At 72.3% G+C, this 111,303-nt stretch carries 103 protein-coding genes, 1 tRNA gene, 3 pseudogenes and 1 riboswitch; of the genes and pseudogenes, 49 read left to right on the top strand and 58 right to left on the bottom strand.

Annotated features, from left to right (window positions below; translation table 11 throughout):
• Window positions 1–151: 151 nt before the first annotated feature.
• The 7 genes from ACIQK6_RS34320 to ACIQK6_RS34350 all read right to left on the bottom strand — a co-directional run bounded on the left by ACIQK6_RS34320 (window position 152) and on the right by ACIQK6_RS34350 (window position 7,522).
• Entirely contained in the window at window positions 152–805 is a 654-nt protein-coding gene (locus ACIQK6_RS34320; protein ID WP_329097462.1) for a hypothetical protein, read from the bottom strand.
• Entirely contained in the window at window positions 802–1,584 is a 783-nt protein-coding gene (locus ACIQK6_RS34325) for an SDR family oxidoreductase (RefSeq protein ID WP_329097463.1), read from the bottom strand. Before ACIQK6_RS34325 ends, ACIQK6_RS34320 begins: the two co-directional genes overlap by 4 nt.
• 7 nt (window positions 1,585–1,591) lie before the next feature.
• A complete protein-coding gene (locus ACIQK6_RS34330) occupies window positions 1,592–2,767 on the bottom strand; it encodes an MAB_1171c family putative transporter (RefSeq protein WP_329097465.1) in 1,176 nt (391 codons plus the stop codon).
• Entirely contained in the window at window positions 2,757–3,257 is a 501-nt protein-coding gene (locus ACIQK6_RS34335; RefSeq protein WP_329097467.1) for a hypothetical protein, read from the bottom strand. Before ACIQK6_RS34335 ends, ACIQK6_RS34330 begins: the two co-directional genes overlap by 11 nt.
• Window positions 3,258–3,528: 271 nt before the next feature.
• Complete coding sequence (locus tag ACIQK6_RS34340; protein WP_329097469.1) at window positions 3,529–5,979, bottom strand: Tex family protein; 2,451 nt, start codon at window positions 5,977–5,979, stop codon at window positions 3,529–3,531.
• Between the two features lie 93 nt (window positions 5,980–6,072).
• Window positions 6,073–6,936, bottom strand: coding sequence for a hypothetical protein (locus tag ACIQK6_RS34345; protein ID WP_402696505.1), 864 nt, complete (start codon window positions 6,934–6,936; stop codon window positions 6,073–6,075).
• A gap of 70 nt (window positions 6,937–7,006) precedes the next feature.
• A complete protein-coding gene (locus tag ACIQK6_RS34350; RefSeq protein WP_329097473.1) occupies window positions 7,007–7,522 on the bottom strand; it encodes a hypothetical protein in 516 nt (171 codons plus the stop codon).
• 411 nt (window positions 7,523–7,933) lie between these two features.
• Between ACIQK6_RS34350 and ACIQK6_RS34355 the strand changes: the two genes are divergently transcribed.
• On the top strand, window positions 7,934–9,481 hold the full coding sequence (locus tag ACIQK6_RS34355) for a M1 family metallopeptidase (RefSeq protein ID WP_402696507.1): 1,548 nt from the start codon (window positions 7,934–7,936) through the stop codon (window positions 9,479–9,481).
• A gap of 57 nt (window positions 9,482–9,538) precedes the next feature.
• Here ACIQK6_RS34355 and ACIQK6_RS34360 read toward each other — a convergent pair whose 3' ends face one another.
• Window positions 9,539–10,435, bottom strand: coding sequence for an oxygenase MpaB family protein (locus ACIQK6_RS34360; protein WP_329097477.1), 897 nt, complete (start codon window positions 10,433–10,435; stop codon window positions 9,539–9,541).
• Between the two features lie 131 nt (window positions 10,436–10,566).
• Here ACIQK6_RS34360 and sph point away from each other — a divergent pair, with 131 nt between their 5' ends.
• Window positions 10,567–11,556 (top strand): sphingomyelin phosphodiesterase, encoded by a 990-nt coding sequence (gene sph / locus ACIQK6_RS34365; RefSeq protein ID WP_329097480.1) that lies wholly within the window; start codon window positions 10,567–10,569, stop codon window positions 11,554–11,556.
• Window positions 11,557–11,713: 157 nt separating this feature from the next.
• On the opposite strand, the gene ACIQK6_RS34370 is transcribed toward sph, so the two are convergent.
• The gene (locus ACIQK6_RS34370; protein WP_329097481.1) at window positions 11,714–12,028 is read right to left on the bottom strand and encodes a 4a-hydroxytetrahydrobiopterin dehydratase; all 315 of its coding nucleotides are present in this window, start codon (window positions 12,026–12,028) and stop codon (window positions 11,714–11,716) included.
• Window position 12,029: 1 nt separating this feature from the next.
• On the bottom strand, window positions 12,030–13,295 hold the full coding sequence (locus tag ACIQK6_RS34375) for a Twin-arginine translocation pathway signal (RefSeq protein ID WP_329097483.1): 1,266 nt from the start codon (window positions 13,293–13,295) through the stop codon (window positions 12,030–12,032).
• Between the two features lie 239 nt (window positions 13,296–13,534).
• Here ACIQK6_RS34375 and ACIQK6_RS34380 point away from each other — a divergent pair, with 239 nt between their 5' ends.
• The 3 genes from ACIQK6_RS34380 (at window position 13,535) to ACIQK6_RS34390 (ending at window position 14,586) form a co-directional block, all read left to right on the top strand.
• Complete coding sequence (locus ACIQK6_RS34380) at window positions 13,535–13,723, top strand: hypothetical protein (protein ID WP_327382271.1); 189 nt, start codon at window positions 13,535–13,537, stop codon at window positions 13,721–13,723.
• A gap of 102 nt (window positions 13,724–13,825) precedes the next feature.
• Window positions 13,826–14,281: a hypothetical protein gene (locus tag ACIQK6_RS34385; RefSeq protein ID WP_402696511.1), complete on the top strand. Its 456-nt coding sequence runs from the start codon at window positions 13,826–13,828 to the stop codon at window positions 14,279–14,281.
• 14 nt (window positions 14,282–14,295) lie between these two features.
• The gene (locus ACIQK6_RS34390; protein ID WP_329097486.1) at window positions 14,296–14,586 is read left to right on the top strand and encodes a hypothetical protein; all 291 of its coding nucleotides are present in this window, start codon (window positions 14,296–14,298) and stop codon (window positions 14,584–14,586) included.
• Window positions 14,587–14,629: 43 nt separating this feature from the next.
• On the opposite strand, the gene ACIQK6_RS34395 is transcribed toward ACIQK6_RS34390, so the two are convergent.
• The 3 genes and pseudogenes from ACIQK6_RS34395 to ACIQK6_RS34405 all read right to left on the bottom strand — a co-directional run bounded on the left by ACIQK6_RS34395 (window position 14,630) and on the right by ACIQK6_RS34405 (window position 17,157).
• Window positions 14,630–14,842: a helix-turn-helix transcriptional regulator gene (locus ACIQK6_RS34395; RefSeq protein ID WP_329097487.1), complete on the bottom strand. Its 213-nt coding sequence runs from the start codon at window positions 14,840–14,842 to the stop codon at window positions 14,630–14,632.
• An 89-nt stretch (window positions 14,843–14,931) separates the two neighbouring features.
• Window positions 14,932–15,243: pseudogene (locus ACIQK6_RS34400) on the bottom strand (BCCT family transporter); the annotation flags it as partial.
• 84 nt (window positions 15,244–15,327) lie between these two features.
• Window positions 15,328–17,157, bottom strand: a complete 1,830-nt coding sequence (locus ACIQK6_RS34405) for an AMP-dependent synthetase/ligase (protein ID WP_329097489.1) — start codon at window positions 17,155–17,157, stop codon at window positions 15,328–15,330.
• Between the two features lie 85 nt (window positions 17,158–17,242).
• Between ACIQK6_RS34405 and ACIQK6_RS34410 the strand changes: the two genes are divergently transcribed.
• Together ACIQK6_RS34410 and ACIQK6_RS34415 are read left to right on the top strand one after the other, a co-directional pair.
• Window positions 17,243–17,974 (top strand): MerR family transcriptional regulator, encoded by a 732-nt coding sequence (locus ACIQK6_RS34410; RefSeq protein ID WP_328787810.1) that lies wholly within the window; start codon window positions 17,243–17,245, stop codon window positions 17,972–17,974.
• Window positions 17,975–18,037: 63 nt separating this feature from the next.
• Complete coding sequence (locus ACIQK6_RS34415; protein WP_329097491.1) at window positions 18,038–18,712, top strand: maltokinase N-terminal cap-like domain-containing protein; 675 nt, start codon at window positions 18,038–18,040, stop codon at window positions 18,710–18,712.
• 74 nt (window positions 18,713–18,786) lie between these two features.
• Here ACIQK6_RS34415 and ACIQK6_RS34420 read toward each other — a convergent pair whose 3' ends face one another.
• From ACIQK6_RS34420 to ACIQK6_RS34440, 5 genes are all read right to left on the bottom strand, one after another.
• Window positions 18,787–20,958, bottom strand: a complete 2,172-nt coding sequence (locus tag ACIQK6_RS34420) for a 3-hydroxyacyl-CoA dehydrogenase NAD-binding domain-containing protein (protein ID WP_329097493.1) — start codon at window positions 20,956–20,958, stop codon at window positions 18,787–18,789.
• 51 nt (window positions 20,959–21,009) lie between these two features.
• Complete coding sequence (locus tag ACIQK6_RS34425; RefSeq protein WP_030008979.1) at window positions 21,010–22,224, bottom strand: acetyl-CoA C-acetyltransferase; 1,215 nt, start codon at window positions 22,222–22,224, stop codon at window positions 21,010–21,012.
• Window positions 22,225–22,343: 119 nt separating this feature from the next.
• A complete protein-coding gene (locus ACIQK6_RS34430; protein ID WP_329097496.1) occupies window positions 22,344–23,486 on the bottom strand; it encodes an acyl-CoA dehydrogenase family protein in 1,143 nt (380 codons plus the stop codon).
• 9 nt (window positions 23,487–23,495) lie between these two features.
• Complete coding sequence (locus tag ACIQK6_RS34435; protein WP_329097498.1) at window positions 23,496–24,521, bottom strand: LLM class F420-dependent oxidoreductase; 1,026 nt, start codon at window positions 24,519–24,521, stop codon at window positions 23,496–23,498.
• Window positions 24,521–25,672 carry a CaiB/BaiF CoA-transferase family protein gene (locus ACIQK6_RS34440; RefSeq protein ID WP_329097499.1) on the bottom strand — a complete coding sequence of 384 codons (1,152 nt, stop codon included), beginning with the start codon at window positions 25,670–25,672 and terminating at the stop codon, window positions 24,521–24,523. The genes ACIQK6_RS34435 and ACIQK6_RS34440 overlap by 1 nt, the downstream gene beginning before the upstream one ends.
• 374 nt (window positions 25,673–26,046) lie before the next feature.
• Between ACIQK6_RS34440 and ACIQK6_RS34445 the strand changes: the two genes are divergently transcribed.
• Complete coding sequence (locus ACIQK6_RS34445; RefSeq protein WP_329097500.1) at window positions 26,047–27,246, top strand: saccharopine dehydrogenase NADP-binding domain-containing protein; 1,200 nt, start codon at window positions 26,047–26,049, stop codon at window positions 27,244–27,246.
• 60 nt (window positions 27,247–27,306) lie between these two features.
• On the opposite strand, the gene ACIQK6_RS34450 is transcribed toward ACIQK6_RS34445, so the two are convergent.
• Window positions 27,307–27,984: an endonuclease V gene (locus ACIQK6_RS34450; protein WP_329097502.1), complete on the bottom strand. Its 678-nt coding sequence runs from the start codon at window positions 27,982–27,984 to the stop codon at window positions 27,307–27,309.
• A gap of 26 nt (window positions 27,985–28,010) precedes the next feature.
• On the opposite strand from ACIQK6_RS34450, the gene ACIQK6_RS34455 reads away from it, so the two are divergent.
• Window positions 28,011–28,310, top strand: a complete 300-nt coding sequence (locus ACIQK6_RS34455) for a YciI family protein (protein WP_329097504.1) — start codon at window positions 28,011–28,013, stop codon at window positions 28,308–28,310.
• 698 nt (window positions 28,311–29,008) lie between these two features.
• Complete coding sequence (locus tag ACIQK6_RS34460; RefSeq protein WP_329097506.1) at window positions 29,009–29,527, top strand: GNAT family N-acetyltransferase; 519 nt, start codon at window positions 29,009–29,011, stop codon at window positions 29,525–29,527.
• Here the strand turns inward: ACIQK6_RS34460 and ACIQK6_RS34465 are convergent, their stop codons facing one another.
• The 3 genes from ACIQK6_RS34465 to ACIQK6_RS34475 all read right to left on the bottom strand — a co-directional run bounded on the left by ACIQK6_RS34465 (window position 29,528) and on the right by ACIQK6_RS34475 (window position 33,436).
• Complete coding sequence (locus ACIQK6_RS34465; RefSeq protein ID WP_329107503.1) at window positions 29,528–30,610, bottom strand: oxidoreductase; 1,083 nt, start codon at window positions 30,608–30,610, stop codon at window positions 29,528–29,530.
• A gap of 150 nt (window positions 30,611–30,760) precedes the next feature.
• The gene (locus tag ACIQK6_RS34470; protein WP_329097508.1) at window positions 30,761–32,392 is read right to left on the bottom strand and encodes an amidohydrolase; all 1,632 of its coding nucleotides are present in this window, start codon (window positions 32,390–32,392) and stop codon (window positions 30,761–30,763) included.
• A gap of 369 nt (window positions 32,393–32,761) precedes the next feature.
• On the bottom strand, window positions 32,762–33,436 hold the full coding sequence (locus ACIQK6_RS34475; RefSeq protein ID WP_329097510.1) for a TetR family transcriptional regulator C-terminal domain-containing protein: 675 nt from the start codon (window positions 33,434–33,436) through the stop codon (window positions 32,762–32,764).
• Between the two features lie 71 nt (window positions 33,437–33,507).
• Between ACIQK6_RS34475 and ACIQK6_RS34480 the strand changes: the two genes are divergently transcribed.
• The 8 genes from ACIQK6_RS34480 (at window position 33,508) to ACIQK6_RS34515 (ending at window position 41,563) form a co-directional block, all read left to right on the top strand.
• On the top strand, window positions 33,508–34,965 hold the full coding sequence (locus ACIQK6_RS34480) for a purine-cytosine permease family protein (RefSeq protein WP_402696518.1): 1,458 nt from the start codon (window positions 33,508–33,510) through the stop codon (window positions 34,963–34,965).
• Window positions 34,966–35,194: 229 nt separating this feature from the next.
• On the top strand, window positions 35,195–35,611 hold the full coding sequence (locus ACIQK6_RS34485) for an SsgA family sporulation/cell division regulator (protein WP_329097514.1): 417 nt from the start codon (window positions 35,195–35,197) through the stop codon (window positions 35,609–35,611).
• 178 nt (window positions 35,612–35,789) lie between these two features.
• Window positions 35,790–37,433, top strand: a complete 1,644-nt coding sequence (locus ACIQK6_RS34490) for an ABC-F family ATP-binding cassette domain-containing protein (protein WP_329097516.1) — start codon at window positions 35,790–35,792, stop codon at window positions 37,431–37,433.
• A 462-nt stretch (window positions 37,434–37,895) separates the two neighbouring features.
• Complete coding sequence (locus ACIQK6_RS34495; protein WP_329097518.1) at window positions 37,896–38,867, top strand: acyl-ACP desaturase; 972 nt, start codon at window positions 37,896–37,898, stop codon at window positions 38,865–38,867.
• Between the two features lie 72 nt (window positions 38,868–38,939).
• Window positions 38,940–39,242: a hypothetical protein gene (locus ACIQK6_RS34500; protein ID WP_329097519.1), complete on the top strand. Its 303-nt coding sequence runs from the start codon at window positions 38,940–38,942 to the stop codon at window positions 39,240–39,242.
• Window positions 39,235–40,368: a hypothetical protein gene (locus ACIQK6_RS34505; protein WP_402696521.1), complete on the top strand. Its 1,134-nt coding sequence runs from the start codon at window positions 39,235–39,237 to the stop codon at window positions 40,366–40,368. Before ACIQK6_RS34500 ends, ACIQK6_RS34505 begins: the two co-directional genes overlap by 8 nt.
• Window positions 40,365–40,985 (top strand): hypothetical protein, encoded by a 621-nt coding sequence (locus ACIQK6_RS34510; RefSeq protein WP_402696523.1) that lies wholly within the window; start codon window positions 40,365–40,367, stop codon window positions 40,983–40,985. The genes ACIQK6_RS34505 and ACIQK6_RS34510 overlap by 4 nt, the downstream gene beginning before the upstream one ends.
• A complete protein-coding gene (locus tag ACIQK6_RS34515) occupies window positions 40,982–41,563 on the top strand; it encodes a hypothetical protein (RefSeq protein ID WP_329097524.1) in 582 nt (193 codons plus the stop codon). Before ACIQK6_RS34510 ends, ACIQK6_RS34515 begins: the two co-directional genes overlap by 4 nt.
• On the opposite strand, the gene ACIQK6_RS34520 is transcribed toward ACIQK6_RS34515, so the two are convergent.
• A complete protein-coding gene (locus ACIQK6_RS34520; RefSeq protein ID WP_329097526.1) occupies window positions 41,564–41,812 on the bottom strand; it encodes a WhiB family transcriptional regulator in 249 nt (82 codons plus the stop codon). It lies immediately after the preceding gene.
• A 57-nt stretch (window positions 41,813–41,869) separates the two neighbouring features.
• Window positions 41,870–42,664 carry a VOC family protein gene (locus tag ACIQK6_RS34525; RefSeq protein WP_402696526.1) on the bottom strand — a complete coding sequence of 265 codons (795 nt, stop codon included), beginning with the start codon at window positions 42,662–42,664 and terminating at the stop codon, window positions 41,870–41,872.
• Between the two features lie 124 nt (window positions 42,665–42,788).
• On the opposite strand from ACIQK6_RS34525, the gene ACIQK6_RS34530 reads away from it, so the two are divergent.
• Window positions 42,789–43,451, top strand: a complete 663-nt coding sequence (locus ACIQK6_RS34530; RefSeq protein ID WP_402696528.1) for a TetR/AcrR family transcriptional regulator — start codon at window positions 42,789–42,791, stop codon at window positions 43,449–43,451.
• A gap of 9 nt (window positions 43,452–43,460) precedes the next feature.
• Here ACIQK6_RS34530 and ACIQK6_RS34535 read toward each other — a convergent pair whose 3' ends face one another.
• A complete protein-coding gene (locus ACIQK6_RS34535; protein ID WP_402696530.1) occupies window positions 43,461–44,369 on the bottom strand; it encodes an alpha/beta fold hydrolase in 909 nt (302 codons plus the stop codon).
• A gap of 477 nt (window positions 44,370–44,846) precedes the next feature.
• Here ACIQK6_RS34535 and ACIQK6_RS34540 point away from each other — a divergent pair, with 477 nt between their 5' ends.
• From ACIQK6_RS34540 to ACIQK6_RS34555, 4 genes are all read left to right on the top strand, one after another.
• Window positions 44,847–45,062 carry a hypothetical protein gene (locus tag ACIQK6_RS34540; protein ID WP_329097534.1) on the top strand — a complete coding sequence of 72 codons (216 nt, stop codon included), beginning with the start codon at window positions 44,847–44,849 and terminating at the stop codon, window positions 45,060–45,062.
• Window positions 45,055–46,131: a two-component system response regulator gene (locus ACIQK6_RS34545; protein ID WP_402696532.1), complete on the top strand. Its 1,077-nt coding sequence runs from the start codon at window positions 45,055–45,057 to the stop codon at window positions 46,129–46,131. The genes ACIQK6_RS34540 and ACIQK6_RS34545 overlap by 8 nt, the downstream gene beginning before the upstream one ends.
• A 64-nt stretch (window positions 46,132–46,195) precedes the next feature.
• The gene (locus ACIQK6_RS34550; RefSeq protein ID WP_329097539.1) at window positions 46,196–46,627 is read left to right on the top strand and encodes a MarR family transcriptional regulator; all 432 of its coding nucleotides are present in this window, start codon (window positions 46,196–46,198) and stop codon (window positions 46,625–46,627) included.
• Window positions 46,627–47,034, top strand: a complete 408-nt coding sequence (locus ACIQK6_RS34555) for a hypothetical protein (RefSeq protein ID WP_329097541.1) — start codon at window positions 46,627–46,629, stop codon at window positions 47,032–47,034. The genes ACIQK6_RS34550 and ACIQK6_RS34555 overlap by 1 nt, the downstream gene beginning before the upstream one ends.
• A gap of 6 nt (window positions 47,035–47,040) precedes the next feature.
• On the opposite strand, the gene ligD is transcribed toward ACIQK6_RS34555, so the two are convergent.
• Window positions 47,041–48,060: a non-homologous end-joining DNA ligase gene (ligD, locus tag ACIQK6_RS34560; protein ID WP_030016235.1), complete on the bottom strand. Its 1,020-nt coding sequence runs from the start codon at window positions 48,058–48,060 to the stop codon at window positions 47,041–47,043.
• 75 nt (window positions 48,061–48,135) lie between these two features.
• Between ligD and ACIQK6_RS34565 the strand changes: the two genes are divergently transcribed.
• Window positions 48,136–49,233, top strand: a complete 1,098-nt coding sequence (locus tag ACIQK6_RS34565; RefSeq protein ID WP_329097543.1) for an ATP-dependent DNA ligase — start codon at window positions 48,136–48,138, stop codon at window positions 49,231–49,233.
• Between the two features lie 84 nt (window positions 49,234–49,317).
• On the opposite strand, the gene ACIQK6_RS34570 is transcribed toward ACIQK6_RS34565, so the two are convergent.
• Together ACIQK6_RS34570 and ACIQK6_RS34575 are read right to left on the bottom strand one after the other, a co-directional pair.
• Window positions 49,318–50,718: an FAD-dependent oxidoreductase gene (locus ACIQK6_RS34570; protein WP_329097545.1), complete on the bottom strand. Its 1,401-nt coding sequence runs from the start codon at window positions 50,716–50,718 to the stop codon at window positions 49,318–49,320.
• Between the two features lie 132 nt (window positions 50,719–50,850).
• Complete coding sequence (locus ACIQK6_RS34575; RefSeq protein WP_329097547.1) at window positions 50,851–51,828, bottom strand: NAD(P)/FAD-dependent oxidoreductase; 978 nt, start codon at window positions 51,826–51,828, stop codon at window positions 50,851–50,853.
• Between the two features lie 66 nt (window positions 51,829–51,894).
• On the opposite strand from ACIQK6_RS34575, the gene ACIQK6_RS34580 reads away from it, so the two are divergent.
• Both ACIQK6_RS34580 and ACIQK6_RS34585 read left to right on the top strand, forming a co-directional pair.
• Window positions 51,895–52,512, top strand: coding sequence for a helix-turn-helix domain-containing protein (locus ACIQK6_RS34580; RefSeq protein ID WP_402696536.1), 618 nt, complete (start codon window positions 51,895–51,897; stop codon window positions 52,510–52,512).
• Window positions 52,509–53,012, top strand: coding sequence for an NUDIX domain-containing protein (locus ACIQK6_RS34585; RefSeq protein ID WP_329097552.1), 504 nt, complete (start codon window positions 52,509–52,511; stop codon window positions 53,010–53,012). The genes ACIQK6_RS34580 and ACIQK6_RS34585 overlap by 4 nt, the downstream gene beginning before the upstream one ends.
• 25 nt (window positions 53,013–53,037) lie before the next feature.
• Here ACIQK6_RS34585 and ACIQK6_RS34590 read toward each other — a convergent pair whose 3' ends face one another.
• The 4 genes from ACIQK6_RS34590 to ACIQK6_RS34605 form a co-directional block, all read right to left on the bottom strand.
• The gene (locus ACIQK6_RS34590) at window positions 53,038–53,700 is read right to left on the bottom strand and encodes a GPP34 family phosphoprotein (protein WP_329097553.1); all 663 of its coding nucleotides are present in this window, start codon (window positions 53,698–53,700) and stop codon (window positions 53,038–53,040) included.
• Window positions 53,701–53,797: 97 nt separating this feature from the next.
• Window positions 53,798–55,780, bottom strand: a complete 1,983-nt coding sequence (locus tag ACIQK6_RS34595) for an MDR family MFS transporter (protein ID WP_329107505.1) — start codon at window positions 55,778–55,780, stop codon at window positions 53,798–53,800.
• Window positions 55,781–55,993: 213 nt separating this feature from the next.
• Window positions 55,994–57,361, bottom strand: coding sequence for a 6-phospho-beta-glucosidase (locus ACIQK6_RS34600; RefSeq protein WP_329097555.1), 1,368 nt, complete (start codon window positions 57,359–57,361; stop codon window positions 55,994–55,996).
• A gap of 132 nt (window positions 57,362–57,493) precedes the next feature.
• Window positions 57,494–58,366, bottom strand: a complete 873-nt coding sequence (locus ACIQK6_RS34605; RefSeq protein WP_329097557.1) for a helix-turn-helix domain-containing protein — start codon at window positions 58,364–58,366, stop codon at window positions 57,494–57,496.
• Between the two features lie 334 nt (window positions 58,367–58,700).
• Here ACIQK6_RS34605 and ACIQK6_RS34610 point away from each other — a divergent pair, with 334 nt between their 5' ends.
• From ACIQK6_RS34610 to ACIQK6_RS34620, 3 genes are all read left to right on the top strand, one after another.
• Window positions 58,701–59,369, top strand: a complete 669-nt coding sequence (locus ACIQK6_RS34610; protein WP_329097559.1) for a helix-turn-helix transcriptional regulator — start codon at window positions 58,701–58,703, stop codon at window positions 59,367–59,369.
• A 64-nt stretch (window positions 59,370–59,433) separates the two neighbouring features.
• On the top strand, window positions 59,434–59,991 hold the full coding sequence (locus tag ACIQK6_RS34615) for a toxin-antitoxin system, toxin component (RefSeq protein ID WP_329097561.1): 558 nt from the start codon (window positions 59,434–59,436) through the stop codon (window positions 59,989–59,991).
• Window positions 59,988–61,157, top strand: coding sequence for an MAB_1171c family putative transporter (locus ACIQK6_RS34620; RefSeq protein WP_329097563.1), 1,170 nt, complete (start codon window positions 59,988–59,990; stop codon window positions 61,155–61,157). Before ACIQK6_RS34615 ends, ACIQK6_RS34620 begins: the two co-directional genes overlap by 4 nt.
• Window positions 61,158–61,186: 29 nt before the next feature.
• On the opposite strand, the gene ACIQK6_RS34625 is transcribed toward ACIQK6_RS34620, so the two are convergent.
• On the bottom strand, window positions 61,187–61,969 hold the full coding sequence (locus tag ACIQK6_RS34625) for a hypothetical protein (protein ID WP_402696540.1): 783 nt from the start codon (window positions 61,967–61,969) through the stop codon (window positions 61,187–61,189).
• Between the two features lie 99 nt (window positions 61,970–62,068).
• Complete coding sequence (locus ACIQK6_RS34630; RefSeq protein WP_329097567.1) at window positions 62,069–62,689, bottom strand: hypothetical protein; 621 nt, start codon at window positions 62,687–62,689, stop codon at window positions 62,069–62,071.
• Between the two features lie 152 nt (window positions 62,690–62,841).
• On the opposite strand from ACIQK6_RS34630, the pseudogene ACIQK6_RS34635 reads away from it, so the two are divergent.
• From ACIQK6_RS34635 to ACIQK6_RS34645, 3 genes and pseudogenes are all read left to right on the top strand, one after another.
• Window positions 62,842–62,976, top strand: a pseudogene (locus ACIQK6_RS34635) (serine/threonine protein kinase); the annotation flags it as partial.
• Window positions 62,977–63,056: 80 nt separating this feature from the next.
• Entirely contained in the window at window positions 63,057–64,367 is a 1,311-nt protein-coding gene (locus ACIQK6_RS34640; RefSeq protein WP_329097569.1) for a sensor domain-containing protein, read from the top strand.
• Window positions 64,355–65,011 carry a response regulator transcription factor gene (locus tag ACIQK6_RS34645; protein ID WP_329097571.1) on the top strand — a complete coding sequence of 219 codons (657 nt, stop codon included), beginning with the start codon at window positions 64,355–64,357 and terminating at the stop codon, window positions 65,009–65,011. The genes ACIQK6_RS34640 and ACIQK6_RS34645 overlap by 13 nt, the downstream gene beginning before the upstream one ends.
• Here the strand turns inward: ACIQK6_RS34645 and ACIQK6_RS34650 are convergent.
• The 5 genes from ACIQK6_RS34650 to ACIQK6_RS34670 all read right to left on the bottom strand — a co-directional run bounded on the left by ACIQK6_RS34650 (window position 65,008) and on the right by ACIQK6_RS34670 (window position 71,181).
• Window positions 65,008–66,381 (bottom strand): MFS transporter, encoded by a 1,374-nt coding sequence (locus ACIQK6_RS34650; RefSeq protein ID WP_402696543.1) that lies wholly within the window; start codon window positions 66,379–66,381, stop codon window positions 65,008–65,010. The genes ACIQK6_RS34645 and ACIQK6_RS34650 overlap by 4 nt on opposite strands.
• A gap of 11 nt (window positions 66,382–66,392) precedes the next feature.
• Window positions 66,393–67,640, bottom strand: a complete 1,248-nt coding sequence (locus tag ACIQK6_RS34655) for a serine/threonine-protein kinase (RefSeq protein WP_402696545.1) — start codon at window positions 67,638–67,640, stop codon at window positions 66,393–66,395.
• Window positions 67,641–67,698: 58 nt separating this feature from the next.
• On the bottom strand, window positions 67,699–68,940 hold the full coding sequence (locus ACIQK6_RS34660) for a glycosyltransferase 87 family protein (RefSeq protein ID WP_329097574.1): 1,242 nt from the start codon (window positions 68,938–68,940) through the stop codon (window positions 67,699–67,701).
• Between the two features lie 204 nt (window positions 68,941–69,144).
• The gene (gene metG, locus ACIQK6_RS34665) at window positions 69,145–70,860 is read right to left on the bottom strand and encodes a methionine--tRNA ligase (RefSeq protein WP_329097577.1); all 1,716 of its coding nucleotides are present in this window, start codon (window positions 70,858–70,860) and stop codon (window positions 69,145–69,147) included.
• Between the two features lie 171 nt (window positions 70,861–71,031).
• On the bottom strand, window positions 71,032–71,181 hold the full coding sequence (locus ACIQK6_RS34670) for a hypothetical protein (protein ID WP_329097578.1): 150 nt from the start codon (window positions 71,179–71,181) through the stop codon (window positions 71,032–71,034).
• Window positions 71,182–71,356: 175 nt separating this feature from the next.
• On the opposite strand from ACIQK6_RS34670, the gene ACIQK6_RS34675 reads away from it, so the two are divergent.
• Window positions 71,357–71,914, top strand: coding sequence for a sigma factor-like helix-turn-helix DNA-binding protein (locus ACIQK6_RS34675; RefSeq protein ID WP_329097580.1), 558 nt, complete (start codon window positions 71,357–71,359; stop codon window positions 71,912–71,914).
• 800 nt (window positions 71,915–72,714) lie between these two features.
• Window positions 72,715–73,434, top strand: a pseudogene (locus ACIQK6_RS34680) (IclR family transcriptional regulator C-terminal domain-containing protein); the annotation flags it as partial.
• Window positions 73,435–73,804: 370 nt separating this feature from the next.
• Here ACIQK6_RS34680 and ACIQK6_RS34685 read toward each other — a convergent pair.
• Window positions 73,805–74,281, bottom strand: coding sequence for a hypothetical protein (locus ACIQK6_RS34685; protein WP_329097582.1), 477 nt, complete (start codon window positions 74,279–74,281; stop codon window positions 73,805–73,807).
• Window positions 74,282–74,338: 57 nt separating this feature from the next.
• Window positions 74,339–74,423 (bottom strand) — tRNA-Leu (locus ACIQK6_RS34690).
• Between the two features lie 290 nt (window positions 74,424–74,713).
• Here ACIQK6_RS34690 and ACIQK6_RS34695 point away from each other — a divergent pair.
• On the top strand, window positions 74,714–75,895 hold the full coding sequence (locus tag ACIQK6_RS34695; protein ID WP_329097584.1) for a low temperature requirement protein A: 1,182 nt from the start codon (window positions 74,714–74,716) through the stop codon (window positions 75,893–75,895).
• Here ACIQK6_RS34695 and ACIQK6_RS34700 read toward each other — a convergent pair.
• Complete coding sequence (locus ACIQK6_RS34700) at window positions 75,882–76,823, bottom strand: beta-ketoacyl-ACP synthase III (protein ID WP_402696550.1); 942 nt, start codon at window positions 76,821–76,823, stop codon at window positions 75,882–75,884. The two genes, ACIQK6_RS34695 and ACIQK6_RS34700, sit on opposite strands and share 14 nt — an antisense overlap.
• Before the next feature lie 217 nt (window positions 76,824–77,040).
• Between ACIQK6_RS34700 and fdhD the strand changes: the two genes are divergently transcribed.
• On the top strand, window positions 77,041–77,868 hold the full coding sequence (gene fdhD / locus ACIQK6_RS34705; RefSeq protein ID WP_329097586.1) for a formate dehydrogenase accessory sulfurtransferase FdhD: 828 nt from the start codon (window positions 77,041–77,043) through the stop codon (window positions 77,866–77,868).
• On the opposite strand, the gene ACIQK6_RS34710 is transcribed toward fdhD, so the two are convergent.
• The 3 genes from ACIQK6_RS34710 to ACIQK6_RS34720 are packed head-to-tail and all read right to left on the bottom strand — an operon-like array spanning window position 77,858 to window position 79,820.
• Window positions 77,858–78,334: a hypothetical protein gene (locus tag ACIQK6_RS34710; RefSeq protein WP_329097587.1), complete on the bottom strand. Its 477-nt coding sequence runs from the start codon at window positions 78,332–78,334 to the stop codon at window positions 77,858–77,860. The two genes, fdhD and ACIQK6_RS34710, sit on opposite strands and share 11 nt — an antisense overlap.
• Window position 78,335: 1 nt before the next feature.
• Entirely contained in the window at window positions 78,336–78,767 is a 432-nt protein-coding gene (locus tag ACIQK6_RS34715) for a (2Fe-2S) ferredoxin domain-containing protein (RefSeq protein WP_329097588.1), read from the bottom strand.
• Between the two features lie 9 nt (window positions 78,768–78,776).
• On the bottom strand, window positions 78,777–79,820 hold the full coding sequence (locus ACIQK6_RS34720) for a bile acid:sodium symporter family protein (RefSeq protein WP_329097590.1): 1,044 nt from the start codon (window positions 79,818–79,820) through the stop codon (window positions 78,777–78,779).
• 128 nt (window positions 79,821–79,948) lie between these two features.
• Here ACIQK6_RS34720 and ACIQK6_RS34725 point away from each other — a divergent pair, with 128 nt between their 5' ends.
• The 6 genes from ACIQK6_RS34725 (at window position 79,949) to ACIQK6_RS34750 (ending at window position 88,755) form a co-directional block, all read left to right on the top strand.
• On the top strand, window positions 79,949–80,800 hold the full coding sequence (locus ACIQK6_RS34725; RefSeq protein ID WP_402696553.1) for a LysR substrate-binding domain-containing protein: 852 nt from the start codon (window positions 79,949–79,951) through the stop codon (window positions 80,798–80,800).
• Window positions 80,801–81,016: 216 nt separating this feature from the next.
• On the top strand, window positions 81,017–82,840 hold the full coding sequence (locus tag ACIQK6_RS34730; protein ID WP_329097592.1) for an AMP-dependent synthetase/ligase: 1,824 nt from the start codon (window positions 81,017–81,019) through the stop codon (window positions 82,838–82,840).
• Between the two features lie 160 nt (window positions 82,841–83,000).
• Window positions 83,001–84,269, top strand: coding sequence for an ABC transporter substrate-binding protein (locus ACIQK6_RS34735; RefSeq protein WP_329097594.1), 1,269 nt, complete (start codon window positions 83,001–83,003; stop codon window positions 84,267–84,269).
• 9 nt (window positions 84,270–84,278) lie between these two features.
• Window positions 84,279–87,008, top strand: coding sequence for an ABC transporter permease subunit (locus ACIQK6_RS34740; RefSeq protein WP_329097596.1), 2,730 nt, complete (start codon window positions 84,279–84,281; stop codon window positions 87,006–87,008).
• Window positions 87,005–87,781, top strand: a complete 777-nt coding sequence (locus ACIQK6_RS34745) for an ABC transporter ATP-binding protein (RefSeq protein WP_402696556.1) — start codon at window positions 87,005–87,007, stop codon at window positions 87,779–87,781. Before ACIQK6_RS34740 ends, ACIQK6_RS34745 begins: the two co-directional genes overlap by 4 nt.
• A gap of 125 nt (window positions 87,782–87,906) precedes the next feature.
• Entirely contained in the window at window positions 87,907–88,755 is an 849-nt protein-coding gene (locus ACIQK6_RS34750) for an aldo/keto reductase (protein ID WP_329097599.1), read from the top strand.
• Window positions 88,756–88,819: 64 nt separating this feature from the next.
• Here the strand turns inward: ACIQK6_RS34750 and ACIQK6_RS34755 are convergent, their stop codons facing one another.
• Together ACIQK6_RS34755 and ACIQK6_RS34760 are read right to left on the bottom strand one after the other, a co-directional pair.
• The gene (locus ACIQK6_RS34755; RefSeq protein ID WP_329097601.1) at window positions 88,820–89,584 is read right to left on the bottom strand and encodes a class I SAM-dependent methyltransferase; all 765 of its coding nucleotides are present in this window, start codon (window positions 89,582–89,584) and stop codon (window positions 88,820–88,822) included.
• Window positions 89,584–89,889 carry a 4a-hydroxytetrahydrobiopterin dehydratase gene (locus tag ACIQK6_RS34760; RefSeq protein ID WP_329097603.1) on the bottom strand — a complete coding sequence of 102 codons (306 nt, stop codon included), beginning with the start codon at window positions 89,887–89,889 and terminating at the stop codon, window positions 89,584–89,586. Before ACIQK6_RS34760 ends, ACIQK6_RS34755 begins: the two co-directional genes overlap by 1 nt.
• A gap of 174 nt (window positions 89,890–90,063) precedes the next feature.
• Here ACIQK6_RS34760 and ACIQK6_RS34765 point away from each other — a divergent pair, with 174 nt between their 5' ends.
• Window positions 90,064–91,851 (top strand): FAD-dependent oxidoreductase, encoded by a 1,788-nt coding sequence (locus ACIQK6_RS34765; protein WP_329097604.1) that lies wholly within the window; start codon window positions 90,064–90,066, stop codon window positions 91,849–91,851.
• 24 nt (window positions 91,852–91,875) lie between these two features.
• Entirely contained in the window at window positions 91,876–92,667 is a 792-nt protein-coding gene (locus ACIQK6_RS34770) for a helix-turn-helix transcriptional regulator (protein WP_329097606.1), read from the top strand.
• On the opposite strand, the gene ACIQK6_RS34775 is transcribed toward ACIQK6_RS34770, so the two are convergent.
• From ACIQK6_RS34775 to ACIQK6_RS34785, 3 genes are all read right to left on the bottom strand, one after another.
• Window positions 92,653–93,075 carry a hypothetical protein gene (locus ACIQK6_RS34775; protein WP_329097607.1) on the bottom strand — a complete coding sequence of 141 codons (423 nt, stop codon included), beginning with the start codon at window positions 93,073–93,075 and terminating at the stop codon, window positions 92,653–92,655. The two genes, ACIQK6_RS34770 and ACIQK6_RS34775, sit on opposite strands and share 15 nt — an antisense overlap.
• A gap of 243 nt (window positions 93,076–93,318) precedes the next feature.
• The gene (locus ACIQK6_RS34780; RefSeq protein ID WP_329097608.1) at window positions 93,319–94,461 is read right to left on the bottom strand and encodes a S8 family serine peptidase; all 1,143 of its coding nucleotides are present in this window, start codon (window positions 94,459–94,461) and stop codon (window positions 93,319–93,321) included.
• Between the two features lie 318 nt (window positions 94,462–94,779).
• Entirely contained in the window at window positions 94,780–95,049 is a 270-nt protein-coding gene (locus tag ACIQK6_RS34785) for a hypothetical protein (protein ID WP_329097610.1), read from the bottom strand.
• 540 nt (window positions 95,050–95,589) lie between these two features.
• On the opposite strand from ACIQK6_RS34785, the gene ACIQK6_RS34790 reads away from it, so the two are divergent.
• A complete protein-coding gene (locus tag ACIQK6_RS34790) occupies window positions 95,590–96,996 on the top strand; it encodes an FAD-dependent oxidoreductase (protein ID WP_329097612.1) in 1,407 nt (468 codons plus the stop codon).
• 124 nt (window positions 96,997–97,120) lie between these two features.
• On the opposite strand, the gene ACIQK6_RS34795 is transcribed toward ACIQK6_RS34790, so the two are convergent.
• Window positions 97,121–97,966 (bottom strand): bifunctional 5,10-methylenetetrahydrofolate dehydrogenase/5,10-methenyltetrahydrofolate cyclohydrolase, encoded by an 846-nt coding sequence (locus ACIQK6_RS34795; protein ID WP_329107508.1) that lies wholly within the window; start codon window positions 97,964–97,966, stop codon window positions 97,121–97,123.
• Between the two features lie 78 nt (window positions 97,967–98,044).
• Window positions 98,045–98,147, bottom strand: a riboswitch (ZMP/ZTP riboswitch).
• Between the two features lie 57 nt (window positions 98,148–98,204).
• On the opposite strand from ACIQK6_RS34795, the gene ACIQK6_RS34800 reads away from it, so the two are divergent.
• Window positions 98,205–98,966, top strand: a complete 762-nt coding sequence (locus tag ACIQK6_RS34800) for a class I SAM-dependent methyltransferase (RefSeq protein ID WP_329097614.1) — start codon at window positions 98,205–98,207, stop codon at window positions 98,964–98,966.
• Window positions 98,967–99,180: 214 nt separating this feature from the next.
• The gene (locus ACIQK6_RS34805; RefSeq protein WP_329097616.1) at window positions 99,181–100,773 is read left to right on the top strand and encodes an RNA polymerase sigma factor; all 1,593 of its coding nucleotides are present in this window, start codon (window positions 99,181–99,183) and stop codon (window positions 100,771–100,773) included.
• Window positions 100,774–100,847: 74 nt separating this feature from the next.
• Here ACIQK6_RS34805 and ACIQK6_RS34810 read toward each other — a convergent pair whose 3' ends face one another.
• The 6 genes from ACIQK6_RS34810 to ACIQK6_RS34835 form a co-directional block, all read right to left on the bottom strand.
• On the bottom strand, window positions 100,848–102,665 hold the full coding sequence (locus ACIQK6_RS34810) for a DUF2201 family putative metallopeptidase (RefSeq protein ID WP_329107510.1): 1,818 nt from the start codon (window positions 102,663–102,665) through the stop codon (window positions 100,848–100,850).
• Window positions 102,666–102,667: 2 nt separating this feature from the next.
• Window positions 102,668–103,729, bottom strand: a complete 1,062-nt coding sequence (locus ACIQK6_RS34815) for a MoxR family ATPase (protein ID WP_329097617.1) — start codon at window positions 103,727–103,729, stop codon at window positions 102,668–102,670.
• A gap of 103 nt (window positions 103,730–103,832) precedes the next feature.
• Window positions 103,833–104,276 carry an SRPBCC family protein gene (locus tag ACIQK6_RS34820; RefSeq protein ID WP_329097618.1) on the bottom strand — a complete coding sequence of 148 codons (444 nt, stop codon included), beginning with the start codon at window positions 104,274–104,276 and terminating at the stop codon, window positions 103,833–103,835.
• Window positions 104,277–104,317: 41 nt separating this feature from the next.
• On the bottom strand, window positions 104,318–105,703 hold the full coding sequence (locus ACIQK6_RS34825; protein WP_329097619.1) for an amino acid permease: 1,386 nt from the start codon (window positions 105,701–105,703) through the stop codon (window positions 104,318–104,320).
• Between the two features lie 75 nt (window positions 105,704–105,778).
• Window positions 105,779–108,217, bottom strand: a complete 2,439-nt coding sequence (locus ACIQK6_RS34830; RefSeq protein WP_329097621.1) for a phage holin family protein — start codon at window positions 108,215–108,217, stop codon at window positions 105,779–105,781.
• Between the two features lie 125 nt (window positions 108,218–108,342).
• Window positions 108,343–108,747: a hypothetical protein gene (locus tag ACIQK6_RS34835; protein ID WP_329097623.1), complete on the bottom strand. Its 405-nt coding sequence runs from the start codon at window positions 108,745–108,747 to the stop codon at window positions 108,343–108,345.
• A 120-nt stretch (window positions 108,748–108,867) separates the two neighbouring features.
• Here ACIQK6_RS34835 and ACIQK6_RS34840 point away from each other — a divergent pair, with 120 nt between their 5' ends.
• Window positions 108,868–109,644: an MBL fold metallo-hydrolase gene (locus ACIQK6_RS34840; protein ID WP_329097624.1), complete on the top strand. Its 777-nt coding sequence runs from the start codon at window positions 108,868–108,870 to the stop codon at window positions 109,642–109,644.
• Window positions 109,641–110,270 (top strand): VTT domain-containing protein, encoded by a 630-nt coding sequence (locus tag ACIQK6_RS34845; protein ID WP_329097626.1) that lies wholly within the window; start codon window positions 109,641–109,643, stop codon window positions 110,268–110,270. The genes ACIQK6_RS34840 and ACIQK6_RS34845 overlap by 4 nt, the downstream gene beginning before the upstream one ends.
• A 27-nt stretch (window positions 110,271–110,297) precedes the next feature.
• Here the strand turns inward: ACIQK6_RS34845 and ACIQK6_RS34850 are convergent, their stop codons facing one another.
• Window positions 110,298–111,263 (bottom strand): SMP-30/gluconolactonase/LRE family protein, encoded by a 966-nt coding sequence (locus tag ACIQK6_RS34850; protein WP_329107512.1) that lies wholly within the window; start codon window positions 111,261–111,263, stop codon window positions 110,298–110,300.
• Window positions 111,264–111,303: the final 40 nt, after the last annotated feature.

Below are 111,303 nucleotides of genomic sequence, written 5' to 3' on the forward strand. Positions count from 1 at the left end.
TGCACCACGAGAACGAGTCTGGCCCCACCGCTGACGCGGCGGGGCCAGAACCCAACATCTTCATCAGTTTCCTAGGCCGTCTCTTCCGGATCTTGCCGGTCAAGCCCGCGGCGTCTGGCGCCGTGCATCGCAAGGCGCCGGGAAGCCAGGACTACTGGGCGTAATCCGGCTTTCCGGCAACGCGGCGAGGTGCGGTGCCAGGCGTCGCGGGCGAGGCAAGATCCGGAAGAGACGGCCCAGGGCGGCCGTCCCCGGTGGTGTCCCGCCGGGCGCAGCGTTCGAGCGCCTCGCGCACCCGCCCGGCGGCCTCGTGGTCGTCGGGCGGCAGCCACGCGGCGAGCAGCTCGCCGGCCGCGATCAGCTCCGTCCGGTAGCGGGCCGGCTCCCCGCGCGTGCGGACCGGTAGGCCGACCAGTACGGCGTACGCCTCGGTCAGGCGGCCGGTGGCCAGCTTCCGGCGGATGCCGAACGCCATCCCGCTGCCGAAACCGCCCGCTGTTCCCATGGCCCTGCCCAGCAGGCCGCGGATGCGCTCGCCGGTCCCGTCCAGCGTCACGTGGACGTCGAACACTGCCACGACCTCGAGGAGTTCCCCGAGGAGCGCCTCCTCGCCGGGGGCGAAGTCCCAGAGCTCCCCGGCGCTGCCCAGCCGCTGCTCCGCGTCCGCGCGCGGGATGCCCAGCGCGTCGCACACCGCGAGTGCGGTGTCCCGGAAGTCGGCGCCGACCGCGAGTTCCGCGTACACCGCGGCGGGTGGCAGACCCGATGCCAGGGCAGCGCGGGCCCGCGCCACGGTCCCGGTCACGTGGCCGGGCCGGCCGCCGGGGCCCGGCGCTTGCGGGCCATCCTTCCGGCGACGAAGGTGCGCGGGAGGTGGCGGGCGGCGAGGGCGTAGGCGCGGTAGCGGCGGCCGGTGATGCTGACCGGGCGGCGCAGGGCGAGGTCCTTCAGGGCCCGCGCGACCACGGCCTCCGGCTCCAGCCAGACCGCGTCGCGCAGCGCGCTGACGTCCATGCCGGCCCGCTCCTGGAACTCAGTACGAGTGAAGCCGGGGACCACGGCCAGCACCCGGACCCCGTACGGAGCCATGTCCACCCGGAGGGACTCGCTGAAGGCGGTGATCCAGGCCTTGGCGGCCCCGTAGGTCCCGGTCGGCAGGAGTCCCGCCACCGAGGAGACGTTGAGGACCGCGCCCCGGCGGCGGGCGCGCAGACCCGGCAGCACGGCGTGGGTGAGCCGGAGCGGGACCTTGACCAGCAGGTCGAGCATCCGCTCCTCGTCCTCGACCGGGCTGTACGGGAAGGGCGCGGGCAGCCCGAAGCCCGCGTTGTTGACCAGGATGTCCACGGGCCGAACCGGGTCGGCGAGCCGCTCGGCGACGGCCGCGCAGTCCGCGGGGTCCAGCAGGTCGGCGGGCAGCACCTCGGACGCGGCGGCGTACTCCCGAGCCAATTCGGCGGCGACGGCGTCGAGCCGGTCCTTGTCGCGGGCCACGAGGACCAGGTCGCAGCCCTTGGCGGCGAAGCCGCGGGCGAAGGCCGCGCCCAGTCCGGCGCTGGCCCCGGTGATCAGTACGGTGGTCAAGAGCGTTTCACTTCCCGGTGGTGGCGGGCGCGGCGTAGGCCTGGGCGACGTCGACGAGGAACCGGGCCTCGTCCGCCAGGTCCCCGTCCTCCTGCGAGGTGTGGATCGCGGCGGGCAGTTCCAGCGCCGCCGCCTCGCCCGGCTGTCCGGGCGCCCCGTCGAGCTTGGCCCGCCGGGCCTCCTTCAGTACGCGGGCCAGCGCGGCGGCGGTGGCCCGCTGCTCGGGGACCCCGTCTCCGGTGACCTGGCCGCGGGCCCGTTCCAGGGCGCCCGGGGCCACGTACTCGCCCAGGATCAATATCGCGTCGCGCGTCTCGATGACCTTGCGGTACACGAGCAGGTTGCGCGGGACCGGCGGCCACACCAGCTCCATCACGCGCCAGGCCCGCGGCTTGTTGAGCGCCACGTGCGGCACCGCTTCGACCAGGTCGCGCCACAGCGGCCACAGCCGCCAGGTGGTGGCGATGTCGGCGCAGGTCCGCCGGAGGGTGAACACGGTGGGCACGAGGATCGCGGCGGCGCGCAGCAGGCCGTGCAGGTTCATGAGCAGGGGAAGGGCGGGCATCGCCCAGGTGCTGCCGAACAGGGCCTTGAGCAGGTACGCCAGCCAGAACAGTCCGGCGAGCGCGGTGCCGAGGCCGAACAGTCGCAGCCCCGCGGCCAGGCCCCGGCTCTCGGTACGGCGGCTGTAGCGCGAGCACAGGGCCACGCAGACGATGTTGGCGGTCACGTGCGCGGAGATCAGGACCAGCCAGTACGCGAGGGAGGGCACCGGGTCGCCGACCGGCGGCATGGTGTGCGTGCCGTGGTCGGGCGCGGCCGTGTCCAGGGCCAGGAGCGCGCCGAGCCAGGCCACGGTGGCGACGCAGGCGGTGAGTTGGAGCCGGCGGCCGCGGGTGGTGGCGGCGACGAAGTAGAGGACGGCGCCGGCCGACAGTACCCCGATGAAGTTGCGGACGAGGCCGATGGTGTGGGCGTAGCCCGGGCCGCGGCCCATCGCGTACGAGACGACGTCCGGGAGGTTGAGGGTCATCGCGGCGGCGGCGGTGGCGACGGCCAGCCACAGGCCGCGCTGCTGGGGGGAGCGCAGGGCTCCGGGGGCGCGGAGCAGGACGGCGATCCACAGGCACACCACGCTGGGGACGGCGAGCCAGTTGCCGAAGTCGGTCAGGTCAGTTGCCATCGGTGCCCCGCTCGTACCCCATGGCGGACTCCAGTCGGGCCAGCGTGCCGTGCGCGCCGGTCGCGGACCGCGGACCGGTGTTCGCCGTGCGGATGCGGATCATGCTGGCGAGCATCTCCGCCTCCTGCTCCTGCCGGGTGGTGTAGTTGGTGCGGCCGAGCACCACGGGGGCGTTCCCGTCGCTCTCCTCCCCTTCCAGGGAGTGGTGCCCGAAGAGGATGTGGCCCAGCTCGTGGAGGACGATGTGCTCCCGGTGTAGCGGGGTGGTCTGCGCCTCGTAGAAGACGTAGTCGACGCTGGCCGTGCCCACCCACAGTCCGCAGACCCCGGACTCGGCCGCTTCCTTGGGGAGCGGATGGAGCCGGATGGGACGGCCGCGCCGCTCGGCTATCCGTCGACACAGGTCGTCGAGGGAGAAGGGGTGGGTCAGATCCAGATGGCCGAGAATCTGCTCGCACCTTTTGCGGATGCTGAGTTGCCGGTGGGGCATGTGATCCCTCTTCGGACCCTTTCCGGGGCAACGGCGGTAGGCGTGTATGGGCATGGGCATGACGTCCTGTGCCTTCAAGGCGGCCTCGGGGAATGTGGTCCTGAGGGGAAAACGCGGAAGCCCGTCCGCCGAGTGACGAACGGGCGTTCCACCATGCCTACAGATCTTGTACGCGAATTGGCAAGGCAAGTCCCCAGGTGGGGAAGCTATTCGGCCACTCGCTACGAAGGCCGACACGCGCCGGGTGGCTGCAAGACACCCTTGACGGCTCCTACTTCTTGCGGCGCTCTTCGGGGGCGGTGAGGCCCGCACGGCGCAGGGCGTCGGCCATCGCGCTGTTGGCGGGGGCGGGGGCGCTGCCGCCGCCCTGTCGACGGCCCTGGCCGCCCCGCTCGCCCTGGCCGCCGCGCTCGCCCTGGCCCCGGCCGCCCTCGCGGCCACCGGACCCGCCGCGCTGCTGCGGCGGACGGCCACCGCCGCCACCGCCGCCACCGCCGCCGCGCCGGTCCTCGCGCTGGCGCGGAGCGCCCGCGCCGCGCTCCGCCCCGGCCTCGTCCTCCAGCCGCAGGGTCAGCGAGATCCGCTTGCGCGGGATGTCCACGTCCATGACCTTCACACGGACGATGTCGCCCGGCTTGACCACGTCCCGGGGGTCCTTGACGAAGGTCTTCGACAGCGCCGAGACGTGGGCCAGCCCGTCCTGGTGGACGCCGATGTCGATGAAGGCACCGAAGGCGGCCACGTTGGTGACCACGCCCTCCAGGATCATCCCGGGGGCCAGGTCGCCGATCTTCTCGACGCCCTCCTTGAAGGTGGCCGTCTTGAAGGCGGGACGCGGGTCGCGGCCCGGCTTCTCCAGCTCGCGCAGGATGTCCGTGACGGTGGGCAGGCCGAAGGCCTCGGTGACGAACTGCTCGGGCCGCAGCGAGCGCAGCACGCCCGAGTTGCCGATCAGGGCCGCCACCTCGCTGCCCGCCGTCTTGGCCATGCCCCGGACCACCGGATAGGCCTCGGGGTGCACGCTGGAGAAGTCCAGCGGGTCGTCCCCGCCGCGGATCCGCAGGAAGCCCGCGCACTGCTCGTACGCCTTCGGGCCGAGCCGGGCCACGTCCTTGAGCCCCTTGCGGCTGCGGAAGGGTCCGTTGGCGTCGCGGTGGGCCACGATGTTCTCGGCGAGGCCGCCGCTGATGCCCGAGACCCGCGAAAGCAGCGGCGCGGAGGCGGTGTTGACGTCCACTCCGACGCCGTTCACACAGTCCTCGACGACCGCGTCGAGCGAGCGCGAGAGCTTCACCTCGGACAGGTCGTGCTGGTACTGGCCGACGCCGATCGACTTCGGGTCGATCTTGACGAGCTCGGCGAGCGGGTCCTGCAGGCGGCGGGCGATGGAGACCGCGCCGCGCAGCGACACGTCCATGTCCGGCAGTTCCTGCGAGGCGAAGGCGGAGGCCGAGTACACGGAGGCGCCCGCCTCCGAGACCATCACCTTGGTGAGCTTCAGCTCCGGATGGCGCGTGATGAGGTCCCCGGCCAGCTTGTCGGTCTCGCGGGAGGCCGTGCCGTTGCCGATGGCGACCAGCTCGACGGAGTGTTCCTTCGCGAGGCGGGCGAGCTTGGCGAGGGACTCGTCCCACTTGTTGGCGGGCACGTGCGGGTAGATGACGTCCGTGGCCACGACCTTGCCGGTCGCGTCCACGACGGCGACCTTCACGCCGGTGCGGAAGCCCGGGTCCAGGCCGAGCGTCGCCCGGGTGCCGGCGGGCGCCGCGAGGAGCAGGTCGCGCAGGTTCGACGCGAAGACCCGTACCGCCTCGTCCTCGGCGGCCTGGCGCAGCCGCATCCGCAGGTCGATGCCGAGGTGCACCTGGATCTTCGTGCGCCAGGCCCAGCGGACCGTGTCGCCGAGCCACTTGTCGCCCGGGCGGCCCCGGTCGCCGACACCGAAGCGGCGGGCGATCATGCCTTCGTACGTGGACGGGCCGGGGACCTCGCTCGGCTCCTCCGGCTCCAGGACGAGGTCGAGGACGTCCTCCTTCTCGCCGCGCAGCATGGCGAGGACGCGGTGGGAGGGCAGCGCGGTGAACGGCTCGGTGAAGTCGAAGTAGTCGGCGAACTTGGCGCCCGCCTCCTCCTTGCCCTCACGGACCTTCGCCGCGAGGCGGCCGCGGCCCCACATGCGCTCGCGCAGTTCGCCGATCAGGTCGGCGTCCTCGCCGAACCGCTCGGTGAGGATGGCGCGGGCGCCCTCCAGGGCGGCGGCCGGGTCGGCGACGCCCTTGTCGGCGTCGACGAACGCGGCGGCGGCCGCGGCCGGTTCCACCGACGGGTCGGTCAGCAGGCCCTCGGCGAGCGGCTCCAGACCGGCCTCGCGGGCGATCTGCGCCTTGGTCCGCCGCTTGGGCTTGAAGGGCAGGTAGATGTCCTCCAGCCGGGCCTTGGTGTCGGCCGCGGCGATCCGCGCCGCCAGTTCGTCGGTGAGCTTGCCCTGCTCCCGTACGGAGTCCAGGACCGCCGCACGGCGGTCCTCCAGCTCCCGCAGGTACCGCAGCCGCTCCTCGAGGGTGCGCAGCTGGGCGTCGTCGAGCATCTCGGTCGCTTCCTTGCGGTAGCGCGCGATGAACGGCACGGTGGAGCCGCCGTCGAGCAGCTCGACGGCGGCCTTGACCTGCCGCTCCCGTACGCCGAGCTCCTCGGCGATCCTGCCTTCGATGGACGTCGTCACGATCGGGTCCCGCCTGCCTTCGTTTGCACTGGAAGGCTGCCAATTGTGGCAGGTGGCGGCGTCGGACGGTGGGAGCCCTGCCCGCCCCGCCGGTCAGGCCCGGCTGCGGAGGTCGCGCGGGAAGGCTCCGGCGCCGGTCGCCTGCGCGACGAAGGCGCCGCCGAGTTCGGCGAGGCGGGCCAGCCGCTCCTCGCCCAGGTGCTCGTACGGGGCCGCGTCGAGGCGGTCGGTGTCCGCCTCCAGGCGCTCGCGCACGGCCTGCCCCTCGTCGGTGAGCTCTCCGTCGGCGTCGAGGATGCCGCGCGCACGCAGCCGCTCGGTCGCGGCGTCCAGGTCGGACTGCTCCCAGCCGCGGGTGGCCTTTATCCACTTCGCACTCATGCCGCGGCCGGTGGCGGTGTGGCTGACCAGGGCCTCCACCGGGTCCAGGCCGGCGAGGAGCAGGGCGGCGAGGTGGCCGTCGCCGCGGTGCTCGCGCAGCAGGGTGGTGGCGTGCCACAGCCGCAGGTGCGCGGCCTCGGGTACGGGGAGGTCGGCGTGGGCGGCGTAGAGGGTGCGGGCGTGCCGGGTGCAGCCCTCGGTGGCGAGCACGGCCAGGTCGGCGGCCTCGGCCATCTCGGCCGACTCCACGGTCTCGGTGCCCAGGAGCCGGTGCAGGGTGCTGTCGGCGGCACGCAGCCGGGCGGCGAGGACCTGCTCGGGCGTGGCGGTGTCCCAGACGGCGGGCAGGTGCCGGGTGAGGAGGTCGTGACGGTAGTTGTAGAAGGTGGCGGTCACCGTGCCGGGGCCGACGGCGCCCATGGCGGCGGACCGGCTCGCGAGGTTGACGGCGACCGGGTCCTCGATCCCGAGGGGGGCGAGCTCCTTGGCGAGATCCGGCGAGAAGTAGATCGTCGCGTGCAGCGGGTTGATCGCAGTATGCCAACAGCGACGGGCGGCGAGCGGGTGAAGGGTCATGCCGCGGAGGATACCGACTGTTCGGTACGTCGGACAGGGCGGCCCCCGAGGTCATCGGGCCGGGGCTGTTTCAGCGGCTGGGCAACCGCCAGGACCGGCTCTCCGCGCGCGCCTGCTCGGCGGGCACCTCCCGGACGAGGTGGTAGAGGTTCTCGAAGTACTCCTGCCACCGGTTGGGGTCCGGCAGGGAGTTCTGTGCGCGCCGGGCGCGTTCCACCGCCACCAACGGCTCCATCTTCTCCCACACCGTGATCACCGATCCGCCCAGGTAGCCGGAGACGGGCTCGATGTCCACCACGCCGTGCGTCACGAGAGCGCCGAGGTTGTCGTAGTACCAAGCCAGCTCGCGGACGAGTTCCTGCCCTTCGGCCGGTAGGCCCGCCAGCCCCAGCGACAGGTCGCAGGCGGGCAGTTCCTCGTGGACGAAGCTGCGCGCCCGTGCCAGCCGTACGCTGCGGTGTTCCCTGAACAGGTCCACCACCACGGGCAGCGTGTTGGCATGCTCCGTGAGCCGCAGCTGTCGCCACGACACCGCGCCCGAGATTCCGAGCGCCACCAACGACACCGCCAACGCCGCGATCTCCATTTCTCCCCCTCCGGCCAACACTCACGATCCCCCGTTCCCCGCCCGGGGCCGCCCCACACCGCCGACCGGGCGCGAGGGCGACCAGGCACCCCACAGGGGCGGGTGTGCGGCACGGGGGCGTCGTGTCGATTCGGACGTTCCCGCAGGCGGGACCGGGTGGTCGGGGGCGGCGTCGGATCCGGGTCGCCGGGCGGTCGGACCGCAGGCCGAGGCGGGTGTGCCGGGGCGCCCGGTACGCCCGCGGGCGGCCTCGGCACCGTCCCGTGCGCGTACGCGTGACGGCCGAATGGCGATCGTGTGACAGCAGGGGCCATGGACATGACCTGAGCGGTCACGGGTGAATACGGTCGAGCGACAAGGCCTTGGCCACTCTGTGAACCGATCTGTCTCCCCTACCACTTGGAGCCATTCGTGCACCGCAAAGTCATCGCCCCGAGCGTGCTCGCCGCTTCCCTCCTGCTGGTGATCCCGGCGTCGGCGGCGGGTTCGGGTTCGGGCGCCCCGGGTATCGGCGATCCCTACTACCCGGCCAGCGGCAACGGCGGATACGACGTGTCGCACTACGACCTGCGCCTGCAGTACCAGCCGAAGACGGACCTGCTGGAAGGCACGGCCACCCTGCTGGCCACCGCCAAGCAGGACCTGTCCCGCTTCAACCTGGACTTCGGCCTCCAGGTCAGCGAGATCCGGGTCAACGGGCTCAAGGCGAAGTTCGCCGCGTCCGGCTCCCACGAGCTGGAGGTCACCCCGGCGAAGCCGCTGGCGCGCAACACCCCGCTGTCCGTCGTCGTCAAGTACGCCGGGAAGCCCTCCGAGCTGAAGGTGGACGGCTGGACGGCCTGGCAGCGCACGCCCGACGGCGCGGTCGCGGCGCAGGAGCCCGACTCGGCGGTCTGGTGGTTCCCGAGCAACGACCACCCGCTGGACAAGGCCACCTTCGACATCTCGGTCAACGTGCCCGACGGCACCCAGGCGATCAGCAACGGCGTGCTGCAGTCCCAGACCTCACGGCTCGGCTGGACCCGGTACAACTGGCGTTCCAACAAGCCGCAGGCGACCTACCTGGCCACCCTCGCCGTCGGCAAGTTCGACCTCACCACCGACAAGACGGCGAGCGGGCTGCCGATCCTCAACGCGTACAGCAAGGACCTCGGCGACAACGCCGGCGCGGCGCGCGCGAGCGTGGAGCGGACCGGCGAGGTCACCGAGTGGCTGGAGGGGGTCTTCGGACCGTACCCCTTCAACGCGCTCGGCGGCTACGTGCCGAACGTGACCGCCGGCTTCGCGCTGGAGACCCAGACGCGGCCGTTCTACGGACCGGGGCAGTTCCGCAACGGGGCCAACGTCTCGGTGGTCGTGCACGAGCTGGCCCACCAGTGGTACGGCGACAGCGTGTCCGTCGAGGGCTGGAAGGACATCTGGATCAACGAGGGCTTCGCCCGCTACAGCCAGTGGCTGTGGTCGGAGAAGGAGGGCGAGGGCACGGCGCAGGAGCTGGCCGACTGGGCCTATGCCCTGCGCCCGGCCGAGGACGCGTTCTGGCAGGTCAAGCCGGGTGACCCGGGTCCGGAGAACCAGTTCCACGGGGCCGTCTACGACCGTGGTGGCATCGCCCTGCAGGCGCTGCGCAACGAGATCGGCGACGAGAAGTTCTTCGAGATCCTGAAGGGCTGGCCGACCGAGCGGGCCTACGGGAACGCCAAGGTCGGGGACTTCGTCCGGTACGCCGAGAAGGTCTCGAAGAAGCCCCTCGCGCAGCTCTTCGAGACCTGGCTCTACACCCCGGGCAAGCCGGCCGCCTCGGCCCTGAACCCGTCGGCGGCGGGGCCCTCGGCCCGCTCGTCGCAGCAGTCCGCCCCGGCGAAGCCCGCCGCGGAGCCCAAGTCCTGGAAGAAGATCGCGGAGACCAACACGATCCACGACACCGAGCACGGTTCCGGGCCCGGCCACCGGCACTGAGCCGGCACCGCACGCGGCCCCCGCATCCGGCGGGGGCCGCGTGCGGTGCGGGGGCCGTCAGCGGCGGCCCGCGTGCCAGGCGGCCCGCGCCCGGTGGGCGATCGGCAGGTACCGCAGTCGCTCCGGCAGCAGTGGTACGAGGATCCGTACGACCGTGCTGAACCGCCGGAGCGTGCGCTCCTGGGCCGGGCTCCACTCCAGGCCGATCGCGGCGCGGGCCTCGGGCGGCATGTAGCCGACGGTGACGAAGGCCCGCAGGCGCAGGAACGCAGCACGCAGCACCGGCCAGGTGAGCCGCAGCAGCAGCCGTACGGGGAGCGGTCCGCCCTCGGGCCGGGGCAGCCGCACTTCGGTGGAGATCAGCTCGCGGGCGACCGCGGTGGGCTCGATCTCCTCGGCCAGCATCCGGCCCCAGTACGTCCAGTACTCCTCGATACTCTGCGGCATGTCCCGGTCGTGCAGGCCGAGGATCCGGCCCACCTGGAGCCACTCCTGGTAGAGCTGCCGCTCCTGGGCCGGGGTGAAGCGGCGCAGCAGGTAGCGCCCCGCGTAGACGTAGACCGGGAAGCCGGTGGCGTGCACCCAGGCGTAGCAGGCGGGGTCGAGGGAGTGGTAGCGGCGGCCCCGGGTGTCGGTGCCCTGGATGTCCTTGTGCAGGCGGCGCACCCGGCGGCCCTCCGCCGCCGCCTCCTTCCCGCCGTACACCCACAGCTGGACCGAGCGCAGGGAGCGCTCGCCGCGGCCCCAGGGGTCGGTGCGGAAGACGGAGTACTCGTCGACACCGGCCGCGATCGCGGGGTGGGCGACCTGCATGGTGAAGGCGGCGGGCAGCATCAGCAGGGCGCGGACGTCACCGGCGATGGTCCACAGCACCCCGCCGGGCGGGGGCGGCTCGGGGTCGGTGCGGCGCGTGGCCGCAGGTCCGGCGGGGGGTGCTGAGTCCGTCTTCGTCATACGACAAGTATGCGAGCACCGGACGGCCGTCTCACGGACAGAAAGTCTCTGCACGGGTGTTACCCAGAGGTAACTGCTGCTGCTTGTATGACGGGCGTCGATCTTCCCCCGCAGGAATGACGGAGACCTTCATGCTGCTTTCCACGACCCGCTCGCGCCGCGCCGCCGCCACGGCCGTCGCCGCGGTCGCCGCAGGCGCACTGGCCACCACCACCGCGCCCGCCGCTTCGGCCGCGGAGACCGCCGCCGCCCCCCGGCTCAGCGTCCTGTCGTACAACGTGTTCCTGATGAGCAAGAACCTGTACCCGAACTGGGGCCAGGACCACCGGGCCGCCGAGATCCCCAAGACCTCCTTCTACAAGGGCCACGACGTGGTCGTGCTCCAGGAGGCCTTCGACAACAGCTCCTCGGACGCGCTGAAGGCCAACTCCGCCGTGCAGTACCCGTACCAGACCCCCGTCGTCGGCCGCAGCAAGAGCGGCTGGGACGCCACGGGCGGCGCGTACTCCGCCACCACCCCGGAGGACGGCGGGGTCACGATCCTCAGCAAGTGGCCGATCGTCCGCAAGGAGCAGGTCGTCTACAAGGACGCGTGCGGCGCCGACTGGTGGTCCAACAAGGGCTTCGCCTACGTCGTCCTGAACGTGAACGGCACCAAGGTGCACGTGGTCGGCACGCACGCGCAGTCCACCGACCCCGGCTGCGGCGCGGGCGAGGCCGCGGAGATGCGCGCCCGTCAGTTCCGTGCCGTGGACGCCTTCCTGGACGGGAAGAACATTCCGGCGAGCGAGCAGGTCATCGTGGCGGGCGACCTCAACGTCGACTCGCGCACGCCCGAGTACGCGAGCCTGCTCGCCAACGCCGACCTGGCGGACTCCGACACCCGTACGGGGCACCCGTACTCCTTCGACACCGCGCTGAACTCGATAGCCAACTACCGCTACCCGACCGACCCGCGCGAGGACCTGGACTACGTCCTCTACCGCAAGGGCAACGCCCGCCCGGCGGGCTGGGAGAACAACGTGGTCAAGGAGCAGTCGGCACCCTGGACGGTCTCCAGCTGGGGCACCTCCTACACCTACACCAACCTCTCCGACCACTACCCGCTGATCGGCCGCTAGCCCTGTCGTCCTTGCGCGCCTCACTCGACCTCACCCGGCAGTCAACGAGCGTCATCGACACCGGCTGGGCCAGCCAGTGGTACGGCGTCTCCTGAACAGCACAACACCCCCTTCCGGCCCTTCGGGGTCGGGAGGGGGCGCTTTCGTACGTCCGGGCTCAGTCCAGCGGGAGGGCCTGGTGTGCAGCCACGATCACGTCGATGCGGTGCGCAAGGTCGAAGTCAGCCCGCGTCAGTCGGTTGCCCGCGTCGTGCGTCGTGATCGAGGCACGCAGGTGGTCGATACGGAGGTCGAGGTCGGCGTGATGCTGGATGCGCCGGGACCGGTCTGCGATGGTGACGATCGCGGCCACCGCGGCGTGGTAGCGGATCTCGTACGTCCGGGTGATCGCATCGCCCTCCTGTACCCAGCCCGGCAGCTTCTCCAGGCCTTCGGCGATCTCCTCGTGCGTCAACGGCTTCGGTACACCCATGTCAGCTCCCCTCGTTCACGGGCGCCAGAACCTCCGCGAGGTCCCGGCCTACCGGGGCATCGTGCCACGGCCGCATGGCCCGCTCCAGGCCCCGCAGCTCACGCAGCATGCGGGCCGACCGGGTCTCGGCCGCGATCTCGGCGGCCGCGCGGGCGATCTCGACGGCTTGTTCCGGCTGGCGGGCGCCGGCCGCCGCGGTGGCGTGCCGGGCGAGGTACACGCCGCGGTCCCGGCGGGCCGTCGCGGGTACCTCATCGAGGACCTGCGACCACAGATGCCCGGCCTCCCGGCCGAGGCCGAGCCGCCCGTAGCAGGTGGCCCGTTGCACCTCGAGGTAGCCGGGGGTGCGGCGGCAGGCGTTGCCCCAGGGCAGGTCGTCGTCGACGCGGCAGAGGAGCTCTCCGGCGTCGTCGATGAGCCGGTCGACGGCCGTACGGTCGCCTGTGAGGCTGGCGCCGTGGGCCTGCTGCTGCATCGCCATGATCCGCACCTTCGGGAACAGGCGGTCGTCGTCGAGGGCGGCTTCGCACAGGTCGATGACACCGTGGCCGTCGCCGAGGTCGGTCCGCACGTGGGCGAGGTTGACGAGGCTGTAGCCGATGAGGTGCGGGTCCTGGGACCTGGCCGCTATTTCCTGCGTGATGCCCCGCCAGAACGCGGCCGCGCCGAGGTCGCCGGCGTCTTGGTAGAGCCAGCCGACGAGCGCCGCGTACGCGGCTCCGACGCGCAGCAGCCCGCGCCGGGTCTCGCCCTGCGCGGACCGGACGAGCTTGTCGATGAGCTGGTACTGGGCAGACACGGTGCCGATGAGGTCGTGCGGCCCGAGGAACATGTCGGCCCGGTAGTGGCCCTCCAACTGCTGCTGGAAGTAGTCGATGAGCGCGGGGTCGACGTGCTGCCTGGCGGTAGGGCCAGGCAGGAGCGCGGCCGCGGTGACGTTGACGAAGGTCCTGCGGTTCACGTCTTCCTCTTGGTGTGCCTCGGGGCGGATCCAGCCGGCGGGTGCCGTGAATCCCAGCTCCTCGGGCCACCGTCCGAGCGCGTCATGCAGCACGGTCGCGGTCTCTTCCGGCGGCCAGCCGGGTGCACCGCCTTCCCACCGGCGCCACGTGCGCGCGCTGACGGTGAAATGGGCGTCGTCGAGGAACCGTTGGCCGTGCGCCTGCAGCGCGCCGGCGGCCTGTTCGATGCTGCGCCACCCGACCCGGAGTCGGGCGGCCCTGAGCGCGTCGTTTCGGGGGCTCACGGCCCCAGTGTGAGGTGTCATCGCGTCTGTCCCCGGCCGTGGCCGCTACGTGGCCACCGATGGCCACGCGATGGCCTATCTGCCCATCTGCGTGCCCGCCCATCATCCTCCTATGACGACGAGCAGCGCAGACGAACAGCACCGCAGAACAGGCGTGTTGCCGGAACTGTGGCCGGGGCCCAGTGCTGAGCTGGTGACTCGTGCGGCTGTCGGCTGGGAGCGGTTCCTTCGCTCCGCGGCAAAGCACGTGGAGCCGTCCGATGACTGAAACGTACGAGTACCAGCCTCACCGGCTGCTACGTGAGCGGGTCCGCGACATCGCCTCCGGCATCGAGGGCCAGCTCATGGCCGTCATCACCGAGGGCGTCAACGACATCGCGTACATCAGGAAGTCGGACGGCCGGGAGTTCACGACCGCCGCGGCCAACGTGCAGGCAGCCGGCCAGTGAGTGTGCTCGGGCGTCAGGCCCTGTACGTCGCGATCGGGTTCGGCGTGCTCGCCGTGATCGTCGTCGGCACCTGTTGATCTGACCAACCAACGAGGAGACCCCATGGCCAGCCCACCCCCGCCCCCATGTAGTGCCGGTAAGGGCGAAACCCCGACTCCGGCTATCGGCGCCACCCTCACAGCGCCCCGCCGCACCAGCGACCCGTGCAGCCTTCTCTCCGCCGACGACTTCACGACCGTCACGGCCACTCTGGCCCGCCAGCACCCCGAGCTGGGCTGGGTCGCCGCAGAGCAGCGGGTGGTCGAGGCCCTGAAGTTCGTCGCCACGGTCGCGCACAGCACTGCCGCCGATCTCGCCCCCTCCGGCCCGGTCGATGCCGGCTGGCACGCCCTGATCTCCTGCACCGTGGTCTACGCCGAACTGTGCGCGCGGTTGGGTACGGTCGTCCACCACCACCCCGAGGTCACCGGGGCGGCAACTCCCGCACCCGGCTGGTTGGACCGCACCACGGCCGCGATCGAGGCCGCCGGGTACGACATCGCCACGGACCTGTGGTGATCACCACCGAGTACGTGACGTCGACAACCGACGTCGTCGCCTGTGAGGCCTGCTGGGTCGAACTGGTCGAAGCCGTTCGCACGACGGCACACAGTCACGGCCGGGACCTGCTGTGCATCCCCTGCGCCGAGGCCGGCTATCCGCCCCGCGTCACCCTGTTCCCCCCGCTCGGAATCTACGGACTCAACGGAAGGAAGCTGAAGATGGGCAAGCACGGCTCCGGAAGCCCGAAGCTGCCGCCGGATCCCGGCCCGCCGCTGCCGTCTCCGCCGCCCACCCCGACACCCGGCCGCCCGCCGGTGTAGGGCCGTGAGACTGCCCCGGCCGGCAATCCCCCGTCGGCCGGAGCTACTCGCGGACCAGCTGTGCGAGCGGTACACCGATGGCGTCGGCAGTGAGGATGAGGGTGTCGAGGCGAGCCGCGGCATGACCGCCCTCGATGCGATTGAGCGTGTGCCGTTCGATGCCGGCCCGCCGGGCGACCTCCTCTTGGGTGAGGTGCGCGCGCCGGCGCGCTGCCCGAATGTTTTCGCCGATCTGCCTGCGGCGGGTGAGTACCAACTCGTCCGACCGCTACCCGCTGATCGGACGCTAGGGAGACGGCGTCCTGTCGGACCGGGCCGGTGGCGCCCGGTCCGACAGCACCGCCGTCAGCGCCGGCCGCCGGGTGGCGGGGACGCGGAGGGCGGCTCGGCCGCGTCGACCTCCGGATCGCCGGACGGGCCGATGCGGATCTCGAATTCGCCGCCGTACTCCTCGTGGCCCGCGGCCACGGCCACGGCCACGGCTTCCTCGCCCCGTTCGCCCTGGATGATCAGCGGGTCCCGGCGCAGGTCCCGCATGAGTGCCACGCACATACCGATCATGACCAGGGTGAACGGCGCCGCCACGAGGATCGTCAGGTTCTGCAGTCCGGCGAGCGCGTCGCCCTCGCCGTTGCCGATGAGCAGCATGACGGCCGCGCGGCGGCTCACCCGCTCCGCTCCCCCGGTGCGGTGAGCGCGGATCCGGCCCACCGCACCGGTGCGCCCGGGCTACACCGTCCCCTACGGCTCCTCGTACAGGCCCTCGATCAGTGCGCCGTACTTGTCGCGGACCACCCGGCGGCGGAGCTTGAGCGAAGGGGTGAGCTCCCCGGTCTCGGGGCCCCACTCCTCGGTCAGCAGCCGGTACCGCTTGATCTGCTCGGTCCGGTTGAGCCGGGCGTTGGCCGCCTCCACCGCGCGGGCGATCTCCTCCCGGACGGCGGGGTGGGCGGCGAGCTCGGCCGGGGAGGCCGCCTCGATGCCCCGGGTGACGGCCCAGACCGGGGCCAGCTCCGGGTCCAGGACCAGCAGGGCCACGAGGTAGGAGCGGCCGTCGCCGTGCACCAGGGCCTGCCCGATCAGCGGGTGTTCCTTGACCGTGTTCTCCACCAGGGCGGGCGAGACGTTCTTGCCGTTCGAGGTGATGATCAGTTCCTTCTTGCGGTCGGTCAGCCAGAGGAACCCGTCCTCGTCGACCCGGCCGATGTCCCCCGTCGGGAACCAGCCCGCGTCGTCGGCGGCGCTCTCCACCGAGCCGTCCGGCCGTAGGTAGCCGCCGAAGACGGTCGCCCCGCGGGTGAGGATCTCCCCGTCCTCGGCCAGTCTCAGCTCCAGCCCCTCGATCGGGCGGCCGACCGAGCCGAGCCGGAAGCCGTCCGGGCTGTTGACCGTGCACACGCCCGAGGTCTCGGTGAGCCCCCAGGCGTCCATGATGGTGATGCCCCAGCCGGCCCAGAAGCGGACCACGTCGATCGGCATCGGCGCGGTGGCGCTGGCCGTCCACATCAGCCGGTCCATGCCCGCCAGCCCCAGCAGCGGGTCCAGCACCTGCTCCTTGGCCCGGGCGTACGAGGCTTCGAGCGCGGCCGGCACCTCCTCGGCGCGCTCGCGGTGGGCGGCCCGGGCGCGGGCCAGGTCGCCCGCCGCCTCGATGGCCGCGCGCTGCTCTTCGGGGAGCTGCGCGAGGACCGCGCGGACCGAGGCGGCGAGCTTCTCCCACACCCGGGGCACTCCGAAGAACTGCACCGGGTGCAGCTCGCGGACCGCCCCCGAGACGGCGGCGGGGTCGGCGCACAACCGTACGTGCGAGGCCCGCAGCAGGGGCAGGTAGATGCCGAGGACGCGCTCGGCGATGTGCGCGAAGGGCAGGTAGCAGATGTGCTCGGCGTGCTCGGGCAGGTCCACGTGCCGGTCGAGGCGGATCGCCTGGAGCATGAGGTTGCGGTGGGTCAGCCGCACGCCCTTCGGGTCGCCGGTGGTGCCCGAGGTGTAGACGACGGTCAGCGGGTCCTCGGGGCGCGTCTCCTGCCAGGCCTTCTCGAAGTCGTCGGCGCGGTGGAGCCGGGCCCCGCCGGAGTACAGGGAGCCGTAGGTGGAGTGCCCGCCGGCCTCGGCGGCTTCGGCCACGACGAGACGCTCCAGGGGCACGTCCGGGTCGGCCAGCAGCGGCTCCCACCGCGCGAGTTCGCGGGCGCCCTCGACGACGGCGACCCGGGCCCGGCTGTGACGGGCGATGTGGGCTATCTGCTCGGGCGCGGAGGTCCCGTACACGGTGACGGGGACGGCGCCGAGGTGGACGAGGGCGAGGTCGCTGAGCCAGTGCTCGGGGCGGTTGCCCATCATCATCAGCACGTGTTCGCCGCGCTCGACGCCGAGGGCGGCGTATCCGGAGGCGAGGACGGCGACCTTGCGGCGCACCTCGCTCCAGGTGAGGGTCGTCCACCCGGCGGCGTCGGGGCCGGCCCGCCAGGAGAGGGCGGGCAGCTCCCCGTACTCGGCGGCGTTGCGGGCCAGCAGGGCCGGCAGGGTGATCTCTTCGGGTCGTCCGGGCAGTCGCAGGTTCGTGGTCATGGGCAGCTCCTGGCCGTTTCACATCGTTGGTGCGACAGCAATACTGTTGAACCCAAGCTGTGGAGCAGAGAGCGAGGCGCAGACGATGGCCGACCAGGCACCCGAGCCGATGCTCACCGTCGACGAGCTGGCGGCCAGGGCGGGCGTCACCGTGCGCACCGTTCGTTTCTACAGCACCCGCGGGCTTTTGCCCCCTCCCGTGATCGGCCCTCGTCGGGTGGGGCACTACGGGCCGGAGCACCTGTCCCGGCTGGCCTTGATCGAGGAGCTGCAGCACCAGGGCATGACCCTGTCCGCCATCGAGCGCTATCTGGACGCGCTGCCCGACGACCTGAGCGCCCACGACCTGGCCATCCACCGCGCGATGGTGGCCAGTTGGGCTCCGGACGCGGCCCAGGAGGTGTCGCGGGAGGAGCTGGAGAAGCGGGTGGGGCGGAGCCTCGCCGACACCGATGTCCGGCGACTGACGGCGATGAACGTGCTCGCCGCCTCGGGGGACGGGTTCCGGGTGGACGTCGGGCTGCTGCGGCTCGGAGTGGCGCTGCTCGACGTACCGATCGCCCACGAGACGATCCTGGCGGCGCGCCGGGTGCTGATGGAGCACACCAGGTCGGCGGCGCACGAGCTGACGGCGCTGTTCCGGGACGAGGTGTGGGGGCCGTTCACGGAGGGCGAGAGCGATCCGGAGCGGGTGGAGTCGATGAAGGCGCTCTCGGCGCACATGCAGCCGATGGTGGTCCAGGCGCTGGTGACTGCCTTCCAGCGGTCGCTGCGGGAGGAACTGCGGGCGGCGTTCGCCTCGGAACCGGAACGGTAGGGGAGGTGGCCGGACGGCCGCACGGCCGGTCGGCGTCCCTGCCGCCCGGGTAGCTTGTGGATCATGGCTGTCATTCACCGCACCACCATGTCGCCCGGCAAGCTCGAACTCCTGGCCGACTGGCTCCCCCGGCGCCCCTGGTACCGGGGCGGCCCGGGTACCCCGCAGCTCGCCAAGGCCGGCGGTTTCCGGCTCGACGACCCCGAGGGCGAGGTGGGCATCGAGTTCATGGTGGTCACCGACACCGCCGGGGACGATCCGGTGACCTACCTGGTCCCGCTGACCTACCGCGGGGCTCCGCTCGAGGGGGCCGGGGCCGGCCTGATCGGCACCTCCGAGCACGGTGTGCTGGGCCGTCGCTGGATCTACGACGGGACCCACGACGTCGTCCTGGTCGAGCAGTTGCTGGCCCTACTGGCGGGACGTACGACGGCCCAGGACCAGAACGAGAGCGGCGTCCCCGACCCGACGGTCGAGGTCCGTACCGAGGGGGCCGGGGTGCCGCAGGGCCTGACCGGCCCCGGGACCGTGACGGACACCGCCGACGCGAGCCTCGTCACCGTGGGCCCGGCCGGGCGGGAACGACCCGTGACGACCCTGGCCGTGTCCCGCGTGCTGCACGACGGTCCCGCCCCCGCCGGGGACGGCGTACCGGCACGCGTCCTGGCCGGCTGGTCCGCCCCGGACGGGGCGTACCAGCACGGGCTGTTCGCCCACCTGGCCGCGTTCGCGGGCTGACCGGAAGGCACCGGAAGAAACCGGAAGGACAGCCCCGGGCCCGCTCGCGGGCGGGCCCGGGGAGTGCCGCGCGATCAGTCCGTGTAGGTCTCGCCGCGCTCCGACTTCGCGACCAGCGAGGCCGGCGGGATGAAGCGCTCGCCGTACTGGTCGGCGAGCTCGCGGGCACGGGCCACGAAGCCGGGCAGGCCGCCCTCGTAGCCGTTGACGTACTGGATCACGCCGCCCGTCCAGGCCGGGAAGCCGATGCCCATGATGGAGCCGATGTTGGCGTCGGCGATCGAGGTGAGCACGCCCTCGTCGAGGCAGCGGACGGTGTCCAGGGCCTCCGAGAAGAGCATCCGCTCCTTCATGTCCTCGAACGGGATCTCGTACCCCGGCTTGGCGAAGTGCTCGCGCAGGCCCGGCCAGATGCGGGCGCGCTTGCCGGCCTCGTCGTACTCGTAGAAGCCGGCCCCGCCGCTGCGCCCGGGGCGGCCGAACTCGTCCACCATGCGGTCGATGACGGCGTCCGCGGGGTGCTCGGTCCACGCCCTGCCCTCGGCCTCGAAGGCCTTGCGGGTCTCGTTGCGGATCTTGCGCGGCAGGGTGAGGGTGAGCTCGTCCATCAGCGAGAGCACCTTGGCCGGGTATCCGGCCTGGGCTGCCGCCTGCTCGATCGAGGCGGGCTCCACGCCCTCGCCGATCATCGCGACGCCCTCGTTGATGAACTGGCCGATGACGCGCGAGGTGAAGAAGCCGCGCGAGTCGTTGACCACGATCGGGGTCTTGTTGATCTGGCGGACCAGGTCGAAGGCGCGGGCGATGGCCTCGTCGCCGGTCCGCTCCCCCTTGATGATCTCCACCAGCGGCATCTTGTCCACGGGCGAGAAGAAGTGCAGCCCGATGAAGTCGACCGGCCGCGAAACGCCTTCCGCGAGGCCCGTGATGGGAAGCGTGGAGGTGTTGGAGCACAGCAGTGCGTCCGGCTCGATGACGTCCTGGATCTCCTGGAACACCTTGTGCTTGAGGGAGGTGTCCTCGAAGACGGCCTCGATGACGGCGTCGCAGCCCGCGAGGTCGGCCGCGTCGGCGGTCGGGGTGATCCGGGCGAGCAGCTCGGCGCGCCCCGCCTCGGTGGTCCGGCCCCGGGAGAGCGCCTTGTCGAGCAGCTTCTCGGAGTACGCCTTGCCCTTGGCGGCGGCATCGAGCGAGACGTCCTTCAGCACCACCTCGATGCCCGCGCGGGCGCAGGAGTAGGCGATGCCCGCGCCCATCATCCCGGCGCCGAGGACGGCAACCTTGCGGACCTTGCGGGGCTCAATGCCCTGCGGGCGGCTGCGGCCCGCGTTGACGGCCTGGAGGTCGAAGAAGAACGCCTGGATCATGTTCTTGGCGGTCTGGCCGATGACCAGCTCGGTGAAGTAGCGGGCCTCGATGGTCAGCGCGGTCTCGAAGTCGACCTGGGAGCCCTCGACGGCGCAGGCCAGGATGTTGCGCGGGGCCGGGTACGGGGCCCCGTTCAGCTGCTTCTTCAGGTTGGCGGGGAAGGCCGGGAGGTTCGCGGCGAACCGCGGGTTGGACGGCGTACCGCCCGGAATCTTGTAGCCGGGTACGTCCCAGGGCTGCTTCGACTCGGGGTTCGCGTCGATGAAGGCGCGGGCCTTGGTCAGCATCTCTTCGGGGGTGGCGGCCAGTTCGTGCACGAGGCCGTTGTCCAGGGCGCGCTGCGGGGTGTACTGGGTGCCCTGGAGCAGCACCTTGAGCAGCGCGTCGGCGATGCCCATCAGGCGCACGGTACGGGTGACGCCGCCACCGGCGGGGAGCAGGCCGAGGGTGACCTCGGGCAGGCCGATCTTGGAGCCGGGCGCGTCGAGGGCGACGCGGTGGTGGGAGGCGAGGCAGATCTCGTAACCGCCGCCGAGGGCCGCACCGTTGATGGCCGCGACGACGGGCTTGCCAAGGGTCTCGATGCGGCGCAGGGAGCGCTTGATCTCGGTGCCGGTGTCGAAGGCGAGCTGCGCGTGCTCCGGGCGGAGCCGGATCATGTCCTTGAGGTCGCCGCCCGCGAAGAAGGTCTTCTTGGCGGAGGTGTAGATGATGCCGCGGATGGAGTCCTTCTCGGCCTCGGCGCGGTCGGCGATCGCCGCAATGGAGTCCTTGAAGGCCTGGTTCATCGTGTTGGCGGACTGGCCCGGGTCGTCGAGGATCAGGGTGACGACGCCGGTCTCGTCCTGTTCCCAGCGGATCGTGGTGGACTCGCTCATGGTCACTGCTTTCGTTTCGGAAGGTCCGGTGGGCAGGGGGAACAGGGCGGATCAGAGGCGTTCGACGATGGTGGCGACGCCCATGCCGCCGCCGACGCAGAGGGTGACGAGCCCGTAGCGCTTGTCCTGGCGCTCCAGCTCGTCGACGATCGTGCCGAGGATCATCGCGCCGGTGGCGCCGAGCGGGTGGCCGAGCGCGATGGCGCCGCCGTTGACGTTGACCTTGTCGAGGGACAGGCCCATGTCCTTGACGAAGCGCAGGACGACGCCCGCGAAGGCCTCGTTGATCTCGACCAGGTCGATGTCGTCGATGGTCAGGCCGGCCTTGGCCAGGGCCTTGCGGGTGGCCGGGGCGGGGCCGGTGAGCATGATGGTGGGCTCGGAGCCGGAGACGGCCGCCGAGACGATGCGGGCGCGGGGGGTGAGGCCGTTCCGCTCCCCCGCCTCGCGGGAGCCGATGGCGACGAGCGAGGCGCCGTCGACGATGCCGGAGGAGTTGCCGGCGTGGTGGACGTGGTCGATCTTCTCGACCCAGTGGTACTTCTGCAGCGCGACCGCGTCGAAGCCGCCGAGCTCGCCGATGTCCGCGAAGGAGGGCTTCAGCTTGGCGAGCGTGTCGGCGGTGGTGCCCGGGCGGACGAACTCGTCGTGGTCCAGGACGATCAGACCGTTGCGGTCGGTGACCGGGACCACGGACTTCGCGAAACGGCCGTCCTTGATGGCCGCGGCGGCCCGCTCCTGCGACAGGGCGGCGTATTCGTCGACGTCACGCCGGGAGAAGCCCTCGATGGTGGCGATCAGGTCGGCGCCGATGCCCTGCGGGACGAAGCCGGTGTCCCAGTTGGTCATCGGGTCGGCGAACCAGGCACCGCCGTCGGAGGCCATGGGGACGCGGGACATGGACTCCACGCCGCCCGCGAGGACCAGGTCCTCCCAGCCGGAGCGGACCTTCGCGGCGGCCAGGTTGACGGCCTCCAGGCCCGAGGCGCAGAAGCGGTTCTCCTGTACGCCGGCCACGGTGTCCGGGAGCCCGGCGGCGATGGCCGCGATACGCGCGATGTCGGAGCCCTGGTCGCCGACGGGGCCGACGACGCCGAGCACGATGTCGTCGATGGTGGCGGGGTCCAGGCCGGGGTTGCGCTCGCGCAGGGCGTCGATGAGTCCGACGACCAGGTCGATCGGCTTGGTGCCGTGCAGGGCGCCATTGGCCTTGCCGCGACCGCGCGGAGTGCGGATCGCGTCGTATACGTAAGCTTCGGTGCTCACTGGTCAAGCCTTTCGGAGGTGTCCAAGGAGGAGGTTTCCAGAGGGAGTTGTCTACGGGGAGGCGCCTACGAGGCGGTGCCCACGGGGAGGCACCTGCGCGCAGGCGCGCACGGGGAAGGTCAGCCGAGCAGCGAACGGCCGATGATCTCCTTCATGATCTCGGTCGTGCCGCCGTAGATGGTCTGGATGCGGCCGTCGGTGAAGGCCCGGGCGACCCGGTATTCGGTCATGTAGCCGTAGCCGCCGTGGAGTTGCAGGCACCGGTCGGCGACGCGCTTTTGCAGCTCGGTAGCCCACCACTTGGCCATAGAGGCGTGCACGTGGTCCAGTTCGCCGTTGGAGTGGTCCGTGATGCAGCGGTCGAGGAAGGTCCGGGTGACGGCGACCTCGGTGGCCATCTCCGCTATCTCGAACCGGATGTGCTGCAGCTTGGCCAGCGGACGGCCGAAGGCCTCGCGCTCCTTCACGTACTGGGTGGTGATCTCCAGCAGGTGCTCGGCGGCGGCGATGCCGGCCATCGCTATGCCCATCCGCTCCTGCGCGAGATTGGTCATCAGGTGGACGAAAGCACCGTTCAGCTCGCCGAGCAGGTTCTCCTTCGGGACGCGCACGTCGTGGAAGAACAGCTCGGCGGTGTCCTGGGACTTCTGGCCGATCTTGTCGAGGTTGCGGCCGCGCTCGAAGCCCTCCGCGCCGCGCTCGACGACCAGCAGCGACAGGCCGTGCGCCCCGCCCTCGGGGGTGGTCTTCGCGACGACGATCACCAGGTCGGCCAGGATGCCGTTGGAGATGAAGGTCTTGGAACCGTTCAGCACCCAGTGGTCGCCGCGGTCCTCAGCGGTGGTCCGGATCCCCTGGAGGTCGGAGCCCGCGCCCGGTTCCGTCATCGCGATGGCGGTGATGGTCTCCCCGGAGCAGAAGCCGGGCAGCCAGCGGCGCTTCTGCTCCTCGGTGGCGAGCGAGGTCAGGTAGGGCCCGATGATGTCGTTGTGCAGGCCGATGGCCAGCCCGGGGGCGCCCGCGCGGGTGAACTCCTCGGCGATCACGGCGGCGTAGCGGAAGTCGGTGTTCCCGCCGCCTCCGTACTCCTCCGGGACGGCGAGGCCCAGCAGCCCCTGCCGGCCCGCGGCCCGCCAGGCCTCGCGGCTGACGATGCCGTCCTTCTCCCACTGTTCGTAGTGCGGCAGCACCTCCTTGCTGAGGAAGGTGCGTACGGTCTCGCGGAACGCCTCGTGGTCGGCGTCGAAGATGCGTCGTTGCATCGGGGCCCCCTAGAGCCAACTCTTGACGGTTTCGATCAGCTTGGCCGGGTCGGGGCCGACCGGTGTGACGTTGAGCATCCTGACGCCCGCCTCGCGGAAGGCCTCGACGCGCTCGCGCACGTAGCCCTCGGGCCCGCACAGCGTCATCAGCTCGCAGAACTCGTCCGGGACTGCGGCAGCGGCGTCGCGCTTGCGCCCGGCGAGGTACAGCTCCTGGATCCTCCGGGCCTCTTCCTCGTACCCGTAGGCGACGGCCAGGTCGTTGTAGAAGTTCTTGCCGACCGCGCCCATCCCGCCGACGTACAGGGCGATCTGCGGGCGCGCCAGGTCCCGGGCGGCGGCCGCGTCGTCGCCGATGGCGAGCAGGCCGCCCGCGACGGTCTGGAGCGGGCCGAGCTCCGGCGACCGCTTGGCCGTCCCCTCGGCGAGCGGGCCGCCCCACACCGCGGCGGCCTTCTCCGGGATGAAGAGGGTGGGCAGCCAGCCGTCCGCGATCTCGGCGGTCAGCCGGACGTTGGCCGGGCCGAGCGAGGCGATGTAGACGGGGATCTCGGGTCGGACCGGGCGGGTGAGGATCTTCAGCGGCTTGCCGAGCCCGCTGCCCCGCTCCGGCGGCAGCGGCATGTCGGTGATGCCGTGGTGGTCGATCGTCTCGCGGCGCCAGATGCGCCGGCAGAGCTCGACCGTCTCGCGCGTGCGGCCGAGCGGCTTGTCGTACGGCATCCCGTGCCAGCCCTCGACGACCTGCGGTCCGGAGGCGCCGAGGCCGAGCAGTGCCCGGCCGCCCGAGAGCGCGTCCAGGCCGGCGGCCGTCTGGGCGATGAGGCCGGGGGTGCGCGAGTACACGTTCATGATCGCCGAGCCGATCTTCAGCCGCTCGGTGCGGGCGGCGAGATAGCCCATGATCGTCGGGGAGTCGAACCCCCAGGCCTCGGCCACCCACACCGCGTCGAGCCCGGCCGACTCCAGCGCGGCGGCCTGGTCGGCGGCCCGGCGCGGGTCCCCGGCGTAGTCGAGCATCATGGACAGTTCCATCAGGCCTCTTTCGGGAGCAGGGCCGGTACGTCCCAGTCGGCGGCCACCGACTCGGTGTCCGCGCCGGGCAGGGCGGGTTCGGAGGTCACGCGGGTCGGGGTCGCGGAGAACCGCGGCGCGGGCGCGGGCTGGACGATCCCGGCGTGCTCGGTGAAGGTCCCGCGGGACGCGAGGTGCGGGTGGCCCGGGGCCTCGCGCAGCGACAGCACCGGGGCCACGCAGGCGTCGGTGCCCTCGAAGACCGTCGTCCACTCCTCGCGCGTACGGGTCCGGAAGCGGGCGGCGACGGCCTCGCGCAGCTCGCCCCAGCGGGCGACGTCCTTGCGGGCCGGTGCCCCGTCCCCGATGCCGAGGAGTTCCGTGAAGGTGTCGTAGAACTGCTGCTCCAACGCGCCGACCGCCATGTACTGGCCGTCGGAGGTCTCGTAGGTGCCGTAGAAGGGACAGCCGCCGTCGAGGAGGTTGGCCCCGCGGCGGTCCTGCCAGCCGCCCGCCGCCATCATCCCGTGGATCATGGCGGTGAGGTGGGCGGTGCCGTCGACGATGGCCGCGTCGACGACCTGGCCGGCACCGGTGGCACGGGCGTGGTGCAGGGCCGCGAGGACCCCGACGACCAGGTAGAGCGAGCCGCCCGCGTAGTCCCCGACCAGGTTGGCGGGTACGGCCGGCGGCTCTCCCGGCTTCCCGATCATGCCGAGGGCGCCGGTGACGGCGATGTACGCGATGTCGTGCCCGGCGGCCTCGGCGAGCGGACCGTCCTGGCCCCAGCCGGTCATCCGGCCGTACACGAGCTTCGGATTGCGGGCGCGGCACTCGGCCGGTCCGACCCCGAGGCGCTCGGCCACCCCGGGCCGGAACCCCTCGACGAGGACGTCGGCCCGCTCGACCAGGTCCAGGACCCGGGCGGGCCCGTCGGCGGACTTGAGGTCGACCATGACGGACCGCTTGCCGCGATTGGTGATGTCGTAGGCCGGATCGACCGCAAGTCCGCCGCCGCCGGGCCGGTCCACGCGCACGACGTCGGCGCCCAGGTCGGCGAGGAGCATGGCGGCGAACGGTCCGGGGCCGATGCCCGCCAGTTCGACGACGCGCACCCCGGCGAGCGGGCCGGGCCCGCTCGCGTCCCGGTTCCCGTTCCCTGTCACTGCCATCGGGCCCCCAGCGGCTCTGGTGTGCATGGTGTGCGTGGTGTGCGTGGTGTGCGCGGTGTGCGCGGTGTGCGGCTATGTGACACAACTGATGTAACACCAGCGATGCTAGGAACGTGTTCCATCGAACACAAGCCCCCGGGCCGGGCTCCCGGCGGGTCGTCCGGCCCCGGGGGCGCCCGGCTCCGCGCGATCGGGCGGGGTGCCGCCCCGACCGTCCACCCGTGGTGCGGGCGGCCCGGGCGGTGCCCGGGGCAGGACCTCGGAGCCGGCGCCGGGGCAGCGCTGCGCCCTACCCGGCGCGCCGCACCCGCTCGCCCCGACGGTCGAGCACCACGCTAGCCTCGGCCACCAAAACCCCCTGGGAGGAGCCGTTCATGAACTCAACTGTCCCGCACGACCGGCCGGAACGCGCCTATGACGTCGTACTGTTCGGCGCCACCGGGTTCGTGGGTGCGCTCACCGCCGAGTACCTCGCCGCGCACGCCCCCGCCGGCTGCCGGTGGGCGCTGGCCGGCCGGGACACCGGGAAGCTGGAACGGCTGCGCGAACGGCTGGCCTCGATCGATCCGGCGTGTGCGCGGCTGCCACTGTTGCGGGCCGACGCCCAGGACCCCGCGGCCGTGCGCGAGCTGGCCGCGTCCACCCGGGTGCTGGCCACGACGGTGGGCCCGTACGTCTGGTACGGGGCGGAACTCGTGGCCGCCTGCGCCGAGGCGGGCACGGACTACGTGGACCTCACCGGGGAGCCGGAGTTCGTGGACCGCATGTACGTCGAACACGACGCGCGGGCCCGGGAGACCGGGGCGCGGATCGTGCACGCCTGCGGCTTCGACTCGATCCCGGCCGACCTCGGGGCGTACTTCACGGTCCGGCAGCTGCCGCAGGGGGTCCCGCTGGCGGTCGACGGGTTCATGCGGTCCAACGCCTTCTTCTCCGGCGGCACCCTGGCCTCCGCGCTCACCGCGCTGAGCCGCGGCCCCCAGACCCTGGCGGCCGCGCACGCCCGCCGGCTGCACGAGCCCCGCCTGCTGGGGCGGCGGGTCCGCGGGCCGGTGGGGGCACCGCGGTTCAGCCGCGAGACGGGGACCTGGGCGCTGCCGCTGCCCTCGCTGGACCCCCGGATCGTGGCCCGGTCGGCGGCCGCGCTGGAGCGGTACGGCCCAGACTTCCGCTACCGGCACTACGCCTCCGTGAAGCACCTGCCCGTCGCGGTGGGCGGTACGGCGGCGTTGGGCGCGACGGTGGCCCTGGCGCAGGTGCCGCCGGCCCGGCGGTGGCTGATCAACCGCTGGGAGCCGGGCCGGGGGCCGGACGCGGAACGCCGTGCGCGCAGCTGGTTCACCGTGCGGTTCGTGGGCGAGGGCGGCGGCCGGCGCGTGCTCACCGAGGTGGCGGGCGGCGACCCGGGCTACGGCGAGACGGCGAAGATGCTGGCCGAGTCGGCGCTCTGCCTGGCCCATGACGCCCTGCCGGAGGCGGCCGGGCAGCTGACGACGGCCGTGGCGATGGGCGACGCCCTGATCGCCCGCCTCCAGAAGGCGGGGATCGCCTTCCGGGTGGCGGACGCCCGCTGACGGGCGGGCCGGGCCCGTTCACCGGGCCCGTTCACCGGACGGGTTCACCGGCCGGACGCTTCAGGAGGCCTCCCGCAACGCCCTGCGGCACAGGGAGTCGGCGTGACGGGTGGTCTCGGGGATCCGGAAGCGCGGGCTCAGAGCCAGGGCGTGCGCGCAGGCGTTGTCCAGCGAGACCCGGTGCCCGACGGAGACGTAGACCGGCTTGATCCCGTGCTGCGTGCGCAGCGCCCGACCGACCTCGGCCCCGTCGGCCGCGAGCAGCGCGGCGGCGTCTCCCCGCCGGGCGCCCGGTTCCTCGTAGGTGAAGGTGAACGGGTTCTTCGCGACGCCGATGGCCGGGAGTCCGGTGACCACTCCGAGGTGGCAGGCGAGGCCGAAGCCGCGGGGGTGCGCGAGGCCGTAGCCGTCGCAGACGACGAGGCCGGGCCCGGTCTTCAGGGAGTCGAGGGCGGCCAGTACGGTCGGCAGCTCGCGGAAGGCGAGCAGCCCGGGCACGTAGGGGAAGCTGACGCGCCCGACGGCGGTGGCCTGCTCGACCACCTCCAGGGTGGTGGCGTCGAGCACCACGGCCGCGGCGGCGACCAGGTCGCGCGCGTCGTCGTAGGCGACGTCCACCCCGGCGACGAGGCCGCGGCCGGGGGGCGGGCCGGTCTCGGTGAGCACGACCTGATGGCGTAGTTCGTCCTGTATCGCCCGGGCCTCGGCCTCGTCGGCGGGGGTCTTCACACTCGTCATGATGTAGCGAGAGTAGCCTGGCGATCATGTTCGTCATGGAGCTCACCTACACCGCCCCCATCGAGTCCGTCGAAGAGCAGATGGACGCTCACATCGCCTGGCTGGACGGCTACTACGCCGCCGGCGTCTTCCTCGCGTCGGGACGCAAGGTACCGCGCGACGGCGGCGTGATCCTGGCCGGTGGGGTGTCCCGGGCCGAGATCGAGCGGATCGCGACCGAGGACCCCTTCGCGGTGGCGGGCGTGTGTGACTACACCATCACCGAGTTCATCGCCACGAAGACCTCGGCGGACCTGTCGACCGTGCGGGAGAACCCGGTCACGTAGGCCCTCCCTTCCGGGTCCCGTCCCGTCCCGCCCCGCCACCCGGCACCGCACCCCGCCGCTTCGTCGGCGCGACCGGGCACGTCCCGTACGCGGTGCGCACCTGCGCCGGGGCACCTCCCAGCGGAAGCCGGGGGACGTCCACGGCACCGGACGCCGTGGGCCCGGCCGACAGGATCCGGAGGGGACGGCACTGGCCGCGACGCCTCGGGCCGTACCTTCCGGATCGTGCCGTACCTTCCGGATCGTGCCCCACCCGCGCCGCCTGGCACCACGCCTCTTCCCAGGCCGTCGGGGCACCTCTCCGCCGTAGCCGGGGCAGATACGTGGCGCCGGACGGCGCGGGCTCGACCTGCGCTATCCGGACGAGCCCGCCCGAGGCGTCCCGGGACGGCGCCGGGACGGGCACGACCCTTGGACCGGCGCCTTCGGGATCCTGCCGGATGGGCCCGGTCGTCCGGAGCCGTGCCGGGCGGACCGGGCTCTCGGGCGGCCTCGTCTCCCGGACTCCGTCCGGGGCCCCAAGGTCGTGCCCCGGTCGTCGGCGCTCCGCACGGACTCCCCCACCCGCCGGGCGATGCCTCCCCTCGCCCCCGGCGGGCCCGGGAAGACCCGTCGCACCGGACCCCGCTACCTGATCCGGCCCGACCGACCAGACATCCCCCAGGCCCCCTGGACCACATCCGCCCGTAGGAGTGTTCATGCAGCCCCGCCCCGCCGTTCCCGCAGACGTCCCCGAGCTCATACGCCTGCGCGCCGTCGCCCTCGACGCCCTCGGGGTCGACCCCGGGCCGGCCGACGCCGCCTGGCGGCAGCTCGCCCGCACCTGGTTCCTCGAGCGCATCGGCGAACGCCCCGACGTGCACTGCCTGGTCATCGGTGGAGCTCCGGGCGAACCGCTGCTGGCCACCGGCATGGCCTGGGTCACCTACCACCTGCCCGGTCCCCGGTGGACCGACGGCCGACGCGGCTACCTCGACGGGATCGTCACCGACGCGCCCGCCCGCGGGCGGGGCCACGGCCGCCGGATCGTCGACGCGCTGGTCGACTGGCTCGACGGCATCGGCATCCACTACGTCCAACTGCACGCGAGCCCCGACGGCGAGTCCCTCTACCGGGCCGCGGGCTTCACCGCCGGGCGCTACCCGGGCATGGACCTCGTCACCGCGCCGGCGCCAACGCCCGCGGCAGCCCCTCCCGGTCCCGGCCCCACGAGCTGATCAGCGCCGCCGTTCCAGCCGCGCCACCCGTCCCTTCTCCCCCGCCGCCCAGCATCCCGCGTCGGCCGCGCAGTCGACCGTGTCGAAGGATCCCGGGTCCAAGGACCGCCAGCTGCGTCCGCCGTCCGTGGTCACGTCGGTGCCCGTGGGCCCCACCGCGAGAGCCGTCCCCCTGCTGTACGGGAACCAGGCCGCGCCCGAGCGGTAGGCCGGCGGCGGCGTCTCCGCCCGGCTCCAGGTGCGTCCGCCGTCGGCGGACACCGCCGCGGCCTGCGGGGACGCCTGCCCGGTGCGGTAGTCACCGCCGACCGCCAGTCCCCTCGTACGGTCCCGGAAGGCGAGGGCGAAGACCCCGCGCGCCGGATCGCCCGCGGGGACGGTGGATTCGGCGACCCGCCAGGTCAGACCGCGGTCCGCGGAGTGCAGCACGCGGGCGCGGGCACCGCCGCCGGTGGCGAGCCAGACGTCGCGCGGGCCGGAACTCACCAGGCACTGGCCGCTCGCGGCGAAGCCCGCCTCGCCCGGTAGCGCCTCGGGCATGCCACCGCTCGGCAGGACCCGCCAGTTCCGTCCGCCGTCGTCGGTGGCGAGGATCCGGAACTTCCCGTCCACCGGATCGCTCATCGCCAGGCCGTGCCGGGCGTCGAAGAAGGTGAGGCAGTCGTAGAAGGCGCGCGGGTCGGGGTTGCGGAAGGTCTCGGTCCAGGTGGCTCCGCCGTCCTCGGTGCGCAGCACCCTGGAGGCCTCGCCCTCCCCGATGGACAGGGCCACCGCGCGCCGCGCGTCGAAGGCTTCGATGTCGCGGAACTCCAGGGCCTCCGCGACCGCGCCCGGCGGCGAAACGTCACGCCAGCTGCGGCCGCCGTCCACCGTGCGCAGCACGGTCCCCTTGGAACCGGCCACCCAGGCCGTGGTCCGGTCGACCGCCGCGAGTCCGCGGAAGCGAACGTCCTTGCCGGTGTCCTTCAGTGCCCAGCCGGTGCCGCGTAAGTCCTGCGCCACCGGGGCCGGTTCGGTGACCGGGGCCGCATCGGCCCGGGCCGGGGCGGCGAGCACTCCCACGACCAGGGCTGCCGCGCACATGCCGATTCCGAGTTCCAGAAGTCTCATGGCGCCGGAAGCTAACGCACCCCGGATGCGCCGTCCAGAGCGCCTTCCGGCCCCTGGACCGTACCTTCCGCCGCACCTTTCACCGCCCCTGTCACCGCACGTGCCGGCGACCTCGTTCCCCGGTCACAGGCTCGCGGCGCGGTGGGTCACGCCGCCGTCGACGACGGTGAGGAGCACGGGCAGGTCCGGCAGCTCGGTGGCGGCGACGGTGAGCGGGTCGTCGGCGAGGACCGTCAGGTCGGCGCGGTGGCCGAGGGCGATCCGGCCCGCCAGGTGCTCCTCGCCCGCCGCGCGGGCGGCGTTGATGGTCATGCCCTGGAGGGCCTGTAGGGCGGTGAGGGCCTGCTCGGGACCGTGCGGAGCCTGGCTCAGGTCGCGGCTGGGACGTCGGTGGCGGGCGCCGCCCATGACGCCGAGCGGCGGATACGGGGCGATCGGCCAGTCCGATCCGAGGACCACGGTGGCTCCGGAGTCCCACAGATCCCGGCAGCGCCAGGCGCGCGAGGCGCGTTCCTCGCCGAGCCGGCGGGACCAGTTGTCGGTGTGGTCGGCGCGGGTGAAGTCGCAGCAGTGGGTGGGCTGTACGGAGGCGATGACGCCGAGCTCGGCGAAGCGGCGCAGGGTGTCGTCGGGGACGGTCTCAATGTGCTCGACCCGGTGGCGGACCCGGGGCCCGGGCCCGCTGGAGGCCTGGGCCTTCTCGACGGCGTCGAGCACGTGTCGTACGGCGGCGTCGCCGATCGCGTGGGTGGCGGTGGGCACTCCGGCCCGGTGGAACTCGCCCACGATCCTCGTGTAGACCTCGGGGTCGGGCCAGAAGGCGTGCGTGGACTCGCCGTTGCGGTCCGGGTGTTCCAGCCAGGCGGTGCCGTTGTCGATCGTGCCGTCCATGAAGATCTTCACGCCTTCGGTGCGCCACAGCCGGCCGCCAGCGCCCTGTTGGGCGATGAGCGCGCGCACGGCGTCGACGTCGGCACCGGGCTGGCACCAGGGTGCGACGCGCAGGCGCAGCGGCAGTCGTCCGGGCCCGTCGAGTTCGGCGTAGAAGGCGAGGCTGTCGCCGTTCGCGTCCATGGCGTGGCCGCCGGTCAGCCCGGTGGCGGCCATCTTGTGCAGCGCCGCGGCCAGCCTCTCGCGGCGCTCCTCGCGGGTGGGCTGCGGGGCGACGCGTTCGACGAGTTCGCAGGCGGAGTCCTCGAGGAGCAGGCCGGTGGGCCGGCCGTCCGCGTCGCAGACCACTTCGGCTGAGGCCTGGTCGAAGGTCCGCGGCCCGTCGACGCCCGCGAGTTCGAGGGCGCGCCGGCTGGCCAGCATGGAGTGGGCGTCGAAGAGCAGGAGGGTGGCGGGCACGCCGTCGAGCACGGATTCGAAGGGGGCGGTCTCGACGGGCCGGTCTCCGAAGGCGTTCAGGTCCAGGCCCCAGCCGCTCAGCCAGGCGCCGGGGGCGAGGCCGCGTACGCCGGCGGCGAGTGTCGCGCGTACCTGCTCCAGGTCGGTGCAGCCCGACAGGTCCAGTCCGTGGGTCAGTTCGGCGCCCGAGACGGGGTGGATGTGGCCGTCGACCAGGCCGGGGGTCACGACGGCCCCCTTGAGGTCGACCACCGTGGTCGAGGCGTCGGCGAGCGCACGGACGTGGCTTTCGTCGCCGAGCGCGGTGATCTGTCCGCCGGAAGCGGCCAGGGCGGTGTCCGGCAGGAACCCGCCCGTGGCCGGGTCGAGCAGGCGGGCGTTGAGCAGGACGAGAGAGGTGCGCACGGAGCCTCCAGCGGGGGCGGGGTGGGGGACGTAGGGCGGGGCAGGGGCCGGGCGGGGGAAGGGCCGGGCGGGAGGGGTGGGGCCCGGCGCGGGGCCGTCTCTTCCGGGGGCTTGCCGGGCGGGCCCGCGCCGTCCGGTGCCGGTCGGCCGGGGGCGCCTCCCAGCCCCCCGGGGGGGGATGGTCGGGCTAGGCCGTCTCTTCCGGATCTTGTCGGCCGAGCCCGCGGCGTCCGGTGCCGTGGCCGGCAAGGCGCCCGTGTACGGGACGTACTCGGGCGCCCCGACAACGCGGCCGGGTGCGGTGCCGGGCGTCGCGGGCCCGGCAAGATCCGGAAGAGACGGCCTAGATCCGGAGGAGACGGCCCCGGGTCAGGCCTCGCCGGCTGCTCGGCCGGCGGCGTCACCAACTGCACCACGGGTGAGGGCGCCGCGGGGCAGGCCGAGTTCGCGTTCCGCGGTGGTGACCGCCATCCGGGTCACCGCCTCGGGGCGGTCGCGGTCCTCGGTGTTGGCGTGGACGCCGAGGCCGTCGAGGACGACCAGGATCTGAATGGCCGTCACGCACGGGTCCTCCGTACGGAACTCGCCGCGCTCTACGCCCTCGCGGATCACCTCTTCCAGGCGGCCGCGCCAGGCGGCCTCCTGCTCGGCGACCCGCTCGCGCAGGAGGGGACGGTAGCGACTGAGGTGGCGGGCGTTGATCCAGAGCCGACTGATGGCGTCGTAGGCCTCGCCGGACGTGCGGGCGAAGAACCGCTCCAGACGTCCGGTCGGGATCGGCACGCCCCCGTCCGCTCCGGGCGGCAGCAGGACCTCCAGTTCGGCCCCGGCGGCCGTCCCGAACGCCTCGGCGACCAGGTCCTCCACCGAGGGGAAGTAGTGGCTGATCAGACCCGGCCGGACGGCGAGCTCTTCGGCGATCCGGCGCAGCGTGAGGCACTCCAACCCTTCGGCCAGGGCGACGGCTGCGGCCGTGTCGACGATCTCGGCCCGCCGGGCCTCGGGGGACTTGCGGATCCGTTTGCGCTGGACGCTTGACGACATACTGGGGACGCTATTGAGTGTGCGACCAATAAGCAAGCGAGGCGGACACGCCCAGCACCCGGAGGTCCCCCATGGCGTCCCCGATCCCTGACCCGTCTCCCGGTTCGCACCCGACCCCCGGAGCGCTCGGACAGGCCGCGCCGACCCCTGAGCGGGCCACCCGCATCGAGGCCCACGGCATCGACCACATCCCCGATTCCGAGCGCCACGGCCGCCCCCGGGACCTCTTCGCCGTCTGGGCGGCGGCGAACGTCAACTACCTGAGCCTGGTGATCGGCGGCGCGCTGGTCCTCATGGGGTTGAGCCTTTGGCAGTCCGTCGCCGTGATCGTGGTCGGCAACCTGTTCTGGTTGCTCACCGGCCTGCTCGCCACCTCGGGCCCGGCCGCCGGAGCGCCCAGCGAGGTGATCACCCGGGCCATGTACGGAGTCATCGGCAACCGCGCCATGAACGCGGTCGGCGGCTGGCTGGTCTCCGTCTGCTACTTCGCCCTCAACCTGGCCGCCGCCGCGGCCGCCTTCGCCCTCGCGGAACGGGTCGGCGTCACGACGGACACCGGGATCAAGGCCGCCGTCATCGTGACCATCGCCGCGCTCACCCTGACCATCAGCGTCTACGGCCACGCGATGATCATGAAGCTCTACCTCCCGATGACCCTGGTCCTGGCCGCCGCCTTCGCCGTCGTCGGCTTCGCCGTGGTCGGCCACACGGACTTCGCCTACCGGCCCGCCCCGCCCCTGACCGGACTCGGCCTCTGGGCGGCGCTCCTCGCCGGCACCACCCTCATCGCCTCGGGCCCGCTCTCCTACACCACCAGTGCGGACTTCTCCCGCTACCTGCCCCGCACGTCCTCACGCAAGGCGATCATCGGCTGGACCGCCCTCGGAGCCTTCCTGCCCAGCGTGGTCGTCTGCTCCCTGGGGGCGTTCGCCGCGACCGCGGTCGACATGAGCGACCCACAGGCCGCACTGCAGAAGATCCTGCCCGGATGGTTCTACCCGATCTTCCTGCTCGCCCTGATCCTCGGCACGATCTCCGTCAACGCCCTGACGGCATACAGCGCCGGGCTCGCCCTGCAGGCCGTCGGTCTGCGCATCCGGCGCTCCGTCAGCGTCCTGTTCGACGGGGCCGTCGCCGTCGCCCTGACCCTCTACGGCCTGCTCGTCTCCAACCTCCTGGACACCGTCAGCAACTCCCTCCAGTTGGTCGTCGTGCTCATCGGCCCCGTCATGGGGATCTACGCGACCGACATCCTGCTGCGCCGGTTCCGCTACGACGGCCGGGCACTGGCGGACGAGACCCCCGGCAGCCCCTTCTGGTACGTGGGCGGCGTCAGCCCGGCGGGCGCCCTCGCACTCGCGGGCGGGGTGAGCGCGGCCGCCCTGTGCGTCAACACGCTCTACACCGGGCCGGTCGCCTCCGCCCTGGGCGGCATCGACCTCTCCCTGCCCGTCGGCATGGCCGTCTCCGCCACCCTCTACGCAGCCCTCCACACAGCCCTGATGCGGACCCTTACGCCGGTGGAGTGATCGGTAACCAGCCCTTCTCCGAGGCGCCCCGAACCCACCACGGATCGGGGTCGCCTTCGGGCACACCCACCGTCCGGTCACTCTGTGCGATCGCACGGATTGGTTCAAGCCAATCGGTGACACAGCTCACGCAACGGCCCATGCACGGATTTGCCGATTCCGGCGTCTATCCGGTTGCCGGGCTCCACCCCAACAGTCCGGCAGCAGATCCGCCGCTAGGGAGTGAGCCTTGATCACTGTCATCGAGCAGGCCGCACAGGCCCGTCTGGTCGCCACCGCGCCGAAGGTCGAGACCGTGCCCGTCACCCTCTGCTACGACCGTGCGGATCCGTTCGCCGTGCGCATGGCTTTCCCCGCCCCGGCCACGCTGGAGGGCGTCGAGGTGTCGTGGACCTTCTCGCGCGAGCTGCTGGAGTCCGGGCTGGACCGCCCGTCGGGCTACGGCGACGTACGCGTACGCCCGTACGACGTGGACCGGACCACCATCGAGTTCCACGCGACGGAGGGCGTCGCGATCGTGCTGATGCTGACGGCCGAGCTGCACCGCTTCCTGGAGCGGGCGGCGACCGTGGTGCCGCCCGGCCTCGAACACCTCTACCTGGACATGGACCACAACCTGGCCGAGCTGATGCGCGACACCTGCTGAGTTAATTGGTTTGCGGGCGGCTGCGGCCGCCCGTAGCTTCGAAGACGCCCCATCACCGTCGAAACGGAGCAGGACATTGCTCGTCTGAGGTTCGAGACACCGACCACCCCGCCCTACGGCTGAGCCGTCGGCTGTCTCCCCGCGTTGCACGCACCACTCACGCAACCTGGAGGCCTCCATGAGTAACGCCCCTACGTTCATCACCTGCTCCGCACTGTCCTTCGACTGGCCCGACGGCACTCCCGTCTTCGACGGGTTCCAGCTCACCGTGGGCCCCGGCCGCACCGGCCTGATCGGCCTCAACGGCTGCGGAAAGTCCACCCTGCTGAAGCTGATCGCCGGCGAACTGGCCCCGACCGAAGGTCATTCCTCCGTCGCCGGCACGGTCGGTTACCTCCCGCAGGACGTCACCCTCGACACCGGGCTGCGCGTGGACGAGGCGCTCGGCATCCACACCGCCCGCGCCGCGCTCCACGCCATCGAGGCGGGCGAGGCCACCGAGGCGAACTTCACCGCCGTCGGCGACGACTGGGACGTGGAGGAGCGGGCCCTGGCCACGCTCGACCAGCTCGGTCTCGCCCGGATCGGCCTGGACCGCACCGTCGGCGAGCTCTCGGGCGGCGAGTCCGTACTGCTGCGGCTGGCCGCCCTGCTGCTCGCCCGCCCCGACGTCCTGCTGCTGGACGAGCCCACCAACAACCTGGACCTGCGGGCCCGAAACCGCCTGTACGCGGCGGTCGAGTCCTGGTCCGGGGTGATGCTCCTAGTCAGCCACGACCGGGAACTGCTGGAGCGGGTCGACCAGATCGCCGACCTGCGCGACGGCGAAGTCCGCTGGTACGGAGGCAACTTCACGGACTACCGGGACATGCTCGCCGCCGAACAGGAGTCCGCCGAGCGGATGGTCCGGGTCGCGGAGGCCGACGTACAGCGACAGAAGCGCGAACTGGCCGACGCCCAGGTCAAATTGGCGCGGCGCAAGCGGTACGGGCAGAAGATGTACGACAACAAGCGCGAGCCGAAGATCGTGATGGGCGCCCGCAAGCGCGCGGCCCAGGAGTCGGCTGGCAAACACCGGATCATGCACACCGAGAAGCTGGTCCAAGCGAAGGAACGCCTGGACCAGGCGGTGGAGGCGGTGCGCGACGACGACGAGATCCGGATCCAGCTGCCGGCTACCCAGGTGCCGCCCGGGCGGCAGGTCCTGACCCTGAGCGATCTACGCCTGGCCCACGGAGCCGCCGTACCGGGCGAGTGGGAACTGCGGGGGCCGGAACGGATCGCCCTGGTGGGCCGCAACGGCTCGGGCAAGACCACGCTGCTGCGCACGATCGCGGGACAGCTCCCGCCGGCGTCCGGGGCGGTCGTGGCGCACGTGACGACGCGGTTCCTGCCGCAGCGCCTCGACGTCCTGGACGAGAGCCGCTCGGTCGTGGAGAACGTGGCACGGTTCGCCCCGCAGGCCACCAACAACCTGATCCGGGCCCGACTCGCGCACTTCCTGTTCCGCGGCGCCCGGGCGGACCGGCCGGCCGGCACGCTATCGGGCGGCGAACGCTTCCGGGCGGCACTGGCGGCCCTACTGCTGGCGGAGCCGGCTCCCCAGCTGCTCATGCTGGACGAGCCGACGAACAACCTGGACCTGTCCAGCGTCCGACAGCTGACCGACGCGCTGGAGTCGTACGAGGGCGCACTCCTGGTGGCGAGCCATGACGTGCCGTTCCTGGAGTCGATCGGCATCACGCGATGGCTCCTGCTGGACGGCGAGCTGCGGCCGACGACGGCCGAGGAGGTCCGGGAACGGCTGTGTTCGAGTGACTGAGACCACGCCGGCGCCGGCGGCCGGCCGCTAGCAGCCCACGGCTGGCAGCCGGCCGGCGGCTGGCGGCTGGCGGCCACAGCGCGAGTCGGCCCCTGCTCGGGCCGTGACGTGGGTGCGGTCTCCTGGCTGGCGCGCCGCCAGCCAGGAGACCGCACCCACCTCCGCATCACCCCCGCACTCGCCCCCATCGGCCTGCCCACGTGTCGGCGGCGAGGGCCGGATCGTCGCGCCCCGGGTAAAGCGGAAGCGATTTCTTTCGTCAAAATCGGGGGCGGTAAACCACCCACTGGCGTGATTTTGGCCCCTCGCATCCCCCTCAGGCCGGCCATAAACTGCATAGATAACTGGATGTAACCGGACATACACCTGCCGGGGGGTTGGCTGGCCTTGATGTCACACTTAACCTACGACTCCGTAAGCTACGGAACCGTAGGTAATTCGCTTTTGCACCCAGGAGTACCCGTGACGATCGCCTCTCCCCACCTCGGCAGCTCGGCGGCGTGGACGGACGCCAAGCTGCTGTTCGCGCTGGAAGAGGTGGTCGAGAAGGAGCTCAACCGCCACCTGAAGGTCACCAAGGACTGGATGCCCCACGAGTACGTCCCGTGGAGCGAGGGTCGGAACTTCCCGGGCTTCTTCGAGGACGGCGAGGCCTGGGACCCGCAGCAGTCCAAGGTCACCGACATCGGCAAGATCGCGCTGGTCGTGAACCTGCTGACCGAGGACAACCTCCCCAGCTACCACCACGAGATCGCGACGCTCTTCGGCCGCAACGGCGCCTGGGGCACGTGGGTGCACCGCTGGACCGCCGAGGAGGGCCGCCACGGCATCGTGATGCGCGACTACCTGCTGGCCTCGCGCGCCGTGGACCCGGACAAGCTGGAAGCCTTCCGCATGCAGCACATGTCGGAGGGGTTCGAGTCCGACAACCGCCACTCGATGCTGCACTCGGTGGCGTACGTGGCCTTCCAGGAGCTCGCGACCCGCATCTCGCACCGCAACACCGGCCACCAGTCCGGTGACCCGGTCTGCGACCGGATGCTGGCCCGCATCGCGCAGGACGAGAACCTGCACATGATCTTCTACCGCAACCTGCTGGGCGCGGCCTTCGAGATCGCCCCGGACCTAACCATGCAGGCCGTGCGGGACGTCGTCGTCAACTTCCGGATGCCCGGACACGGCATGCCCGGCTTCGAGCGGATGGCCGCGCAGATGGCCATCGGCGGGGTCTACAACCTGCGGATCCACCACGACGACGTGCTGAGCCCCGTGATCCGCTTCCTCAAGATCATGGACATCGACGGCCTCGGCCCCGAGGGCCAGAAGGCCCAGGAGGAGCTCGGGCTGTTCATGAACGGCCTGGACTCCGAGGCCCGCAAGTTCGACGAGAAGCTGGCTGCCCGCGCGGCCCGCATCGCCGCCCGCAAGGGCTGACCGATTTCCGCTCGCTCGGGCGAGTGATGCCGATTGCCCTGGCAGAGCCCCGCTCTGCCAGGGTTTCGCGTCATGACCTCGCTCCAGGTGGACATCGACCAGCTGACCCGTCTGACACGCACACTGGACTCCTCGCTGGTCTCCCTGCGGGAGGCCCGGCGCGCGCTGAACCACGTACGACCCGACCAACTGGGCACGGCGGACCTCGACGCGGCGTGTGACGGCTTCCAGGAACACTGGGCCTACGGCACGCAGGAGCTGACCCAACGCGTCAAGGACGTACGGGAGGGCGTGGACCGCAGCGCCGCGGAGTACGCGGAGCTCGATCAGGCCGTCCGTGCGGCGTTCCTCCGGGCGGCGGCCGCGCGTGACTGAGTACGCGGCACTGGGCTTCGACCCGGCCCCCGGAAATCCCGCGACGGTCCTGGCCCTGGCCAAGAAGCTCAGCGGCTCGGCCACCTCCCTCGGGGAGGCCTCCCGGGTGGTGAAGGACCTGGTCTCCCACAGTTCGACCTGGCAGGGCGAGGCCGCCACCGCCTTCCGCGCTTCCCTCTCGCAGGACCTCCCCCGCTACCTCGGCGCGGCCCACACCTCCCTCGCGGAGGCGGCCCGCCAGCTCACGGGGTGGCACGACGTCCTGGTCTCCCACCGCGCACTGGCCACGCGGTACGAGGCCCAGGCCGCGGCGGCGAAGACGGAGGAGGCCCTCACCGATGCCCGCCGCCTGGCCCGAGAACTCGCCGCCGAACACGGCACGGCCGCCCGCCGGGTCGCTCAGACCCTGAACGCGGCGACGGACCGACTGGCCCCCAAGGAACCGGGCCTGCTGGCCTCGATCTGGCACAAGATCGTCGACGATCCGGCGGACGCGATGTCGAACGCGTCGGCGATGCTCGGTTTCGTCGGCGCTTTGGTGGCACTGGCCTGCCCGCCTGCGGGGCTCGCGATCATGCTCGTCGGAAGCGGCCTGTCCTTGGCGGCTCTGGCGATGCACACCTCGGACCCGAAGTTCCGCAAGTCCCTGTCCGACGGCTTCACCAAGGGCCAGTTCGACGCGGACTTCTGGAAGAGCAGCGTGACACTCCTCGGAGACACGGTCGGCGCGGTACCCGGTGTCGCGGCGGTCGCCTCCGGCGCCAAGGCGGGCACGGCTGCTGCCCGGGCGGCGATGGCAGCCGCTCCCGAAGGAAGCGCCGTGGCAGGACTCGCCCCTGGGGCCACCGCGTTCAGGCAAACGGCATGGACCACTTCTGAGGACCTGCAGCGGTTGGAGAGCCCGCTCACCGGATGGGCCATGCGGTCGTCGACTCCGGACGCCAGGGAACGCGTAGGCGTGGCGGTGGCCGTTACAGGTGCGGTGACCGCCGCAGGGGACTACGGCCCGGAGAACGAGGTGGTCGAACAGAGCTCGACGGCTGTGGACGGCACCCGAGGAGTCTTGGAAGATGCCCCATCGGCCATCAGGAAAACGGGCCATGTCTGGTCGGTGCTGCGGCCGTGACTCAGCAGAGAAGCGTCCCGCCGGTCTGGTTCCGTCTGCCCCCGGGCTTCCACGACATCGGCACTGGCGACGCAGCGTCCTTGGAGGCGTTCGCGGAAGCCCTGGGCAGCGCTACTGCCCGACAAGAGCTATCCCGGCTCATGGACGGTCTTCAGGAACTGGCGGGGCACGACGTGGTACACACTGCGCTCGGCTTCCATCCCGAGGATCCGGCCGGGGTCGCCACCTCACTGTTCTCCCTGACGATCCGGCGGATCGAACAGCCCAACCCCCGGCTCGCCGTGGCACGTGCTGCTCTGGCCATCGCCCGCTCACCCCTGTGGACCAGCGCCGTCCGTAGGTTCATCGACCTGCCGTCGGCTCTTCCGTGCTCGCTGGTCGCCGGGATCATTTCCGTAGCGGATGTCGAGCGTCACCTGTTTCAGGCCAGGGTCGCAATGGTGCATCCGGATGGACTCCACTTGCTCGTCCTCGATCTGACCAGCGCCTGCACCGAGCATGCCGCCGCCTATACGGACATCCTCGAAGCGGTTGCGCACACCCTCCAGTTCACCGACCCCGACCCGAGTGCGCCGAAGGCCTCCGGAACCTCACGCATCTTGGAGGTACTCCTGTGAGCATCACGCTCACGAAGACGGCCTGGGACCACCCTCCGACAGTGGTCGGCTACAAACGCTTGGCTGTCCGACGCTTCAATTGGGTGCTCAGCCTCAGTGGTCCTCCGCTAACCGCCGTCGTCTGCATCGGGCGCGTCCCGCACGCGGCATGGGCCTTCTGCACCATGCTCATTCTGGTCACGCCCTATTTGCCCTGGGTGGTCGTCGCCTACTTCCGTCGGCGTCGGGTCCTTGCTGTGCTCCAGGCCTACCCCTGGCGCGAGTTTCCGTGTCGACACCAACGCAGGCTGAACGGAAGTCCAGCAACCGTTGCCATCCCCTTCCGGGAGGACTTCACGGCCATGCTCCGGATCATCCCGTTCCCCGTCCCGCTCGCAACGCTGGAGGACGGCCACCCGGACCGGATCTGGTTCGCCGGGGACCCCCGTTTCGGTGGCGTCGTATCTCCCGTCGGGGGGCACTACCCCGTGCGCGTGGTGCCCCACACTCCGCGCCGGGAAGAGTGCGGTGGTGAGGGATTCGACCTCGCGCGGCGCGTGGGGCTGGTCCGGGGGAGCGGGAAAGGGACGCGCACCTGATTAGCCGCGGCGAGAACGCAGGGCCAGGCGCTCGGCTTCCGAGAGGCCGCCCCAGACTCCGAAGCGCTCGTCATTGGCCAGCGCGTACTCCAAGCACGCCGCCCGTCCCTCGCACGCGCCGCACAGCCGCTTCGCGTCGCGGAGCGAGGAGCCGGGCTCCGGGAAGAAGAAGCCGGGGCCCGTCTGGGCGCACAGGGCAAGGTCGTACCAAGCGGTGTCAGTGGTTGTGGCAGTGGTGTTAATCGACATGCCGGAGATACTGACCGCTGCCGATGGACGTCCGATCAACGGCTGATCAACACCTCGTCATGAGCCGGCTGCGGGCGTGCTGGCTATGACGGCGAACCGCGCCCCGAAGGGATCCGCGAGCTTGGCGAACCGGCCGACTCCTTCCATGGACACCGGGGTGAGGCGTACCTTCCCGCCCGCCTCCTCCGCCTTCGCCGCCGCGGCGTCGCAGTCGGCCACCTCGAAATACGGCGTCCAGTAGGGCCGTTCGACTTCCTCCACCGGGTCCGTGGAGATCGGGACCAGGCCACCGAAGGCCGCCTCGTCCTTCGTGCTGGCCGGCTTGGCCATCGTGTACGCACCGCCCTCGTAGGGCACCTCGCTGGTCTGCCAGCCGAAGACCGCGCGGTAGAACTCGGCGGCCCCTGCCACGTCGCCCGTGTACAGCTCCGTCCAGCACAGGGTGCCCACGTCCGTGACCGCGCCCAGGACGGCGTTCGTCCGGGGCTGCCACACGCCGAAGCCCACGCCCGCCGGGTCGGCGCATATCGCCATCCGGCCGAAGTCCAGCACGCTCATCGGCTCGAAGGTCACCTTGCCGCCCGCCTTCGTCACGGCCGCGGCCGTCGCATCGGCGTCGGCGCTCTGGAAGTACACCTGCCAGGCGCAGGGGCCCTGCTCCGCCGAAACGCTCATACCGCCGGCGACGGTCTTGCCGCCGAGGTGGAACATCCCGTACCCACCGACCTCTTCGCTGCCCGCCTGGAAGTCCCACCCGAACAGTGCCCCGTAGAAGTCGGCGGCGCCGCCGATGTCGGGCGCGCCGAGGTCCACCCAGTTCGGAGAGCCGTCCTTGTAGTCCGTGGTGAGCATGGTCCGTACTCCTCTCGACCTCGTCTGCGCGCCCTGTCCTTCCTCTTCGAGCATCGCACCCGCCACTGACAGCGGCGCCCTTCCTCCACCGAGTGCACGACCGTGCGTTCGGTAAGATGGTGCTATGGCTGACGGACGCGTGGAACGCGGCAACCAGACGCGGCGGGCCGTTCTCGACCGGACGATGAGCATCGCCTCCGTGGACGGTCTGGAAGGCCTGTCCCTCGGGAAGATCGCCGGGGATCTCGGCCTGAGCAAGAGCGGGGTGTTCGCGCTCTTCGGCTCCAAGGAGGACCTCCAGCTCGCCACCGTCCGCGCCGCCGTGGACGTGTTCAAGGACGAGGTGGTGCGGCCCGTGCACCGGGACCCCGACGGTCTCGCCAAGGTGTGGCGGCTCTGTGAGCGCTGGCTCGACTACTCCGGACGTCGGGTCTTCCCCGGCGGATGCTTCTTCTACTCCGTCTCCGCGGAGTACGACGCACGCCCCGGACCCGTACGGGACGAAATCGCCAAGGCGCGGTCCGACTGGACGCGTTACATCGAGCGGCTGCTGGACGAGGCCCGGCTGACGGGTGGATTCCGGGACGCGTCCGATGCGGACGAGGTTGCGCAGGTCGCCTTCGAGCTGACGGCCCTGATGGAACTGGCCAACGCGCATTCCGTGCTGCACGGTGACCCGCTGGCGTACGAGCGGGCTGGTCGGGGGATCCTCCGCCGGCTGCGCGCGGTGGCGGCCGCTCCGGACGAACTCCCGGAACGACCGGCCGCCTTCAGCTCGCCTCCCTGACCCTGCTCCTCACGCGCGTCGCACAGTCGTGGGCCGGGGCTCGTGCTCGTGCCCCGGCTCGGTGGCGGGCTCGGTGGCGGGCTCGGTCAGCGCGAATTCGACCGCCGCCGCAATGATGTCGGGATCGGCCAGGATGCGGCGGTGGCCCAGTCCCGTGGTCTCGATCAGGCGGGCCTGCGGGCCGTAGGCGGCGGCGATGGCGCGGGACTGGGCGGGATCGATCACGTCGTCCTGCGTGTCGTGGGCGAGGAGGATCGGCGCCCGTAGGCCGGGAAGGCGACGGCGCGCGTCGAGGCGCTGCCAGACGTCGGGGTCGCCGGGGAAGAGGCGGCGCTCGACATGGGTGCGCAGGGCGCGCCCGACTCCTTCGCCGAGGTTCAGCCCGGCCCGGAACCGCTCCACGAGGTAGTCGAAGTGGGCCACTCCCCCGATGCCGACCACACGGTCGACCCGTATGCCGTCGTACAGCATGGAGAAGACGGCGAGCACCCCGAAGGAGTGGGCCACGACGGCCGAGAAGTCGCCGTGCTCCGCGTGCAATCGGCCGATGATGGCGCGGTAGTCGAGGATGGTGGAGGCTCGGCCGTCCGACTCGCCGTGCCCCGGTGCGTCGAAGGCGATCACGGTACGCCCCTGGGCGCGCAGGGCCTCGATGAAGCCGGCGAACCGCGAGGCGCGCGAGGACCAGCCGTGCACGATCAGCACGGGCCGGTCCCCGTCCCCCCAGCGGTAGGTGGTCACGGCCGTGCCGTGCACGATCATCCGCCCGCTCACCGCCCGTGCCATCACCTCCGCCTCCTCGGGCCGCAGTCGCGCGCGCCCGAGGGGCCGGACAAAGAGCACGAAGGCCCGGGACCCGGCCAGTCCCGGGGCGAGCCGGGCGGTGATGTTGAGGGTGGTGCTCAGGAGTGAAGCCATGGGACGCATGTGCAGGTTCTCCGGAATTCTCCTCAGGGCAGCCAGATGCCGGTGGCGAGCCAATGCGGAGATATTAGCACGATCGTTCGTGTTGTTTCCTGGTGAGCGCATGGCGACCACCGCTGGGCCCGTTGTCCGTTCTCATCGGAACCAGGCGCGTCTCATCAGCTCTGCAAGGGTCGATCAGGCGTCGTCACTGCCGACCAGGAGGGACGGCCTCTCCGGCGCATCGTTGCCGGATGGCGCAGCGTTGCAGAGCAACAGCGGCAACGATCAATGCGGGTAGGCCCTTGACCAGTGGCGATGGGCCGTCAGCAGGCGATCGCGACGGCGCAACGGGAGTTGCTGTCGCTCCTGTTTCCTCATCACGTACTGCAACGTTCGCCGGGTCGTCCATGCTGGTTCTCCCTCCCGCAATCCGCCGGATGGACACCAACTCCCGTTACATGGAACGGGTTGCACGAATGGAGAATCACGATGGACCGTCCTCTGCCGTCACTGAGGTCGACCCTGGTGCTTCTGCTCGCTCTGCTAGCCGGCACGGTGCCAGGTGGGCTGACAGCCGTCACGGGGGCGGGCGCCGCGCGCATCCTCCTCGCGGGCATCGCCGTGGTGGGCCCGGCCGTACCCTTCTTCGGCCACCCCATTGATACCGACGGCCGCGGGACGGCCAAGGAACAGCACCATGGGTGAGTTGCGGCCCTTGGGCGACGACCTCAACGATGCCTCCCGTGCACTGGCAGAGGCGCTACGGGAATTGTTCGAAGGCCTAGGGGTGTCCGTCCGCCGGTACGCAGCGCGGCGCCAGCGTGACCCCGGGACGTTCTCGCGCTATCTGAACGGGACCCGGTTACCTCCGTGGCAGGTGATCAGCGACCTCTTCGCCGATGTGGCCGAGCACCGTGGAAGCGCGGTGACCACGGAGGCCATCGAGTTCGTGCGGGGCTTGTACGGGTCAGCCGTGGACGCTTCTTCCTCCCCCAAGCACGCGGTGGAGATCTTGGAACAGCAGCTCGCCGATGCCGACCGGGTTTCCCGGCGGTCCAGCGTCCGTGGGGACGTCCTGGGCGATGCGCTCTTGGACCGGACGGAACGCATCGCGGACCTGGAGACACGGCTCAACCAGCTGGAGGCGGACCGGATCGCCGAGCAGAGGCGGGCGGACGAGCTCGCCGCCGCCTACCCCGACATCTCCGGACTCCTCTATGAACGCAACACGCTCCAGATCGAAATCGAGCGGCTCGGAGCGGACCTCAGGCAGGCACAGGCCCAGCGTGCCGCGGCCGAGGACCGCTGCCACCTCCTCGAACGCCAGCTGGAGGCCGTCGAAACGGTCACGGTGGCCGGACCGGCCGCCACACCGCAGGCCATGCCGAAAATCCTCATCGTCGATGACCAGCCGAACAACCTGCTCGCCATGACGGCGGTCCTGGCCACGCTCGACCAGGAACTCGTCACGGTCTCCTCGGGCCGGGAAGCACTCAAGGCGCTCCTCGACCACGACGATTTCGCGGTCATCATCATGGACGTGCAGATGCCCGAGATGGACGGCTACGAGACCTGCGCCCATGTGAAGCGCCGGCCGAGGACCCGGGACATCCCCATCATCTTCCTGACCGCCATGGGCCTGGACTCCGAACACTCTGCCCGCGGGTACGCGGCGGGCGCCGTCGACTACATCAGCAAGCCCTTCGACCCGTGGGCCCTGCGCGCCAAGGTCGCCGTCTTCACCTCCATCTACCTGGAGCGACACACCCCGTAGAGGACCGCGGGACACCAGAGCTCCCGCTTGCAGCAGATAAGACGAAATCGTATAGTTCGAAAACGTGAAGTCCGAAACCGTGCCATCTGACTGGTCGGCCCTGCTGGCGCTCCAGCGGGCCACCCATGCCACCCTCCAGGTGCTCGCCGGCGAGCTGGTCGACCTGGATCTGACCGCCTCCGAAATCAACGCGCTGGCCAATCTCGCCGACGGCCACGGGCGCACCGTGTCCGAGCTGGGAGCGGCCGTGGGGACCCGACCCAGCACGCTGACCAGCGTGCTGGACCGCCTGGAGCGGCGTGGTCACATCACCCGGGGCGCCCGTCCCGGAGACCGCCGGGCGGTGCTCGTCGTACTCACCGACTCCGGGCAGGTGGCTGCCGCGAGGATCCGGCGGACCATCACCGATCTGGAGCGGCGCGCGCTCGACGGCCTGTCGCCCGAGGCGGTCGCCGGGCTACGCGCAGCACTACGAGCCATGACCGAGGTGACCTGATGACCGAACCCACCTTTGACGCATTGATGACCGAAGTGATGGCGAGCGCCGAGCGGTTCGGTCACCGGGAGCACGTCCACCTGACCTGGCTGGCCGCGCGCCGCTGCGGCATACCCGCGGCGATCGTGCTGGTCAGTGACGGCATCCGGCGGACCGCCCGCTACGCGGGTGCGCCGCAGAAGTACCACGCGACCGTCAGCCGTGCCTGGGTGGAGCTGGTCGGGTACTACGCGGCCGAGGACGGCGACGACGACTACGCCGCCTTCGCCGACCGCCACCCCGCACTGCTCGACAAGCGTCTGCTGACGCACTACTACCGTCCGGCCACGCTGGCCGCCCCGCAGGCGAAAAACGGCTGGGTGGAGCCCGACCTCGCCCCCTTCCCCGGGCGGGACGCCGCCGCGTAGCGGCACTCAGTCCTCGTGCTTCGCCCGGCTGGGCTGGACGCGCTTGGGCTCGCCCGGCATCTTCGGGTAGTCCGGGGGGTAGGGCATGTCCCCCAGGCCGTGCTCGTGTTCGTCGCGGGCCGCGAGTTCCAGTACGGCGTCCAGCGCGAAGGCGTGCTCGTCCATGTCGGCGTGCAGATCGCCCAGTTCGGCGAAGCGGGCCGGCATCGTCACGATGTCGAAGTCGCGGGGCTCGGCGTCGTCCACCTCGTCCCAGCGCAGCGGCGCCGATACCGGTGCGTGCGGGCGGGGGCGGACGGAGTAGGCGGAGGCGATCGTGCGGTCGCGTGCGGTCTGGTTGTAGTCGACGAAGATCCGCTCGCCGCGCTCCTCCTTCCACCAGGCCGTCGTGACCTTGCCCGGCATGCGGCGTTCCAGTTCTCGGCCGAGGGCGATGGCGCACCGCCGGACCTCGGTGAAGGTCCAGCGCGGCTCGATCGGCACGAAGACGTGCAGCCCACGGCCGCCCGAGGTCTTGGGCCAGCCGCGCAGCCCCAGCTCCTCCAACAGGGCTCGCAGTTCATGGGCGGCCGCCACCGCATGGTGATAGTCGGTGCCCGGCTGTGGGTCCAGGTCGATCCGGAGCTCGTCGGGACGGTCGGTGTCCTCGCGCCGCACCGGCCAGGGATGGAAGGTGAGGCACCCCAGGTTGGCCGCCCACAGGACGGCGGCCGGTTCGGTCGGGCAGATCTCGTCGGCCGTGCGGCCGCTCGGGAAGGCGATGTGTGCGGTGGGGATCCAGTCGGGGAGGTTCTTGGGTGCCCGCTTCTGGAAGAAGGACTCGCCCTCCACCCCGTCCGGAAAGCGTTCCAGGGTCGTGGGCCGGTCGCGCAGAGCGCGCGTGATGCCGGGCGCGACCGCCAGGTAGTACTCGGCCACGTGCCGCTTGGTGAGGCCGCGCTCCGGGAAGTACACCTTGTCCGGGCTGGACAGCCGTACCGTCCGCCCGCCCGCGTCCAGCTCGATCGCATTACCGGCAGCACCCATGTGCGCCACGGTAGGCGGGCCCGGTCATGCCCGCATACCGGGCAGGTCCGGACGTACCACCGCAGAATCGAAGGCATGGATCTGCCAGTGATGCCGCCCGTGAAACCGATGCTCGCCAAGTCCGTCGCAAAGATCCCGCCGGGAATGCAGTACGAGGCCAAGTGGGACGGCTTCCGGGCCATCGTGCATCGCGACGGCGACGAGATCGAGCTCGGCAGTCGCACGGGCAAGTCCCTCACCAGGTACTTCCCCGAGCTGGTGAAGGCCCTGAAGAGCAATCTGCCGAACCGTTGCGTCATGGACGGCGAGATCGTCATCGTTCATGGCGGGCGCCTCGATTTCGACCGGCTGACCGAGCGGATCCATCCCGCGCAGTCCCGCGTCGCCATGCTGGCCGAGACGACGCCCGCCAGCTTCGTCGCCTTCGACCTGCTCGCACTGGGCGACGACGCGCTGCTCGACACCCCTCTCGCCGACCGCCGTGCCGCCCTCGTCCGCTCCCTCTCCACCGCTCGGCCCCCCGTGCATCTCGCGCCCGCGACCACCGACCCCGCGCTCGCGCAGGAGTGGTTCGAGCGATTCGAGGGCGCCGGGCTCGACGGAGTGATCGCCAAGCCCCTCGATCTCCCCTACCGGCCCGATGCCCGCCTCATGTTCAAGGTCAAACACGAACGTACCGCCGACGTCGTCGTCGCGGGTTTCCGTTTCCACAAGAGCGGTCCGATTGTCGGATCACTGCTGCTCGGCTTGTACGACGTCCACGGCACCCTCCAGCACGTGGGCGTGTGCGCCGCCTTCCCCATGAAGCGCCGCGCCGAGCTGGTCGAGGAACTCGAACCGCTACGGATGCCCGACCCGACCGGCCACCCGTGGGCCGCCTGGGCCGAGGAGTCCGCCCACGAGAGTGCCCGGCTGCCCGGCGCGCAGAGCCGCTGGACCGGCAAGAAGGACCTGTCCTGGATTCCGCTGCGACCCGAGCGGGTCGTCGAGGTGAAGTACGACCACATGGAGGGCGACCGCTTCCGGCACACCGCCCAGTTCCACCGCTGGCGGCCCGACCGGACGCCCGAGGGTTGCACCTACGCCCAGTTGGAGGAGGTCGTCGGCTACGACCTCACCGAGGTGCTCGGTCCCACCGCCGGCGCCACCGGCGCCGACGACTCCCCCGACTGAGCGACCGACCACCACCGGGCCACCACGCCCGAGCCGCCGCCCCCGCGCCGCCACGGCTGGGCCGCCACGTCGCCGCCCCTCGGCTCAGCCCGCCGTCAGCTTCTCCCACTCCTCCCGGTCCGGCCCCGACGCGTTCGGCGCGTAGTGCGGCCGAGCCGCCAGCCAGCTCGCCACCCTGGCGCGGACCTCCGGATCCGCGTACGCCCGCCCCGGCAGTTCCGCCAGGTGCCGGACCCGCGCCCGCGCCCGCATCACCTCCGGGTCCTCCAGCGCGCAGTCGAACAGCGCGGACACCTCGCGCGCCGTCCCGCCGCGCACCGCCCTGGTCGCGAAGCGCTCCCCGATGGCCGCGTCCGCGACGACCTGGAAGTCGAACCACGGTTTCAGGGTGTGCTCCGCCCAGGCGTGGTGATCGGTGGCGTACCGCGCCGATCCCGGATCCCGGTGCGCCGTACGGGCCACCCTGCGCGCCGCCCACAGTGCGAGCGAGGTCCCCTGCCCGAGGGTCGGGTTGGTGTGCGTGATCGAATCCCCGACCGGCACCAGCCCGGTCACCACCGGGCCCTCTTCGTCGACCAGCGCGCTCCACCGGTTGTCCAGGCTCGCCGTGGCCAGCACGCCCGACAGCGGCTCGGCGCCCAGTCCCAGCCAGGCCGCACCGGGCGGGAAGGTGCGCGCCACCGCCTCGAAGACGGCCGGGTCGCGCAGCGCCGAGCGCGTGGGGTCGGCGGTGTGCACGAACAGCGTCACGGCGAAGGTCCGGTTGTCGGCCGGGAAGGCGGCGCATCCGGCGAAGGGCCCACCGGTCACCGCCCACGGCCGACGCGGCCCCTCGTCCCTGCCCGCGGGCAGCCGGTACCAGCGGCAGAAGTATGCGAGCCCGGTGCGGTGCCGCTCCACGACGGGCGGTCGGCAGCCCGCTTCGGCCAGCCGGCGTTCGGTGCCGCCGCGCCGGCCACCGGCGTCCACGACGAGGTCCCCCGGGTAGCTCCCGATCTCGGTGGTCACTCCCGTCACCTGGATCCCGATGCCCTCGGACGACCCCGGGGCCGTGATCAGTTTGGTGACCGGCTCCCCGTACCGGACGACGACCCCCGGCTCCGCGCGCAGCGCCGTGGCCAGGGCGCTCTCCAGCACGATGCGCCGGGCCTGGAGCATCACCAGGTCCTCGTCGCCCGGTCGCGCGGGCGGACGTACGTCGAACCAGTCCAGCTCGTGCCGTTCGCGGGCGCCGAGCCGGAGCATCTCCTCGTGGACGTCGGGCAGATCAGCGCGCAGCACGTTGCGGGCGGCCCCGAGCAGCACGTGCGGCTGGGCCGCCTGCGGTACCGTCGGCCGGCGCCAGCCGAAGAAGTCGCGGTCGAGCGCCGTGCCCGGAGCCCTCGTATCGCGTTCGAAGACCTCCGCCGTGTGTCCGCGCCGTGCCGCGAGCAGCGCGGTGGCGGCCCCCGCGACGCCTCCGCCGATGACCAGTACATGTGCCATGGAGCGTCCCCCCGAGCCGTTGGACCGTATGACGATCACACTGCTCAGAGCCTGCGCGAACGGGAGTCGACCGAAACCCGCACGGATGTCCGAAAAGCACTCCGGCGCACACGCGCCGACTCACGCTCCGAGTCACATTCCGGCGCCCGCGCGGTGGGCCCGAACGGCCCGCCGGGTCTCCTCCTCGATCAGGTCGGCGTTGAGGGCCATCGCCGCCCGCACCCCCTGGGCGGCTGCACCCGGGACCTTCTCCAGCGGGGAGGTCACGTTGCCCGCGACCCAGACCCCGTGCAGGGCGGTGGCTCCGGTGGCCGGATCCGACTCGACGCAGGTACCGATCGCCCGGCCGTCCCGCTCCACGACCGTGGTCGGCAGACCGAGGCCGGTCAGGACGCCCGAGCGGGCGGTGAACCGCGGGGCGACCACCAGGGCCCGGCACTCCACCACGGCGCCGTCCGCCAGGGTCACGCCGGTCAGCGCCCCGTCTTCGACCGCGAGGCCGGTCACCTCGCCCTCGACCACCCGGACGTCGAGGGCGGCGAGCAGTTCCCGGTCCTCGGCGGTGAGCTGCCAGGTGTGCGCGAGCAGGGTGGTCCGCCCGCTCCAATGCCGCCAGAGCTCGGCCTGGTGCACGGCGAGGGGCCCGTCCGCCAGCACCGCGATCGGCTGCTCCCGTACCTCCCAGCCGTGGCAGTACGGACAGTGCAGCACGTCCCGCCCCCAACGCGCGCCGAGGCCCGGCACGGCGGGAAGCTCGTCCACCAGACCGGTGGCGACCAGCAGCCGGCGCGCCCGGACGGACCTGCCGTCCCCGCAGCGGACCACGAAGGTCCCGTCGGGCAGCCGGTCCGCGGCGACGGCGGTGCCCGGCCGGATCTCCCCGCCGTAACCGGTCACCTCCGCGCGCCCCTTGGCCAGCAGTGAGGCGGGGCTCTCCCCGTCCTGCCCCAGGTACCCGTGCATGTGCGCGGCCGGGGCGTTGCGCGGGCTGCCGGAGTCGATGACCAGTACCGTACGGCGGGCCCGGACCAGGGTGAGTGCCCCGGCCAGCCCGGCGGCCCCACCGCCCACGACGACCACGTTGAAGGAGCTGTCGCTTGCGTTGTCCATACCTGTGAGGGTCTGCCCGCGACGGCCCGCTTGACAAATGTTGTTGCCGAAGCGGCAAATGGATCCATGGCCGCCGAGGAGCAGGACGAGGAACTCGCCGGCGTGCTCACCGCCGTGGGCCCGCGGCTGCGCGCCCTGCGCCGGGCGCGCGGCACCACGCTGGCCCAGCTCAGCGAGACCACGGGCATCTCCCTCTCGACCCTCTCCCGGCTGGAGTCCGGGCAGCGCAGGCCGACGCTGGAGCTGCTGCTTCCGCTGGCCAGGGCGCACCGGGTGGCGCTCGACGAGCTGGTCGGCGCCCCTGAGACCGGGGACCCCCGGGTCCGCCCGCGTCCCTTCGTCCGGCACGGCAGCACCTATGTGCCGCTGACCCGGAAATTCAGCGGGGTCCACGCCTTCAAGCAGATCCTGCCGCCCCTCGAAGCTCCGCCCGCCGAGCCCGAGCTACAGGTCCACGAGGGCTACGAGTGGCTGTACGTGCTCTCCGGACGCATCCGGCTGCTGCTCGGCGGGCACGACCTCGTCCTCGGTCCCGGCGAGGCCGCCGAGTTCGACACGCGCACCCCGCACGCCTTCTTCAACGCGGGTCCGCAGCCCGCGGAGTTCCTCAGCCTCTTCGGCCCCCAGGGCGAGCGGATCCACGTCCGGGCCCGGCCCACCCCTCCGTCGGAAGGACGTCCATGAACACCCCCCACGAACGCCCCGAGCGGGCCGCGCCGCAACCCCATGCCGTCGTCGGCGTCGGACTGGTCGTCCTGGCGGCGGACGGCCGGGTGTTGCTCGGCCAGGCGCACGACGGCCGGTGGGAACTGCCCGGCGGAAAGGTCGACCCCGGGGAGGGCTTCGAGCAGGCCGCCGCCCGGGAACTCGCCGAGGAGACGGACCTGCGGGCGGCCCCCGAGGCGATCCGGATCCTGTCCGTGCAGATCGACGCGCAGTCCGGCCTGGTCAGGTTGACGGCTGCCGCCGTCACCACCTCGGCGAAGGGCGTCCCGGCCGTCACCGAGCCGCACAAGATCGCCCGCTGGCAGTGGTTCGCCCCCGCCGAGATCCCCTCGGCCCTGTACGCCCCGTCGGCGGCCGTGCTGCGCGCCTGGCGGCCGGACCTCACCGCGCTGCCGGACGTCGCCTCGTACGCCTACCCGACCTCGAACCCGGCGGCGCGGGCCGGGCAGGATCTTTGAGAACCCGACCTTTTGAGAACACGACCTACGTGGTGGCCGTCAGGACCGTCACCGTGGTCACCGTCACCATCGCGGCCTGCATGTCCTGGATGGCCGCCCGGACGCTCTCGTCCGCCCACCGGCCGGCGGCCATCTCCGCCGTCCTCTCGGTCACCTCGTCGGGCTGCCGGCCGGGGAAGGCGAGCCGGTGCAGCTTGGCCGAGTGGATCAGGGCGATGAGTCCCGCCGTCCGCTCGTCCGGCGCGGCGCCGCCGAAGACGACCTCGTGGAGCCGCTCGCGCAGGGCGCGCTCGACCGTGCCGTCCGCCTCCGGATAGCGGCGCTGCGGGAACACCCCGAACACCTTGTGCACCTGCGCCACGACCAGCCCGCGCTCGCTCAACCTCTCCAGGGCGGCACCGACCGCCCTGGGCTGGTCCTTCGTCAGCCAGTCCGTCACCCGGCACTTGCCGCGGCCCCGCAGCCAGGCCTGCATCAACCGGATCCGACCGTCGAGCAGTTCTTCCCCCGTGGACTCGGTGTTCCCGAGCTCCAGGTACTTGCCCGACACCGACACCCGCTCCGCCAGGACGAGTTCGAGCAGCAGCGCGCCCGCCACGGCCCAACCCGCCGCCTGCCGCTGCCGCGCCGCCCCGGATTCGTCGTCCAGGGACAGCAGCATGATCTCCTCGGCCAGTGTGATCCTCACGAGCGCCCCCCGTCGTCCGCCTGACGGTCCGTCCGTCCTACCGCCTCGTGGGGGATGACGAGCGTCCGACGCGCGAGGTTGCCTTCCGGTCCGGGCCCTACCGCCGCAGCACCACCTTTGGCGCGAAGTTGCCCTCCTCCAGGTCCTCCGCGAGCAACCGCTTGGCGATGGCGTCCGCCGCCACCCGCAGTTCGGCGCTCCGCGGCCGCCCCCGGTCCTTCTCCAACTGGTCCTTGAGCCAGTCGCCCCAGGCCTTCGAGATCACGTCGGCCTCCCGCTGCCCGGCCGCGGTGAGGGTGAGGAAGCCGTCCTGGCGGCTGACGAAGCCCTCGTCCGCCATCCGCTCGTAGACCGGGATCAGCACCTCCGGCGGCAGGGACCGGCGGCCGGCGATCAGGGCGAGGGGGGCGTGGCCGACGGTCCGGGTCAACAGGTCCACCTGCATGACCGCCCAGGCTCCCGCGATGTCCAGCCGGGTGTCGGAGCCCTGGACGATCCCCCGCGCCGTGTCCGCGCCCATGTTCCGGACGAGTTTGCCGACGGCCAGCTCCAGCAGCTTGGCCGAGTCCCCCGAGGCCGTGGCCGGGGAGCCGAACCCGTCGCCCATGTCCGTGGAGCCGGCCCGGGCACTGTCGCGCAGCCGTACCTGCTTGAGGAAGAGCGCCACGACGAAACCGAACACGGCGACCGGAACGGTGTACAGGAACACGGTCTGCAGGGCCTGCGCGTACGCGTCGATCACCGGGGCGGCGACCGTCGGATCGAGCCGGTGCACCCCTTCCGGGGTGGACGCGGCCTTGGCCAGCTCCGCCGGATCCTGTCCGGCGAGCCGCGCCGCCTCCACGTACGCCGCCTCCAGTTCGGGCCCCAGGTGGTTCGCGTAGATCGTTCCGAAGACCGCCGTCCCGAAGGCGCTGCCGAGCGTACGGAAGAAGGTGACGCCCGAGGTGGCCGTGCCCAGGTCGGCGTAGTCGACGGTGTTCTGCACGGCGATGGTCAGCACCTGCATGGACAGGCCGATGCCCGTGCCGAGCACGAACATGTACAACGATTCCAGCAGGGTGCTGGTACCCGGCTCCATGCGCGACAGCAGGTACAGGCCGATGCCCATGACCGCGTTCCCGACGATCGGGAAGATCCGGTACTGGCCGGTCTTGCTCACGACGTTGCCGCTGAACACGGAGGCGATCAGCAGGCCGATGACCATGGGCAGGGTCCGGACGCCCGAGATCGTGGCCGAGTCCCCGTCCACGTACTGGAGGTAGGTCGGCAGGAAGGTCATCGCACCGAGCATCGCGAATCCGACGACGAAGCTCAGGATCGAGCACACGGCGAAGACCGGATTGTGGAAGAGCCGCATCGGCAGCATCGGTTCCACGGCCCGGGTCTCGACCAGACAGAACAGCGCCAGCGCGACCGCGCCGCCCGCGAACAGGCCGATGATGACGGGCGAGGTCCAGCCGTACTCGTTCCCGCCCCAGCTGGTGGCCAGGATCAGCGCGCTGGCGCCGACGGCGACCAGCGCGATGCCCAGGTAGTCGATCACCGGCTTGCCCGAGGCCCGTACCGTCGGGATCGTCTTGGCCGCCGCGACGACGACGAGGATCGCGATCGGGACGTTGACGTAGAAGCACCACCGCCAGGTCAGCTGGTCGGTGAAGAACCCGCCGAGCAGCGGTCCGATCACGGTGGCGACCCCGAAAACGGCTCCGATCATGCCCTGGTACTTGCCGCGTTCGCGCAGGGGCACCACGTCGGCGATCAGCGCCATCGCGGTGACCATCAGGCCGCCGGCCCCGACGCCCTGGACGCCGCGCCACACGATGAGGAAGGTCATGTTGCTGGACAGGCCGCACAGGAAGGAGCCGCTGATGAAGACGATGGCGGAGATCTGGAAGATCAGTTTCCGGCCGAAGAGGTCGCCGAACTTGCCGACCAGGACCGTCGCGACGGTTTCGGCGAGCAGGTAGGAGGTCACCACCCACGACATGTGGTCGCCGCCGCCCAGGTCGCCCACGATCGTGGGCAGCGCGGTGCCGACGATCGTCTGGTCGAGCGCCGCCAGCAGCACGCCGAGCATGATCGTGCCGAAGATGACGTTGCGCCGCCGCCGGTCGATCTCGGGGGGCGCGGGGGCCGTGGCGGGGGCAGTGGTCACCTTCGCACTGTCACAGCGCGCCCGCCGCCGCGCATGTGGCGCTGGGCCGTACGGAGGAACCGCCCGCCGGGACCGACGCAGGTGGACCCGGACTCGGCGCAGAGGGAGCAGGCCTCGGCGCAGGTGGCCCCGGCCTCAGCGCAGGTAGGCCAGGCCCGGGTGCTCCGCCGCGTACCCGTCGAGCAGCCGCCGGGCCACCCCCACCGAGTCGACCAGAGGATGGAGCGCGAAGGCCTTGACCGCGTCCGCCCGCGAACCGCTCGCGGCCGCCGCCAGGACCTCCCGCTCGACCGCCTTGACCGCCGTCACCAGCCCCACCGCGTGCAGGGGCAGCTGGGCGACGCCCACCGGGTGGGCGCCGTTCGCGTCGACGAGGCAGGGCACCTCGATGACGGCCTCGGCGTCGAGGACGGAGAGCGTCGACCGGTTCCGGACGTTCAGGATTAGTGTGGCCCGCTCGTCCCGGGCGATGGCCCGCATCAGCGCGAGCGCGACCTTCTCGTAGCCCCCGGATTCGAGGTCGCTCTCCTCGCGCTCCGGGGCACCCGCCGCCTCGCGGTTCTCGGCCATGTACGTGGCCTCGCGCTCGGCCCGGGTACGGTCCCAGGCGGCCAGCGCCGCCCCGGCCGGTGCCCCGACCCGGGCGGCCTCGGCGTAGAAGCCGCGCTGCTGGTCGATCAGGAAGGCCCCGCGCGTCTGCTTGGCCTCCTGGTACGCCCGTACCGTGTCACGGTTGAAGTAGTAGTAGTGCAGGTATTCGTTGGGGACCGCACCGAGCGAGCGCAGCCATTCGGCCCCGAAGAGCCGGCCCTCCTCGAAGGACTCCAGGGCTTCGGCGTCGGCCAGCAGCCGGGGCAGCTCGTCGCGGCCGCCGATGCGCAGCCCGCGCACCCAGCCCAGGTGGTTGAGACCGACGTAGTCGATCCAGGCGTCCTGCGGGCGGGCGCCCAGCAGCCTGGCGATGCGCCGGCCGAGGCCCACGGGGGAATCGCAGATGCCGATCACCCGTTCGCCGAGTTCCTCGGCCATGGCCTCGGTGACCAGCCCGGCCGGGTTGGTGAAGTTGATGACCCACGCCTCGGGGGCGGTACGGGCGATCCTGCGGGCGATCGCGCGCGCCACCGGCACCGTCCGCAGGCCGTACGCGATCCCGCCCGCACCCACCGTCTCCTGGCCCAGGACTCCCTCGGCCAGGGCGATCCGCTCGTCCGCAGCACGCCCTTCCAGGCCACCGACGCGGATGGCGGAGAAGACGAAGTCAGCGCCGCGCAGGGCTTCGTCCAGGTCTCCGGTGACCGTGACGGCCGGGGCGTCGACCGCCGGATCGGCCGCCGCAGCGGCCGAGGCCTGGTCGCGGAGCACGCGGGCCATGGCGGTGAGCCGCGCCGGGGCCTCGTCGTACAGCGTCACCTGGGACACCCTGCCCTCGGCGCGGTCGCCGAGCAGCGCGCCGTAGACGAGCGGTACCCGGAAGCCGCCCCCGCCGAGGATGGTCAGCCGCACGCCCCTACCGCCTTTCGCCAGTACAGATCCCGTTGCCGGCGCCGCCGTGCCGGCCAACCGGCCGGCCGATGCCACGATCGGTGACACGGAAGCCACGGCACACGTACGTCGGCACCAGTCTGCCCCGGTCGGTCACTCCACCGGCGACGGCACGGCGCGCAGCCTGGCGCCCTGCTGCTGCGCGAAGCCGGCGCCGCTGCGGACGGGGCCCCTCGGTGCACCCGTGGGCGTCGAGAGGATCAGGGTGATCCGGGTCAGTCCCATCTCGCCCAGCATCCGACTGGTCTCGGCCACCATCCGGCACCGCACCAGCCCCCACCGCGGGTCGGGGTGGCGCACGGTGCGCACCGCCCCGTCGAGCTCGGCGGCGTCGGCACCGTGCGTGCTCAGCCAGTGCGGCACCCCGTACCGGTAGGCCGCCTCCATGAACGGGTCACGGGCCACTTCCTGGCGGATGCTGCGCAGCCCCTCGTCCTCGGGGGCCCCGGCCAGCGCGGTCGCGAACTGGGCCAACAGTGGTACGCACCAAGCGGGTTCGTGGTCCTCCAGCACGGCAGCGGCGTCCGGGTGGAACAGCACGAAGCGCAGGAAGTTGTCGTCCGGCAGGGCCGTCGGGTGCGGCCTCACCGACTGGAAGAGCTGGTCGAAGGCCGAGTTGGTCAGGGCGACGTCCCAGCGGTGGTCCACCAGGAAGCTCGGGTACGGCACGGACTCCATGAGGGCCGCGTAATCGCACAGGTAGTCACGCTGCGCCGGGTCCTCGGGCAGCCGGTTCTCCTCGGCGGCCCGCCACGTGGGCGGCGGGTCGCGGTCGACCATGACGCGGAACAGCCAGAAGCACTGCCGCTCGCTCATCTCCAAAGCCTCCGCCAGGGCGAGGAGTTTGCGATCCGTCCACTCCTTGACCAGGCCTCTTTCCCAGTTCCCGTACGCGCGCACGCTGATGCGCAGTCGGGCGGCGAGGTCTTCCTGGCTCAGGCCCAGCTCCTCGCGGCGCTGGCGCAAAATCTCCTTGCGTCGCTCCGACCGCACTGCACCGCGGGCGGGTTCCTCGCCCGCCAGGCGCTCTTCAACGGCTCGGGCGAGTCCATCGGACGGGCCCACCGCTGCGAGATGTGGCACTGAGAGCTCCCCCTCCTCCGGTCTGGATCTTCATTTCCGTGTGGCGATCCTGCTACCGACTTCATTCGAGTGTCAACTATTGTGGCAATTCAAGCCTCTTGACAGCTCATTCCCGCCACAGCTGTGGCACGTTCTAGCCCTTCTGGGCAAGAGCGGATAGATTCCAGAAGCCGACCATGTGCCCATACCGACTTCGCGCGATCTAGGAGAACCACTGGTGACAGACGGCTTCCCGGCTCCCGTCGCGGTGGCCGACGCACCCATGGCGGCCACCATCACGCGCGTCGCCGAACTCGCGGGCAAAATGGGCCGCGACCTGAACCAGGTCTTCGACCTGCGGCGGCTATCCGAGGCATCCGGCGTACCCACGGACGTGGTCAGGACCCTGCTCGACGGCAGGCCGGCCGGCGAACCCGATCTGCAGACCCGGTTCCTCCAGCGTCTCGACCTGCTCCGGCGGACCCGCGTCAAACCGAACGGCCGCCGCTACACGCAGCAGGAGATCGCGGACGGCGCCGGCATGTCCCGGCAGCAGGCCGGCGCACTGATCAACGGGGACCGGCGCCCCACCATGGAGCATTGCGACGCGATCCAGCGGTTCTTCGGAGTGCACGCCGGATTCCTCACGGCCCACGACGCCGACGCCCTCACCGACGCGCTCCAGCGGACCGAGCAACAACTGCTCCAGGACTTCGCGGGGCGGGCACGGGAAACCGTACCGGCGTCGGCCGCATCGGCGGGCGATCCACTGGCAAGACTCCTCCAGAACCACGGTGTACGGGGCATCGCCTGGCGCGCAGCCCAACTGCCCAGCGACAAGCACCGGGACAAGGTGACCGAATGGCTGGACATGCTCCTCGAAAGCGTCAAACCGAACGAATCCTGACCCAGTCGAAAGTCTGGGTCTGATCCTTGAGTCCTGATCCGGATCCGCGCCGACGGGGAGAACGGTGAGCATAGGCAGAGAGCAGCGGCGGTTGTGCGGGGAGCTGGTGGCCGGTATCCGGCTGACGGCCCCCGTGGAACCCGTGGACCTCTACGCTGCCCTCTGCGAGGGCATGAGCAGACACCGCGGCCGCCGGGTGGACTTCCGGATGGCCTCGTTCCCGCCGCGGACGGCCAGCGGCCTGTGGCTCGACATGGCGGACCGCGATCTCGTGGTCATCGAGGAACGCACCGCGCCGGACCACCAGTTGGTGATCCTGGGCCATGAGCTGTGGCACATGAAGGCCGGCCACTGCAGCCACCACGTCGACGGCGCCGCCGTCGCCGCGCGGATGCTGGCCGACGAAGCCGACATCGGCGAGACCGTACGCCGCGTCGCCGCACGCACGCGCGCCGACGTCCAGGAGGAGACCGAGGCCGAAACCTTCGGCTTACTGCTGGGTAGTCGGTGTCGGAACTGGCTCGCCGGATCGGCGAGCCACCGCGCTCCGGTCCAGCGCGATCAATTGGCGGGCCGGATCGAGGCTTCGCTGGGCTACCGGGGGCACAGGAAAGAGCGTTGAACGGCAAGGACTACTACATACCGGCGGCCGCGATGGCGGTCTCACTCGCCTTCAAGCTGCCGGCCCTGCGACACAACTGGCGCGACCCCCTCCTACGATCGGTCGTGGCCCTGCTGACCCTGGCCGGAGCGGTGTTCACCTTCGCGGCCCCGCCCACCATCGCGGCGGTCAACCGATGGACCGGGATCGTCAACGTCTCGGCCCCCCTGGTCTACTGCCTGATCACCGCCTTCAGCGCCTCCTGCCTGGTCCTCATGGTCAACTGGCGGGGCGGCCCGCCCGAACAGACCCGACGCGTCTCGCGCCGCTGGACCCTGGGCTACGGCGCGGTGGTCGTCGCCCTGATCGCCCTCTTCGCCCTCGGTGGCACCCCGGTGGAGCGGCTGCGCGACTTCGACACCTACTACGCGAACACGCCCTACATCGGCCACATGATCGCGCTCTACCTGCTGGCGCACTGCGTGGCCGCGGTGGTGATGGTGGTCCTGTGCTGGCGCTGGTCGCTCCAGGTCCGCGGCTGGCTGCGGGTCGGCCTGGTGATCATCGTTGCCGGCTACGTCTTCAACCTCTCCTACGACGCCACGAAGATGACCGCGGTCATCGCCCGCTGGTCCGGTCACGACCTGGACGACCTCAGCACCTACGCCGCCCCGCCGCTCGCCTCGCTCGGGGCGCTGATCAGCGCGATGGGCTTCGTGGTGCCGCTCGTCTGCCAGCGGCTGTCGGACCAATGGCAGACCTGGGCGACGTACCGCCGGCTCGGACCGCTCTGGCACGAGGTGCAGATCTCCGCGCCCAGCGGCACCCCCTCCGTACAGATGGCCTGGTGGTCCGCGGCGGAACTACGGGTGATCCAGCGCGAGTCGGACATCCACGACGGCTTCCTGCACCTCGGGCCGTACTTCGACAAGGGCCTCGGCGACGGCGCCTACGAGAACGCCGTCGCCACGGGTGCCGACGAGGAGACGGCCCGCGCCGTCGCCGAGGCCGCCATGGTCGCGGCCGCCGTACGGGCCCGCTCCGCCGACCCCGACGGGAAGGTCATCGGAGAGGACGAGGAGACCTCCCTCGACACCGCCGACGGTCCGCGCGACCTGCTGCGGATCTCCCACGCACTGCGGCACTCGCCGGTGGTGCAGGCGGTCCGGCGCGAGGCGACCGTGTAGCGGCGGACGGGGCGTCCGCCGGCCGGCCCTCAGCGGCTGGCGACGGCCACCGACGCCGCGGCCGGGAACAGGTCCTGGAACGGTGCGGCCGAGTCGATCCCCTCCCGCCCGTACGGCGCGTCGAAGCTCCACACCATGAAGAGCAGGAACACGATCAACGCGCTGAACAACCCGGCGAGCAACAACTCCCGTCCGGAGCGCCGGATCTGCAGGGTGAAGATCAGCCCGACCGTCACCAGTCCGCCGACCACCAGCCCGAACCACACCACGCCCGGCAGCGTGGACTCGGAGCTCTGCGTACGCGAGTGCCGCGCGTCGTCGGCGGCCGCGATGTGGTCCAGCAACGGCTGATAGGCCTGCGCCTGAAGCTCGTTGGCCGGGCTCTGGTGCGTGACGTCGGTACGCAGCTTGCCGAGCAGGGCGGCGCCCTCGGGCGAGGCGTTGTCGCCGGAGGTCAGCAACGGCCAGTCCACGGCGACGGTGTGGGAGACGTACGCGTCCACCTCGCCCCGGATCCGGTCGCGGACGGCCGCCGGGTAGACGTCGGCGCGCTGGGTGACCTCGTACAGGGCCTGGGCCTCACGGCGCACGCTGTCCTCGGCGGCGCCGCGCGCCTCCCAGACTCCCGCGATGGCCAGGCCCAGCACGATCGCGTAGACCACGCCCACCATCATCGTCATGTACTCGATGACGTCGGGGGTTTCGCTGGTGTCCTCGTCGGCGGCGGCCCGGCGGTGCCGGATCGCGGTGATGGCGAGGACGACGGCGCAGACGAGCGCCATGGCGATGGCCAGGACCAGCCATTCGGACACGTGGATTCTCCCGGTGTGGGTCGTCGATGGTTCGACGGATCGGTTCTTCGGCGGTACGGCGGTTCGGTGGATCGGTGGACGGAGTGCAGGGGGCGGCGGTCAGCCGCGGCTCTTGGAGCGGGGGCGCAGGGCGGCGGCGGCCAGTACGGCCGGGGTGGTGACGACGACCATGAGCGTCATGGTGGACATCCCGCCCGGGCCGCGCCGCTCCAGGGCCACCGAGCGGTACGGACGCACGTGGAAGGCGCTCACCCGTGCGACGGCGGCCCTGGCCGCGGGCGGGGCGGGTGCGTCGGCCGACGCCGGTTCGTTCCGGCCCTCGGGACCCGCCGCGGGCACCGGCGGCTCCGACCCCCCGGCCCGTGCCTCCGGGGAACGCTCCACCGCTGCCCCGGGCGGACGCGGCCGCGCGGGCTCGGCCGGCCGCACGGGCCGCTCCGCAGGGCCGGCTGACTGCGCGGGCCGCCCCACGTGGTGCACGGTCGGCCGGTCGGCGCCGGGCACGGTCACCCGGACCGAGGGCCGCCCGGACGGCGGCCGGAAGACCGGTCTCTCCGGCTGCCCGGCCGGCACGCACCGGTCGACGCGGGCTCCGTAGCCGGGGCCGTGGCCGTGGCCGTAACCGTCGCCGTATCCGTCGGCCGCGACCGCCACGTGGCCGTGCAGCGGGCCCAGTGCCGCCACCAGGCCCGCCCCGGCGAAGTACTGCCAAGCCGTCACCGCGCGCCTCCCGAAATCCGCAGCAGATGTAAGGGCCACCACTGAAGAAACGATCAAGGGGCGGCTTCGACACGCCGCGGACGGGTGCAGATCCCCGATGCGGCCCGATGTCGCCATGGGACCGAGGGGGCGAACGCCCGGCTGGTCGCCCGGCGGTCGCGCAGCTCAAGCACCTCCACATCAGCGAGGTGCACGACATCGTCGAGGACGGCGAACTCCCGTACATCGTCATGGAGCTGGTCGAGGGCGGTTCCCTCGCCGACCGGCTCTCCCGGACCGGACCGGTGGGTGACGACGTGACACCGGTCCCCCCGATCGGCAGGGCCGCCGCCCCGGACACCCGCGGACACCCCTAGGCTGGGGGGACATGTCCGACTCCACGCCCCGCCCCGAACCGGCCGACCCTCCAGCGGTCGCCGTCCTGGCCGCGATGCGCCGGCCGCTGCGGTTCCTCGGCTCGTGGTGGCCCTGGCGGTGCTGGGCGTACCTAGGCAGCGGGTTCCTCATCGGCTATCCCGTCCTGATCCTCCTCGTCCTGCTCCTCGGAGTCGGAGTGGCGCTGGCGGTCGTCGGGATCGGGCTGTTGATCCTGCTCGGTGCCGTCGCCGCCGTGGTACCGCTGGGGGCGCTGGAGCGGTGGCGGCTGCGGTGGGTGGAGCCGGTGCCCGTGCCGGACCCGCACGCCTCCCTGGCCGGGGCCGGGCCCGCGGCCTGGTTGCGGACCCGGCTGCGGGAGCGGGCCACCTGGCGGGAGTTCGCGTACGCCACCCTGCTGGGGCCGGTCTTCGGGGCGGCCGGGTTCGCCGTGATCACGCTGCTGGCCTTCGCCCTGATCCTCGTCGCGACGCCGGCGATCGTCTGGGCCATCGCCCCGGACCACGTGATGCTGATCCCCGGCCGGCCGGTCTCCGGGCCGCTGGAGGCCCTGGGCGGCACGGCCGTCGGACTGGTCGGGATGGTGGTGGCGGCGTACGCGGGCGCCCTGCTCGCCGCGGCCCAGGTGAAGACCGCCCGCCTGCTGCTCGGGCCGCGCGTGGAGGCCGACCGGATCCTGGAGCTCACCCGCTCCCGGGTCCGCCTGGTCGACGCCTTCGAAGCCGAACGGCGGCGCATCGAACGGGACTTGCACGACGGCGCGCAGCAGCAGCTGGTCGCCCTCAGCATGACCCTGGGCCTCGCCGAGCTGGAACTGCGCGGGATCCCGCAGGCGGCCGGGGCCGCCGCCCTGGTGGCCCGGGGGCGCGGCGAGGCCAAGGTCGCCCTGGAGCAACTGCGCGACCTCGTAAGGGGCATCCACCCGCAGGTCCTCACCGACCACGGGCTCGCGGCGGCCGTCGCCGAGGTGGCCCTGCGCCATCCCGTACCGGTGACCGTGGACCTCGACGTGCCCCGGCTGGCCGAATCCGTCGAGATCACGGCGTACTTCACCGTCACCGAGGCGCTCGCCAACGCGGCCAAGCACAGTGGTGCCTCGCGCGTCGCCGTGGTCGGTAAGGTCGAGGGTGACCGGCTCACTCTCACCGTCACCGACGACGGCCGCGGCGGCGCCGATCCCGGCGCGGGAGCGGGCCTGGCAGGACTCGCGGACAGGGTGGCGATGTTGAAGGGCAGGCTGGTGGTGTCCAGTCCGGTGGGCGGACCGACCCGACTCCGGGTGGAGGTCCCGTGCTCCGGCTGATCCTCGCCGAGGACTCCGTACTGCTGCGCGCGGGGCTGACGGAACTCCTCACCCGCGGCGGGCACCAGGTGCTCGCCGCCGTCGGGAGCGCCGAGGAACTGGTGCGGGCGGTGGAGGCGCAGCGGCCGGACGCCGTCGTGACCGATGTGCGGATGCCGCCCGGCTTCCGCGACGAGGGTCTGCGGGCCGCACTCGAACTCCGCTCCCGGGACGCCTCGTTGCCCGTGCTGGTGCTCTCGCAGTACGTGGCCACGGCCTACGCCACCCAGTTGCTCACGGGCGCCTCGGCGGCCGGGCTGGGCTATCTGCTCAAGGACCGGGTCGGCGAGGTGGCCGAGTTCCTCGACGCCCTCCAGCAGGTCGCCGAGGGCCGCACGGTCATCGACCCCGAGGTGGTACGGGTCCTGCTCAGCCGGCAGTCCGAGGAGCGGCCGCTGGCCCGGCTGACCCCGCGCGAGCGGGAGGTGCTGACCTTGATGGCCTCGGGCCTCAACAACCAGGCCCTGGCGGCCCGGCTGTTCATCACCGAGGCCGCCGTCGTCAAACACGCGTCCAGCATCTTCATGAAACTCGACCTGGACGCCACGGAGGGCAACCGCCGGGTCCTGGCGGTCCTGGCCCACCTGTCGGGCCAGGAGGCCTAGCCGGTCGCGCCCGTGTCCCGCCGCGGGGTCCTGAGCAGCAGGGCGGCCGGCAGGGTCGCGAGCAGGAGGGCGCCGACCGCGCACCAGAGGGTGGTGGTGTAGGCGTCCAGCGTCCGGGCGAACACGTCGGTGTCGTCCGAGACGTGGCTCAAGCGGCTCAGCACGACGGCGCCGAGCACCGCCCCGCCGATCGACTGCCCCAGGTGGTGGGCCGCGCCGAGGGCCGCCGAGGCCGCACCAGCGTGGCGCGGGGCCACCCCGGCGGTCGCGGTGGCGTAGAGCGGGGCCAGGGCCAGGCCCAGGCCGACGCCGGCGAGCAGCAGGCCGGGCAGCACCCCGGTCGCGTAGGTGGACGCACCCCCGGTGCCGGCCAGCAGGGCCAGCCCGAGGGCCGTGATCACCAGGCCCGGCAGGACCATGAGGCGCGGCGCGATTCGGGGCAGCAGGCGGGCGGAGACCTGGGTGGCGACCACGAGGGCAGCGGCGACCAGGGGCAGGTGGGCGACCCCGGACGCGGCCGGGCTCTGGCCGCGGACCTGCTGGGCGAAGAAGCCCAGGGCCGGGAAGAGGACGACCAGGGCCACGCCGGTGAGGAGGACGGCCAGGAGGGAGGCGAGGCGGCTCCGGTCGGCGAGGACGTACGCCGGGAGCAGGGTGCCGGACGCTCTGGTCTGCCACCACAGGAAGCCGGCGAGCAGCGCGATGCCGCCCACGAGCAGGAGCAGGCTCGGGACGACGGCCCAGCTGAACGTCTCGGCCTCGGCGAGGCCGTAGGCCAGGGCGGCGGATCCCGCCGTGCCGAGGAGTACGCCGAGTCCGTCGAACCGGGCGCCGGTGCGGCCCGGGTGGGCGGGCAGCAGGGTGAGGGCGCCGATCAGGGCGAGTGCGGCGAGCGGGACGACCGACCACAGGGCCCAGCGCGCGTCCAGGGTCTCGGCGATCCAGCCGCCAGTGGACACACCGAGCGCACCGCCGCCCGCGGCGACCGCCGTGTAGATCCCGAAGGCCCGCCCGCGTTCCCGGGGGTCGGTGAATCCGGTGGCCACCAGGGACAGCGCGGCCGGGACGAGCAGGGCGGCGAAGGCGCCCTGCAGGGCGGCGAAGGCGCCCTGCAGGGCGCGGGCGGTGATCAGCGACCCGGAGCTGTCGGCCGCGCCGCCGAGCACGTCGGCCGCCGCGCATCCGATCAGGCCGGCCACCAGCATCCGCCGTGCCCCGAGCAGGTCGACGAGGTGCCCGCCGAGCAGCAGCAGTCCGCCGAGAGCTACCAGGTAGGCACTGAACACCGAGGCCAGGTCGCCGCCGTCGACGGCGAGTTCGGCATGGATCTGCGGGCCCAGCACATTGAAGTGGGCCGCTTCGACGAGCACCAGCAGCTGCGTCAGGGCGAGGACCGCGAGGCCCCACCACCGCCGCGGGTGCGGGGGCGCGGGGACGGACGGGTCACCGGGGACGGGGCCCGGGGGCGACCGAAGCCGTCAGCGGGACCGAAGCGACCGGGCACCGTGGGGGCGTACGCGGGCGGCGGGGGCGGTGCCGCCGGCGGAGAGGCGTCCTGCCGGGACTGCGCCGGCACGAGGCGGGGATCCGGCGTCTTGTCGAAGGGCTCCTTCTCTGCGGGCTCCTTCTCGACGGGCGTCTTCTCGGATGAGGTCCCCGCGGAAGAGGTCCCCTCGGCAGGGGCCCCCGCGGCAGGGGTCCCGCCGCCGGCTCCGACTCCTGCCGGTGACGCCGGGGCGTAGTCCAACAGCCGCGCCGCATGGCGGCCCAGCTCGGCCAGCACCGCGCCCGGGAGCCACTCCCCAGCGGCGTCCGCCGCCGTACGCGCAGCCACCTCCTCGGGGGTGGGCCGGCGGGCCGGGTCCTTGTTCAGGCACGCGCCGACGAGTTCGACCAGCGACTCCGGCACCCCGGTCAGGTCCGCCTCCTCTTCGGCGATCCGGAAGAGGTGGGCGTTCAGGCCGGTGTCCTTGGCACCGAAGAGCGTGCGACCCGTGGCGGCGTACACGAGGACCGCGCCGAGGCAGAATACGTCGCTGGCGGGGCCCAGTTCGAGACCGCGTACCTGCTCCGGGGACATGAACCCCGGCGAGCCGATCAGCATGCCGGTGCGGGTGTGCAGGCTGTCGCCGGTCATGCCGTCCATCGCCCGCGCGATGCCGAAGTCGATGACGCGTGGCCCGTCGACGGTGACGAGCACGTTGGACGGCTTCAGGTCGCGGTGGATCAGGCCCGCCCCGTGCACGGCCCGCAGGGCGAGGGCGAGCCGGTTGGCGAGGGTCCGCACCGAGTCCTCGGGCAGCGGGCCGAACTGCCGGGCGACCACGGTCTGCAGGTCGGGCCCCGGGATGTACTGGGTCGCCACCCAGGGCACGGCGGCCTCCGTGTCGGCGTCGAGAACGGCAGCCGTCCAGCTGCCGCCCACCCGGCGCGCGGCGGCGACCTCGCGGGCGAACCTCCTGCGGAATTCGGCGTTCCCGGCGAACTCCGTCTGGACCACCTTCACGGCAACGGTCCGGCCGCCCTCGGAGCGGCCCAGGTAGACCAGGCCCATGCCACCCGCGCCCAGCCGGGCGATCAGGCGGTACGGTCCGATGCGGCTCGGGTCTTCGGCGATCAGCTGATCCACGGAGCGAAGGCTAGTGCAGCCGTCCCATGTGCGAGGGTCATCAGGCGAACTGCCCTCCCTACCGCTCGTTCCGTACCCGCGGCCGCCCGTCCGACGCTCGGAGCCGGAACGAGCCCGTCACCACCCGCGAGACACCCGGTACCGCCACTGAGCGGGCCCAGACCGACAGCAGGACCGGCAGCGCCAGGTAACCGAAGCGGCCCGCCGGGGCCAGGAGGAAGGCCAGCGCGAGGCCGAGGGCGAGGCGGTCCGCGGCGGCCGTCACCGTGCGCGGCGGCCGGGCGAGCAGGGAGAAGGCCACGGCGAGGCCTCCCGCGAGCAGCAGTCCCACGGTCAGGTACCAGCCCCAGGGACCCAGTTCGGCCAGGAGGCGTCCGGGCAGCGGGCTGCTCGCCGGGGTCGGCACCTCCGCCCGCCCGGTGGGGAAGGCGAACACCTGGCGCCACAGCTCCGCCGGCTGGAGCAGTGCGGCCGGCAGCACCAGCAGGGCCGTGCCGCCGGCCGCCACCAGAGCGCAGCGCACCGCCGGCCGCCCGCCCCGGCAGACCGCGAGCAGGGCGACGGCCACCGCGACCGCGGGCAGCGCCGTCCACTTCAGCGCGCACGCCCCGGCGAGGGCCGCCCCGGCCAGGACGGGCCGCCCGGCGGCGGCCGCCGCCAGCGCCAGGCAGCAGAGCCCGGCCAGCGGCAGGTCGACCCCGCTCACCGCCAGGGGCAGGGCCACCACCGGCGAGGCCACCAGGACGGGCAGCAGCCGGACCGACCCACCGACCGCTCCACCGCCGGTCCCGCCGCCAGCCCCACCGACGAGCAGCCGTCGGGCCGTCCCCAGGCAGCCGAACAGCACGGCGGCGCACCAGATCCGGGCGTCGCCCAGCAGCCGCACCACCCAGCCGTCACCGCCGCCGTCACCCCCGAGCAGCGCCCGCGGTACGCCGAGCAGCGCCATGCCCGGCAAGTAGGGGGTGTACTCCTCGACGTGCCCCGGCCGGTCGACGTAGAGCCGGCCGGACTCCAGCAGGAGCCGTCCGGACCGTTCGATGACCGTCACCTCCGACTGTCCCTGGCCGGTCAGGACCAGCCACAGGAGGGGTACGGCGACGGCGCCCAGCAGGGCGGTGGCGAGCGCCGCGCGACGGCGGCCGAGTGCGGTGGCCGCGGCGGCCCCGAGGTATCCGGCGGCGGCGCACCAGCCCCACAGCCGGTGCGGCGCCAGCGAGGAGAACAGCGGGAAGGACAGCGCCCACGCGGCGGCGAGCAGCCAGCCGGTGGTCCACCGAGCGGTACGGGAAAGGAACATGGGCCCATTCCAGCCGCGCACCCCCGGCCGGGTCTGCACGGCCAGGTGGACGATCCGCGGTGGGGTTTCCCCTACCTTTCTCCCTGCCCCCGCCCCCGCCCCTGCCCCTCCCCCGCCCTCGTCGCGGGCACGCGAAAGGGGCACGATCCCAGCGGGTCGTGCCCCTCACGCAGTTGTCGCCGGGCCCTGCAGGGGCCCCGGGCCTCAGGCCTCCGGGTTGCCGCCGAACCGCTCGCGGTAGGACTCCAGGTCCTCCTCGGTGACCCGTGCGAACAGCACCGGCGGGACGGTGAACGGGGTGCCGGCCGGAACGGCGTCCAGGGACCGCGCCTGCTCCGGGGTGATCCACGCGGCCGTGTCGTCGGCGAGCGCGAACGAGGAGCGCATGGCGCGCGCCGAGGCCGGGATGAACGGCTCGGAGACCACCGAGTAGAGGTGGATGAGGTTCATCGCCGTGCGCAGGGTGAGCGCAGCGCCGTCCACGTCGGTCTTGACCTCCGTCCAGGGGGCCTTCTCGTCGAGGTAGGCGTTTCCGGCCGACCACAGGGCGCGCAGTGCGGCCGCGGCCTTGCGGTACTGGAGGGTGTCCATGTGGCCCTCGTACTCGGCCAGCAGCTCGGCGATCTGCTCGCCCAGCTTGGCTTCGGCCTCGCCCGCCGGGCTGCCCGCGGGCGCCTCGTCGCCGAACTTCTTGCGGGAGAAGGTGAGCACGCGGTTGACGAAGTTGCCGAGGGTGCCGCCGAGGTCCTTGTTGACGGTGGCCTGGAAGTGCTCCCACGTGAAGGACGAGTCGTCGGACTCGGGCGCATTGGCGATGAGGAAGTAGCGCCAGAAGTCGGCCGGGAGGATCTCCAGCGCCTGGTCGGTGAAGACACCGCGCTTCTGCGAGGTGGAGAACTTGCCGCCGTAGTACGTCAGCCAGTTGAAGGCCTTGACGTAGTCGACCTTCTTCCACGGCTCACGGGTGGCCAGCTCGGTGGCGGGGAACATCACCGTGTGGAACGGGACGTTGTCCTTGGCCATGAACTGGGTGTAGCGGACGTCCTCGGCCTCGTACCACCACGACTTGTAGTCGCGGTTCGCCGGGTCCAGGTCCGACCACTCCTTGGTCGCACCGATGTACTCGATCGGGGCGTCGAACCAGACGTAGAAGACCTTGCCCTCGGCGGCCAGCTCGGGCCAGGTGTCGGCCGGGACCGGAACGCCCCAGTCGAGGTCACGCGTGATGGCGCGGTCGTGCAGGCCCTCGGTCAGCCACTTGCGGGCGATGGAGGAAGCGAGCTGCGGCCACTCCTCCTCGTGCTCGGCGACCCAGGCCTCGACCTCGTGCTGGAGCGCGGACTGCAGGAGGAACAGGTGCTTGGTCTCGCGGACCTCCAGCTCGGTGGAGCCGGAGATGGCCGAGCGGGGCTCGATCAGGTCCGTGGGGTCCAGGACGCGGGTGCAGTTCTCGCACTGGTCGCCGCGGGCCTTGTCGTAGCCGCAGTGCGGGCAGGTGCCCTCGACGTAGCGGTCCGGCAGGAAGCGGCCGTCGACCGGCGAGTACACCTGCCGGATCGCACGCTCCTCGATGAACCCGTTCTCCTGCAGCTTGCGCGCGAAGTGCTGGGTGATCTCGCGGTTCTGCGCGGACGAGCTGCGGCCGAAGTAGTCGAAGGACAGCTCGAAGCCGTCGTAGACCGCCTTCTGGGCGTCGTGGGCCTGCGCACAGAACTCGGAGACCGAGACGCCGGCCTCCTTCGCGGCGAGTTCGGCCGGGGTGCCGTGCTCGTCGGTGGCGCAGATGTAGAGGACGTCGTGGCCGCGCTGGCGGAGGTACCGGGAGTACACATCCGCCGGAAGCATCGACCCGACCATGTTGCCCAGGTGCTTGATCCCGTTGATGTACGGAAGCGCGCTGGTGATCAGGTGTCGAGCCATCCTCGGATGCTCCATTTCCTCTGTGCGGTACAACGTGACGTAACGGATTGTGAATGCGGTTCATCGTATCGAACCGCCGCGAGGCCACGCGCCGCATTTGTTCATGGGTGGACGTAAAGCAAAAGCGAGGGCAGTGACCTCTCCGTCACGGCCCTCGCGATCAGGCACATGCTACAGCCGGACCGCACCGCGCCCGACCGGTGCACGGGTGGCGACGGCAGCGACAGCGGCGATGGCGATGATGGCGACACCTGTGTTGGCACTGTCGTCGGGCATATGCATACGTGCTGGCTGGAGCCGCGCGTGATCGAGATCGATCACGGGCCGATCATCCGCGACGTATTGCTTCCAGCTTTCTTCTCTGCGCCCTCCGAGTGCGCCCGCGCTGCTTTCCTGTTCAGCGCACAGGGGATGAGGTGGAGCGGTGAACGATGGCGGACCGGAGGAGTCCGGTGGGGCCGTGGGACTACCGAGCCGGCGTCGGCGGCCGACTCCCATGAGCCAGTGGGATCCGACGGCGCGCCTGTCGTACTGGGCCTTCCACGCCAATCGGCGGCCCGCGTACATGCGCTTCGCGTATCTACAGCTGGGTTCCGACGCGGCGGCGGAGGCGGCGGTCGACGCCGCTTTCGACTCGATCATGGATGAGTGGTTGCGGATGCTCCACATGGACCGCCTCGACGCCTACGCCTGGACCGTCCTCAAACACTGCCTGGTCGACCGACAGCGCCGGCGCCATCCGTGGCAGCAGCGGCCGGAACCGATGGACATCAGCGCCTTCGAGGCCGCCCTCAAGGAGGCCCACGCCGATCAGTACGAGGTGCTGACCGACACCATCCGCTTCTACTCCGCCGTCTCCCGGCTCGCCGAGCGGCAACGCGACTCCGTACTGCTGCGGTACGGGCTCCAGTGCACCCCCGGAGAGGCCGCTTCCGTGATGGGCGTCGACGAGGCCACGGTCCGCTCCTACCTCGGACAGGCCCACCGCCGCCTCGCCCGCCTGCTCGCCACGTCCCCCACGTCGCCCGAATCAGCCGAATCAGCCGAATCATGAGGCGCTACGAACGGCAAGAGCGGCAGGACGGCGACCCGGTCCCCCGCTCCCTGGCCGAGTTCCTCGCCCGGGCAGGCGTCCGCGACCGCTACCGGTACTACGACCTCGGCGCCGCCGAGGCCCGGCTGCTGCGCGCCGCGCCGCACCCTCCCGCCTCCGGACACCGCGCCCGACGCCGGTCGGTGCACGGCTGGAGCGACCCCGCCCGGGACTGCCCGCTCGACGCCGAACGGGCCCGGCGCGACCTCAAGGCCGTCTGCCTCGCCTCCGCGTGCGCGCCCAAGGCCGCGGCGCACCTCGACTCCTTCCTCACCGAGGGGCACACCGACCTGGCCGGGGCGGTCGTCTTCGGCTGCCTGCTGCACCTGGCCGGGCTGCGCGAAGGAGCCCGCTTCTGGTGGCAGTTCGCCGCCGGGTCCGGAAGCCCGCGGACCTCCGCGGCCGCGTACTGCCTCTTCCTCGACCACTCCCGGCGCGGCGAGCACCACGACGCCCGGCACTGGGCGCGCGAGCTGGGCCGGCGCGGCTTCCGGCCGGGCGGCCGACGCGACCTGCGGGAGGTCCGGCTGTGCACGCAGGCGGCCGTGCTGCGCCACGTCGAGCAGTTCGAGGATCCCGACCTGGGCCCGGTGCCGCTGCCGAGGCCGGGGCTGTCCGGAGTGCTGACCGCGTTCCAGCCGCAGCCCGTCACGGTCGCCGCGCCGGTGGCGTCCGCCCGGCCGGCCGCCGGGTCGTTGCGTCACCCGGCGCTGACGGCCGCGGCCCGCGGGACCGTCGTACAGGGCGGTACGGGCGAGGCGCTGGCGGAGGCCCGCCGCGCGCTGGCCGTCGTACGCGTCCTGGAGCAGCACCCGTTGGGGGTGCGGGCCGGCCAGCTCGCGCGGGAGTCGGGCCTCGCGGAGGCGGAACTGCGCCCCCTCCTGGCGATGCTGTGCGAGGAGGAGTACGCGTACCGGCCGGGGGCGGGGGTGTACGGGCGCGGCCCGGCCCTGGACCGGCTCGCCGCCCCCGGCGGCCACGGCCTGGCCGGGCAACTCCAGCGCACCCTGGCCCTGGCCCGGGACAGCGCGGGCGCCGCGGTGTACCTCAGCCGGTACGCGGGGGGCGAGGTCCACATCACGCAGATGGCGGCCGGGCCGGCGACCCCGCCGGTGCAGGAGTGGGTCGACTTCCGGGACGCCGCGCACGCCAGTGCGGTCGGCAAGTGCCTGCTGACCCAACTCGACCACGAGCGCCGCGCCGACCACGTGGCCCGGCACCGGCCGGCCCGGCTCACTGCGCAGACCATCACCGACAGCCGGGCCCTGTTCACGGCGCTGGACGCGGTGGCTCCGGGCGCGCCCGTCTTCGATCTGCTCGAATACTCCCCGGGGGTCGTCTGCTCGGCCGTTCCGCTCGCCATGGGCGGCGCCGCGGGGAGCCTGGCGCTGTCCCTGCCTGCGTCCCATGCCCACCGGCTGCGCTCGGCCACCGAAGCGCTGCGGCGCAAGGCCGTACCGGTCCTCCTCGCCCTGCTCCTGACCGGCGCGATCCCCCCGGACCCGGTGGCCGCGCCCGCCGCCGAACCCGGCTGCGCACCCGAACGGCCCGAGCCCCGGCCGATGCGGGCTCCGGTCACTCCGGAGACCCTGCGCCACCTCCGGCTGCTCTTCCGCACCCCGCTCACCGGAGGGTCGGCCGCGGCGGCGGGCGGCCCGCACCTCGTCAGCGACACCACGACCGCGGCGGCCTACCTCTTCGAGGCCGCCCCGGCCGGCGAGACCCCCCGCCTGTCCCTCCCGCACACCTTCACCTCGGTGACCCCGGGCAGCCTGACCCGCCCGACGGGCCTGGTGGTCCTGGGTACGTGACGACGGGGCGGCCGGCTCCGCCGCCCGGCCGGCAAGGCGCTCACGAGGGCTTCCGGCGCCCGAGGCCGAGTTCTTCGCAGCGGCGCTCGTACTCTGCCTCCGCGGCGGCGTCGTGGAAATCGACCTTGTGCCAGCGTTCGGGGTCGTAGCCTTCGCAGTCGCGCCAGACCTGGAGGCCGTCGCAGAGGGCGTTCCAGTTCTCGCGGATCTTGTCGAGGCGCCATTCGTCCCGGGCGCTGAGCACGGCCTCGGGCGGCGGCGCCCACACGAGGACCGTCGTGGGGCCCCGCCTGGTGCGGTAGGGCCTCCAGAACGGCGCCCGGATGTCCCACTCCAGCTGCAGCACGGCGCTGGACAGCATCCGGGCCAGCGCATCGGCCGCCCGGTGCTCGTCGGTGCCCGGATCGTGGCCGGCCTCCAGGGCCTCCAGCTTCGGGTGGAGGAAATCGAAGACCTCCCAGAGGTCGTCCTCCGTGATGTCGCAGGCGTACTGCAGCGGCGCCCGTTCCGTGTCCATGTCGCCCCCGGGAAAACAGCAGGAGCCCCACACTATGTGTGGGGCTCCTGCTTCTTGTGTCCGAGGGGGGACTTGAACCCCCACGCCCGATAAAGGGCACTAGCACCTCAAGCTAGCGCGTCTGCCATTCCGCCACCCGGACTAGGTGGTCGGCCCCGGTTTCCCGCGGCGACATGGACAACAATAGCAAAGGATCGGCGGGGTTCCGACCACTTATCCGGGCGGTGATCCTCCGCCACGCCGGGCTGACCTGCACGCATGCACCGAAGGCCTTAGCAAGACGGATCGTCTCGCCACGGCCGGGGCGGCGCCCGGGTCCCAGTGGTGGGGAGATCGGACGCTTCGCGTCCACTTCTGGATGCCGATACCGGCTGGACAGCGGGGGGAGTCGGGCGGTCGGATGGCTGCGCACACGTCCGGGGGGAGCCGCGCATGGAATCCGAGCACCGCGTCAGCACGTTGGAGCTGTTCTTCGACCTCGTCTTCGTCTTCACCATCACGCAGTTGACAGTGCTTCTGGCGGACGACCTGAGCCTGCGGGGCGCGGGGCAGGTGGTGCTGATCTTCACCGTCCTGTTCTGGATGTACGGGGGCTACGCGCACCTGACCAACCAAGTGCCGCCGGACCGGACGGTCCGACGGGTGCTGCTGATGCTGGCCATGGGGGCGTTCATGGTGTGCGCCCTGGCCGTGCCCACGGCCTTCGGGGCGGGCGGCGTCGCCTTCGGCCTGGGGTACCTGCTGGTCGTCCTGGTCCACGGCGCGCTGTTCACGCAGGCGCACGGGCGCGGGGTGCTGTGGTTCGCGCTGCCCAACGTGCTGTGCGCCCTGGCGGTGACGGCCGCCGGGTTCTTCGACGGGCTGCCGGCCTGGGGGCTGTGGCTGCTGGCGCTGCTGCTGCAGTTCGTGACGCCGATGATCGTGCAACGGGTCACGGCGAGCGGGGCCGCTGCAGAGCCTGAGGCGCCCGAGCAGACGGTCGGCGACCAGCTCGGCGGGATGAACGCGGCGCACCTGGTGGAGCGACACGGTCTGCTGCTGATCATCGTCTTCGGCGAGTCCGTGATCGCGATCGGCATCGGGGTGGGCTCGCTGCCCCTGTCCGCCGGCATCGCGGGCGGCGCCTTCCTGGCGCTCGCGATCGCGTCGGCGATGTGGTGGATGTACTTCGTGCGCGACGAGGGCCGGGCCGAGGAGGTCTTCGCACAGACCCCGCCGGAGCGGCGTTTCAAGCTGGCAATGGCCGCGTACTACTACGCGTTCCTGCCCGTACTCCTGGGCATCGCCGTCTTCGCGGCCGGTGTGAAGAAGACGATCGGGCACCTCGGGGAGCACCTGCACACCGGCCCGGCGGTCGCGCTGGCCGGCGGGGTCGCCCTCTACCTGGCCGGGAACCTGGTCTTCCGTGCGGTGCTGGGCATCGGGCCGGCCCGCTACCGCGCGACGGCACTGGTGCTCGCGCTCGCCACCGTGCCCGTGGGAACCGGCTGGACGGGGGCCGGCCAGCTGGTGGCCCTGTCGGTCGTCCTGGTCGGCGCGGTGGTGGCCGAGGGCGGCCGCTCCCCCGCCGCACAGGCACGGGGAACGGCCGCCGAAGCCGTCACGGGCAGCTGATGACCTGGCCCGCGTAGGAGAGGTTGCCGCCGAAGCCGAAGAGGAGGACCGGGGCGCCGGAGGGGATCTCCCCGCGCTGGACCAGCTTCGACAGGGCCATCGGAATGCTGGCGGCCGAGGTGTTGCCGGACTCGATGACATCGCGGGCGACGACCGCGTTGACGGCGCCGATCTTCGCTGCGAGGGGCTCGATGATCCGCAGGTTCGCCTGGTGGAGGACGACCGCGGCCAGTTCCTCCGGGGTGACTCCGGCCTTCTCGCACACCTTGCGGGCGAGCGGCGGGAGCTGGCTGGTGGTCCAGCGGTAGACCGACTGGCCCTCCTGGGCGAAGACCGGCGGCGAGCCCTCGATCCGAACCGCGTTGCCCATTTCCGGGATCGAACCCCACAAGACCGGGCCGATGCCCGGCTCCTCGCAGGCCTCGACGACGGCCGCGCCCGCTCCGTCGCCGGTGAGCACGCAGGTGGTGCGGTCGGTCCAGTCGGTGATCTCGGTCATCTTGTCGGCACCGATGACCAGCGCGCGGGTGGCGGAGCCGGCCCGGATGGCGTGGTCGGCGGTGGCCAGGGCATGGGTGAAGCCCGAGCAGACGACGTTGATGTCCATCACGGCGGGGCCGCCGCCCATGCCCAGCTTGGCGGCGACGCGCGCGGCCATGTTGGGCGAACGGTCGATCGCGGTCGACGTGGCGACCAGCACCAGGTCGATGTCGTCCGGGGTCAGGCCGGCGCCGGCCAGCGCCTTGCCCGCAGCCTGGTAGGCCAGCTCGTCCACCGGTTCGTCCAGGCCGGCCATGTGGCGCGTGCGGATGCCGACGCGGGACCGGATCCACTCGTCGGTGGTGTCGACCATGGCCGCGAGGTCCTCGTTGGTGAGCACCTTCGCGGGCTGGTAGTGCCCGAGCGCCACCACGCGTGAACCGGTCATGGGCAGGGTCCCCCCTTGTACGGAAGTCAGGATCACCCAGCTTTGCCTGCTACTGGTGGGTACGCGTGCGCGTGACCCGACAGGATTCAGGCACCGGATTTTGGAGCTTCCCGAGGATCCACCTGCCGGGAGCGTCGCGGGAAGCGGAACCGGGACAATGAGCTCGTCGGGAACCGGCGAGCACAGAGGCGAGAACAGAAGGGGTGGGCTGATCACCATGGGACGGGTCACCGAGCGCCGTCGCGTCGTCCGGATCCGGAACGGCGGGGCGGGCATCCGGCCGGACACACTGGTGGCCGAGGAGCCGCTGGAGATACGACTGAACGGCAAACCGCTGGCCATCACGATGCGCACGCCGGGCGACGACTTCGCCCTGGCGGTGGGCTTCCTGGTCAGTGAGGGCGTGCTGGGCGCCGCCTCGGACGTGCAGGCCGTCACCTACTGCGAGGGGGCGACCCAGGAGGGTTCGAACACCTACAACGTGGTGAACGTCCAGCTGGCCGCCGGGGTCCCGGTGCCGGACATCACGCTGGAGCGGAACGTCTACACCACCTCCTCCTGCGGCCTGTGCGGGAAGGCCAGCCTGGACGCGGTCCGTACGGCGACCCGTTTCCCGGGGATCGCCGCCGATCCGGTACGGGTGCCCGCGGAGGTCCTCAGCGCGATGCCGGACCGGCTGCGCGAGGCCCAGAAGGTCTTCGACCGTACGGGCGGACTACACGCGGCCGGGCTGTTCACGGCGCAGGGCGAGCTGCTCGACCTGCGGGAGGACGTCGGCCGGCACAACGCGGTGGACAAGATCGTGGGCCGGGCGTACCAGTCCGGGCGGCTCCCCCTCGCCGGCGCGGTCCTGCTGGTGTCGGGCCGGGCCTCCTTCGAGCTGGTGCAGAAGGCCGTGATGGCGGGCATCCCGGTGCTGGCGGCCGTCTCGGCGCCGTCCTCGCTGGCTGTGGACCTGGCCCTGGAGTCGGGGATGACGCTGGTGGGCTTCCTGCGGGGGCCAGACATGAACATCTACGCGGGCGAGGAGCGGATCACCCTGTAGGGGTACGCCGGAACAGTTCCCTGCCGTGTTCGTGCCCGCCGAGGAACGAGGCCACCACGTCGCTGCCGTCCCCCGGGGTGCCGCCTTTGCCGCTGCCGTGGAGCGTGAACCAACCGTCGCACGCCTGTACCGCGGGCGTTCCCTCGACGGTGGACTTGATCAGGATCAGGATCCCCGGATCTTCGTCCGAGTGGCGCTCGATGGTCCAGCTGCCCTCGCCGGTGAACGTGGCCGCCTGCTGGCTCCGAAGGCACTTCCAGCCCGTGAGGTCCGTGAGGCGGGCCCGGCCGTCGGCCAGGACCTCGACCCGCCCTCCGCGGTCGCCCTGCCACGTGCCGGTGACGTCCTGCGCCGTCAGCGGCACGGAGGGTTTGGCGTCTCTCAAGTCGAGGGACAGGGCCAGCCAGATCACCACAGCGACCAGCAGGCCGAACAACACGAGCACCGCGCGCGCGAGGTTCTGCATGTCAGCGCCCCCGGCGGACGCGGCGCGAGGATTCCTTGGCCGGCTTCGGGGCCGGGGGATCGATGCGGTGGAGGCCCAGGGTGGGCGGGAGCGGGGTGGTGCCGGGGCCCCCGGATTCGGCCCAGGCGATGATCTCGTCCGTCGCGGTGTCGTCCAGGGCCCAGCCGAACCAGGTCGCGCGGGCGCCGCGGCGGCGGGCCTCGGTGGTGGGCTGGACCACGATGACGTTGGCCCGGGCGCAGGGACCGAGGCAGTCGCTCGTACGGACGGCCAGGCGGCCCCCGGAGGCGGCGGCGGCCTCGCGCAGCCGGGCGAGCTGACCGGCGTGGTCGGAGCCGGGGTTCTTGCGGGGGTCACCGCAACAGCAGCCGCGGCAGACCACCAGCGTGCAGGGGCGTTCGGCGTGCGCGGCGAGCGGGCGTATCCAGGTCACCACCGAACGTTAACGGGCCCGGGGCGCGGGCCGTTCGAGCGCGGGCGAGACGTCCGCCACACGGTCGGCGGCGAGTTCGGGCAGCGGGTCCCGGGAGCGGCGCCGGGCGATGACCGCGCAGACCATCAGCTGCATCTGGTGGAAGAGCATCAGCGGGAGCACGGCGAGGGCGGCATGGGCCCCGAACAGCACGCTGGCCATGGGGAGTCCGGCGGCCAGGCTCTTCTTCGACCCGGCGAACTGGATGGCGATGCGGTCCGCGCGGCCGAAGCCGAGGCGGGCCGCGCCGTACCAGGTGACGAGGAGCATGACGGCGAGGAGCACGGCCTCCACGAGCATCAGGGCGGCGAGCCGCGGGAGACTCACCCGGTGCCAGATGCCCGCGACCACGCCCGCGCTGAAGGCGGCGTAGACGACAAGGAGGATCGAGCCGCGGTCGACGTGGCCGAGGACCTGCTTGTGGCGGACGAGGAAGCCGCCGACCCGGGGGCGCAGGGCCTGTCCGAGGAGGAAGGGCAGCAGGAGCTGGAGGGTGATCTTCAGGAGGGAGTCGAGGGAGAAGCCGCCGCCCGCGCCGCCGCCGAGCAGGGCGGCGGCGAGGAGGGGGGTGAGGACGATGCCGGCCAGGCTGGAGAAGGAGCCCGCGCAGATCGCGGCGGGGACGTTGCCGCGGGCGATCGAGGTGAAGGCGATGGAGGACTGCACGGTCGAGGGGACCAGGCAGAGGAAGAGCAGGCCGTCGTAGAGCGGGGCGGTGAGCAGGCCGGGGACCAGGACGCGGGCGGCGAGGCCGAGGAGCGGGAAGAGTACGAAGGTGGCGGCGAGCACGGTGAGGTGGAGCCGCCAGTGGCGCAGGCCGTCGAGGGCCTCGCGGGTGGAGAGCCGGGCGCCGTAGAGGAAGAAGAGCAGGGCCACGGCCGCGGTGGAGGCGAGGTCGGCGGCGGTGGCGGCCGGGCCGCGGGCGGGGAGCAGGGCGGCGAGTCCCACGGTGGCGAGCAGGGCCAGGACGTACGGGTCCAGGGGCAGCCGGGCGGGGAGGTGCGGGCGGCGCATGCGGGGGTGCTCACTTGCTGTCGGGGCGGGGGCTCCCCCTCATCGTCGGCGGTGGGCGTTCATCGGGAAACCCGCACACCGCACTCACTGCCATCGCGTTCCGTGATGAACGCGGCTAGCGTGGCGGCATGTACGACCCCGTCCAGTTGCGGACCTTCCTCACGGTGGCCCAGACGCTCAGCTTCACGCAGGCCGCGGGGCGGCTCGGCGTGGGTCAGTCCACGGTCAGCCAGCACGTGCGGCGACTGGAGGAGGCGACGGGGCGCCTGCTGTTCGTCCGGGACACGCACAGCGTGGGGCTGACGGAGGACGGCGAAGCACTGCTCGGCTTCGCGCGGACGATCCTGGAGGCGAACGAGCGGGCGGCGGCCTTCTTCGCGGGGACGCGGCTGCGCGGGCGGCTGCGGTTCGGGGCCTCCGAGGACTTCGTGCTGACGCGCCTTCCGGAGATCCTCGAAGGGTTCCGGCACGAGCACCCCGAGGTGGATCTGGAGCTGTCGGTGGAGCTCTCGGGAACGCTGCACGAGCGGCTGGACGCGGGCCGTCTCGACCTGGTGCTGGCGAAGCGGCGGGGGCCGGGGGACGAGCGGGGCCGGCTCGTGTGGCGGGACCGGATGGTGTGGATCGGCGCGGAAGGGCTGCGGGTGGACCCGGAGCGCCCTGTTCCGTTGATTGTCTTCCCGCCGCCGGGCATCACCCGCGCCCGGGCGCTGGAGGTGCTGGAGCAGGAGGGGCGGGCGTGGCGGATCGCGCGCACGAGCGGAAGCCTGAGCGGTCTGATCGCGGCGGCCCGGGCCGGGCTCGGCGTGATGGCGCACACCCGGGGGCTGATCCCGCCGGGCCTGGTGCGGGTCGGCGGCCTGCCGGAGCTCGGGCCGGTGGAGTTCGCCCTGCTGCGCGGGCCGCGTCCGTCGGCCGCGGCCGAGGCGCTGGCGGCGGCGGTCCTGTCCGGCGCGGACCGGCTCACCCGCACCGGCTGACCGCCCGCACCGGCGGCCGGCTGGTCGTCGGACCCGCCGTATCGGCCCCGCCGTATCGGACCGGTCGTCGAACAACCCGCCCGCACCCTCTGGCCCGCACGTCAACGGCGTGAACACCGTGATCGCTGGGGAGGTCTTGTGGAGGTATCCGAAGGCCGGTCACCCTCTGTTGACCGTGCGGTACGTTCACCGCGGCGCGCGGAGAGGAGCGGGGCCTTGCGCGAGATCACCGTCCCACCGGTCGTCACGGGCGCACCCGTCGGCGGCCTGGCCGACATCGTCTTCCAGCACGCCCGCGAGGAGCCGGACCGGGTGGTGCTCGGCCGGAAGACCGACGGGGTCTGGCGGGACGTGACGTCCCGGGAGCTGGCCGCCGAGGTGCTCGCGCTCGCCCGCGGACTGCTGGCCCAGGGGGTGCGGTTCGGCGACCGGGTCGCCGTCATGTCCCGCACCCGGTACGAGTGGACCCTCTTCGACTTCGCCCTGTGGGCGATCGGCGCCCAGCCCGTCCCGGTGTATCCGACGTCCTCTGCCGATCAGGTGCACTGGATCCTCTTCGACTCCGACTGCACGGCCTGCGTGGTCGAGGACGAGGACCAGGCCATGACGGTCGGATCGGTCATCGACCGGCTCCCCCACCTGCGTCGGCTGTGGCAGCTCGACGCCGGGGCCGTGGACGAGATCGTCGCCGACGGCCGCGGGGTCGCCGAGGGCGTCGTGCACCGTCATCGGGGTGCCGTGACGCCCGGCGCGACCGCCACCGTCATCTACACCTCTGGGACGACGGGCCGGCCGAAGGGGTGCGTGCTCACGCACGCCAACTTCATGTACGAGACCGACACCCTGGTCAGCCGCTGGGAGTCGGTCTTCCGGGCCCGGCAGGGCGAGGAGCCGTCCACCCTGCTCTTCCTGCCGCTGGCGCACGTGTTCGGGCGGATGGTGGAGGTGGCCGCCGTCCGGGCCCGGGTGAAGCTGGGCCACCAACCGGCACTGGCGGCGGCCGAGTTGCTGCCGGACCTGGCCGCCTTCCGACCGACCTTCGTGCTGGGGGTCCCGCACGTCTTCGAGAAGGTCTTCGCGGGCGCCCGCCGCAAGGCGGAGGCGGAGGGGCGTACGGGCCCCTTCGACCGGGCGGTGGAGACGGCCGTGCGGTACGCGGAGGCGCGCGAGCGCAAGGCCTTCGGCGCCGGGCCGGGGCCCTCGGCCGCGCTGCGCATGGAGCACCAGCTCTTCGACCGGCTCGTCTACGGAAAGGTCCGCGAGGCCATGGGCGGCCGGGTGCGGCACGCCATGTCGGGCGGGTCGGCGATGTCCCGCCGCCTGGGGCTGTTCCTCGACGGTGCCGGTATCACGGTGTTCGAGGGGTACGGGCTAACCGAGTCGTGCGCGGCGGCCACCGCGAACCCGCCCGGTGCGACCAAGTACGGCACGGTGGGGCGACCGATCCCGGGCAGTACGGTGCACATCGCGGACGACGGGGAGGTCTGGCTGCACGGCAGCCACATCTTCTCCGGGTACCTCAACGACCCCCGGGCCACGGAAGCGGTCCTGCGCGGCGGCTGGCTGGCCACCGGCGACCTGGGCCGGCTGGACGCGGACGGGTACCTGACCATCACCGGGCGCAAGAAGGACATCCTGGTGACCTCCAACGGCAAGAGCGTCGCGCCCGCCGCGCTGGAGGAGCGGGTCCGTTCCCATCCGCTGGTGTCGCAGTGCGTGCTGGTGGGCAACGACCGGCCGTACATCGCGGCGCTGCTCACCCTGGACATGGACGGGATCGCCCACTGGCTGTCGATGCGCGGCCGGCCGCAGTTGCCGGCGGCGCAGCTGGTGGGTGACCCCGAGTTGACGGCGGAGGTGCGCCGGGCGGTGGTGGCCGCGAACACCCTGGTCTCACAGGCGGAGGCGATCCGCACCTTCCGGGTGCTGGGTGAGCAGTTCACGGAGGAGCGGGGTCTGCTGACCCCCTCGCTGAAGCTCAAGCGCCGGGCGATCGAGAAGGCGTACGCAAAGGAGGTCGCGGCCCTGTACTCCTCCTGAGCCTGGTCCGGCCGGGGGCGGTCGCGGCGCAGGTCCGGGCCGTCCGCCGGGTGCCTTTACCCCACAACTGACGGGCCGCCATTTCTACTCGTCGACATCATTGACGATCCGTCAGGTCCCGCACAGAATGCGGGGATTCCAACCGGAGGGGATCCCCGACATGTTGCGACCGATCCGCACCCTGGCCGCCGCGGCGGCGGCTCTCGCACTCGTCTCCGCCTGCAACTCCGCCTCCACCGGCGGCGCGTCCCCCGGCAAGCCGGGCGAGGCGCCCGGCAACTCCCGCGGGGTGAGCGACACCTCGATCAAGGTCGGCGGGATCGTGTCGATGACCAGCGCCAGCGGCTACAGCAAGAAGGACACCGACCTCGGCGCCAAGGCCCGCTACCTCCGGGCCAACGCCGAGGGCGGGATCAACGGACGCAAGATCGACTACCTCGGCGCGGAGGACGACGGCCAGGACCCCGCCAAGAACCTGGCCGCGGCCCGCAAACTCGTCCAACAGGACAAGGTCTTCGCCGTCTCCCCCATGAGCTCGGTGACCTTCTCCGGGGCCGACTTCCTGGAGCAGGAGAAGGTCCCCACCTTCGGCTGGGGCACCCTGCCCGCCTTCTGCGGACCCCAGCACATCTACGGCTTCAACGGCTGCCTGGTTCCCACCCCCGGCGGCACCCTCAACCAGACCTGGCCCGAGGGCATCGGCCAGATCCTCGGCGGGGCCCGGGGCAAATCGGTCGCGATCATCGCCAACGACAGCGACGCCGGCAAGTTCGGCATCCGGACCTTCCAGCAGGGCTTCACCAGTGCCGGGTTCGAGGTCTCCTACGCCAAGGCCTCCGTGCCCGCCACCGCCGTCCCGAGCGACTGGTCCGCGTACGTGAAGGAGATCCTCGCCGCCAACGGCGGCAAGGCGCCGGACGCCGTCGTCTCCGTCATGCAGACCCCGAACAACATCGGCCTGTTCACCGCGCTCAAGCGCAGCGGCTACCAGGGGCTGCTCTCCGACCCGACCGACTACGACCCCGGGCTGCTCGCCAAAGACGCCACCAAGCAGGCCCTCGACGGGGTGCACGTGCTGCTGCAGTTCCAGCCCTTCGAGTCGACCGATCCGAAGATGGCGCAGTTCAAGGCCGACATCAAGGCGGCCGCGGGCGGCCAGGAAGTACCCCTGAGCATGCACATGCTCACCGGGTACATGTCGGCCGACCTCTTCCTCGCCATCGCGCAGAAGGCCGGAAAGGAGCTGACCGTCGAGTCCTTCCAGGCCGCCGCACGGGGCTTCTCCGACACCGGCACGCTCGTCGGCGACCGCGCGGAGCCCAAGGGACAGAAGGACAGCTTCGGCTGCGGGGCACTCGTACAGCTGAAGAACGGCGCGTACGAGGTCTCCGTACCGTTCAAGTGCTACGAACCCATCCCCTTCAAGTAGGGCCGCGACATGGGGGATCTGCTCGTCTTCGTACTGAGCGGTCTGGTCTCCGGCGCCCTGTACGCACTGCTCGCCACCGGGCTGGTGTTGTCGTACTCGGCGTCCGGACTGTTCAACTTCGCGCACGGGGCCACCGCCTACCTGTGCGCGCTCACCTTCTACGAGCTGCACTCGGGGTGGGGCTGGCCCGCCGTCCCGGCCGCCCTGCTGGTGGTCTGCGTCCTGGCCCCCGGTCTCGGCTGGGGGCTGGACCGGCTGATGTTCCGAAGGCTCGCCCGGGTCGGCGAGACCGCGCAGATCGTGGCCACCATCGGGCTGCTGGTGGCGCTGCCGGCCGCCGGGCTGTGGCTGGTCGAACTGCTGGCCGGGGCGGGCGCGCCGGTGAAGCCGGCGGAGAACCAGTTCGGGCTGCCGGGAGTGGGGCCCAGCCCCGCGCGGTCCTGGCAGCTCGCGGACGGCGTCGGCATCGACTCCGACCAACTGATCACCTGGGTGGTGACGGCCGTGGTGGCGGTGGCCCTGTGGGTGCTGATGCGGCACACGCGGCTTGGGTTGCAGCTGCGGGCCGCCGTCGACAACCGCTCGCTGACCGAACTGCGCGGCATCAGTGCCGACCGGCTGTCGTCGGTGGCCTGGATGATCGCGTCGGGCCTGGCGGGCCTCGCGGGGGTGCTGGCGACCCCGCTGCTCGGGCTGTCGGCGCACGACTTCACCCTCTTCCTGTTCGTGTCGGCCACGGCGGCGGTCATCGGGCGGTTCGCTTCCGTGCCGCTCGCCTTCGCGGGCGGACTCGGGCTGGGAGTGCTGCAGAACCTGGTGGCCGGATACGCGTCCTTCGCGGAGTCCGTCACCGGCTTCCGGACGGCCGTACCCTTCCTGATCCTGTTCGGCGGACTGCTGGTGCTGACCCGTACGGCGCGCACGGCGGGGGTCGCGGCCGTGGACGCGCCGCCGATCGACCATCTGGCCGGGGCCCCGTGGGGGCGACGGTGGGGGGTGTGGGCCGCGGGTGCGGCAACGCTGAGCGTGGCGCTCTACACCGTGACCACCCCCTTCTGGAGCGGGCTACTGGCGCAGGGGCTGGCCATCGCGCTCGTGTTCATGTCCTTCACGGTGGTGACCGGACTCGGGGCGATGGTGTCGCTGGCGCAGGGCACCTTCGTGACCGGCGCCGCACTCGTGGCCGGGCTGCTCATGAGCCGGGGCTGGCCCTTCGTGGCCGCGCTGGCGGTGGGCACCTGCGCGGCGGCCCTGTTGGGGGCGCTCGTCGCACTGCCGGCACTGCGGCTGGGGGGCAGGTCCCTGGCCCTGGCCACGCTGGCGCTGGCCTTCCTGGCCGATCAGGTGCTGTTCCAGCTGCGCTGGCTGCGCAACGGCGATGCGGGATGGTCGATCCCGCGACCGGTGTTCGGACCGGTGGACCTCTCCGACGACCGGGCGCTGGCGGTCGCCCTGGTGGTGCTGGTCGCGGTGGTGGCGGCCGGGCTGACCGCGCTGCGCAACTCCCCGTCGGGGCGGGCGATGCTGGCGGTACGGTCGGCCCCGGCGGCGGCGGTCGCCTCGGGGGTCTCCGTACTGCGCACGAAACTGCTGCTGTTCACCCTGTCGGCGGGGCTGGCCGGGTTCGGGGGCGTGCTGTACGCGTCGTACAACACCCGGATCACGGCGACGGACTTCACGGCGATGACCGGGCTGGTGTGGCTGGCGGTGGTCGTGGCGGCGGGTGTGCGCAGGCCCCAGTACGCGGTGGTGGCAGGGCTGGTGTTCGCCGTCGCTCCACCGCTGCTGGCGGACCACGTGACGGCGTCGGCGCACCTGCCGGTGATCCTCTTCGGGCTGGCGGGCCTGGCTCTGGCCAATGATCCGGACGGGTACTGCGCGGCGGTGCCGGTGCGGCTGGCGCGGCGGCGCGCGGCGGGGCCACCGCCCCGGACCCCCGTGCAGCCGGGCTCGACGGAACGGCCCGCCACCGCTTCCCGGGGCTCCGCCCCGGACCCGACGGGGGCTCCGCCCCCGGACCCCCGCGCCTCGAATGCCGGCGGGGCTGAATGTGCCCTGGAGCTGCGGGGCGTCACCGCCGGGTACGACGGCGGGCTCGTGCTGCACGGAGTCGACCTCACCGTCCGCGCGGGCGAGATCCTCGCCGTGCTCGGGCCGAACGGGGCCGGGAAGAGCACCGCCTGCCGGGTCGCCGCCGGGCTGCTGCCGGTCGGGGCCGGGGCGGTGTACGTGGGCGGGCGGGACGCGACCCGGGACGGGCCCGTGCGCCGGTCGCGGGCCGGGGTGCTGCTCGCTCCCGAGGGACGCGGGATCTTCCCCGCGCTCACCATCGAGGAGAACCTGGCCCTGTACCTGCACGACGCCGACGCCCGGGCCGCCGTCTACGCACGCTTCCCGCGGCTCGCGGAGCGGCGCGCGATCCCCGCCGGAGCGCTCTCGGGCGGGGAGCAGCAGATGCTGGCCCTGGCTCCACTGCTCCAGCAGCCGCCCGCGGTGCTGATCGCCGACGAACCTTCGCTCGGGCTCGCCCCGCGCGTGGTGGAGGAGGTGTACGCACTGCTCACCGAGCTCCGCGCCGCGGGAACGGCGCTGCTCCTGGTGGAGGAGAAGGCGGCCGAGATCCTCGGGATCGCCGACACCGTGGCCTACCTCTCCCAGGGCCGGGTCTCCTGGTGCGGGCCCCGGGCCGAGGTGGAGGCGGACCGGCTCACCGAGGCCTACCTGGGGATGGCGACATGAGCGGGGGCGGGTACGTACTCGAGGCCCGCGGGGTCGGTGTGCGCTTCGGCGGCGTCCGGGCGCTGGCCGGGATGGACCTCGGGGTGCGCGCGGGCGAGGTGTGCGGGCTGATCGGGCCGAACGGCGCCGGGAAGACCACGCTGTTCGACGTGTTGTCCGGGATCCGCCGCCCCGACCAGGGGCGGATGCTGCTCGACGGGGTGGACGTCACCCGCCGCTCCCCCGTCTGGCGGGCCCGGCACGGGATACGCCGGACGTTCCAGCGGCAGCAGTTATTCGGGCAGCTGAGCGTGGCCGACAACGTGCTGGTGGCGCAGGAGTGGCAGGGCGGCGGGGGCGGGCCGGCCGCCGATCTCCTCGCCCTGCCGGCCCGGCGGGCCCGGGAGCGCGAGCGCCGGGCCCGCGGCCAGCGGGTGCTGGCCGACTGCGGGATCGGCGCGCTCGGGGCCTCGTACGCCGGCGGGCTGCCCGTCGGGCAGGCCCGGATGGTGGAGCTGGCCCGTGCGGTGGCCGATCCGCCCCGGGTGCTGCTGCTGGACGAGCCGGCGTCGGGCATGTCCGCGCCCGAGCGCGGCCGGCTCGCGGAGGTCGTGCGTGCGCTGGCGGAGCGGGAGGGCTGCGCGGTGCTGCTGGTCGAGCACAACGTGGCCTTCGTGATGGAGCTGTGCGCGCGGGTCGTCGTCCTGGACCTGGGGACGGTGCTGGCCGAGGGCACTGCGGCCGAGGTCAGGGCGAACCCGCTGGTGCGGGAGGCGTACCTCGGGACCTCATGAGGACGCGCACGAAAACATTGGCGGGAATACGTCGCACGAGGGGCCGGTTATCGCCCCTCGTGCAGCGCTCCACCACCATCGCCGCATCAACGCACCAACGCTCCGACGTGAGGGAACGACCAGACGTGAACCAGGTCCCCGCCATCAAGCTCAACAACGGCACGCTCATGCCCCAGCTCGGCTACGGCGTCTGGCAGGTGCCGGACGCGGAGGCGGAACGCGCCGTCGGGACGGCCCTGGAGGCCGGTTACCGCAGCATCGACACGGCCGCCATCTACGGCAACGAGGCGGGCACCGGCAAGGCCGTCGCCGCCTCCGGGCTGGCGCGCGAGGAGCTGTTCGTCACCACCAAGCTGTGGAACGGCCGGAAGCAGGAGTGGGGCCGTGACCAAGTGCTGCGCGCCTTCGACGATTCCCTGGCCAAGCTGCGCCTGGACCACGTCGACCTGTACCTGATCCACTGGCCGCGGCCGATGCGCGACGACTTCGCCGCCATCTGGAAGACCTTCGAGGAGATCGCGGCGAGCGGCCGCGCCAAGGCGGTCGGCGTGTCGAACTTCCGCCCGGCCGACCTGGAGCGCATCGCCGCCGAGAGCGAGCTGGTCCCGGCCGTGAACCAGGTCGAGCTGCACCCGCTCTTCCCGCAGGCCGAACTGCGCGCCGTGCACGCCGGGCGCGGGATCGCCACCGAGGCCTGGTCCCCGCTGGGCCAGGGCAAGGAGCTGCTGACCCTCCCGGCCGTGGCCGCGATCGCCGCCGCGTACGGGCGCAGTGCTGCGCAGGTGGTACTGCGCTGGCACCTCCAGCACGGGAACATCGTGATCCCGAAGTCGGTGACCCCCGCGCGCATCCGGGAGAACCTGGACGTGTTCGGCTTCGAGCTGGCGGCCGCGGACATGGCGGCGCTGGACGCTCTGGGCGCGGGCGCGGCGGGCCGGCGGATCGGGCCGGACCCTGCCGAGTTCGACGTGTGACGCGATCCGGGTTCGGGTTCGGGGTCCGAGTCCGCTCCCGGCTCCGGGCGGGCCTTCGCGCGGGTCAGACGCGTACGAAGCTGCGTATGCGGTACGTCGGCTCCGCGCGCGGGACGTCCTGGTCCGGCAGCAGTTCCAGCCGGGCCGCCAGCTCCTGTGCGGTGATGCCGCGCGGGACGATCCGGGAGGCGTACCGGCCCGCGAGCAGGGACTTGGCGGAGCCGCGCGGGGTACGGCCCTGGCCTCGGCCGGTGAAGAGGGCCTCGCCGACCGCCAGCAGGCCCGCCCTGGCCGCGTAGGCCTCGACCTCCCCGGAGGCGTCCGAGGGGGTCGGGGTCAGGTGTGCGGCGAAGACGGCGTCGATGTCGCTGCCGACGTCGTGCGCCGAGTCCTTGTCCACGGTGGCGAGGAAGACCCCGCCGGGCCGCAACACGCGGGCGGCCTCGGCGATCACCGCCGGCACCAGTCCCGGCTCGCGCAGCAGGTGCAGCAGCCACACCGCGCTGACCGCGTCCACGGACTGCGACCGGACCGGCAGCCGGGCGGCGTCGGCGAGGGTCACCGGGATGCCGCGCCGCACCGCGATCGCGGCCATGCCGTGGGAGGCGTCCGCGCCCAGGACCCGCAGGGCGGGGCGGCTGATCCGGCTGGTGACGATGCCGGTGCCGCAGCCGAGGTCGAGGAGGGTGCGCGCGTCGGCGGGAAGCAGCTCGAGGACGGCGGCGGCCGCGGCCTCGGCGCGCGGGACGCCGCCGCGGGTGGCGTCGTAGGCCTCGGCCTCGGCGTCGTAGTCGAGCAGGGATCTCACGGACGGTATGTGCGTGGTCATCAGCTCGCGCCGTGGGCCGGGGCGAGGGCCTCGACGCGTTCGGCGAGGGCGAAGTCGGACTCCGTCACCACGCCGCCCGCATCATGGCTGTTCACGGAGAGCCGGACCGTGTTGTAGCCGAGCGTCAGGTCGGAGTGGTGGTTCAACTCCTCCTGAACGGAGGAGATGTGGACGACGAGGGCGCTCGCGGCGAAGTGCGTGCCCAGCCGGTAGGTGCGGAAGATCCGGTCGTCCTCGAAGGCCCAGCCGGGGAGTTCCCGCAACCGGTCCTCGATCTCCTTCTGTGACAGCGGCTCACTCGGCATGCACCGGCTCCTTTTCCCCGTGACGTGTAGTCAAGGTTCCCACAGTGCACACCGGGCCAATCCTTTCGCGCCATAGTGCGCTCGGGTGCTCCTACACCTTCCAGGTCCGGCGCACCCCCCATATGCTCCTGCGCCGAACGCACTGTTACCTGCGGTAACGAGGGGGCATCCGTCATGGCGGGCACAGGAAGTTCCAGGCGTACGTTCATCGCGGGCGCGGGCGCGGCGACCGCCGCCGGGGCGGTCCTGGCCGGGGCCGGGGCGGCTCCTGCGGCAGCTGCCGGGGCCGGACCGGCGCCCGCCGGACGGCGCGTCGCGGTGCTCGGCGGCGGGGTGGCGGGCCTGACGGCGGCGCACGAACTCGCCGAGCGCGGATACGCCGTGACCGTGTACGAGCGGCGGGCCCTCGGCGGCAAGGCGCGCAGCATGGACGTACCCGGCAGCGCCCGCGGCGGGCGCCGGCCGCTGCCCGCCGAGCACGGCTTCCGTTTCATCCCCGGCATCTACCACAACCTGCCCGACACCATGCGGCGCATCCCGTTCCCCGGGAACGCGGCCGGGGTGTGGGACAACCTCGTCGCTCCGCGCGAGATGATGTTCGCCCGGGCGGCCGGGCGCGAGGACCTTCGCGGACCGATCCCCTGGCCCGGGCACTCCCCCGCCGAACTGACGCCCGAGGAGATCCGGCGCGCCCTCGCCGGCATCCTGCAGACACTGGTCCGGCTCCCGCCGCACGAGACGGCGTACTTCGTCGACCGCGTGCTGGTCTTCCTGACCAGCTGCGACGAGCGGCGCGAGGAGGTCTGGGAGCGGACGCCGTGGTGGGACTTCGTGCGCGCGGAGCAGATGTCGAACGAGTACCGGCGCATCCTCGCCGTCGGCATCACCCGCAACATCGTGGCGACCAAGGCCGAGGAAGCCTCCACCCGTACGGTCGGCACCCTCGGCGAGGCCTTCGTCCTCAACGCGCTGGGGCGCGGGGCGGACGGCCCGCCCGACCGGATCCTCAACCTGCCGACCAACGAGGCCTGGATCGACCCCTGGGAGGCCCATCTCCGTTCCCTCGGGGTGGAGTTCAGGATCGGCTGGACCGTACGGGAGGTGCGCTACGCAGGTGGCCGGGTGAGCGGGGTCGCCGTCGAGGGCCCGGACGGCGCCGGGCGGACCGTCACTGCCGACCACTACGTGAGCGCCCTGCCCGTCGAGCACGCCCGCCGCACCTGGAGCGCGGCGCTGCGGGCCGCCGATCCGATGCTGGGGCGCTGCGACAAGCTACAGACGGACTGGATGACCGGCATCCAGTTCTATCTGACCGAACGGGCCGAGCTGGTCCACGGCCACCTCAACTGCATCGATTCACCGTGGTCGTTGACGGCGATCCAGCAGGCCGAACACTGGCCGTCCCGCGACTTCCCGGCCGACTACGGCGACGGAACGGCGGTCGACTGCCTGTCGGTGGACATCTCCGAGTGGGACGAGCCGGGCATCCTGTACGGGAAGACGGCCAAGCAGTGCACGCGCGAGGAGGCGGCGCGCGAGGTGTGGGCCCAGCTGAAGGCCTCCCTCAACGACACCGGGCGGACCCTGCTGACCGACTCCGCGCTGCACTCGTGGTTCCTGGACCCGGGCGTGGACGGGATCGGCACCCCGCACCCCACCAATCAGGACGAGCTGCTGATCCACCCGGTCGGCACCCTGCACAACCGGCCGAGCGCCGGCACCCGCATCCCGAACTTCTTCCTGAGCGGGGACTACGTCGCCGTCGACATCGACCTCGCGACGATGGAAGGGGCCAACGCCTCGGCGCGCGCGGCCGTCAACTCCCTCCTGGACCGGGACGGTTCCGACGCCCCGCGGTGCGCCGTCCATCCGATGTACCGGGCGCCGGAGCTGGAGCCCGCCAAACGGCACGACCGGTGGCGCTACCGTCTCGGCCTGCGCAACGTGTTCGACCTGGGCTGACCCCTCTCAGCTAACGTCGTACGCATGACGACGACGAGTGTGGGCACCTTGCTGCGCGCCTGGCGGGAGCGGCGCGGCATCAGCCAGCTGGAGCTGGCGGGCCGCGCGGACTCCTCGTCCCGGCACATCAGTTTCATCGAAACGGGCCGGTCCCGGCCGAGCGAGGAGATGGTGCTGCGGCTCGCCGGCCATCTCGACGTACCGATGCGGGAGCGCAACTCCCTGCTGCTCGCGGCGGGTTATGCCCCGCACTACGCGCACACCGCGCTGGACGACCCGGCGATGGAGACGCTGCGCGAGGGCATCGCCCGGCTACTGGCCGGGTACGAGCCCTACCCGGCCCTGGTCGTGAACGCCGTGTACGACGTCGTCGCCGCCAACCAGGGCATCGCGATGTTGCTGGACGGGCTGCCGGAGCACCTGCTGACCCCGCCGCTGAACGCCATGCGGATCACCCTGCACCCCGAGGGCCTGGCCCCGCGGATCCACAACCTCAGGGAGTGGCGCGGGCACCTGCTGGCGCAGATGGAACGGCAGATCGCACTGGCCCGCTCCGAGCCGCTGCGCGCCCTGTACGAGGAGGTGTCGGCCTATCCGGTCGCCGAGCGCCCGGGCGGCGACAGCGCCCCGGAGGAGGCCACCCCGTACATCGCGCTGCCACTGGTCATCGAGCACGACGGGCACCTGCTGTCCTTCGTGTCGTCCATCGCGACCTTCAACACGCCGATGGACGTGACCGTCGCCGAGCTGGCCATCGAGACGATGCTCCCGGCCGACCCGGCGACGGTGAAGTACCTGCGGTCACTGGGAGGCTGAGCCCGAGCGCAGGGCGAGCTGCTGGAGCACGGCGAAGCCGGCCACGGTGACGGCCTGCGCCGGGATCCACAGCAGCCCGGCGGTGGTGGGCTCGAACCAGAGCGCCAGCGACGCCAGGCTGAGGGCGGCCCAGACGTAGTTCGTCTCGATGACGAGCTTCACGGGAAGGACGGGCGGCTGCCGCCGCGAGGCGAGCCATCCGACGCCGGCCCCGTACGCGACGAGGAGGATCCCGAGTTCCAGCAACAGCCCCTGCCCGACCCCGAGCAGCCTGCCGAGCGGGGCGGACAGGGCGACGTAGGCGAGTCCGTTGGCGGTGGTGACCACCGAGTCGAGGGCGAGGAACCGGCGCAGCGCGGTCTGCGGGACGCGGTTGCGGGCGAAGCCGGCGAGCGGGGTCGCGGACATGGGAATCAGCCTCCATCGAGGTCGAACGGCCGGGTGGGACACGGATCCCGGGACCGAGTGCGCGGCCCCGGAACCCGATGCGCCCACTGTGCCGGGGCCCGCGAAGAGGGTCGATTACCCCGGAGGTAATCCCAGTTGGGGCAGGCATGCGCCGTTGAGGTGTTGGTCGGCGACTCATGAGCTGCGGGTGAACAGCGGAGCACCGAGAGCCATCATGTCCGTCCGGGGCTGGCGAGCCCGGGGTCAACGGCGACGGCGCTTGACGATCACCGTGATGCCGAGACCGAGGCACACCGCAGCGACGGCGCCGAGTGCCGGCCACTGCCAGGAGAAGCCGGCTTTCGCAGCCGCTGATTCCGCGCGTGGCGCCGCAGCCGCTGTTTGACCGGCGCTGGGTGTGGCGGCCTTCACCGGGGCCGGGCCGTCCAAGGGGTCAACGTCAGGTGCCCCCGGGTCCCCCGCGCGATCGAGCAGCACCTTGCTGGGGCGGGGGATTCCGTAGCCGACGTAGTCGTTGCGCTTGACGCCGTCGCGGGGGGCGCCGGCGGTCTGGATGAGGACGCGGGCCACCTGGTTCGCGGTCCAGTCGGGGTGGGCCGACCAGACGAGTGCGGCGGAGGCGGAGGCCAGTGCGGTGGCGTACGAGGTACCTCCGTCCGACATGCACCAGGCGGTGTTCTCCTTGCAGCGGATCGGGGTTTTGCCACCGAAGGAGGCCAGGTCCGTGTCCTGCCCGTGGGAGGACAACGGCATGGGGTCACCGTTGATGTCAACGGCTCCTACGCCGAGGATTCCCGGCAGTATGGCGATGGGGTTGGTGGAGTTGTTTCCCGCGCCTTCGTTACCCATCGCGGTGAAAACAAGCACGCCCTTGCTCTGGGCGTACTCGACAGCAGGCCTGAGCTTGTCGAACGACCACCAGCCGCCGATGGACAGGTTGATGATTTTGGCGCCGTTGTCAGCCGCGTACCGAACGCCCTTGGAGGCTTCGCCGATCGCGCCGAACGCCATGGCCGTGCCGATGCTGGTGCGGATGGGCATCACCTTGGCGCCGGGAGCGAGGCCCCGCGGGCTGCCCGCTGAGCCGTCGCCGACGATCGCCGCGGTCATGGTGGTCCCGTGCCCGTCGAAATCGTCGTGCGGCGGGTACTTCTGGTCCGGGTGGTTGACCGGCGGCTCCATGAACGACACGCCCGGGAGGACTCGCCCCTCCAAACCCGGCACATCCTTGACGCCGCTGTCGATGACGGCCACCGTGATGCCGGTGCCGTCCGCCACCTTCCACATCTCCTGGGCTCGCATCTTCGTGAGGTACTCCGGCAGGTCGGTATCGGCGGCAGCCGGCATCACCGTGCCCGCGCTGATCGCCCCGACTGCGACGATCATGGCCGCCGCTCTCCGCCACGACCCGTTTCGACGTATGCTGCCCCGCATTTATGCCCCTCTGTGTCCACGCGCGCTGCAATCTCGCGCGGACCCACCCCATCACACTGTCCGTCCAGGGCAGCACCTGACTCTCCGTGAACTCCGGCTCCTGTGAGGCACGACACCCCGCCCATGTGCGGCTGGTGACACGGTTCTCCCCAGCACCTCAGCGTAGGGGTTCAGGCGCTGCCCGGTCGGGAGCTCCAGCGGGATCGAGCGCACCCCACGGGGTCACCTCATTGGTGCGCGTCACTGCGGCGTTCCGGCCTGGGCGACCCGTCAGATCGGCAGCGGCGCGTGCCAGCGCGTTCCGGGGTCTTCCTGCCCGTACTCGCCGGGGGAACCCGCCTGCTGCGTCGGGACACCGGTGATGCGCCCCCTGCCGACGAGGCCGCCCCCGGGCCCCGTCGCCCACATGACGAACTCGTCGCCGGCGGCCAGGTGCGCAAGGTGCCGTCCGACGCTCCAGGAACTGAGTTCGTGGCCGTCCTGCCGGTACCTGTCGAGCTCGAACTCCTCCTGGTTGCACGCCAGAAGCCACGTCGCCATACCCACCCCCGTTGGGTCGAGGAGATCCACCACACGAGGCTACGACAGGGCACCGACAACCCGCGGACCCCACCCGCCACGCGCACCTGCACGCCCGCCCCCGGGGATGCCGACCTTCGTGAGCTGTACGGCAGGAAACGTTGGGGGTTCCTCTGGTTCGGCCGAGGGCGGGGGGCTAGGCTTCGCGAAGTCGATTCACTCGAACACCTTGTCGACATATGGAGAATCCGCCGGTGCGAGCCGCCGCCCGACCCGATCTCGCCACCATCCGGGGTCGCACCACGGGCACACGACGTACGCAGCACCGTCACGCGGCCCGGCCGGCTGTCGCCCCGGGGCCGGAAGTCACTGGCCGACCACTTGGACGACCTCCTCGCGCGCTCGGGGCAGCTCGGAGTTCCGGGCACGAAGGGCGGGACGCCGACCGAGGGCGCCACCGCTGAGGGAGAAACACCGTGCCGCGCCGCGACCCGCAGCCGCCGGTCGCCGCATCCCTCACGCCGATGCCCTCAGCACGGCCCTGACAGAGAGCACGCCACGATGAACCAGTCCACCCCGCCCCGCCACGCGGTCGTCATCGGCGGCAGTCTGGTCGGCCTCCTCGCGGCGGCCGTCCTCGCCGAGCACGCAACGGTCACCGTCATCGACGCCGACCCGCTGCCCGGGGGTTCGGCCCCGCGCCGTGGACTCCCGCAGGCCCGGCACACCCACCTCCTGTGGTCGGGCGGTGCCCGGGCCATCGAAGAGATCCTGCCCGGCATCACCGACGACTGGACGAAGGCGGGTGCCATCCGCCGCAGCCTGCCCACCGACCTGGTCACCAAGACCGCCCACGGCTGGATCCCGCGCTTCGGGGAGAAGCAGTTCAACATCTCCTGCAGTCGCGATCTCCTCGATGCGGTGGTCCGCGCCCGGGTGACCGCTCTGCAAGGGGTCTCCACGCTCCAGCGGAGCCGCGTCCGCGCCCTGGAGGGCACGGCGTCCCGGGTCACCGGCGTGCTGGTCGACACCCCCGAGGAAGCGGGCCGACTGGTGACCGCCGACCTCGTGATCGACGCGAGCGGCCGCGGCTCGCGCGCCCGGACCTGGCTCCAGGCGCTCGGCGTCAGCGGCATCCGGCAGGCCGAGGTCGACTCGGGCCTCGTCTACGCGACGAGGATCTTCGAAGCCCCGCCCGGAGCCCACGAGATGGGCTTCCCCATCGTCAACATCCAGTCCGACCCCCGGGTGCCCGTCCCGGGCCGGACGGCCACGGTCGTGCCCATCGAGAACGGCCAGTGGCAGGCCACCCTCTCCGGGACCCGGGGCGGCCAGCCGACCGACGACCCCGACGCGTTCATCCCGTTCGCCAAGGCCGTCCGCGACCCGATCGTCGGTGAGCTCCTGGAGGGCCGCAAGCCCCTGACGGACGTCGCCGTCACCCAGGGCACCGCCAACCGCCGGATCTACTTCGAGAAGGCCGAGCTGCCCGACGGGTTCTTCGCCGTCGGCGACTCCGTCGCCACCTTCAACCCGCTGTACGGACAGGGCATGTCCGTCGCGGCCCAGGGCATCCTGGCCGTACGCACCCTGCTGCGGGCGAAGGGGCTGGAGCATCCCGGCATCGGCCGCGAGGCGCAGCGTGCGATCGCCCCGCAGGTCAGCACCGCCTGGGAGCTCGCCACGTCGCAGGACATCCTCTACCCGGGGGCCACCGGGATGGAGCCGCGCGCCGGCACCGGCCTGCTCAACCGGTACGTCGACCGGCTGATGACGGGAGCCACGACCGATGAGGCGCTCACCGCCGCCCTGTTCGAGGTCATCACCATGAGCACCGCGCCCACCCACTGGATCCGCCCCTCGATGGTCTGGCACGTCCTGCGCACCTCGGACCGGGGCGCGCTGAAGGCGCCGCCGCTCACCGCCGCCGAGCGGGCCGTCGCCGGACTCGACCCGGTCGGTGCCTGAGGCGCACGGATCCCGGACGTCCGGACCGGCTCCCGGCTCCCGGCTCCCGGCTCCCGGGGAAAGCACGACGCCCCGGACCGAGGCCGGGGCGTGCGTGCGCGTGTGCGGGATCCGCGCGGTGGGATCAGAGCTCCGCGAGGTCCAGTCCGGCCTGCGCGGCGGCCGCCTGCACGGTCTGCTCCAGCAGTACGGCGATGGTCATCGGGCCGACACCACCCGGTACCGGCGTGATCAGCGAGGCCCGGGCGGCGGCCGACTCGAAGTGCACGTCGCCGACGTTGCCCTCGTTGTACCCGGCGTCCAGGACCACCGCGCCCGGCTTGATGTCCTCGCCGCGGATGAACTCGGCCTTGCCGACGGCGGCGACCAGCACGTCCGCCTGGCGCACGATCGAGGGCAGGTCCTGGGTCCGCGAGTGGCAGTAGGTGACGGTGGCGTTCTGCTCCAGCAGCAGCATCCCGGCCGGCTTGCCGAGGATCGCGCTGCGGCCGACGACGACGGCGTGCTTCCCGGTCAGGTCGACGTCGTAGGCGGCGAGCAGCCGCATGATGCCGCCGGGGGTGCAGGAGACGAAGCCCGGCAGCCCGAAGCCCATGGCGGCGAAGGAGTGCATGGTGACCCCGTCGACGTCCTTGCCCGGGGCGATGGCCTCGAAGGCGGCGCGCTCGTCGATGTGGTGCGGGACGGGGTGCTGGAGCAGGATGCCGCTGATCTCCGGGTCCTCGGACAGCGCGGTGAGGGTGGCCACCAGCTCCTCGGTGGTGGTCTCGGCCGGCAGCTCGACGTGGCGGGAGGTGATCCCGGCCTTGGCGCAGCGGTTCTGCTTCATGCGGACGTAGGTCACGGAGGCCGGGTCCTCGCCGACCAGCACGGTCGCGAGACAGGGCGCGGTGCCGGTGCGCTCCGTGATCTTCGCCGCGTGGGCGGCGGTCTGCTCCGAAATGCGGCGGGCGAGGGCCGTGCCGTCCATCAGCCGGGCGGAGCCGGTGGCAGGGGCGGTGGCAGTCTGGGCGGTCGTCACGGGGTCTCCTGAACGTCGCTGCGGATCGCGGTTCGCCCAGGCGCGCGGCAGCCGACGTACCGGAGGTCCACGGGTACGCCGGGCCGCTCCCCGGTGGTGATCCACCCGAACGCCAGTCACGGCCCGCCGACCACTGTAGTCGACATATCCGGTGGTTGTCGGGCGTCCGACCTGGGACGATCAAGGCATGACGCGTACTTTCGACCATCTTGTCGCCGAGGCCGAGTCCGTCTCCGTGGACGGCTGGGACTTCTCCTGGCTCGACGGCCGGGCCACCGAGCAGCGCCCCTCCTGGGGCTACCAGAAACTGATGAGCGAGCGCCTGGCCCAGGTCCGGTCCGCGCTGGACATCCAGACCGGCGGGGGTGAGGTCCTGGCCGGATGCGCTCCGCTGCCACCGTTGATGGTCGCCACCGAGTCCTGGCCGCCCAACATCGACAAGGCGACGCGGCTGCTGCACCCGCTGGGCGCCGTGGTGGTCGCCGACGCCGACGAGCCGCCGCTGCCCTTCGGCGACGCTGCCTTCGAGCTGGTGACCAGCCGGCACCCGGTGACCATCTGGTGGGAGGAGATCGCGCGGGTGCTGACGCCGGGCGGCAGCTACCTCTCGCAGCAGGTAGGTCCGGCGAGCGTCTTCGAGCTCGTCGAGTACTTCCTCGGCCCGCAGCCGGAGGAGGTCCGGCGCGGCCGGCACCCCGACGACGCGGTCGCCGACGCCACCGCGGCCGGCCTCGAAGTCCTCGATCTGCGCTCCGAACGACTGCGCACGGAGTTCCACGACATCGGAGCCGTGATCTACTTCCTACGGAAGGTGATCTGGATGGTGCCCGGCTTCACGGTCGGGCAGTACCGGGACCGGTTGCGCGAGCTCCACGAACAGATCGAACGCGAAGGTCCGTTCGTCGCTCACACCGCCCGCTTCCTCATCGAAGCCCGCAAAACGGGCTGATCTGAAGGGCGGACGGATCTGCGCCGGATCGGTTGCGCGGCCACAGCGTGGCGCAGGTCACTCAATTCAGCGCGTAACGAATCGACTCGGGCATGCGATGAACCGACAGGTGTCCTCGCGCGGCCCGGAATACAGACCCCCCCTCCGGTCTGTTTCCCGAGTTCGCGCGATGATGTCCCGCCCACCCTTATCTGTTCGCAACGAGAGGCTCCTTGTGTCGCTCAGCCCGTCCCGTACGTTCCCTCCGGAGATCGCCGAATCCGAGGCCCTCGTCGCGCTCGTCGAGCGCGGCCGCGAGCAGGGTCACATCAACGGTGACGACGTGCGCCAGGCCTTCGAGGCCGGCCGCATCCCGGTGGACCAGTGGAAGCGGGTCCTGCGCAGCCTGAACCAGGTCCTGGACGAGGAGGGTGTCGCCCTTCACGTCAGCGCGGCGCCCGCCACCAAGGCCGCCGCCAAGAAGCCCCGCAAGGCTGCCGCCGCACCGGCCCGCACCGTGGCCAAGAAGGCCACCGCCGCGCCGCGCCCCATCGGCGCCCGCAAGACCGCGGTCACCACCGCGGCCACGGCTGCCACCACCGCCACGGCGATATCCGCTTCGTCGGCCGCCGCGATCGGGGACGAGGCGTCGGCCGAGGCCGCCGCCGAGCCGAAGAAGCGCACGGTCAAGAAGACCGCCGCCAAGAAGACCGCCGTGAAGAAGACCGCGGCGAAGAAGACCAGCGCCAAGGACGCCGACGAGGGCGAGACCCCCGTCGTCGAGGGCGAGGACTGGGCTGCCGAGGACCTGGTCGACGAGGCCGAGGACGAGGCTCCCAAGGCCGGCGGCACCCAGGGCTTCGTCCTGTCCGACGACGACGAGGACGACGCTCCGGCGCAGACGGTCATGGTGGCCGGCGCCACCGCCGACCCCGTCAAGGACTACCTCAAGCTCATCGGCAAGGTGCCGCTCCTCAACGCCGAGCAGGAGGTGGAGCTCGCCAAGCGCATCGAGGCGGGTCTCTTCTCCGAGTACAAGCTCGAAGAGGAGGAGGACCACAAGCCCGCCTTCAAGCGCGAGCTCGAGATCCTGGTCGAGGACGGCCGCCGGGCGAAGAACCACCTGCTGGAGGCCAACCTCCGCCTCGTGGTCTCCCTCGCCAAGCGCTACACGGGCCGCGGCATGCTCTTCCTGGACCTGATCCAGGAGGGCAACGTCGGCCTGATCCGCGCCGTGGAGAAGTTCGACTACACCAAGGGCTTCAAGTTCTCCACGTACGCGACCTGGTGGATCCGCCAGGCGATCACGCGCGCCATGGCCGACCAGTCGCGCACGATCCGCATCCCCGTGCACATGGTCGAGATCATCAACAAGCTCGCCCGCGTGCAGCGCCAGATGCTCCAGGACCTGGGCCGCGAGCCCACCCCGGAGGAGCTGGGCAAGGAACTCGACATGACCCCCGAGAAGGTCATCGAGGTCCAGAAGTACGGCCGCGAGCCGATCTCCCTGCACACCCCCCTGGGTGAGGAGGGCGACAGCGAGTTCGGTGACCTCATCGAGGACTCCGAGGCGGTCGTCCCGGCGGACGCGGTCTCCTTCACCTTCCTCCAGGAGCAGCTCCAGTCCATCCTGGGCACGCTCTCGGAGCGCGAGGCGGGCGTGGTCTCCATGCGTTACGGCCTCAACGACGGCCAGCCGAAGACCCTGGACGAGATCGGCCGCGTGTACGGGGTCACCCGTGAGCGCATCCGCCAGATCGAGTCCAAGACCATGTCGAAGCTGCGCCACCCGTCGCGTTCGCAGGTGCTGCGCGACTACCTCGACTGAGTCGATCTCCTCCAGAACGCCCCCGCCCCGCGGCCTCCGCAGGTCGGGGGCGTTCTGCGTCCGGCCGGGTCAGGTCAGGTCAGGCGGAAGACGGGACCCTTGGGGGTGAACGGCAGGGAGGCGCCCTGGGGGATCAGGTACGCGTGTTCGCGCCGGATGCGCAGGGTGTCGCACCAGCCGTCCGTGATCACGAGCACCGGGGCCCCGGGCGGGAAGTCCTCCGCCCGTTGCAGCAGGTCGACGCCCGGCTGCAGCTCGGTACCGCCGCGCCCGCGGACCCGTACCCGGCCGGCGATCTCGGTCGGGGGCAGATAGCCCGCGTCGTACGGCGCCGCGTCGCAGAAGACGACCCGTGCCGCCGGTACGTCCCGGGCCTCGGCGTACGAGGCGATCGCACCCAGTGCCTTGCCGAGCAGGGCGGCGTTCATCGACCCCGAGGTGTCGAGCACCACGCCGAAGGTGCAGCGGGCGATCTCCTCGGGCGGGAAGTAGCGGCCCGCCCGCGGGATGTCCGGGGTGGATGCCTGGCGGCGCGCCGGGCGCGCGAAGCTCCGTACCGGCTCGGGGCGCGGCACGTGTTCGTCGAACCAGCGGGCGAGCCGGGCGTCCCACGGGACGGGCGGGTGGGCCAGGGCCCGGATCTCCTGGATCAGCCCGGCGGGCAGCAGGCCGCGCTCCCCGTAGGTGTGCAGGTCGAAGCCCTGGACCAGGCCGCGCCGGTAGAACTCGTCCAGATCGGTGTACGGCGCGCTGCCCGGGTGGGGCAGCGGCTCGCCCAGGATGTCCCCGCGGCCCTTGCCGCGCAGGGTGGCGAGGCGGCGCATCCGGCGCAGATCGGTGGCGATCCGGTCGTAGACCTCCTCGACGGAGAGGTCCCTCAGCTCCGGGTCGTACAGCAGCCCGGCGGGCATCTCGCCGACGCCCATCTCGACGAGCCAGCCGTTGACCACGTAGTCGGCGGCCACGTTGTGCAGGTACGGGTCCCGGGCGCCGCGGCGCTCGCCGTGGCGCAGGGCGGCGTGCAGCATCTCGTGGGCGAGGATGAACCGCCATTCCTCGTCCTCGAAGCTGCGCAGCGGGTTGACGTAGATCTCCCCGGCGGTGGCACTCACCGCGGCGACGTCGATGCCCTGGGCGCGGGCCAGCTCGGCGTCGGCGACGATCTTCAGGCCGCTGGCCAGGCCGCCGAGGAGCGGGTACGAGGAGACGAACCAGTTCAGCGCCCGGTCCCACGGGCGCTGTGCCACGCGCTCCCCCGTGACCCGGTCGCGGCGCCCGCCGGCGACCTCCATGGCGGCGGAGACACTGCGGGTCAGGGCGTGCGCGAAGGCGGTCTCCCAGTCGGGGACCGGGGTGGAGTTCCATGCGCGCCAGGTGACCAGGAGCTGGTCGGGGTGGTCGCCGGCGGTGCCGCAGAGTTCGTACGCGGCGGGGACGCCGTCCCGGCGCCAGCGCGCCGCGAGCAGTTCCTCGTCACCGCCGGGGTACTCGGCCGGGAGGTCGTCCGGGGGCCGCAGCGACGGCTGGGTCAGCAGGAATCGGTTGACGACGGCGCAGCGGGCGGCGAGGTCGAAGCGGTCGGGCTGCACGCGCTTCTCGGCGGCCGCGGCCGGGACGTGGCCGAAGCCGAGGTGGAGCAGGGCGTGGGCGAGGGCCCAGGCCCAGGTCCGGGGCTCGACGCGCAGCCCGGAGCGGACGTGGAGGACGCCGTTCGAGTCCACGGCGACCAGGCCCGCGTCGGGTGTCCCGGGGCAATTGCGCTGCTCGCACACGCTTCCGCCGACGGCAGCGAGGGCCGGGTTCCGCTTGACCAGGGCGAGCCCCTCGGCGAATGCCTGGGCGGCGGGGTCGGGCGGGACGGCCTTCTTCGGCTTCGGCCGGGGGCGCGACACGCTCACCGGCGGGCCTCGACCAGGCGCGGCATGTCCCGGGCGGCCTCCACGAGGAACCAGGAGGGCAGCACGGGCAGGCCGTCGGCGTCGTCGGCGATGACGGTCTGCGCCACCTCCACGGAGATCTCGGCGAGCTGGACCAGCAGCGCCTTGGCCCGGTAGGCGGTCTGGCGCAGGGCGGGCGAGACGTGCTCGCGCTGCGCGGGCAGCTCTTTGACCAGGCGGCCCCGGAAGGCCTCGGCGAGGTAGTAGAGCAGGTCGCGGTCGGCGGGGCGGGTGGGCCAGGAGGCGTCGCCCTTCATGATCGCCTCGATGCCGAAGCTGTGCCGCACGATCTTGGCGTAGCCGCAGAAGGAGACGGCGTGCGCGGGGGTGAGGGTGCCGTGCACGATCACCTTGAGGGTCTGCTCGTCCAGTTCCGCGCCGAAGGAGTGCAGGGCGTCGGAGAGCATGTGCCAGGACCGCGGGGTGGAGAAGGGCTCTTCCGTCTTGGGCGGCTGCGACCAGAGGTGGTCGGGGCGGTCGGTGAGGTAGTCGGTGACCCAGGGGTGGATGCCGTGTTCGCCGGCCCAGACCAGCCAGTCCCCCGCCGACGCCTGGAGGTGGACGTGGGTGAGGCGGTTGACCAGCGCGGAGGCGATCGGCCGGGCCAGCGCGTTGTCGGTGGCCCGGTTGCCCGCGCCGATGACGATGGAGCCGGCCGGCAGCTCGTAGGAGCCGATCCGGCGGTCGAGGATCAGCGAGTAGAAGGCCTTCTGGACGTCCGGACTCGCGGCGTTGAGCTCGTCGAGGAAGAGGCAGTACGGCTCGTCGCGGGCGATGGCCTCCGGCGGGCAGAAGACGGACCGGCCGCCCTGGATCTGCGGTACGCCGATCAGGTCCTCGGGGGCTAGCTGGGTGCCGAGCAGGCTGACGCACTCCAGCCCCAGCGCGTCGGCGAACTTCCTGACGAGCGAGGACTTTCCGATGCCGGGAGCCCCCCAGAGGAACACCGGCCGGACGGTGGCGAGGCCGAGCAGCAGTTCGGGGATCTGGGCGGGGGTGACGGTGACGGCGGCCTGCACGGGCGTGGATGTCCTCGGGGGGTGTGGCGGATGTGTGGTGCGGCCAGTGTCGCCGCACCCCACACCCCGGGGCATCCGGTTTTCGCCCCCCGGACGCGCGCCTTCAGGGGGTTTCGAGGAGGTGCTTGAGCTTCGCCTCGCCCCGGGGCATCTCCTTGCGGACCATGGGCCTGACCACGAGGGGTACGAGGGCCCGGCCCAGGCCGTGGCCCTCGAAGTCGACGTCCAGGGTGAGGCGGGAGCGGGCCCCGCCGTCGAGGGGTTCGACGGTGCCGCGCACATCGGTTCGTACCGGCCCGTCGACCCCGTGCACGTGCCAGCTCCTCGGCGGGTCGAGCTCCACGAACTCCATGGTCGTGGGGACCCGCCGGCGGCCGATCTGCCGGGTGACGAGGATCCTCGAACCGACGTGCACGGGAAGGTCGCCGATCGGAACGGCGGACACGGCGCTGTCCTGCCACTCCGGCAGGTGCGTGGGATCCGTCAGGTACGCGTAGACGTCCTCGGGCCTGCGGTCGATGTCGATGCTCTTCCTGAATGCGGACACGGTGACCCCTTGGCGCCCCCTGGGCGGTCCCTCTTCCCAAGCTACTCCGCGGGTGACGCGGCGGCGCGGTGCTTCTTCGCGGACATGGCGGCGTAGACGAGGACGCCCGCGAAGAGGAAGAGCACGCCCTGGTAGACGGCCGCGTAGCCGGAGCCGGCGACCAGCCACATCGAGAAGCCGAAGGCGAGGGCGGCGAGGACGCCGTCGCGGGCCAGACGGCCGGGGTGGACCCGCTCGCGCTGCCCGGAGAGCAGGAAGTAGATCTGCGCGGCGGTGGCCAGCAGGTAGGGGACGGTCGCCGTGAAGGTGGTGATCAGGACCAGGCTCTCGAAGACGCCCTGGGTGCCGGCCGTGTAGTTGTAGACGGTGAGGGCGGAGGCCAGGGCGACGGTGACGACCACGCCGACGACGGGGACCCCGCGCTTCTTCGTTTCGAAGGCCTTCGGGAAGAGCCCGTCCTTGGCGGCGGCGTACGGGGTCTGCGCGCTGAGCAGGGTCCAGCCGTTGAGGGCGCCGAGCATCGAGATCACGGCGGCGCAGGCGACCACGGTGCCGCCCCAGGTGCCGCCGAACATGGCGTTGACGGCGTCGGTGAAGGGGGCCGTGGAGGAGACCAGCCGATCGTGGGCGACCAGGCCGAAGACGGCGACCGTGCCGAGCAGGTAGACGGTGGCGGCGCCGACGGTGCCCAGGACCGTGGCCCGGCCGACGTTGCGCGCCGGGTCGCGGACCTCGCCCGCGCTGACGGTGGCGGACTCGACTCCCAGGTAGCTGAACAGCAGGATCGCCGCGGAGGCGGAGACCGCGCCGGCCGCGCTCTGGTCGGTGGCCCGGAAGGGGCCGAGGTTGGCGGGGTCGAAGAAGAACAGCCCGCCGACGGCCACCAGGAGCAGCGGGGCGAACTTCAGCACGGTGGCGACTACTTGCACCGCTCCGACGTAGCGGGTGCCCGCCAGGTTGGAGAGGGCCGGGAGCCACTGGACGGCGAGGGCGGCCAGGCACATGGACCACTTGTGCTCGCCCGCGGCGGGGAACAGCACCGTGAGGTAGCCGACGGCCGCGACGGCCAGCGCCGCGTTCGAGACCCAGGCGGTGATCCAGTAGCTCCAGGCGGCGAGGAAGCCGGCGAAGTCACCGAAAGCGGCGCGGGCGTAGACGTAGGGGCCGCCGGTCTGCGGGTGGCGTTCGGCGAGCCGGCCGAAGACCAGGGCGAGGGCGATCGCGCCGGCGGTGAGGACGGCGAACGCGACGAGGCTGATGGTGCCGAAGGGGGCCACCGAGGCGGGGAGGAGGAAGATCCCGCCACCGATGATGTTGCCCATGACCAGGCAGGTCGCGACGGGCAGGCCGAAGCGGCGTGCGTGGGGGTCGCGGCCCTGCTCGGGGGGTGCGGCAGCCTCGGCGGGCAGGGTTGCGGTGCTGGTCATCGGTGGTGCGCCTCGGCTTGTCTCACATGGTGGGCGGGTCGACATATGGTCGACCACCGTGCGGGACGTACCAAATCAGCGGGTTTCGTCCCGCGCGGGCAACCCATCGGAAGGAAAGATTCCGCCAACTGGGGCTTCCGGCGGAGAATCCTGCGGCACCGCACGCGGGGGCCGCTCGCCCGGACCGGGCACGGGCGGCGACCCACCGGCGGGATCCGGGGGCGACCCACCGGCCAGGTCCACGGGATGCCGCTCGACCGGGTCCACGGGATGCCGCTCGACCGGGTCCGGGAGCCCAGGCCCCGGTGCTCCTCCCGGACCCTCGGCATCGGCTGGGGCGCCGCACCTCCACGACTTTGTCCCGGGGCACCCGGGGGATACCGCGGTCACCTCCCGAGCGTGCCCGGTACGCGGTCCGGCCGGCGCCTCGCGGGCCGCCGCGAGCGGCGCCGCGGGCTCCTGCGCCGATCCGCCCACCGGCGGAGCCAGGGCCGCGGCCACCGGTACCTGCGGCCCGTCCGCCTCCCGCAACCAGCACCGCAGCACGGCGTGCACCGCCTCCGCGCCGGCCAGCTCCTCCCCGGGGTCCGACAGTTCCGAGGGCCACATCAGGAACGGGTGCCCCTGCTCCCCGCCCAGCCCGCCGTGCGAGCCGATCTGTTCCTCGAAGGCGTGCACCGCGCCCGTCTGCGGGTCGTACGCCGAGTTGACCATGACGTCCGCCACGTGCGGGAAGGCGTCGGTGCGCCGGACGGCCTCCGCCGCACCCGGGCCGAAGGGGGCCAGCAGTTCCTCGGCCTCCCCCGGGACGTCAAGCCGGGCCGCCCTTCCGTCCCGGCCCAGTACCACCCCGTCCACCAGCAGGAACCCCACGCCCGGATGGTTCGCCAAGGTGGTCAGCAGGGCGGGGTGCGCGCGCTCGACGCCCGCCCGCGACGCCCGGCCGGGGATGTCCGGGAAGGAGATCAGGCCGAGGTTGCCCGAGGCCAGCACCACCGGGTCGGAACCCGGGCCCGGGTGCGCCTCCTCGCCCTCTTCCACCGGCCGGTGGAGCGCCGCGAGCACGGCCGCCCGGGCCTCGGCCCCGCTGCGGGTACGACCGGCCCGGCGCGGGACCGGCAGCCCGCAGCCCGCCCGGACCAGGTCCCCCAGGGTCAGCCCGTACCGGCCGAGGAAGGTCTCGCCGGGGCTCTGGCCGTGGTCGGAGAGCAGCACGATCCGGTACCGGCGCGGCGCGTGCTCGGCGACCCGGGCGATCAGCGCGAGGCTCCGGTCCAGGCGTTGCAGTACCCGGTCGGTGTCCCGGCCGCTCGGGCCCGAGTGGTGCGCGACCTCGTCGTAGGCCACCAGGTCGGCGTAGACCGCGGAGCGCCCGGCGAGCATGTCGCCGATCACGGCCGCGACGACCACGTCCCGTTCGACGACGGTCGCGAAGGCCCGGATCAGCGGGTACAGCCCGCCGCGCGACACCCGTGGCCGCTCCCCGCGGATCCGTGCCCGCAGCGACTGGACGACCTCCCGGACCGCCTCCGCCACGAAGGACACGGCCGTACGGACGGCGTTGGCCGGATCGGAGAAGTACGCGAAGTAGCCCGCGCGGGACCGGTTGGCCCGCCCCCGACGGGCCGAGACCGACAGCACCAGCGCCAACTGGTCGGCCCCGCCGCTGAACAGGTTGCCCCGGCTCGCCCCGTCCAGCGTGAGCAGTCCGCCGTCCCCGGTGCGCGCGACGGCCCGCCGCTGGAGCTCGGCGGCGCTGGTCGGCCGGTTGCAGACCATCACCTCGCCGGTCTCCTTCTCGAACCAGCGGAAGGCGGGCACGTCGAAGTTGGAGCCGTGCAGGATCCCGAGCTGGCTGGCGCCGGTCTGGCTCGACCAGTCCGTGCGCCAGGACCGGGCGCGGTGGTCGCCCTCGAGCAGGCCGGCGACGGTGGGCATCAACCCACTGCCGCACGCGCGGCGCAGCTCCTCGTACCCCACGCCGTCCAGCTGGAGCATGAGCAGGCCCGGCGGGGTCCCGGCGGCCCGGGACGGACCCGCCCTGCCCTGCCTGCGGCGGCGCCGGTCCGCGAGGCGGTAGAGCCGCCGCCGGTAGGCCTCGTCATCGCGCACGGCGAGGGCGGTGGAGGTGGCCGACGCCACGGCGGACATCACGGCGGCGACGACCACCGCGGTCTCGGGGGCCACCTCGCTGCGGCCGTCCGGGATCAGGTCGAGCGCCACCAGCAGGAGCGAGCCGTTGAGGAAGAAGACGAGCAGCCCGAGCACCAGGGCGGGCACCAGCAGCAGGGCCCGGACGAGCACCGGCCAGACCAGCGCGCTGAGCAGCCCGAAGGCCCCGGCGGCCCAGGCCGCGGTCAGCCCGATCTGCGTGATGCTGTCACCGTCGTCGGACTGGAGCCGGAAGTCCGGCAGGATCCCGGCGAGTGCGAGCATCGTGAGGGTGGACACGGCCCAGACCAGGAGCACCCGCACCAGGGAGCTGCCCGCGGTCCGCCACCGTCCTCGCCCCACGCCGCCACCTCCCGCGCGCCCCGTCCGTCTTCCAGGCTCGCACAGCCCGGCGCACCCGGTCGGGGCGCGCGGGAGGTGGCGGGACGGGGCGGGTCAGGCGGCCGGTCGGGTCAGGTCAGGTCGGGTCAGGTGCCGTCGTAGCCGGCGGTCGGCATGGACAGCCTGCGGTGCACCTCGGCCTTCATCGCGGAGGTGTACCGGGGCTCTTCGCCCCCGGCGGTCTCCAGCCGTACGCCGCGCCGCTCGCACTCGGCGGTGAACTCCTCGACGGAGCGCAGCGCGCGGGCCAGCACCCGGTCGTTGGCAGCGACGAAGAGGTCGACCTGCCCGGTGTCGACGTCGGACCAGAGCCCGCAGTGGTCGGCGCGCAGCCCGTAGACCAGCAACTGCTTCGTCACGACGTAGCCCCGGTCGGCGGCCCAGCGCGCGCACATGGAGTGCTGGCCGCGGGTGTCCACGGCGAACGGGTCGGCGTCGAGGTCCTCGAGCGGGGCCAGGCTGGTGATCGCGGCCACGCGCAACTCTTCCATGCCGCCGGACCCTACTCCGATACTCCGCGGTAGAGGAGGGGGCTGCCGAGATCCGCTTCCGAGCGGCCGCGCGGGGCAGACTCTAGGCTCGGGAACGGGGCGCGAGGGAGGGAGGTCCGGGTGCCGGTGGAGATCACCTGGTGGGGTCATGCCACGTGCACCGTCGAGGACTCCGGGGTCCGGCTGCTCACGGACCCACTGTTCGCGCGGCGGCTCGCGCACCTGCGGCGGCGGCGCGGGGCGGTGCCCCCGCCCGAGGCGTCCGTGGCCGACGTGGTGCTGGTCTCCCATCTGCACGCCGACCACCTGCACCTGCCGTCGCTGGCGCGCCTCGCGCCCGGCACCCGGCTGCTCGTGCCGCGCGGGGCGCGCCGGGCCGTGCCGGGGCTGGCTCGGGTCGCCGGGCTGCGCGGGCTGGCCGTGACGGAGGTGGTGCCGGGCGAGGAGGTACCCGTACGGGACGGCGTGCGGATCCGGGCGGTCGGCGCGCGGCACGACGGACGGCGGCTGCCGTTCGGGCGCCACCTCTGCCCGGCGCTCGGGTACGTGGTGCGGGGCGCGGCGCGGACCTACTTCGCCGGGGACACCGGGCTGTTCGACACGATGGCCGAGGAGGTCGGGCCGGTGGACGTGGCCCTGCTGCCGGTCGGCGGCTGGGGACCGTACCTCGGCCCGGGGCACCTGGACGCGGGGCGGGCGGCGCGGGCGCTGGCCCGGCTGGCGCCCGCGGCGGCGGTCCCGGTGCACTACGGGACGTACTGGCCCGTCGGGCTGGACGCGGTGCGTCCGCACGAATTCCACGCCCCGGGCGAGGAGTTCGAGCGGCTCGCGCGGCAACTGGCGCCCGAGGTGACCGTACGGGTGCCGCAGCACGGCGAACGGGTGCGGCTGCCGTGACGTGGCGCGAGCTCGCGGCGGCAGCCGGCCAGGTACCGCCGGAGAGCACCCAGCAGGCGGTGGGGTACCCGGCGCTGTTCCTGCTGGTGGCCCTGGGTGCGCTGGTGCCCGTCATCCCGACCGGTGCGCTGGTGAGTTCGGCGGCGGTGGTGGCCTTCCACCACCAGTCGCCGCCCTACGGGGTGCTGCTGGTGTTCGCGGTGTCGGCGCTGGCGGCCTTCACCGGGGACGTGACGCTGTACTGGCTCGGGCAGCGCGGGGTGCGCTCACGGGGCGGCTCGCGCTGGCTGGAGGCGCTGCGCGGCCGGGCCGCACCGGAGCGACTGGAGCGGGCGCGAACGGGGCTGGACGAGCACGGGGTACTGGTCCTGGTCCTCTCGCGGCTGGTCCCGGCGGGCCGGATCCCGGTAATGCTGGCCTGTCTCCTGGCGCAGGTGCCGCTCCGCCGCTTCGCCCGTGGTGACGCCCCGGCCTGTGTGGCCTGGGCGGCGACGTACGCTCTGATCGGCATCCTGGGCGGCACCCTCTTCGCGGAGCCCTGGAAGGGCGTGGCCCTGGCCGTGGGCCTGGCCCTCGCGATCAGCGCGGGGCCCGCGCTCTGGCACCGCCTGCGACCGCGGCCCTGAGCGGGCCCTCGCCTCCCCCACCGGCTCCTACCGGTCCCGGCCGTGTCCCGGCTGTCCCGTGTGTCCCGGGTGTCCCGGCCGTGCGGCGGCCGGTGGGAACGCGAGACCCGTCGGCGTGTTGAGGCCGGTGGAGGCGAGCGTGACCTGTCCGCCGCCCGTCTCGTGGACCCGCACCACCCGGTTGTTGAAGCCGTCGGCCACGTAGAGGTGGCCGGAGCCGTCGAGCGCGAGGCCGAGCGGGGAACTGAGGCCGGTGGTGGGCACCGTGCTCTGCGCACCGCTGCCCACGGCCACCCTCACCACCCGGTTGTTGCCGCTGTCGGCGACGTAGAGGTCACCGGCGGCGTTCGGGGCCAGTCCGGTCGGCTGGGAGAGCCCGGTGGTGGGCACGGTGCTCTGGCCGCTCCCGTCCACGGCCACCTTGACGACGCGGTCGTTGACGAAATCGGAGACGTACAGCTCCCCGCCGGATGCCCACGCCAGCCCCCAGGGGTGCAGCAGCCCGGTGGTGGGGACGGTCGTCTGGGGCCCGCCGCCGGCCGGCACCTTCACGATCCGGTCGTTGAAGCTGTCGGCGATGTAGAGGTTCCCGGCCGGGTCGACGGCGAGCCCCAGCGGGCGCGACAGGTCGACGGTGGGAACCACGGCCTGCTCCCCGCCGTTCGGGGGCAGTACGAGGACCCGGTTGTTGCCGGTGTCGGAAACGTAGAGCCGGCCCGACGCGTCCCAGGCCAGACCGGTCGGCCGCACCAGGCCGTCGAGGGGGACGGTGCCTTGGTCCCCGCCGTCCGCGGGCAGGGCCACCACCCGGTTGTTGCCGTAGTCGGACACGTACAGGGGCGGGCCCGCGGGCGACCGTACGTCGCCGGGCGGCGCGGCGCCCGCCGTACCGGCGGGGAGCGCGCAGAGCACCAGCAGCGCCACCGCGGCGGCCAGCCGCCGGCGCCACCGCCGGGCGGCCGGGGGCGCGTACGTTCGTGACTCGGCCGCCATGCGTTCCACGACTCACCCACCTGATCCGGACGGTCGGCCG

The sequence above is a fragment of the Streptomyces sp. NPDC091682 genome (assembly GCF_044756625.1).
In the GTDB taxonomy this organism is placed as follows: domain Bacteria; phylum Actinomycetota; class Actinomycetes; order Streptomycetales; family Streptomycetaceae; genus Streptomyces.

Bases quoted from the DNA above. Each gene is read 5' to 3' on its own strand.
- ACIQK6_RS34405 (WP_329097489.1), bottom strand. From the start codon at position 17,157: ATGACCACGAACCTGCGACTGCCCGGACGACCCGAAGAGATCACCCTG.
- ACIQK6_RS34435 (WP_329097498.1), bottom strand. From the start codon at position 24,521: ATGGAACTGTCCATGATGCTCGACTACGCCGGGGACCCGCGCCGGGCC.
- sph (WP_329097480.1), top strand. From the start codon at position 10,567: ATGCTGCTTTCCACGACCCGCTCGCGCCGCGCCGCCGCCACGGCCGTC.
- ACIQK6_RS34760 (WP_329097603.1), bottom strand. From the start codon at position 89,889: ATGCCGAGTGAGCCGCTGTCACAGAAGGAGATCGAGGACCGGTTGCGG.
- ACIQK6_RS34795 (WP_329107508.1), bottom strand. From the start codon at position 97,966: ATGGACGGCACGGCCCTCGCCCGCCGCATTTCGGAGCAGACCGCCGCC.
- ACIQK6_RS34385 (WP_402696511.1), top strand. From the start codon at position 13,826: ATGGCCAGCCCACCCCCGCCCCCATGTAGTGCCGGTAAGGGCGAAACC.
- ACIQK6_RS34710 (WP_329097587.1), bottom strand. From the start codon at position 78,334: ATGCAGAACCTCGCGCGCGCGGTGCTCGTGTTGTTCGGCCTGCTGGTC.
- ACIQK6_RS34525 (WP_402696526.1), bottom strand. From the start codon at position 42,664: ATGCTCACCACGGACTACAAGGACGGCTCTCCGAACTGGGTGGACCTC.
- ACIQK6_RS34565 (WP_329097543.1), top strand. From the start codon at position 48,136: ATGGATCTGCCAGTGATGCCGCCCGTGAAACCGATGCTCGCCAAGTCC.
- ACIQK6_RS34660 (WP_329097574.1), bottom strand. From the start codon at position 68,940: ATGTTCCTTTCCCGTACCGCTCGGTGGACCACCGGCTGGCTGCTCGCC.
- ACIQK6_RS34460 (WP_329097506.1), top strand. From the start codon at position 29,009: ATGCAGCCCCGCCCCGCCGTTCCCGCAGACGTCCCCGAGCTCATACGC.
- ACIQK6_RS34790 (WP_329097612.1), top strand. From the start codon at position 95,590: ATGAACCAGTCCACCCCGCCCCGCCACGCGGTCGTCATCGGCGGCAGT.
- ACIQK6_RS34595 (WP_329107505.1), bottom strand. From the start codon at position 55,780: ATGCTCGGCGTGCTGCTGGCGGCGCTCGACCAGACGATCGTCGGCACC.
- ACIQK6_RS34430 (WP_329097496.1), bottom strand. From the start codon at position 23,486: ATGCAACGACGCATCTTCGACGCCGACCACGAGGCGTTCCGCGAGACC.
- ACIQK6_RS34410 (WP_328787810.1), top strand. From the start codon at position 17,243: ATGGCCGACCAGGCACCCGAGCCGATGCTCACCGTCGACGAGCTGGCG.
- fdhD (WP_329097586.1), top strand. From the start codon at position 77,041: ATGGGACGGGTCACCGAGCGCCGTCGCGTCGTCCGGATCCGGAACGGC.
- ACIQK6_RS34825 (WP_329097619.1), bottom strand. From the start codon at position 105,703: ATGACCAGCACCGCAACCCTGCCCGCCGAGGCTGCCGCACCCCCCGAG.
- ACIQK6_RS34570 (WP_329097545.1), bottom strand. From the start codon at position 50,718: ATGGCACATGTACTGGTCATCGGCGGAGGCGTCGCGGGGGCCGCCACC.
- ACIQK6_RS34765 (WP_329097604.1), top strand. From the start codon at position 90,064: ATGGCGGGCACAGGAAGTTCCAGGCGTACGTTCATCGCGGGCGCGGGC.
- ACIQK6_RS34475 (WP_329097510.1), bottom strand. From the start codon at position 33,436: ATGTCGTCAAGCGTCCAGCGCAAACGGATCCGCAAGTCCCCCGAGGCC.
- ACIQK6_RS34585 (WP_329097552.1), top strand. From the start codon at position 52,509: ATGAACACCCCCCACGAACGCCCCGAGCGGGCCGCGCCGCAACCCCAT.
- ACIQK6_RS34535 (WP_402696530.1), bottom strand. From the start codon at position 44,369: ATGGCTTCACTCCTGAGCACCACCCTCAACATCACCGCCCGGCTCGCC.
- ACIQK6_RS34850 (WP_329107512.1), bottom strand. From the start codon at position 111,263: ATGGCGGCCGAGTCACGAACGTACGCGCCCCCGGCCGCCCGGCGGTGG.
- ACIQK6_RS34685 (WP_329097582.1), bottom strand. From the start codon at position 74,281: ATGGACACGGAACGGGCGCCGCTGCAGTACGCCTGCGACATCACGGAG.
- ACIQK6_RS34370 (WP_329097481.1), bottom strand. From the start codon at position 12,028: ATGGGTGTACCGAAGCCGTTGACGCACGAGGAGATCGCCGAAGGCCTG.
- ACIQK6_RS34720 (WP_329097590.1), bottom strand. From the start codon at position 79,820: ATGCGCCGCCCGCACCTCCCCGCCCGGCTGCCCCTGGACCCGTACGTC.
- ACIQK6_RS34835 (WP_329097623.1), bottom strand. From the start codon at position 108,747: ATGGAAGAGTTGCGCGTGGCCGCGATCACCAGCCTGGCCCCGCTCGAG.
- ACIQK6_RS34555 (WP_329097541.1), top strand. From the start codon at position 46,627: ATGACCGAACCCACCTTTGACGCATTGATGACCGAAGTGATGGCGAGC.
- ACIQK6_RS34520 (WP_329097526.1), bottom strand. From the start codon at position 41,812: ATGTCGATTAACACCACTGCCACAACCACTGACACCGCTTGGTACGAC.
- ACIQK6_RS34530 (WP_402696528.1), top strand. From the start codon at position 42,789: ATGGCTGACGGACGCGTGGAACGCGGCAACCAGACGCGGCGGGCCGTT.
- ACIQK6_RS34455 (WP_329097504.1), top strand. From the start codon at position 28,011: ATGTTCGTCATGGAGCTCACCTACACCGCCCCCATCGAGTCCGTCGAA.
- ACIQK6_RS34540 (WP_329097534.1), top strand. From the start codon at position 44,847: ATGGACCGTCCTCTGCCGTCACTGAGGTCGACCCTGGTGCTTCTGCTC.
- ACIQK6_RS34420 (WP_329097493.1), bottom strand. From the start codon at position 20,958: ATGAGCGAGTCCACCACGATCCGCTGGGAACAGGACGAGACCGGCGTC.
- ACIQK6_RS34440 (WP_329097499.1), bottom strand. From the start codon at position 25,672: ATGGCAGTGACAGGGAACGGGAACCGGGACGCGAGCGGGCCCGGCCCG.
- ACIQK6_RS34380 (WP_327382271.1), top strand. From the start codon at position 13,535: ATGACTGAAACGTACGAGTACCAGCCTCACCGGCTGCTACGTGAGCGG.
- ACIQK6_RS34545 (WP_402696532.1), top strand. From the start codon at position 45,055: ATGGGTGAGTTGCGGCCCTTGGGCGACGACCTCAACGATGCCTCCCGT.
- ACIQK6_RS34580 (WP_402696536.1), top strand. From the start codon at position 51,895: ATGGCCGCCGAGGAGCAGGACGAGGAACTCGCCGGCGTGCTCACCGCC.
- ACIQK6_RS34345 (WP_402696505.1), bottom strand. From the start codon at position 6,936: ATGACCCTTCACCCGCTCGCCGCCCGTCGCTGTTGGCATACTGCGATC.
- ACIQK6_RS34775 (WP_329097607.1), bottom strand. From the start codon at position 93,075: ATGTCCGCGACCCCGCTCGCCGGCTTCGCCCGCAACCGCGTCCCGCAG.
- ACIQK6_RS34415 (WP_329097491.1), top strand. From the start codon at position 18,038: ATGGCTGTCATTCACCGCACCACCATGTCGCCCGGCAAGCTCGAACTC.
- ACIQK6_RS34445 (WP_329097500.1), top strand. From the start codon at position 26,047: ATGAACTCAACTGTCCCGCACGACCGGCCGGAACGCGCCTATGACGTC.
- ACIQK6_RS34755 (WP_329097601.1), bottom strand. From the start codon at position 89,584: ATGACCACGCACATACCGTCCGTGAGATCCCTGCTCGACTACGACGCC.
- ACIQK6_RS34735 (WP_329097594.1), top strand. From the start codon at position 83,001: ATGTTGCGACCGATCCGCACCCTGGCCGCCGCGGCGGCGGCTCTCGCA.
- ACIQK6_RS34640 (WP_329097569.1), top strand. From the start codon at position 63,057: ATGTCCGACTCCACGCCCCGCCCCGAACCGGCCGACCCTCCAGCGGTC.
- ACIQK6_RS34350 (WP_329097473.1), bottom strand. From the start codon at position 7,522: ATGGAGATCGCGGCGTTGGCGGTGTCGTTGGTGGCGCTCGGAATCTCG.
- ACIQK6_RS34375 (WP_329097483.1), bottom strand. From the start codon at position 13,295: ATGACACCTCACACTGGGGCCGTGAGCCCCCGAAACGACGCGCTCAGG.
- ACIQK6_RS34745 (WP_402696556.1), top strand. From the start codon at position 87,005: ATGAGCGGGGGCGGGTACGTACTCGAGGCCCGCGGGGTCGGTGTGCGC.
- ACIQK6_RS34330 (WP_329097465.1), bottom strand. From the start codon at position 2,767: ATGGCAACTGACCTGACCGACTTCGGCAACTGGCTCGCCGTCCCCAGC.
- ACIQK6_RS34725 (WP_402696553.1), top strand. From the start codon at position 79,949: ATGTACGACCCCGTCCAGTTGCGGACCTTCCTCACGGTGGCCCAGACG.
- ACIQK6_RS34785 (WP_329097610.1), bottom strand. From the start codon at position 95,049: ATGGCGACGTGGCTTCTGGCGTGCAACCAGGAGGAGTTCGAGCTCGAC.
- ACIQK6_RS34335 (WP_329097467.1), bottom strand. From the start codon at position 3,257: ATGCCCCACCGGCAACTCAGCATCCGCAAAAGGTGCGAGCAGATTCTC.
- ACIQK6_RS34465 (WP_329107503.1), bottom strand. From the start codon at position 30,610: ATGTGCGCGGCAGCCCTGGTCGTGGGAGTGCTCGCCGCCCCGGCCCGG.
- ACIQK6_RS34575 (WP_329097547.1), bottom strand. From the start codon at position 51,828: ATGGACAACGCAAGCGACAGCTCCTTCAACGTGGTCGTCGTGGGCGGT.
- ACIQK6_RS34500 (WP_329097519.1), top strand. From the start codon at position 38,940: ATGACCTCGCTCCAGGTGGACATCGACCAGCTGACCCGTCTGACACGC.
- ACIQK6_RS34800 (WP_329097614.1), top strand. From the start codon at position 98,205: ATGACGCGTACTTTCGACCATCTTGTCGCCGAGGCCGAGTCCGTCTCC.
- ACIQK6_RS34675 (WP_329097580.1), top strand. From the start codon at position 71,357: ATGAGCCAGTGGGATCCGACGGCGCGCCTGTCGTACTGGGCCTTCCAC.
- metG (WP_329097577.1), bottom strand. From the start codon at position 70,860: ATGGCTCGACACCTGATCACCAGCGCGCTTCCGTACATCAACGGGATC.
- ACIQK6_RS34490 (WP_329097516.1), top strand. From the start codon at position 35,790: ATGAGTAACGCCCCTACGTTCATCACCTGCTCCGCACTGTCCTTCGAC.
- ACIQK6_RS34360 (WP_329097477.1), bottom strand. From the start codon at position 10,435: ATGACGAAGACGGACTCAGCACCCCCCGCCGGACCTGCGGCCACGCGC.
- ACIQK6_RS34480 (WP_402696518.1), top strand. From the start codon at position 33,508: ATGGCGTCCCCGATCCCTGACCCGTCTCCCGGTTCGCACCCGACCCCC.
- ACIQK6_RS34770 (WP_329097606.1), top strand. From the start codon at position 91,876: ATGACGACGACGAGTGTGGGCACCTTGCTGCGCGCCTGGCGGGAGCGG.
- ACIQK6_RS34780 (WP_329097608.1), bottom strand. From the start codon at position 94,461: ATGATCGTCGCAGTCGGGGCGATCAGCGCGGGCACGGTGATGCCGGCT.
- ligD (WP_030016235.1), bottom strand. From the start codon at position 48,060: ATGGGTGCTGCCGGTAATGCGATCGAGCTGGACGCGGGCGGGCGGACG.
- ACIQK6_RS34740 (WP_329097596.1), top strand. From the start codon at position 84,279: ATGGGGGATCTGCTCGTCTTCGTACTGAGCGGTCTGGTCTCCGGCGCC.
- ACIQK6_RS34450 (WP_329097502.1), bottom strand. From the start codon at position 27,984: ATGACGAGTGTGAAGACCCCCGCCGACGAGGCCGAGGCCCGGGCGATA.
- ACIQK6_RS34700 (WP_402696550.1), bottom strand. From the start codon at position 76,823: ATGACCGGTTCACGCGTGGTGGCGCTCGGGCACTACCAGCCCGCGAAG.
- ACIQK6_RS34695 (WP_329097584.1), top strand. From the start codon at position 74,714: ATGGAATCCGAGCACCGCGTCAGCACGTTGGAGCTGTTCTTCGACCTC.